Raw genomic sequence first — 114,096 nt, forward strand, 5'->3', positions numbered from 1 at the left:
CGGCACGTTCATGGCCCTGCTGATCCCCACCGGTTTCGCCGCGGTGATCGTGACCACCACCGCCAACGCGCTGACCCAGCTTCATGCCGGCCCGCACCTGCGGGGCCGCGTCATGTCCGTCTACTTCCTGGTCCTTCTCGGCGGCACCCCGGTCGGCGCTCCGCTGGTCGGCCTGGTGTCGGACACCCTCGGCGCCCGCTCCACCCTGGTCCTGGGCGGTGTCGTCTCCGCGTCCTCCGCGCTCGTGCTCTGCGCATGGAGCACAGGCCGGATCCACAGGCGCACGCGAGCTGCAGGAGCGGCCTCCGCAACCGGCTCGCCCCTCGCGTCGGCCCGGCCACCGGGCACCGGCGGAGCGACCTCCGACGCATCCGCGGCGGCAGCCGTCCCTCGAAGCTCGCAGGAGCGGGGCAGGTGACGGTGGTTCCAGAGGCAGGCACCCAGCAAGGAGACCACCAGCGGGTCGCCCAGCAGCCGGCCGGGGCGGCCTCCCACCGCCGCTCCTCCGGGAGTCTTCGGACGCCTGCCAGGCAGGTGTCCTGGTCACCTTTGCCCTCGGCACCGCCACCGGCGACTGGACCCTGGGCCTGACCGGCCGGACCGCGGGCGTCTCCGTGCTCCTGCCCCTCGGGTCGATCGTGGCGAACGTCCTCGGCTCCCGCCCGCTCGGCGCCAACCTCGGTGACTGGCTCGGCTCGCCCAGCGGCGACGGCGGCCTGGGCCTCGGCACCGCGGTGACCAGCGTGATCTTCCTGGCCGCCATCCTCGCCACGGTCGTGTACCTCACGCTCAGCCGGAGCGATGTCATCGAAACCCAGGACCTGAGCGAAGCCCAGGGAGCTCTGAATCCGGCGCGTGAGCGGATCATGCTCGGTTACTACGCCGTCGTGGCGGTCGCGACCGCGGCGCACGATCACAGCAGACACTCCGGCCAAGCTCAATGCGGGCGATCAGCGAGGCGCGACCACCCGGCTGACCGACCTGGAGACCGCTTGGGACGACGACCAGCCCAGGCTGGAGCCGAAGAGCGAGAAGCGCGCCCCGAACCCCGACAAGGCCACTGAGGTCAAGGCGCTCAACACGCTCCTCACCTCACTCGGCTGAGCAACCGGGACGACGGGCTGCCCCCCACCCGTCCCCTGCGTCGGGGGCAGCCGGCATCCTCGATGTTCATGGAGCCAGGTCATCCATTCGGGTGGTGTCCTGGACGGGTTCCAGACGCGCTGATCACGTTTCCGGGTATCCCTGAGCCGGCCGCATCCCCACCGGTCGCCGGCCTTCACTGGTAGTCCTACACATCGTAGGACTACTCTGTGCTCGAGGCCGCCGCCATTCCCAGCGCATACGTGTGCCCGGCGACGCGAGCCGGTGGAATGCGTCGGGTCGGCGCGAACGGCATGACATTCCGTCCGGCACGCGCATCCCACGACCTTCGCGGGACCTGCGGGGGATACCGTCCGGGCGTTGGGTCGGTATCAGGTCCGGTCGCGCAAGGCAGACACCGTCACACCCCTGGAGGACACATGGCAACAACGGACAGCCTGGCCACCCAGCCGTCCGAGGGGGAGGTGCTCATCAGTGTCGTCCTGCCGGTGTACCAGGTGCAGGAATTTCTGCCGGAATGCCTGGACTCCCTGCTCGGAGCGGCGCAGTCCTTCGGGGGCGTCGAGGTGGTGGCCGTGGACGACTGTTCCCCCGACGGCAGCGGCGCCCTGCTCGACGAGTACGCGGCCAGGGACTCCCGGCTGAGCGTCGTGCACCTGCCGGAGAACGTCGGACTCGGCCGGGCGCGCGGTGAGGGTCTGGCCCGGGCCAAGGGCGACTACGTCTGGTTCGTCGACAGCGACGACCGGCTGACGACCGGGGCGCTGGCGGCGGTCGCCGAGCGGCTGCGGCAGACCGCTCCCGACGTGCTTCTCGTCGACCATGGTCTGGTCAACCCGGACGGAAGCGTGCAGCGGAACGTGCGCGCGCACCTGTTCCGGGACGCTCCCGAGACGTTCACGCTCGGGGAGCGGCCCAGCACCCTGGACCTCATCATGACCGCGTGGAGCAGAGTGCTGCGCCGGGACTTCCTGCTCGGCCTGGACCTGGACTTCGGGCACGGATACTACGAAGACATCTCCGTCACCTATCCCACGCTGCTCGCAGCGCGCCGGATCAGCATGCTCGACCGGGTCTGCTACCACTACCGGCGTGGACGGGACGGCGCGATCACGAACACCTCCAGCCCCAAGCACTTCGATCTCTTCGGCCAGTACGAGCGGATCTTCGCCTTCATCGACCAGGAGACCACGACCGCCGAGCCGTTCCGCAGGGCGGTCTTCGACCGCACCGTGCGCCATGCGACGACCGTGCTCGCCACCCCCGGCCTGGTGCCGCGGAACCTGCGGCGCGACTTCTTCCTCCGGGCGGCGGAGCACTTCCGGCGGTTCCGGCCGAGTGACTACACCTACCCGTCCGGGCTGCGCGGCCTGCAGTACCGGCTGGTGGAGCGAGGAGCCTATCCCGCGTACGCGGCGCTGGAGCCGGTGAACCGGCTTCGCCTCGCACTTCGTACCGCCCTCGGCCGGGCGCGCGGTGCGGCCCGCCGGACACCCCGGCTCGCGGCAACGGCGCTGCGGCGGGCCTACTACCGCGCCTGCCTGCGGCTGCCCGCCGACGACACCCTGGCCGTCTATGCCGCCTACTGGAACCGCGGTTACGCCTGCAACCCCGCGGCCATCTACGAAAAGGCCCGCGAACTCGCCCCCGGCATCCGGGGAGTGTGGGTGGTCGCCAGGGACAGGACGGCTTCCGTCCCGCCGGGCGTCGAGTACGTGGTGGAGGGAACCCCCCGCTGCCTGCGCACCATGGCACGGGCCAGGTACCTGGTCAACAACGTCAACTTCCCGTACGAGCTGCCCAAACGGCGTGGCGCGGTGCTGGTACAGACACAGCACGGCACCCCGCTGAAGAAGATGGGCACCGACCTGCGGGACCACCCCGTCGCCGCACGCGGCATGAACTTCGACCGGCTGGTGGAGCAGTGCGGCCGGTGGAACGTCCTGGTCTCGCCGAACCCGCACACCACCGAGGTGTTCACCCGGGTCTACCCCGGTGGTTACGAGGTGCTCGAAACCGGCTATCCGCGCGTCGACCGGCTGGTCAACGCCTCGCTCGACCAGGTGAACCGGGTGCGGGGCGAACTCGGCATCGCACCGGGGCAGATCGCGGTCCTCTACGCCCCCACTCACCGTGACCACCAGGACGAGACGGCGTCCGTCCTGGACGTGCAGCGGTTCGCCGACCAGCTCGGCGACGACCATGTCCTGCTGGTGCGCTCGCACTACTTCGACCTCCCGAGGACCTCCTCGTCACGGGGCGTCGTGGACGTCTCGACCCACCCGTCCATCGAAGACCTGTGCATCGCCTCCGATGTCCTGATCACCGACTACTCCTCCGTGATGTTCGACTACGCCGTCCTGGACCGGCCGATCGTGATCTACGCGCCCGACTGGGAGGCGTACCGGCGCTCACGCGGGGTCTACTTCGACCTCCTCGCCGAGGGGCCCGGCGCGGTCGCCACCACGCAGGAATCACTCGTCGAGGTGTTCCGGAGCGGCGAGCACACGGGGCCGCGGGCGGCGGAGCGGCTCGCCGGGTTCCGGGACCGTTTCTGCCCCCATGACGACGGACGCGCGGCCGAGCGCGTCGTGCGCAGCGTCTTCCTGGGGGAGTCAGCCGACTCGAACAGCCTTACCCCGGCCAGAGGTTGAACACGTCGCCGGTCAACGGCGCGTGTGGCGGGCGAGTCGGCCTGCGACAACCGTGCGCATTCCGGCGAGGCCATCGGCGACGCGCAGGGCGAGACATCCGCTGTGGGTGGCATGGGGCTGGATCAGCAGCACCCGCCCTCGCCGGCCGAGCCGCACCAGTCGTCTGAGCCCTGATCCGGCGCGCAGGGGCCTCGTGACCGTCTCACCGTCCCGGAAGGTCACGGTCACCCAGGCGTCCCATGTGGTGATCGCGCCGTCTTCACAGAGCGCCCCCGCGTCGACGGCGACCACGGCACGCCGGCCCGCGCCGCCGGGCACCGTCTCCCACACCCCCTCGCACCGGTGTGCCGCGTCCGTCACCCGGTGCCGGAGCTCGACGGTCGCCCTCTGCGGGCCGGCGTGCGCGGTTCTGCCGTAGAGCTCGGGCAACCGTAGTTCGAGCAGGAGCCGACGGCCTGCCTTCACATCCGCGGCGACGTACCACGGGAGCCGCTCGATCGGGGCGTCCGCGAGACCGTCGAGCACGATCTCGTCCGCCCCACCGGGGGTGGAGGGGACCTCGTCCCACAGCGGTCGCCGCGGGTCACCGGCGTACGGCGGCGGCAGCCGCGGCGGGTCGGCCGCCAGCTCGGCCAGCCGGCGCAGGCCGGCGGCCTGCCGCTCGCGTCCGAGCAGGACCGCGGTGCGCCAGCGGGCCGCGGGCGTGGCCCGGGACACGGCCTCCTCCTCGAAGGCGCGTACATGCTCGCGGGAGATCCGCCACCACAGGTCCTGGTACTCCGGCGCGCGCTGGGGCAGCTCACGCAGGTAGACGGCGAGATCGAACTCCAGGAACTTGGTCTGCGCCGCGACCAGCAGATCCCGTTCACCGCTGTCCCGCATGATCTCCAGCACCTGCTGATGCGCGGTGACCCGGTCCTGCCAGTTCTGGATCCGGTCCCGGCGCAATGAGATCGAGGCCTGGCCGGCGCCGTAGCGCACATGCCAGACGTAGACCGTCTCAGGGGTGACGGCGAGGCGCGGGCCGGCCGCGTAGACACGCGCGGTGAAGACGAAGTCCTCGTAGTGCGCCGCGCCGTCGGGGAAACGGATCCGCCGGGACAGCAGGAACTCCCGGCGGTAGATCTTGTTCACCGACAGGGTGTCCCACAGTGTCTCGGGGCGCCGGGCCACACCGTCGTGCACCGACTCGGTGGTGAACAGCTGTTGCTGCCAGGGGATCTCACGTCCACCGGGCAGCTCCCGCCGCACACACAGACCCGCTGCCACATCGGCGTCGTGCCGCCGTGCGACGGCGAGCAGCGCGTCCACGGCCTTCGGGGGAAGCACGTCGTCGCTGTCGAGGAAGACGAGCCACGGGAAGCGGGCCGCGTCGATACCGTCGTTGCGTGGGGTTCCGCACCCGCCGCTGTTGCCGGCCCGGCGTACGACGCGCACCCGGGGGTCGGCGGCTGCGAGCCGTTCCAGTACGCGGGGCGTGTCGTCGGTGGACGCGTCGTCGACCACCACCACCTCGCCGACCGCATCACCCTGGGCCAGAGCCGAGGTGACCGCCTCCGAGACTCGTTCGGCGTCGTTGTAGGTGATGACCACCACCGTCACGACGCCCTCGTTCACGCTGGACACCTCTGCTCCCCTTCGCGCAATGAACTCCTACACTATGTGAGACCAATGGGTGATGCCGAGCGCGACCGGATCCGCAGGGCCGACGGCCGGCGCTTCACTGCTCGGTGCATCACGTGTTCGAGGCTGAAGAACTCACTCGGGTCTTACCCGACGCACGTCGAACGAGTGACCAACCGTGCTCTACTGGGCCGCCACATGTAATCGGCCACTCGATGGAAGTGCAGCGTGGTGAGGATCGAGCGCGTCCCGGCGGGCGCCGACGCGGAAGCCGCCCGTCAGGGGTCGCTCCGGGCGTCTGCGCCGCGTGCCTCCCGCGACGTCCGGAACTGAATCCGACCGGAGCCGCCGTGCACATCACCGTCTACCTGCTTCTCCTGGCCTCGGTCGTCCTGGCACTGCTCGGTCCGCAGCTGGGACGCCGGCTGGCCCCCGCTGCCGCGGTGCGCGCACTGACCCTGCTGAGCGTCATCGCGACGACCGCCATGGTGTGGGGTATGACAGCCGTCACGGTGGGCGGACTGGGCCGCACCGACGCCTTCCAGGACCAGGCTCACAGCAGCCCTGTCGCCCTGGCTCATGACGACCCGGTGCCCAACGTCCTGGGCGCGCTGGCGGCCGGACTGCTCGCGGTGTCGCTGCTCAGGGCACTCACGGTGCTACGGCGCCGACGGTCCGCGCTGCGCGAGCTCGCTCCGCTGAGGAAGCGGCCGGCCGCCGGTGACCTGGTGGTGATCGAGGCGGAGAGGCCGGACGCCTACGCGCTGCCGGGCAGGCCAGGGCGAGTCGTCGTGACCTCCGCCATGCTGCGCGCCTTGCCCGCCGACGAACAGGCGGTGCTGCTCGCTCACGAACGGGCCCATCTGCGCCACCGGCACCACCTCTACGCGGCGGTCGCCGAGACGGCCGCCGCCTGCAACCCCCTGTTGCGGCCGGTTCGCGACCTCATCGCCTTCCACATCGAACGCTGGGCGGACGAGGAAGCCGCGCGGACGACCGGCAGCCGCCTGCTTGCCGCCCGTTCTCTGGCCCGCGCCGCACTTGCGACCGCCGATGCCGCTCGAGCGCGAGGGACGCAAGGCGTCCTGGCCTATCTGCGGCACAGGGTCACCGCGCGCGTCGGCGCTCTGCAGGCCGAACGCCCGACCAGTCACTGGGGCGCGGTCTCGCCCGCCGTGGCGGTCACGGCCCTGACCGGTGCGGCCTTCGCCGAGGTCACCTCGGACTTCGCCCGCTGCCTGCACGTCCTCCATCTGTTCTGACACCGAGCGGGGCGTACGCAGGGCACCCGTGCCACGCAAGGGGGCCTTCCCTCGCAGGATCCGTCACTCGCCAGGGCCGAGCAGGGCGCGCAGCGCGGCCTCGTCCGCGGGGTCGAGGGTCTCGAGGAAGCGCTGCAGCACGGCGGTGCGATCGTGGCCGCGGTCCAGCGCGGTCTTCATCTGCTCGGCGGAAGCCTCGGCAGCTTCCCGGCGCGGGAGATAGGCGTGCGCCCGGCCGGCGCGCTCGCGTTCGAGCATCCCTTTGGCGTGCAGTCGCCCCAACACGGTGAGCACGGTCTTGTAGGCGAGCCCCGGTGCGAGGGCGGCCTGGACGGCGCCGGCGGTCATCGGCTCGCCGGAGCCCCAGAGCACGGCCATGATCTCGGCCTCCAGAGCCCCGCTCGCCCGGCGGTCGGCGTGCTCGCCATCGCTGTCGTGAGCCATGCCCGACCCCTTCTGTGCCGCCCGTACGAGCGCCCGCCTCCCGTACGCGCGCCACGATCGATCCTACGCGTGGTGCTTTACCCGGAGGCGGTTGCCGCCGCGGTCCGGGCACCGGTTAGTCTTACAATTTGTAGGAAATTGGAGCTTCAGTCCGCGCCGGCCCAGGGCACCCGTCGCAGACCACAGCGGTGTGGCGAGTGCGGCTTCGCGGCGGCGTGCGGGCTCGAGCCAGGTCGAGGAGTGGCGAAGATGGGCGGACACCGGCGCAGACCGTCCGGCAGGACGGGGCCGTACGGCACGGACGACTCGCGGTACGGAGTCCGGACCGCCCACGCCGATGGCGGACGAGCGGGACGCCGGAGGGCGGACAACCGGCGTCCGACCACCGGGCGTTCCGGCCGGCGCGGCCTCATCGACTACCCGCGGGCGGGCAAGCGGGGCCTGCGGCGCTGGCTGCCCTCCTGGAAGCAGGTGCTCGGCACCTTCCTGCTGTTCCTCGGCGGCCTGCTGGGGCTGTTCGGTTACGCCTACGCCACGACGACGATCCCCAGCGCGAATCCCAGCACCCAGCAGCAGAGCAACACCTACTACTGGTCCGACGGCTCGGTGATGGCCACCCAGGGGTCGACCAACCGGCAGAACGTCGACCTCGCCCAGGTCCCGAAGCTGGTCCAGTGGGACTTCCTCGCCGCGGAGAACGCCACCTTCTACACCGACCCCGGCGTCGACATGCAGGGCATGCTCCGCGCCGTGTACCACATGGCCACGGGCGGTGAGGTGCAGTCCGGGTCCACCATCACCCAGCAGTTCGTGAAGAACACCTACCTCAGCCAGAACCAGTCGGTCACCCGCAAGCTCAGGGAGATCATGATCTCCCTGAAGATCGGCGGCCAGATGTCCAAGCAGCAGATCCTGCAGGGGTATCTCAACAGCTGCTACTACGGGCGTGACGCCTACGGCATCGAGGCCGCGGCCCGGGTCTACTACCACGAGCACGCCTCCGAGCTGACCGTCAGCCAGGGCGCGTTCATCGCCGCCACGGTCAACGAGCCGAGCCTGCTGATGCACGCCGACACCGACCCGCAGGCCAAGGCCCAGGCCACGGCGCGCTGGACGTACGTCCTGCAGCGCATGGCCAAGATCCACAAGATCACCGACGCCCAGGAGCAGCAGTACCTGGCCGCCGGGTTCCCCACGCCCAGGCCGGACACGCCGTCGGCGGGGATGTCCGGGCAGACCGGCTATCTGGTGGACACCGCGAAGAAGTACGTCGAGGCCCACTCGTCGGTCACCGAGCAGCAGCTCGGCCGCGGCGGTTACCAGATCTACACCACCTTCGACAAGAGGAGGGTGAACGCGCTGTCGGCGTCCGTGGCGGCGATGGAGAAGAAGCACCTCGACCCCGCGCACCGCTCGGCCGACAAGGACGTCCAGGTCGGCGCCGCGTCGATCGATCCGTCGAGCGGCGCCGTCGTGGCCCTGTACGGCGGGCCGGGCTGGGACAAGGGCCACTGGACCGACAACGCCGACGCCACCGGCGTACCAGTCGGCTCCACCTTCAAGCCCGTCGACCTGGCCGCCGCCCTCGACCACGGCGCCGTACTCTCCCCGGGCCAACCGCCCTCACCGATCACCCCGGACTCCAAGTTCAACGGCGACGACGGCATCACCATCAAGAACCAACAGGGCCAGGAGCTGCCCGACTCCGGCGACCCCACGGGGCTCCTGCACCAACGCAACGACGTCCCCACGAAGTGGGGTTACATCACGCTGCGCAAGGCCATGGAGCAGTCGGTCAACACCCCCTACGTCCAGCTCGGCGAGTACGTCGGCTACACCGACGTGGAGAACGAAGCTCTCAAGGCGGGCCTGCTGCGCAAGAGCCTGCAGTACGACACCCCCGGCTTCTACATCGGCACCTCCACCCCCTCCGCGATCCGCATGGCCGACACGTACGCCACCTTCGACGACGGCGGCGTCCAGCACGAGCCGTACTCGGTGACCAAGGTCATCGCCGACGGCCAGCCGCTGCCCGGCTTCGACAAGCCCAAGGGCACCACGGCCATGCCCGCCTCGACCGCCGACACTGTCACCGACGTCCTGCAGGGCGTCGTCAAGAGCGGCACGGGCACCAATGCCCAGGCCCTGGGCCGCCCGGTGGCCGGCAAGACCGGCACCACCGACGACTACAAGTCCGCCTGGTTCATCGGCTACACACCCCAACTGGTCACGTCCGTCAGCATGTTCAAGGAGGACCCGAAGAACTCCGGCCTGCAGTCGATGAAGGGCGTCGGCGGGTTCTCCAAGGTCTTCGGCGCCGACATGCCCACCGAGGTGTGGACCGGCTACATGACCACCGCCCTCCAGGGCCAGCCCGTCCAGCAGTTCCCGCCCGCGCCGCAACTGGGCAAGGGCACCGACGAGAACGGCGCCCCCTCGCCCACCCCCACCCCCACCGCGAGCACGCCGCAGGCCACCCCCACCGCACCGGCCACGCCGAAACCCTCCACCGGAGCGTGCCGCCACCACAGGAAGCAGTGCCCCGGCCCTGGCCCGACGGACACCTCCGGCACCAGCACCGGCGGCACCGGCGGAGCGACCGGCGGAGCGGGTGGTGGCGGGCTGATCGGCGGCACCGGCGGCGGCGGCACGTCGGGCGGCGGCACCGGTGGCGGCGGTACGACCGGCGGTGGCACGACCGGCGGTGGCACCACGGGGGGCACCTCGCCCACGCCCGCTCCCACCTTCGGCGGCCAAGGCCGGCGTGCGTAGCGGGACGCTCACCGCTCTCGGGCGTCCGCATCGCCCTGTGGTAGTTGACCGCACACAATGCTGCCGGGCCGGCCTGCTCGCTCCCCACTCTCGGTACGGTGGGGCAGCGGGTCGATGCGGCAGCGGCGCCCGGAAGGGCGGGCTCTGGCCCGTACACAGCGTGCCGAGGGCGGGCGGCGGGGATCGGCGTACCCGGCTCTGTCATCGCCGCGACGGCTGCACAGAACCCGCCCTCGTCCAGGGTGACTTGCCTACAGTCGGTGCTCCCTGCGCTTGTGCCGCTCATGGCCGCCGCAGCAGGGGCCGGACGGGTGCCGATGCCTCATCGGCGAGCCGGCGGGACCGGCCTGGACCACGCACTGTGCCCACTGCGCGCTGTCCACCATGTGGTCGCTGTCGGATGCGGCGTTGGCCAAGCTGGCACAGCAGACGGCCAGCAGCAGGCCCCCCGTGACCAGGGGCAGGCTTCGACGTACGGGAGGCGGGGCCAGCAGGGCCCGCACCCGCTGCGGCACCGCCCCGCCGGTCACGGCCAGGGCGACGGGACGCGGTACTCCGGCCGATGCGAGAGCCGCGCGCCCGACGGCATGAGCGACGACCCTGCGGTCACCGACCCGCTCGGCGGCCTCCTCGTCGGCCCAGCGCTCCAGTACGAAACCACCGGCGGCGACCAACGGCCGCAGCAGCGGGTTCAACGCCGCGGTGAGCCGCCACACGCTCTGGAAGAGATGGTGCCGACCGCGCAGATGCGCCCGCTCGTGCGCGAGCAGTGCCTCGCGCTCGGCGTGGCCGAGACAGCGCAGCATTCCCCGGGAGACCACGATCCGCCCCGGGGCCCCGGGCAGGGCAAAGGCCAGCGGGACGTCGTCGTCCACCACCGCCAGCTGCGTGTCTCCGGGAAGCTGGACGCACTCCCGCCGCGCCCGCACGAGGTGACGGACCTGCCGGACGGCGGCCACGACCAACGAGACGACACCGACAAGCAGCACCAGCGTGCTTGCCGCCGCGACGATGCGGTACACCGGGTCCTCGGCGCGCAGCGCTGCCACGGACCAGCGGCCCTCGGCGGCGACCTCCGGAACCTGCGCCACACCCGTGAAGGCGAGCAGGGCGAGTGACCCTGTCCAGCCGATCGCCGTCACGAGCGCGGCACAGGCCAGCGCCCAGGCGGCGGGGCGCGGGGGCAGCCGGCGCGCGAGCCGGGGCCCGAGTGCGGCAAGCACGGCCGTGACCACGAACGGAATGTAGACGCTGATCAGCATCCGGCTCACCGCTTCCTGCGGGAGCGCTCACCCTCGGCGGGCGTCTCGTCGTGCCCGGACAGCAGCTGGTGCAGCAGGTGCTCGTCCTGTGCCGACAGTTCCGACACGAACCGGGCCAGCACGGCCTCGCGGTCGGAGCCGCCCTCGAGCAGGGAGTGCATGCGCCGGGCGGTGTGGGACGCCTCGTCGCGGGCGGGCTCGTAGGCGTATCCGCGACCCTCACGGTGCCGCACGAGCATGCCCTTCTCGTGAAGCCGAGTCAGGATCGTGAGCACGGTCGTGTAGGCCAGGTCGCCCGGCAGCTGCTCCCGGACCTGGCGTGCTGTCAGAGGTCCGTCGGCGGCCCAGAGAGCGGCGAGCACATCGCTCTCCAGCTCACCGCGCGCCCGCCTGCCGGCTGCCCCTCGGGTGCCCCCGTGCCTTTGGTCCTCCACCGTCCGCCTTCCTCCGTTCGCTTCCGTACAGGCTACCCGTCGGCCAACTACTACTTGTAGGAGGTATGCTCCGGCTTCAAAGATCGGACTACTACATCTCGTAGAGTTCTCTCGCTCCCTTCACGCCGCGGAGGAAAGCCCATGCCCCACGCCGGAAGCACGGCGCCTGGAGTCGCCCTGGCGGGCGCGATTCCGCAGCAGCGGGCCGCGACGCATCACGCCGGCAGGATCGCCGTCGTCTCCGCGAGCGTCGGAGCCGGTCACGACGGCGCCGCCGCCGAACTCGCCCGACGCCTCACGGCGGACGGCTTCACGGTCGACCGGTTCGACCTGCTGGATCTGCTGCCGGCCCATCTGGGCCGTGCCGTCCAGGAGGGCTACCACCGGATGCTCGTCCGCGCGCCATGGGTCTATCAGCGGATCTACTCCAGCACCGAGCGGGCCGGAGGTGGCGGCCCGCTCGCACGTGCACTGCTCCGCACGGCCGAGGACCGGGTGTTGCGTGCCCTTCCCCAGGGCACGGGAGCGGTGGTCTCCACCTACCCGGGGGCCAGCCGGATCCTGGGCAACCTGCGCCTGAAGAAGCGACTGCACATTCCCGTCCTGACGTACCTGACCGACTTCTCCGTGCATCCGCTGTGGGTCGCGGACGGCGTGGACGTCCACTTGGCCGCCCACGCCGTACCGGCCGCCCAAGCGCGGACGGCGGGGGCGCGGGACGTGCGGGTGTGCGGGCCGGTCACCGACCCACGGTTCCGCCCCAGCGGCCCGGAACAGCGGGCCCGGGCACGCGCGGCCTTCGGGTTGCCGCAGCAGGCCCCGCTCGCCCTGCTGGTCGCCGGGTCATGGGGCGTCGGACCGGTCCGCAGGGTCGCGCTCGAACTGCGCGACTGCGGCGCCGCCGTCCCGGTCGTCGTGTGCGGCCGGAACGAGACCCTGGCCGAGCAGTTGCGCGCGGACGGCATCGAGCACGCCTACGGCTGGGTCGACGACATGCCCGGCCTGATGCACGCCGCGGACGTCCTCGTCCAGAACGCCGGTGGGCTCACGTCGCTGGAGGCGTTCGCCTCGGGTCTGCCCGTCGCCAGCTACCGCTGCATACCGGGACACGGGCTGACCAATGCGGCCGCCCTGGACGAGGCGGGTGCGGCCGTATGGGTTCGTGACCCGGCCGACCTCAAAGCGGTGCTGTACGACCTGATCGGCGGCCCCCTCGGCGAGCAACAGCGCGCGACCGGCCTCGCCTTGTTCGCCCGGACCCCGGACCGTGGCCCGGCGGCAGAGATCGCACGCGTGCATCGAACGGGCCTCTCCGACGGGGAGCAAAAGCCCCCGCTGCCGCGGCGGAGGCGAGCGCGCAGACTGGCTGCCACCGCCGCGACGGCCACCGCTGTGTGGGCATGCGCCGTCGGCATGGGGATGGCGATGACGTACGACGGTCCGGGCCTCATGCACGCCATCGGCAACGGCCTTGTGGACCGCCTCGCGGGCCACCACGACCACCGGCAGGGAGAACAGCACTCGTGAACATCCCCCGGACGCTGCGCTCGGCCGCGCTCGCGGCTCTGCCCGCTCTCGCCGCCGCCCATGCCGCCCCCGTGATCTCCACCTTCGGGCCGCTGCGCAACCGTCTGATGCCCCGTCTGTCGGGCCGGGGCCGCCCCGACCACGTCGCGCTGACCTTCGACGACGGACCCGACCCCCGCTCCACCCCGTACTTCCTGCGGCTGCTCTCCGACCGCGGGGTTCACGCCACCTTCTTCCTCCTCGGCAGCCAGGCACGGCGATCTCCCGCCCTGGTCCGGGAGATCGCAGCCGCCGGTCACGAGATCGGCATCCACGGCTGGCTGCACCGCCCCCTGCTCCTGCGTGGACCGCGTGCCACCCGCGACGATCTCGCTCGGGCCCGCGACCTCGTCGCCGGCCTGACCGGCCGGCCGCCCACGCTCTTCCGCCCCCCGTACGGAGTCATGTCCACCGCCGCCCACCTGGCGACCCGCCGCCTCGGACTCACCCCGGTCCTGTGGACCGCCTGGGGAGAGGACTGGACCGCACGGGCCACCCCGGCTTCCGTCCACCGCACCGTCACCACCGACCTGGACGGCGGCGGCACCATCCTCCTCCACGACTCCGACTGCACGTCCGCCCCCGGCGCCTGGCACTCGGCACTCGGCGCACTTCCCCTGATCCTCGACACGTGCGAGGAGCGGGGCTACGACGTCGGACGGCTGAGTGACCATGGATGGCCGCTGTCCGGGGCGATCCGTCACGAACCGCCCTCGGCTGCCGATCGTCCGCAGTCCCGTGGACGATCTGCTGCGTCGTAGTCGCACACCCCTCCGCCACCGGCGGTAACACCGTTCCCACAGAAAGGCTTGGGCCTTATGACCCCCACGCTGCACCTCGCGTCGCAGCTCGCCGTGAACGTGCTCGACGCCCAGTCGCTCCTGGCCGCCTTCGGCGTGCTGGGCGTCGGCATGGTGCTGTTCGCCGAGACGGGGCTGCTGATCGGGTTCTTCCTACCGGGCGATTCCCTGTTGTTCACCGCCGGCCTGCTGTGCACGGGAGCTGCGGACCGGCCGGTGAAGCTGTCACTTGCACCGCTGCTGGTCGTGGCGGCGGTCGGCGCACTCACCGGGGCGCAGTGCGGGTACCTGATCGGCCGCAAGGCGGGCGGGGCGCTGATCTCCCGCAGCCGGTCGCCGAGGTTGCACGAGGGAGTCAAAAGGGCCGAGGAACTGCTGGAGCGGTACGGGCACGCCAAGGCGGTCGTGCTGGCCCGGTTCATCCCGGTGGTGCGCACGGTGCTCAACCCGATCGCCGGCGCGCTGGAGGTTCCGGCGCGGACCTTCACCCTGTGGCAGGTGGCCGGCGGCCTGGCCTGGTCCGTGGGAATCATCCTCGCCGGATACGCGCTGGGTTCATCGATCCCGAACGTCGACCACTACCTGCTCCCGCTGGTCGCGCTGATCGTCGTCGTGTCACTGACCCCGCTGCTCCTGGAGTTCCTGCGCAGCCGCCGGAGTACCGAGCCGGAACAAGCACATCGGTGATCGTGTCCCGACGGGTTCGAGGACTTCGGCCGCGGCGTGCACGCGGCCGGCGGCAGCGCTGAGGACCTCCCCGCCGTGATACCGCAGCGCCGCACCGCACACATGCTGCGCAGCTCTCCGGCGGCCATGACCAAGTTTTTGAACAGCGCGCAGGCATGCGAACAGGGGTACTGGCGAGCATCCCGACACATGATCAAACGGCTCACTCGTCGCCTGTCGCAACGTTGTGGCAGCGGCGACCGTTGTGCCCGTCAGCGGGAACGGCCGAGAGTTCGGCCCGCGGGTCGGTCGCTGCCCTTCTGTGGAGCAGCCGACCCGGCGGCGCCGTGCACGAAGCCGCCCTGACGCATACCGCCGCGCCGGCAAGGCGATTCCAGGGATCGTCCGTGCGCGGAAGAGCCATGACCGAGTACGACCCAGAGGCTGACCTTGACGACTGACAACCACGGATGGGTTCTTCGCCCCGCGCGCCGAGGCAGGACAGCCGCATCCGGGGCTCTGACCGGTGACGGACCGCCCCGGCCCCGCGCAGCCCTGTCGATGGCCGGGGCGGGCGTCCTGCTGTTCGGGCTGGTCGGTGCCAGCGCGCCCAACCGCAACACGCTCAGGACGCCGATCACCTGGTTCCACCTGTCGTCGATGTCCGGTGCCGTCTCCGAGGCGGCCACGTCCGTCGCCATAGTGCTGTCCTCGGTCGGAACGCTCCTTCTGCTCCACGCCCACACCCAGGGGTGGAGGCCCGACCCCCGTACTCTGTTCCGTGCCGGAGCATGCGCCGTGCTGTTGGTCGCGGATCTCACCCCGATCGGCTCGTCCGACACCGCCAGTTACGCCGCCTACGGCCGGATCGCCGCTCTGGGGGGCGATCCGTACGTGACGACACCCGCCCAACTGGGCGGCCTGTACGCCCACCTGGTGAGCGATGCGTGGCGCAACACGCCGTCGGTGTACGGGCCGGTCGCCACGTGGTGGCAGGCCACTGCGGCGTTCGTCGGCGGTGACCAGCCGTGGCTGACGGTATGGGCGCTGATGCTCGCCAACGCAGCCGCGTTCCTCGGCACCGGCTACCTGTTGATCCGCGCCGCCGACGACCCGGTCCGGGCGGCGCTCCTTTGGAGTGCGAATCCCCTGCTGATCGGCGTGCTGGTAGGGGGCGGCCATCTGGACACCCTCGTGGCGGCCTTGGCCGTCAGCGCCGTCCACCTGGCGCGCAAGGCAAGCGGATGCCACGCGGACCTGGCGGTCGGCGCACTGGTCGGCCTCGTCTGCGCCGTCAAGATCAGTGCCGCTCTGGTCGGCGTGGGTCTGATGTGGCCGTTGCTGCGCGGCGGCGCCTGGCAGCGGGCCGTCCGAGTGGCGGGCGCGGCCGTGCTCACACTGACCGTCCTGTACGCCACGTACGGTCTGCATGCCCTTGATCCGCTCGCCGCGGCCTCGCACATGGTGTCCAGGCCTTCGTTGTGGGCGGTGTTCGACGACTCGGCCACCGCTCTCATCGGGCCTGGTGGCGCTGCGGCAAGCGTCAGTGTCCTCTGGCCCGCGCTGATGCTGGGGCTGGCCGTGCTGCTGCACAGACACGTCCCTGCGGAGGCTCCTTCCGTTGTCACCGTTCCGTTCGCGCTCGCCTTCGCCTGGATTCTCACGGCACCGTGGTCGATGCCGTGGTACGCGGCGCTCGCCTGCGCCCTGACGGCGCTGTTCTGCGAACTCCGCCTCACCCAGGCGCTCATCGTGGCCACCACTGTCCTCGCCCTGTTCCACAACAGCGGCGGTCACGGCTGGTGACAACGTGGCCCGCGAGGGTGCGGTGCAGCCGCCGAGCCCGCGGTGGCGTGGTCGGCGGGGGCGGGGGCCGGAGTGTGAAGGATGGAGCTCGGGTACTGGCTGTCCGCCTTCCTGTTCGCGGTGGCCATCGCGCACTTCTCGCTGGACCTGGACGCGGTGTGGAGTTTCTGGATCGCCTACGCCCTCACCCGCCCCCTCGGCGCCTCCGTCGGTGACTACCTCTCCCAGGCCACCGGCGACGGCGGCCTCGGCCTGGGCACCGTCGTCACCAGCTCCCTGTTCCTCTCCGTCACGCGCAAGGACGTCACCCGACCGGAAACCGGGGCAAGGAGCAGCGCACCCTGCCTGAACCGCGGGAACTCCGGTTCCAGCACGTCTTCATGACACTCTGCCAGCGCTCGGTCGACGGGATGTGGCTGGAACAGCGGCCGCCCCTCTCCGACGCGCCGACCGCCCGCTCCGCGGCGCGATGGCTCGGGACCTGGCAGGCTCCGCCACGTGCGCGCCAGGAGCTTTCGCACGCCCCGGATCGTGTATGTCCAGGGGAAGCGCCGGCCGATCCCAAGGGAGCCGATCATGAAATTCCTCTACGACGACCAGTCCTTCTCCTTCGAGGCACTGCGCGCCGCGGGCTACGCCGCGTATGCCGGCGCCGACCTCGGCGAGGTCCTGGTCACCTGCCGGCAGATCCCGGAGGGAGACGAGGAGGCCTGGTCGGCCCAGTGGGCCGCGACGGCGGCGCGCATCGAGCGCATCGGCCGCGACGCGCTGGCTGCCGGTCACCGCGTCAGCGCCCGGGAGGCGCTGCTGCGCGCGTCCAACTACTACCGCACCGCCGACTTCTACCGCCGCGAGAACCCCGCCGCCGACGCCGAGTCGGCGCGGCTCGCCAAGGCCTCCCAGCAGACGTTCGCCGACGCGGCGGCCCTGCTCGACACCCCGGCCCGCGCCCTGCGCATCCCCTACGAGGACACCACGCTTCCCGGCTACCTGTTCCTCACCGACGACGCGGGCACCCCGCGCCCGACCCTGCTCTTCCACGGCGGGTACGACTCCACCCTCGAGGAGGACTACTTTGCGCTGGCCGCAGGCGCGCTGCGGCGCGGCTACAACGTCATCGCCTTCGACGGCCCCGGCCAGGGCAGCACCGTCCGCGAGCAGGGACTGCACTTCCGGCCGGACTGGGAGGCCGTGGTCACCCCGGTCGTCGACTTCGCGCTCACCGTGCCCGAGGCGGACGCGGAGCGGCTCGTGCTGGTCGGCATGAGTCTCGGTGGCTGTCTCGCCGCGAGAGCGGCCGCCTTCGAGCACCGCCTCGCCGCGTGTGTGCTGTACGACGGCGTCTACGACTTCCACGCGGTCATCGCCGCAACCGCCGGCCGTGCCGCTGCGCTGCCCGGCGGTATGGAGGCGCTGATGGCGCAGAACACCATGGTGCGATGGGTGGTGCGCAACGGCCGGTGGACCTTCGGCGTGTCCGGCATCGACGAGCTGGTCAAGGCAACCGAGGCGTACACCATGGCGGGTATCGCCGACCAGATCACCTGCCCGACCCTCGTACTGGAAGCCGAGAACGACCAGTTCTTCAAGGGACAGCCGCAGCGTCTGTTCGACGAGCTGACCTGCCGGAAGGAGCTGATCTCCTTCCGTGAGGACGAAGGCGCGGGCGAGCACTGCCACGAGGGTGCGATGCTCCTGTTCCACCAGCGCACCTTCGACTGGCTCGACACCCTGCTCGCCGGCTGACGAGCCCTCTGCAGGAGCCCAGGGCTCACCGGAAGAGAACGACCCATGGCCTCCCGGGGCCTTCTGCGGCCCCGTCCGGGCTGTCAGAATGCCGACATGCACGTTCGGGGGGATGCGCAGCCGTGCCTTCGGCGGTTCGCGGCCGGGCCGGTCGGGGGGATCGCGGCCGCGGCCGCGACGCTGCTGATCGCACTGTCGGGCCGCTACGGCTTCCACCGCGACGAGCTGTACTTCCTGCTCGTCGGCCGGCACCCGGCCTGGGGCTACCCGGACCAGCCGCCCCTCACCCCGCTGCTGGCCAGGCTCGGCGCGGAGCTCTTCGGTGCCACCCCGACCGGCGTGCGGATCGTGCCCGCGCTGCTCACCGCCGTCACGATCACGCTCACCGCGCTGATCGCCCGAGAGCTGGGCGCCGGACACGGCGGGCAGGTACTCGCGGCAGCAGCCGCGGCCTGCTCGGGCTATACGCTCGGAATCGGCCATCTGCTCTCCACCGCGACCTTCGACCTGATGGTCTGGCTGGCGATCGTTCTGCTGACCCTCCGGCTGTCGCGCACGGGCGAATTCCGCTGGTGGCCCTCGCTGGGAGCGTTGGCCGGGATCGCGCTGCTGAACAAGCTGCTGGTGCTGGGGCTGTTGCCGGCCCTGGCGTTGGGCGCGCTGACGGCAGGACCGCGCGGCTTCTTCGTGCCGCGTCCACGCGCGCTGCTGGGCCCGCTGACCGCCGTCCTCGCCGCGCTGCCCTTCGCGATCCCGACCCTGTGGTGGCAGGCCGTGCACGGTTGGCCCGAGCTGACGGTGGCTCACGGAATCAGCGCCGATGTCGGAATCGGCGGACGCCTGCTCGCCCTGCCGATGCAACTGCTCCAGTTCTCGCCGGTGTTGGCACCCCTGTGGCTGACCGGGCTGAGCCGGCTGGTGCGCCGGCCGGAGCTGCGCTGGGCCCGACCGGTCGCGGTGGCCTGGGTGGTGCTGTGCCTGCTGGTCCTGGCCGGCGGCGGCAAGGGCTACTACCCGATTCCGCTGCTGTACGCGATCAGCGCCGCCGGCTGCGAGCCGTACGCCCACTGGATCCGCGAGCACCGCGCCAAGCTGGCAGGCGGACTGCTCGCGGCCCTGCTCACCAGCGCCCTGGCCGCCCTGCCGGTGCTGCCCGCGTCGGCACTGACCGTGCCGATGGCCGTCGACCCCGACCTCGCCGAGGAGGTCGGCTGGCCACAGCTCACACGCGCCACCGCCACCGGCTGGGAGGCGATCCCCGCCGGCCAGCGGGCCACCGCCGTGCTGCTGACCGCGAACTACGGCGAGGCCGGGGCCATCGCACGGTACGGGCCCGCGCTCGGCCTGCCCGCACCGTACTCCGGCCACATGGGCCTGCACGCCTGGGGCCCGCCGTCGGACACCGCCACCGGTCCGGTGCTGCTCGTCCACCCGGCGGGCCACGCCGAGTTGGAGCACCACTTCACCGCCTGCCGCACCGTGACGCACGTCGACAACGGGCACGGCGTCGCGAACCAGGAGCAGCACGCGGCCGTGCTGCTCTGCGCAGGGCCGGACCGGCCCTGGTCCATGCTCTGGCCGCTGCTGCGCCGATACTGAGCAGCCACGTTCGAGCGGGAGGTGGGCGAGTGGAACGTCGAGGCACGCGCGACGCTCGTCGTCACGGACCAGGCAGAGCGCGGACACCGCTTCGGGGCACGGGCAGCGGGCCTCCGGAGGGCGCGACTCCGCGTCGGCCGTGCCGTACGGGGAACTCGGGCGTCCGGGGACGGAGACCGCCCGTCGGCGGAGGAGGTGCCGTTGCCGTGGACGACTGGGAGACTTGGGAGAAGCACGACGAGGTACGGCTGTCGCTGCGTGAACGGGTCGTGCTGCTGCAGATCGAGGCCCGCCTCAGGCAGGACCACAGGTTCGCGCGCCGCATGGGCGACGCGCATCGAGAGGTGTGGCTGCCAGTGGCGGTGCTGCTGCTGGGCGTCGCCTCGGCGTTCGCCGCCGTCATGGGTGTACGTACCTCGGACCCCGCACTGCTGTGGTGCTTCGCGCTGCTCTGGCCGCTGACCCTCTTCCAGACGTTCCGCCTCCTGTGCCGAGCGGTCCGCCGCCGCGCCGGCGCCCGCTCCGGAGGAGGGAAGAACGCGCGGCCGTGGTGCTGAGGGGGAGAGGGCGGCGGGTCGGCACGGGTTGTGCGGGAGGCAGGTCGTGCATACACGCATCCACAGGCCCCACCCGCCCTCACGGCACACGGCCACCGGGGACCGCAGGCCATGGCCGTGAGCCGAGCGGGAGCGCGGGAGCCGAGCCGCGTGACCACCCTCGGCTCGGCCGCCCCCGGCCTGACCGGATGACCCCTCCGCTTACAGGCCGACCGTCGGCCTCCGGCACCGGACCAGCCAGTCGGCCACCGGACCAGCCAACAGTCGGCCCCCGCGGCCCGACCAGCAGGCCTCCGCCCGACGAGCCAATCCCCGCCCCCAGACCCGACCAGGCGGCCGCGTCCTGGGTCCGGAACCCTGTCGGACCTCCCGGGCCCGGATCCAGACCGTCCCACCCCGTCCCTCAGCTCTCCTTCCCCCGCCCCGACAGCGCGTCGCGCATGCGGTCGACCAGGCCTGTGCCCGGGGCCAGCAGCTTGTCGACGGGGGGCGTGTCCGGGGCCGAGGGGTGCGGACGGGTCGGAGCGGTCTTCTTCGCGCGGCGTACCTTGTCGCCGAGGTCCATCAGCGCGTCCGCCGGACAGGCGGCCTCCAGCTTCGGGAAGAGGTTCTGTTCCTCGTCCATCACATGGGACCGGATCTCGCTCATCAGCTGTGCCATGAGCGTGTCGAACCGGGAATCGTCCGCTTGCAGGCCTTCCAGCTCCTTCATGATCTGCTCGGCCTTGGCGTGGTCCTCGAGTTCCTTGTCGGCCAGGGCATCCCCACCCGTGATGCGCTCGCGCACCGCCGGGTACAGATAGGCCTCCTCCGCGACCGAGTGCCGTACCAGCTCGATCGTCGCCTGGTCGGCGAGGTTCTTGCGGTCCTTCGAGCCGGGCGGCAGCGCCTCGATACGTCCGAAGATCTCCTCGACCTCGCGGTGATCGGTCGTCAGCTCCTGGATGACGTTTCCGCCGTGACCCATGTCGTCACCTCCTGCGATACAAGCGGCGGCCATGAGCGGCCTGCCGTCGCCGCGCCGAGTGCCCCGCGCACACCGCGCTACACGGCCCGCCCGCGTGGGGTCGGCGCGTCGAGTGGCGGGCCGCGGCCCGCCGGCCGGTCCCGGACGGCGCCCACCGCCACCACTGGTCCAGCGGTTCTTCGCTCAGCGCCCCGGCGTCCACCGGCGCCGACCGGCCACCACCCCGCGCCTGCGCCCACCTTGGCGCGCCCGCGACAGGATTGACGGCGATGACCGGGTGCCGGTGCTCAGGGTCGACGCCAGGCCGAGCAGCCGCGTGGTGACGACGTGACCACGGGGTCGCAGCGAGAGAGCGGCGCCGGAACTGTTCGGCCGTGGCGCACGGCCGCCAGTCGTCCGTGGCCGGGCGGGTGTCGGCCGGGCGGCGTGCGCCGTACTCGCCCTGTCGTGGGAGAACACCACCCCGGCCACGGACGGTAGTGGCCCCGCCGCGGCGGTGGCCGCGAGGGCGTGCCGGGCCGGGGCGACGAACGCGACGCCGGCGGATCCCGCGGCCGACAGATCCTGAACCTGCATGCAGCGCGGCCACCGTGGACGACCGGCCCGGGTGCGACGGCCACCTGCCGCTAACGGCGGCCGGGCCACTGCTCGACCGTGTGTGCTGCGCCGACCGCTCCGGTGTCGCCCGGCCTCGGACGCCGGCCGGCGGAGCTGGAGCGGGCCCGCCGGGCCTCACCCGCCCGGCGGTACGTCCGGCTGAACGGCCCGGGGTGCGACACGCCCGGGGAGAATCGTTGCATCAGGCGTGGGGCGGGGGCACAGTGAACCTCCCGGTCAAGACGCGGCTGGCTGATCCTTCCCCATCCAGGAAGCCCGATGTCCATGGAAAAAGGTCAGCTGTCCCGTGCCCGGGGCCGCCCAGGCGGTCCGGCTCCGCTGCTGCTGCAGACCGTGCACGAGCACCGGTCCGAGGCCGGCGCCGTCTGCGTCCTGAAGGCGCGGGGTACCGTCGACGCCACCAACGCCATGGAGTTCTCCGAGACGCTCGCCGAGCACATCGCCCAGGCCGACCGGGCCGGTGAACACGCCGTGCTGGACATGACCGACGTGTACCTCGCCTGCGCGGCCGCGGTACGGGCCGTGGACCGGGCCACCGGGGTCCTGGCCTTCTCCGGGCGCGCCCTGCCCGTCGTACAGCCCCGGCCGCACGTGCGGGAGGCGCTGCGCGGCGCGGGGCTGCCGGGCGTCCGGGTACACGCCACCATGGCGTCCGCCCTGAGCACCCTGGAGGCCCGGAGACGCGCCGACCCGCGGCCCGGCGGCACCGCTTGGTGAGCACACCGGTCCGCCCCGTCCGGCGCGGTGGGAGGGGCGGACCGCGGCCGGTCGCTTACCGTGCCCCGTGGTCAGGAAGAGGCCGCCCGAGTTCGTCGCACCGTCATGTCCGGGTGATGCCGTGAATCCCTCTTCCGACCCGTCCGCCGCCCCGGCACCGCTCGTCATCGAGTCGTCCGTCGTCGACGGACTGCCCGCCGAGGCGGCGCTGCTGCTGCGCATGTCCGGCACCCTCGACGCCGCGGGCGCCCAGGCCTGGTCGGTCGAGCTGCGGGGCCACCTCGAACAGGCGGACCGCGCGGGGCTGCGGCCCGTCCTGGACATGGCCCATGTGCAGCTCGGCGGCGCCGCCGTGCTGCACACGCTCAGCGAGGCGACACGGGCGCGCACCGGACGCCCGGACCTGGTCATCGTGCGTGCCCGGCCCGGGGTGCGCGAGGCGGTGCACCTCGCCCGTCTGGACGGTGTCCGGCTCTACGCCACCCTCGACGAGGCGCTGCGGGAGCTGGCCCGGGCCGCCTCGCGGGTGGAGGAACTGCCCGCCTGGCGGTCGCAGATGGCGGATCCGCTGCGGCCGAGCTACGAGGACCTGCGCAAGGAAGTCCGTGCGCTGCGCGCCCGGGTGCGCACCGCCCCGGTCATCGGCATGGCGCAGGGCGTGCTCATGGTCCGCTACGGCCTGCCGGACTCCGGCACCGCCTTCCGCGCGCTGCGCGAGGCCTCGCAGCGGTTCAACGTGCCGTTGCGCGTCCTCGTCTCCGCCGTGGTCGCGGCCCGGCCCCCGGACGGCGAGGTGTGGTTCCCGGGCCGCCGCTCCCTGCCCGTGCCGCAGCTGCGGATCCTGGCCCGCGACGGCCGCGACCCCCGCTACCGGCGGCAGATGATCGACGCCGTGCTGCACGAGGCGCTGGCCGCCGGGCAGGCGCCGGCCGGTTACGTCCGGTTCGCGGACCCGGCCGTGAACGCGCTGATGCTGGAGACCCACCACGGCTGCGCGGAACCGTTTCTCGACCATCTGGTGCGCGGTCGGGACGAGGGCACGCCGGACGCGCTCGCCCGGCTGCGCGGACGCCGGGTGAGCGTGCCGGACGTGGCCGCCGACGCGCTGCTCTCCGAGGAGGCCCGGCGCGTCCTGCTGAGCACGGGCACCGGCGCCCTGCAGAGCATCCCGGTACTGTCCTCGGCCGGCCCCTGCACCGGGGTGATCACCCTGCACTGGCCCGATGCCGGGCACCGGCCGACCGCCGCCCAGGCCGAGGCCCTGGAGCTGCTGGCCTCCGACGCGGCGGTCTGGCTGAGCTGGTACCACCGCTCGGTGCTCCTCGACGCCCTCGAGCACCTCCACCGGACGGTGACCGGCTCCGCCGCGCCCGCCGAGGACGGTGGGGGTGACCCGTGTCGTCCCGGGAACCCGGACCTCGCACACACCACGCACCACCCGGAGGGAGTCCGGCGCAAGTCCACTCCGCAGCAGCCCGAACGGCGGCGCAGTGACAAGGGGGGCGCCACCTCGCAGGACAGCGGCGAGGGCGGAGGGGTGCCTCCGGCACAGCGCCCGGATCACCCGTGAGTACCCGCGCCCCGAAGGGGTGCGGGGCGCGCCCCGCCACAGCCGATCCGCACCCGGCGTCCGGCACCATCCGACAGGGGGTCTCCGACCGCGGCCCGACTACGCTCTCCCCATGCGCATCTCAGTCTCCTCCGACATGGACGAACCCGTCGCCCGCGCACTCGTAGAGGACTTGCGGCGGCGTGGCCACGACGTGCGCCCGCACGGTGCCCTGCGCCCCGGCGCGGACGCCCGGTGGGCCGCCTGCTCGGAGGCGGCCGCCCGGGACGTGGCCGAGGGTGCCGCCGATCAGGCGGTGGTGTGTTGCTGGACCGGCACGGGCGCGTCCATCGCGGCCAACAAGGTGCCCGGTGTGCGCGCGGCGCTGTGCACGGACGCCGTCACGGCGGACGGCGCGCGCCGCTGGAACGACGCCAACGTCCTCGCGCTGAGCCTCCGCCTGACCTCGGAACCCCTGCTGAAGGAGATCCTCGACGCCTGGTTCGCCGGCGAGCCCAGCCAGGATCCCGAGGACCGGCAGAACGTGCACCGCGTCGGCCGCCTGGACGCCGCCCGGAACTCCTAGGCCCCCGTCAGTGGGCGCCGAGTCCGCCGCCGCCGAACGAGCCGCTGGAACCCCGGCTCCAGCGCGGACGGTCCTTCGACGCGCTCGGCCTGGAGTCCTGGTTGCGCAGCTCGTACGGGGTGAGGGGACGGCCGCCCTCGGGGGTCTGGGGGACCTCTTCGAAATCCCTGTTCTCCCGCACCTCGCGCACCGGGCCCTCGGGCGGCAGCGTGGGCTGTTCCTCGGGCCGCGGCCGAGGGGACTCGCGGTACCTGACGCGTGAGGTCATCCAGTAGCCGCCGGCGAGCATCACCACCACGCCGAGGCCGATCACGACGAACAGCACGAGGACTATCAGGCCGCTCGTCGCGGCCAGCTGCATCGATGCAGTGTTCATAGGACAGGAATACCCCGCACAGAACCGGACGAACCGGACACTATGCGTGACCGGTGGCGGACGGACGGCGACCTGGCTCCTGCCGGCAGCCCGTCCGGGCGCGTCGGGGCGCCATCCGTTCCCGCGCAGTGGTTTGTGGCTCTGCGCCCCGGCTACCCGCACGGTGTGACATCGCCGACTGCGCAGCAGCTCTACCGGTTCCTGGAGGACCGCTTCGCCTGTGCCCAGGCGTGCACCGAGTGCGCCCGGGCCTGTGCGGTGCGCGCGAGCCTGGTCGACCCGGACGGCAGCGACCGCCACGAGCGGGTCCGCAGGCTGGGCATCATGTGCGCCGAAGTGTGCGACGCCACCTGCCACGTGCTGAGTGAGGAGGGCCGGCAGGACGAGGGCGAGATCCGGGTCCGCCTGGAGTGGTGCCGCTCGGTCTGCCTGGAGTGCGCGGGCGCTTTCGACGAGCAGCCCGGCGCCGAGTCGGCGGCGGCCGGCTGCCGCTCCTGCGCCGAGGCCTGCTCCGAGTTCCTGCGGAGCCTCGCGTGACCTTCGGCGGAATTCCCCCGTGGCGCGTCATTCCCTATTTCTGAAACACGTTCTACGGTGTGCGCCGTCAGGACCGCCCTTGGGGAGCCTGGAGGCGCCGTGCATCTCGACCACACGCCCGAGCAGCAGCGACTGCGCGCCGAACTGCGCGCCTACTTCGCCGAGCTGGTTCCGGACAACGCCTACGCCCGGTATGCCGACCCGGTCGCGCAGAAGCGGTTCTACCGCGACACCATCCGACGGCTCGGCACCGACGGCTGGCTCGGCGTCGGCTGGCCCGAGGAGTACGGCGGGCGCGGCATGACGGCGATGGAGCAGTTCATCTTCTTCGACGAGGCCGCGCAGGCCGGCGTACCGCTGCCGCTGATGGCGCTGAACACGGTCGGCCCGACGCTCATGCGGTACGGCACCGAGGAACAGAAGGCGTACTTCCTGCCCCGGATCCTCGCCGGCGAGATCGACTTCGCGATCGGCTACAGCGAGCCCGATGCCGGCACCGACCTCGCCTCCCTGAGGACCCGGGGGGTGCGGGACGGGGACGAGTACGTCGTCGACGGCCAGAAGATCTGGACGACCAACGGCGACACCGCGGACTGGGTGTGGCTGGCCGTGCGCACCGACCCGGCCGCCCCGCCGCACAAGGGCATCACCATGCTGCTGGTGCCGACGTCCGACCCCGGCTACTCCTGCACCGTCATCAACACGCTCGCCTCGCACGACACCACCGCGAGCTACTACGAGAACGTCCGCGTCCCCCTCTCCCGCCGCGTCGGCGAGGAGAACCAGGGGTGGCGGCTGATCACCAACCAGCTCAACCACGAACGCGTCACCCTCGCCGCCCACGGCACCATGGCCATCCGTGCCCTGCACGACGTGCAGCGCTGGGCCATGGAGACCAAGCTCGCCGACGGCCGCCGGGTCGCCGACCTGCCCTGGGTGCGCCGGCTGCTCGCCCGCACCCACACCCGGCTCGACGCGCTGAAGCTGCTCAACTGGCAGATGGTCGGCGCCGTCGAGGACGGCACGCTCACCCCGCAGGACGCCTCCGCCGTCAAGGTCTACGGCTCCGAAGCCCGCCGGGACGCCTACGCCTGGCTGATGGAGATCGTCGCGGCCGCGGGACCGCTGAAGGAGGGCTCGGCGGGCGCCGTCCTGCACGGAGAACTGGAGCGCGGCTACCGCTCGGCGGTCATCTTCACCTTCGGCGGCGGCAACAACGAGATCCAGCGCGAGATCATCTCCTGGATCGGTCTGGGGATGCCGAGGGTGCGGCGCTAGCCTGCGGACATGGGCGACCCCGGGCTGTTCACGCCGAACTCCGTGACCTGGCAGATGCACGGCGACCCGATGATGTGGGTCGCCGGCGTCCGTGCCCTGTACCTCCAGGCCCTGCACCCGCGCGCGGTGCGCGGCGTCATGCAGAACTCGGACTTCCGCCGCGACGCCTGGGGCCGGCTGATGCGCACCGCCCATTTCGTCGGCACGACGACGTACGGCACCACCGAGGCGGCCGAGCGCGCCGGCGCCCGCGTACGGAAGATCCACAGCATGCTGACGGTGACCGACCCGGACACCGGCGAGCGGTACGGCGTCGACGAACCCGGGCTGCTGCTCTGGGTGCACTGCGCGGAGATCGACTCCTATCTGCACGTCCTGCGCCGCTCCGGCTTCCCGCTCACCGACGCCCAGGCCGACCGGTACATAGCCGAACACCGGGTCAGCGCCCGCCTGGTGGGCCTCGCCCCGGAGACCGTACCGGCGAGCCGGGCCGAACTCGCCGCGTACTTCGAGAAGATACGGCCGGAGCTGGCGGCGGGACCCGAGGCACGCGCAGTGGACGACTTCCTGCTCCGGCCGCCGACGCATCCCCTCCTCGTCCCGGCGCGCGAGGTGCTGTGGCGGCGCGTGGCGCACCTGGCGTACTCCGCTCTGCCGCCGTACGCCCATGAGCTGTACGGCAGACCGGCCCCCGCGCCCGCCGTCGTCACCCGCCGGCTGCGGGCCACGGGCGCGCTGCTGCGGCGCGTTCCCGCACGTGTGCGCTGGCAACTGCCGCCCAAACACATCCTGCGGGCCATGGCGCGGCTCGGACCTCAAGCACGTCCGGCACCATACAAAGTCGGGCGATAGGCCGCCATACTGGACGAGCAGGGGGGTGTGGCGCGGATCGGGCCGGCGCGTGGGGCGCGGCTGCGAACGGGCCTCCCGGCGGCGGGGCGGGCGGCGACGGGGGCGGCGGATCGCTATGGGGGAGAACACGCTGGTTCAGGGCCGGTACCGGCTGCTCGACCTGATCGGGCGGGGCGGCATGGGCGAGGTGTGGCGGGCCCGGGACGAGTCCCTGGGCCGGCAGGTCGCCGTGAAGTGCCTCAAGCCGCTCGGTCCGTACCACGATCCGTCCCTCGCCGGCGTCCTGCGCGAGCGTTTCCGCCGCGAGGCCCGGGTGGCCGCCGCCCTCTCGCACCGCGGAGTGACCGTCGTCCACGACTTCGGCGAGTCCGAGGGTGTTCCGTATCTGGTGATGGAGCTCCTGGAGGGCCGCGATCTGAGCCGGCTGCTGCAGGACAACAAGGGCCACCCGCTGCCGGTGGACGACGTGGAGGACATCGCCGCGCAGCTCGCCGCCGCTCTCGCCTACACCCATCAACGGGGCGTCGTCCACCGCGACCTGAAACCGGCCAACATCGTCCGGCTGGCCGACGGAACGGTGAAGATCTGCGACTTCGGCATCGCCCGCCTCGGCCACGACATCGGCTTCACCGCCCGGCTGACCGGCACCGGCGTCGCGCTGGGCACCCCGCACTACATGTCCCCGGAACAGATCGGCGGCGACGCGGTGGACCAGCGCAGCGACCTGTACTCGCTGGGCTGCGTGCTGTACGAAATAGCCACCGGTGCACCGCCCTTCGACCTGGAGGACGCCTGGGCGATCCTCATCGGCCACCGCGACACCCCGCCCCGGCCCCCACGCGAGCAGCGCCCCGAGCTCCCCGGCCGCCTCGAGCGCGTCATCCTCGACCTGCTGGCCAAACGGCCCGAGGAACGGCCGTGCGACGCGGGGGAGTTGGTCCGCAGGCTCCGTGGCCGTACCACAACCGCCGCGCGTGCCACGGCCGTGGAGATCCCTGAGGCGGGAGGAGCAGCCCGGCTGCCCTCCTGGACACAGGGCATGACGACCGGCCACAAGGCGTTGGGTGCCGGACTCGGTTCCTTGCCGCCGGACCCGGGGGCGGCTCTGTCGAGCCGATGGGACGCGCCCCACAGGGGCCCGGGGCCGTATCCGACCGGCGGCTCCCGCCGCGTGGGCGCGAACAGCCACAACGCACCCGCGGACGCCATACGGCCCGTACCGGCATCCGCCTCGGAGCGCACGGCATCCCCCGCGGAGCGCACCGTACCCCCCGCGGAGCACACCGCCCTGCGCCGCGAGGCCCTCCGGCTGGCCGGGCTCGGCCGGTGGGACGAGGCGCTGGCCGCCTACGCCGGCCTCGCCGAGGCCGGTGCGCGCGTCCTCGGCGCCGACCACCCCGACACCCTCGCCGCCCGCCAGGAGACCGCCTATGCGCTGGGCCGGCTGGGCCGCCACTTCGAGGCCCACCAGGTGTACGCGGAGGTGCTGGCCGCCCGGATGCGCGCCATGGGCCCCGATCATCCCGAGACCCTGCGCTGCCGCCACAACCTGGCCTGCACCCTGGGCCGGCTCGGCCGCCTGGACGACGCCGGCCGTACGGCCCTGGAGGTGGCCGCCGCCCGGGCCCGCGTGCTCGGTCCCGACCATCCCGACACCCTGGTCTCGCGCTGCGAAGTCGCCTATGTCCAGGGGCAGTCGGGCCACTGGGAGGAGGCGCTGCGCATCTACCGCGAGGTCGCCGGGAGCAGAGCCCGCGTCCTCGGCGCCGACCACCCCGACACCCTGGCCGCCCGCTACGAGACCGCCCTCAGCCTCGGCCGCCTCGGCCGCAGCGCGGACGCCCTGCGCCTGTACCGCGAGCTGGTCGCCGACCGCACCCGCGTCCAGGGCCCCACCCACCCCGAGACCCTGCGTGCCCGGCACGGCCTCGGGGTCAACCTCGGCCGGCTCGGGCACTGGGACGAGGCGCTCACCGAGGCCCGCCACGTGCGCGCGCTGCGTGCGCGCGTCCTGGGTCCCGACCACCCCGACACGCTCGTCAGCCACCGCGAGGTCGCCGCCGCCCTGGGCTGGCTGGGCCGCTGGACGGACGCCCTCACCGAGTACCGCCGCGTCGCCACCGCCCGCGAACGCGTTCTCGGCGCCGACCACCCCGACACCCTCACCAGCCGCAACGACGAGGCACACTGCCTGGAACGCCTCGGCCGCAGCACCGAGGCCCGCGAGTTGTACCGAAGGGTCGCGGTGCTGAGCCGGCGGCGCGCCCCGGGCGGATGCTGACCGGTCGTCGGTGTTCGGCCCCGCCGCCGGACGGGCGAGTGTCCGCGGACCGCGGATGGCGCCGATGATCCGGACAGCCGGTTCCTGTCCGCGGCTGGTCCAAGTGGACGGACCACGTCACCACGGAAACGTGTGGCTTCCCACCCTGATCATCTCGTGTTACCAAGGACCATGCCTGCGAACGAGGGAACCCGCACATACGACGCCGTCATCGTCGGTGGGGGCCACAACGGCCTGGTCGCCGCCGCCTATCTGGCCCGCGCCGGCCGTTCGGTGCTGGTGCTGGAGCGTCTGGACCACACCGGCGGCGCCGCGATCTCCACCCGCCCGTTCGCCGGTGTCGACGCCCGGCTGTCGCGCTACTCCTACCTGGTCAGCCTGCTGCCGAACAAGATCGTGCGCGACCTCGCCCTGGACTTCCGCGTCCGCTCCCGCACCATCTCCTCGTACACTCCGGCGGAGCGGGACGGCCGGCCCACGGGACTCCTCGTCGGAGGCGGCGAGCAGCGCACCCGGGAGGCCTTCGCCCGGCTGACCGGCGGCGAGCGCGAGTACCAGGCCTGGCAGCGCTTCTACGGCATGACCACGCGCGTCGCCGAACGCGTCTTCCCCACCCTCACCGAGCCCCTGCCCACCCGCGACGAACTGCGCCGCCGCATCGACGACGACACCGCCTGGCGGGCCCTGTTCGAGGAGCCGATCGGTGTCGCCGTCGAGGAGAACTTCACGGACGACCTGGTCCGCGGCGTGGTCCTGACCGACGCCCTGATCGGCACCTTCGCCGACGCCCACGACCCCTCCCTCGCCCAGAACCGCTGCTTCCTCTACCACGTCATCGGCGGCGGCACCGGCGCCTGGGACGTGCCCGTCGGCGGCATGGGCGCCCTCACCGACGCCCTGGCCGACGCCGCCCGCTCGGCCGGTGCGGTCCTCGCGACCGGGCACGACGCGGTCCGGATCGCCACCGACGGGCACACCGCGGAGGTCACCTACCGCACGGCCGACGGTGAGGGCGTCGCCGCCGCCCGGCACGTCCTGGTGAACGCCTCCCCGCAGGAACTGGCCCGCCTGACGGGGGACCCGTCACCGGAACCCGCCGAGGGCGCCCAGCTCAAGGTCAACATGCTGCTCACCCGGCTGCCCGAGCTCAGGGACCCGGCCGTCGACCCGCGCGAGGCCTTCGCCGGCACCTTCCACATCGCCGAGGGCTACCGGCAGCTCGCCACCGCCCACGCCCAGGCCGCCGCCGGTGAACTCCCCTCCGTGCCGCCCTCGGAGATCTACTGCCACTCCCTGACCGACCCCACCATCCTCGGCCCCGAGCTCGCCGAGCGCGGCTACCAGACCCTCACCCTGTTCGGCCTGCACACCCCGGCCCGGCTCTTCGACCGGGACAACGACGCAGTGCGCGAGGAGCTGCTGAAGTCCACCCTCGCCCAACTCGACGCCCAGCTCGCCGAACCCCTCGCCGACTGCCTGGCCACCGACGCCGACGGCCGCCCCTGCATCGAGGCCAAGACCCCGCTCGACCTCGAACGGGACCTCGGGCTGCCCGGCGGCAACATCTTCCACCGCGCCCTGTCCTGGCCGTACGCCCAGGCGGAGACCGGCCGTTGGGGCGTGGAGACCCGGCACACGAACGTCCTGCTGTGCGGCGCGGGCGCGGTGCGCGGGGGAGGAGTGAGCGGGGTGCCGGGGCACAACGCGGCCATGGCGGTGCTGGAAGCCACCGAGTAACGGCGCCGCACCCCAAAGAATCCGACCGCACAGCATGTGACCGCCAAAGAATCTGACGGAACGTCAGAAAAGCTCTTCCGTCGTCCGGCCGGCTGCGGCATCCTGCGCCCATGCAGACGGAGCTGAGCAGGAAACTGGGAGTCGAGCACGCCGTCTTCGGCTTCACGCCGTTCCCCGCCGTCGCCGCGGCCATCAGCCGGGCCGGCGGCTTCGGTGTGCTCGGCGCGGTCCGCTACACCGCCCCCGACGACCTCAAACGCGACCTCGACTGGCTCGACGCGCATGCCGACGGACGGCCCTACGGACTCGATGTCGTCATGCCCGCGAAGAAGGTCGAGGGCGTGACCGAAGCGGACGTCGAGGCGATGATCCCGGAGGGACACCGGCGGTTCGTGCGGGACACCCTCGCCAAGCACGGCGTCCCCGAACTGGCCGAGGGCGAGGCGTCCGGGTGGCGGATCACCGGCTGGATGGAGCAGGTCGCGCGCACCCAGCTCGACGTCGCCTTCGACTACCCGATCAAACTGCTGGCCAATGCCCTCGGCTCCCCGCCCGCCGACGTCGTCGCCCGCGCCCACGACCGGGGCCTGCTGGTCGCCGCGCTCGCGGGCAGCGCCCGGCACGCCCGCAAGCACCAGGAGGCGGGCATCGACATCGTCGTCGCCCAGGGCTACGAGGCCGGGGGCCACACCGGCGAGATCGCCACCATGGTGCTCACGCCCGAGATCGTGGAGGCCGTCGACCCGCTGCCCGTCCTGGCCGCGGGCGGCATCGGCAGCGGGCAACAGGTGGCTGCCGCACTCACACTCGGCGCTCAGGGCGTGTGGTTGGGCTCCATATGGCTGGCCACCACAGAAGCGGACCTGCACTCGCCCGCCCTGACCCGCAAGCTGCTCGCCGCCGGCTCCGGCGACACCGTCCGCTCCCGTGCCCTCACGGGCAAGCCCGCCCGGCAGCTCCGCACCGAGTGGACCGACGCCTGGGACGACCCGGCTGGACCCGGCACCCTGCCCATGCCGCTGCAGGGACTGCTGGTGGCCGAGGCGGTCTCCCGGATCCAGAAGTACGAGGTCGAACCGCTGCTCGGCACGCCGGTCGGGCAGATCGTCGGCCGGATGAGCAGCGAACGTAGCGTCCAGGCCGTCTTCGACGACCTCACCCGCGGCTTCGAGCAGGCCGTGGACCGCATCAACCGCATCGCCGGAAGGAGCGGCCAGTCGTGAGCACACCCCCCGCCGGATTCTGGGCACAAGCCACGCAGACCCCCGACCGCACGGTCCTCGTCGCCCCCGACGGCGAGGAGTGGACCGCCGGACGGCTGCACGGCGCCGCCAACCGGCTCGTCCACGGCCTGCGCGCGGCAGGCCTGGAGCGCGGCGACGCCTTCGCCGTCGTGCTGCCCAACGGCGTCGAGTTCATCACCGCCTACCTGGCCGCCACCCAGGCCGGCCTCTATCTGGTCCCGGTCAACCACCACCTCGTCGGGCCCGAGATCGCCTGGATCGTCGCCGACTCCGGCGCCAAGGCGCTCATCGCCCACGAGCGGTTCGGCCCGGCCGCGCGGGCCGCCGCCGACGAGGCCGGACTGCCGTGGAGCCAGCGGTACGCCGTCGGGGAGGTCGACGGCTTCCGGCCGTACGCCCAACTCCTCCACGGACAGCCGGAGTCCGTGCCCTCCGGCCGGGAACTCGGCTGGGTCATGAACTACACCTCCGGTACGACGGGACGCCCGCGCGGCATCCGCCGTCCGCTGCCCGGCAAGGCACCGGAGGAGGCCTACCTGGGCGGCTTCCTCGGGATCTTCGGCATCAAGCCGTTCGACGACAACGTCCACCTGGTCTGCTCGCCGCTCTACCACACGGCCGTCCTGCAGTTCGCGGGCGCGTCCCTGCACATCGGCCACCGCCTGGTCCTGATGGACAAGTGGACCCCCGAGGAGATGCTCCGCCGCATCGACACCCACCGCTGCACCCACACGCACATGGTCCCGACCCAGTTCCACCGTCTGCTGGCCCTGCCGGACGAGGTGAAGGCCCGCTACGACGTCTCGTCCATGCGGCACGCCATCCACGGCGCCGCCCCCTGCCCGGACCACGTCAAGCGGGCCATGATCGACTGGTGGGGCCACTGCGTGGAGGAGTACTACGCGGCCAGCGAGGGCGGCGGCGCCTTCGCCACCGCCGAGGACTGGCTCAAGAAGCCCGGCACGGTCGGCAGGGCCTGGCCCATCAGCGAACTCGCGGTCTTCGACGACGACGGCAACCGCCTCCCGCCGGGCCAACTGGGCACGGTCTACATCAAGATGAGCACCGGCGGCTTCTCCTACCACAAGGACGAGGCCAAGACCCGCAAGAACCGCATCGGTGACTTCTTCACCGTCGGCGACCTCGGCTACCTGGACGAGGACGGCTACCTCTTCCTCCGCGACCGCAAGATCGACATGATCATCTCCGGCGGGGTCAACATCTACCCCGCCGAGATCGAGTCCGTGCTGCTCGCCCACCCGGCCGTCGCCGACGCGGCCGCCTTCGGCATCCCGCACGACGACTGGGGAGAGGAGGTCAAGGCCGTGGTCGAACCCGCCCCCGGCCAGGAGCCGGGCCCGGCCCTCGCCGCCGCCCTCCTCGACCACTGCGCCGAGCGCCTCGCCGGCTACAAGCGGCCCAAGAGCGTCGGCTTCATCGCCGAGATGCCGCGCGACCCCAACGGCAAGCTGTACAAACGGCGGTTGCGGGACCCGTACTGGCAGGGGCGTACGCGGCCGGTCTGACCAGGGTCAGGTCTCCAGGAAGTCGGCGAGGCCGGCCGCGTCGGTGCCGATCTTGCGGTAGATGCTGGACAGCAGCTGCCGCACGCCCTGCTCGGTGAGACGCAGTTGCTTGGCGATGACCGCCACCGGGTGCCCCTGGGCGGTCAGTTCGGCGGTACGGCGTTCCTGGGGGGTCAGGGTGTCCGCCTGCGCGTAGCGGAGCGGCAGCGGCCGCAACCCGGCCGCCGAGAGTTCTTCCCTGGCCCGGGTGGCCAGCGCCTCGGCCCCGCAGTGGACGGCGCCTTCCAACCCCTGGTAGAGCCGGTCGGCGGCCTCCTGCAGCCGCCCGTTGCGGGACAGCGCGGCGCCGTGGCCGATCTGGGCACGGGCGAGCTCGTAGGCGGCGGGCGACTGCTCCAGGTGGTCGACGGCCTCGGCGTACAGGTCGAGTGCCGCCGGCCCGCCGGTCACCTCGGCGAGGGTGTGCAGGGCCTGGCCGATGATGGAGGCGGCGCCGAAGTCCTGGGCGCGTTGCACGGCGTCCCGCGCGTGGCGGACCGCCTCGTCCGGATCGGTGGGGGCGAGCGCCGAGGCGAGGTGGAGCTGCCACGGGCACCAGGCCGGGTTCCGCCAGGCGCGGCCGTCCAGCCAGTGGCCGACCGAGGACAGGAGAACCGCCGCCTCGGTGTGCCGTCCTTCCGCCAGGAGCAGTTGCGCGTACACGGTGCGTGGGTCGGGATAGATGACGGCGTTCGGAGTGGTCTCACCGAAGCCGTGCTCGTCGGCGAGGGCGCGTGCTTCGGTGATGCGTCCCCGGGCCAGCAGAGTCTGGACCAGGATGCCGACGGCGAACCACTGCGCGGGTACCGCTCCTGGCACCTTGTGGGCGATGCGCAGGCCCTCCCGTGTGAGATCCTCGGCTTCGGCCAGGCAGCCGCGGTGCAGGCGGATGTAGCCGGCGAGGCTCTGACCCAGGGCCAGATGGGAGCCCCGCCAGCCCTTCGCCACGCACTCGGCGATGCCTCGGTTGAACAACTCCTCGGCCCGTCGCGGCTGGTCGCCGTACATGAACACCAGGGCGACCGAGACGGGTACCTCGAAACCGTGGTTCTCGTCGATCCAGCTCATGCCGTCGTGCAGGGCCTCCTCGGCATACGCGAGGACGGTCTGCCGCGGTTCGCCGCGCTTGACGGCATCCCAGGCCCGCAGTCCCAGGATGTACCGCTCCTCCAGACTGCGACCGGGCAACTTCTCGGCCAGACGTGCCAGGGTCCGGGAGCGGGCGGGCGAATCGGGGTCGTCGGTGCGGACCATGCTCCACACGAACTGATCGGCCTGCATCCGCAGTTTGACGCGCGGATTCTTGGCCTGCCGGGCTTCTTCCGCGGCCACCGCCACGGCCTCGGACAGCTGATCGGTGTGGGCCAGAGCCTGCGTCAGCCGGAAGACGATGGAAGCACGCAGATCCGGGTCGACGTCGGGCTCCGCCAGCGCCTGGCGCAGATGCCTCACCGTGGCCGTGGGCTCGATCAGGAACGTGGCACACGCCAGTTCGTGAAGGAGCCCGGCACGGTCCTCGGGAAAGGGTGGCTCCTGCAGCGCACGGGAGAGCAGACGCCGGGCGGCCTCGGTCGCCCCGGCGCGAAGGTATGCGCGAGCGGCCTCGCGCAGGCAGGCGACCGTCTCGGCATTCCCTTCACAGGGGACCTCCAGCAGATGCCGGGCGGCGGCGGTGGCGCCGTATCCCGCCGCCAGGACGGCCTGCGCGGCGGCGTTGTGCAGACCGGCTCGGAAGCCCGTGCGGATGGACCGGTAGATCGTCGTGGCGATCAGCGGGTGAACGAACTCCAGCTCACCCTCGGGGCCCTGGCCCTCGGCAAGGATCCGGGCCGCGCGCAGTTTCTGGGTCGCCTCGGCGGCGGTCTCGTCACCGAGCACCGCGATGGTCGCGGCAAGCCGTGGCGAGAAGGGCGACCCCAGGACGGCCGCGGTGTGCGCGAAGCGGACGGTCGCCGTGTCCAGCCGCTCCAGACGCTCGATCAGCCCCGGACCCTTGATCGCCGCGGCGAGCTCACGCATCGCGGGCAGCTCGTCCTCGGTGCCGGTCAGTTTCCGCTCGGCGAGGCCGATGCCGAGCTCCACCGCTTCGAAGGGGCTTCCGCCGGTGGCCGACCAGCATTCCTTGCAGAAGCGGTCCTCGGCCGCTTCCCCGATTTCGTTCCTGATGATCTGCGCGACGCCGTCGGCGGTGAGCAGCGCCAGGTCATGGGGGCGGTTTCCCTGGTGTCCGAGCAGCGCGCGGAGTTCGCCCGCCTCGGGCGGCAGCTCGTCGGGCCGGTAGGCCGCCACGATCAACAGCGGAAGGTCCTCGACCCGTGATGCGAAGGACGCGAGCCAGCTCAGGGACTCGGCGTCCGCCCAGTGCAGGTCGTCCAGGAGCAGGACGACAGGGGCCTTCTTCACCGTGAGGCGTGTCATGACCCAGTCAAGACCTTCTCGGACCCCGGTCGGATCCGGAGCAGGGGCGGAACCCTTCGCTTCGAGACCGAGCGCGGCGGCGACGATGTCGTACCAGCTTCCCAGGAACGAGCGGAGCTGCGCCCGGTCCATGTCGGCCAGCGACGGCTGCACCAACTGGCGCACCACACGGAAGGCCGAGCCCTGTTCCGTCTCCCCGCCCCTGCCCGACAGCACCGTGAATCCGTGTGCGGCGGCCCGGGCACGTGCTTCCGCCATGAGTGCCGTCTTGCCCAGTCCGGCCGGCGCGGTGAAGGCGAGCAGTCCCCTGCGCCTGGCGCGCGGCACGCCGTCCGTGGTGCGTCGCAACTCCTCGAACGCCGCGCCGAGCGCCTGAAGTTCCCGTCGGCGTTCGATCAAGGTCTGCTGTTCCGTGATCGGTTGCCGCGGCTCCGTCGCCATGTGCCGTACCGCCTTCTGTCGCTCGGCCGGGGAGCCGAGCGTACGCCCGCCGGAGAGTGGGCCAGGCCGGATTGAGCTCCATAGGATGAATCACCGGCGGTGAGCGGGACAACGCCCGCTCACCGGGTATGAGACATGAATGGATTACGGCGCTGCGGACACCAACGCCACGTCGCCGTACCGTGGCACGGTGCGGGACCACTGGTAACACCCGCGGATCCAGCCGATCATGCCTTCCACGTAGCCGACTCCGGCGGGGCTCAACTCCGGTTTGAACTCGGCGTAGAGACTCTGCAACTCCTCGATCGTGCCGTTGATCCGCTGGATGGCCATGAGGACGGCCGCCGGCAGGGAGCACTCGTGCTCGCGCTGGTAGGCAAGGGCCAGATTGATCATTTCGCCCGCGCGCTGCTCCTTCACCGCGGAGAAGAGGTCGGGTATCCACACCGCGGCGTCGGCCGACAGGCGGCTCAGTCGCCGTACGACGGGGTGGTGGAGTTCGGCGGGGGACAGTTCGTGTGGCTGCGCGGCCTCGCACAGCGGGTGGAACGGCTCGACGCCCGCGGTCAGCGACCGTATGGAGGTGCAGTCACCGGTCCGCATCAGAAAGGGCTGTGCCTGCGCCACCGCTTCGTACAACAGGCCGTGCACATACTCACGGCTCTTCCAGGCCCACCGCGCCGCCTGCCCGGGTGTGCAGCGTTCCCTGACCTTCCGGTGGAGATCGGCCAGAGCCGCTCCGAGGGGAGTGCTGGGCGGCTGACCGTCCCGGAGGATCGCGACGCTCTCGCCCAGCATGGGCAGCAGCCTGCCCGGTGAGTGCCGACCGATGTCCTCCGCCCGGTCGTCGAAGACGAACTGATAGGCGATCTGATCGGCCACGATCTGCAGGAGCCCGGAATCCACGGTGGGACTGGTGCAGGACGCGAGCTCGGCGGGGCGAGTGCGGACGATCATCGCCGCCACACCCGGTTCGTCGGTCAGCCCCCACGCACTCAGCCATGCGTCCACGCCGGCCGCGACTTCGGATTCATACGGGTTGCGCTGGAACGGGAAGGGCATGTGGAGGTGGTTGTCGATCAGGTCCCCGAGGGTGGGGGCCGCGACACCGTCCGGTACCCCGACCATGACGTCCTCATGCGTTGTCGGCAACGTGATCACCTGCCGTTCGGGAGTCCGATGCGCGATGACGGGCCTCGCAGACCATGAACAGTGCTCGATGGCCCAAGGTGATCGCGGGCCGCGGTGCCCGTTCGACGTACCCGGGCAGATGGCGCAGCCGCCGCCGGCCGGCGAGGGTCGCCAGTGCCAGGGTGGCCTCCACCATGGCGAACTCGTCACCGAGGCATTTGCGGTTGCCCGCGGAGAACGGCATCAGGGCGCGGCGCTGTGCGGCGGTGGGTGTGCCCGGCAGCCAGCGGTCGGGATCGAAACGCTCGGGGTCGGGGAACGACGAGGGATCGTGATGGAGCAGGTAGGGGCTGTACAGAACGTTGGCTCCCACGGGCAGGCGGCATCCGGCGAGTTCCGTCTCCCGGGTGGCGACGCGGGTGAACAGCCAGCCGGGGGACGAGTGGCGCAGCGTCTCGGAGACGACGCAGCGGGTCTGGACGAGGTGCGCCAGATCCTCGGGGCCGGGCCGTCGGCCGCCGGGGAGGACGGCGTCGAGCTCGGCGTGCAGACGGCGTTCCGCCTCCGGATGGCGGGCCAGCAGGGAGAAGGCGTCGGCCAGGCACAGCGCCGGGGCCTCGACGCCCGTGAGCAGCAGCGTGATCAGGTGATCGTGGACCTCCTGATCGGTGATCGCCGCCGCTCCGCCGTCGCCGCGCGCCGCCGCGAGCAGCGTCCCCAGGACGTCGTCGCGGTCGGCGCCCCCGCGGCGCTGCGCGATCGCCTGGTCGATGACGGCGTGCAGGCGCGACAGCGCGTGCCGGTAGCGGCGGTTGGCGGGTGTGGGGAGGCGGAACAGGGCGTCGATCGGTACGACCGTGCGGACGAACAGGCCACGGACGACCTCCGTGAGACAGTCCCGCACCTCGGCGGTCGTCGCGTCGTCCAGCGAGTCGGAGAGCAGGACCCGGCTGATCACGCGTGTCGTGAGGCCCATCATCGCCTCGGTGACGGGAACCGCCCGGCCCGCCGGCCAGGCGTCGCACACCGCTTCGGCCTCTTCGGCGACGAGATCCGTGTACGCGGCGACGTGGGAGGGGCGGAAGCCAGGTTGCAGCAGCCTGCGTTTGTCGCGGTGCGTCGGCTGGCGGCAGGTGACGAGGCCGTCGCCCATCAGCTTGCCGAGCCTGTCGTACAGCGGGCCGCCCTTGTCGAAGGTGTGCGGATCCATGAGCACCTGGTGGGTGAGTTCCGGGTGGCACACCATCCAAGCGCGCCGGGGGCCCAGCCGTATCTCGACGAGATCTCCGTGCGCGGGCAAAGAATTCAGAAATGCCAGCGGCCGACGGTATAAGGCGATACCGTGGCCGAGGAGTGGGAATATGCCGGGAGCAGTACCTGTCCGCCAGGTGCGTTCTTGTTCGGGCACAACACGACTCATGGAAAACCTCCCGCGCAGCGCTGTGCGCGAAATGTGGGGGGATTGCCGGGGACTTGCTCGACACAAGTCCTGCCCAGGTTGAGCGCTGCAAGGTGCCCCGAAAGCTTTCTCCAAAGGGGCGCACAGAAGCACACAGAAGCAAAAGTCGCGTTCGGCGAATGACCGTTGACGCTTGACCTGCCTCCGCGACGGACCCAGGATCAAGAGCCATGACCCAGGGACACGGCAGCACGGTCGACGGGGTGCTGCGCCGCAGCGCCCGGCGCACCCCGGCCCGCCACGCGGTGGAGTACGGCGAGCGCCGCTGGACGTACGAGGAACTGGACGACGCCGTCTCCCGCGCGGCCTCCGTGCTGCTCGCGGAGGGTCTCACGCCGGGCGACCGGGTCGGTGCCTACGGCCACAACTCCGACGCCTACCTGATCGGCTTCCTGGCCTGCGCCCGTGCGGGCCTGGTCCATGTGCCGGTCAACCAGAACCTGACCGGGGCCGACCTGGACTACCTCGTCGGCCAGTCCGGCAGCAGCCTCGTGCTCGCCGACCCGGGCCTCGCCGGGCGGCTCCCGGACGGCGTACGGGTGGTGCCGCTCAGGGACGCAGGGGACTCGCTGCTGGCCCGGCTGGCGGACGCACCGCCGTACGACGGGCCCGAACCCCGCACCGAGGACCTGGTGCAGCTGCTGTACACCTCCGGTACGACAGCCCTGCCCAAGGGCGCGATGATGACCCACCGGGCCCTCGTGCACGAGTACCTGAGCGCGATCACAGCCCTGGACCTGAGCGCCGGCGACCGCCCGGTGCACGCGCTGCCGCTGTACCACTCGGCGCAGATGCACGTGTTCCTGCTGCCGTACCTCGCCGTCGGCGCGAGCAACATCATCCTGGACGCTCCCGACGGGGACCGGCTGCTCGACCTGATCGAGGCGGGCCGCGTGGACAGCCTGTTCGCGCCGCCCACGGTGTGGATCGGGCTGGCGGGGCGGCCCGACTTCGCCACCCGGGACCTCGACGGGCTGCGCAAGGCCTACTACGGCGCGTCGGTCATGCCCGTCCCGGTGCTCGAGCGGCTGCGGGAGCGCCTGCCGCGACTGGACTTCTACAACTGCTTCGGGCAGAGCGAGATCGGCCCGCTGGCCACGGTCCTCGGCCCCGACGAGCACGAGGGCCGGCTGGACTCCTGCGGGCGGACCGTGCTGTTCGTGGACGCACGGGTGGTGGACGACCGGGGAGAGGACGTGCCCGCCGGCACACCGGGCGAGATCGTCTACCGTTCACCGCAGTTGTGCGAGGGCTACTGGGACAAGCCCGAGGAGACCGCCGAGGCCTTCCGGGACGGCTGGTTCCACTCCGGGGACCTCGCGGTGCGTGACGCCGACGGCTACCTCACCATCGTGGACCGCGTGAAGGACGTCATCAACTCCGGTGGCGTTCTGGTCGCTTCACGTCAGGTCGAGGACGCGCTGTACACCCACGAGGCGGTCGCCGAGGCCGCCGTGATCGGACTGCCCGACGAACGGTGGATCGAGGCCGTCACCGCGGTCGTGGTCCGGTGCGGTGAGGTGACGGAGGATCGGCTCATCGCGCACGTGAAGGAGAAGCTGGCCCCGTTCAAGGCGCCCAAACGGGTACTGTTCGTCGAGGAGTTGCCGCGCAATGCCAGCGGGAAGATCCTCAAGCGCGAACTGCGGGACCGCTTCAGCGGCTAGCCGAGGGCCTCACCGGTCCTGGACGGCAGCAGTGCGTCGGCCAGCAACCGCCACTGCGGCAGCGCCGATTCGCCCGGCTCTACACCGATCACCTGCACGGCGACGTGATCGGCGCCCGCCTCGACATGACCGTGCAGCTTCCGCACGACCGTGTCCGCGTCGCCCCAGAACACCAGGTCGTCCACGAACCGGTCGCTGCCTCCGCCGGAGAGGTCGTCGTCGGTGTATCCGAGGCGCCGGAACTTGGCGATGTTGTAGGGGGTTTCGAGGTAGCCGTGCAGGTGCTCGCGCGCGAGGGCGCGGGCCCGGTCCGGGTCGGCCTCGAACAGCACGGCGTGCTCGACGGCCAGGAAGGCGTCCGGTCCGAGGATCTCCCGCGCCTGCGCCGTGTGGTCCGTGGTCACGTGGTAGGTGTGGGCGCCCTCGGCGCGGTCGCGGGCCAGTTCCAGCATCCTGGGGCCGTACGCGGCCAGCAGGCGCCGAACGGGCTGCGCCGGGCGGGGGTTGGGCGTCTCCAGGGCGTCCATCTCGTCGAGGTACCCGGCCATGGCGGCGAGGGGTCTGACCCCCGGGCGAGGCTGCCCGCCGAAGCCCAGGCCGAGCACGTGCCGCCCCGGGTGGGCGTCCGCGAGCAGCACGGCCGCGCCGTGCGTCCAACGGGCCTCCCGGGACCAGATCCGGGCGATGCCGTTGACGACACTCAGCCGCCGGCTGGAAGCGAGCAGGAACCCTGCGTGCGTGAACGCGTCCCGCCCGAGGGCCTCCGGGATCCAGAGGGCCGGCCAGCCCAGTTCCTCCAGCTCCTGGACCGAGTCGCGGATCCGCGCGGCCGGCTGGTGCTCGAAGTCGAAGGTGTAGATCCCGAACGTGCCGAGGTCCATGGCTGTGCTCCCTTGCAGGTGCATCGAGTTCGTTGATTCGAAATATCGCAGAATCTCGATATGAATCGCAAGAGGGAGCGCCGACGCAGGCGAGGCGAATGGCCTATAGGGTCTGGCCCAGCTCCGCGACAAGATCGGCGATGCGCTGCTCGTCCCGCTTGTAGTGGGTCCACTTGCCGACACGGGTGGCCCGGACGAGCCCCGCGCGCTGGAGCTCGGCCATGTAGGCGGACACGGTCGACTGGGCCAGCCCCGCCTTGGCCTGGATGTGGCTCACGCACACACCGACCTCGGCGGGATCGGCGATGGCCCTCTCCACCGGGAAGTGCTGCTCGGGCTCGCGCAACCAGCGCAGCATCTGCAGCCGCATGGGGTTGGACAGCGCTCGCAGCGCGTTGACCAGGTCGGCGTCCGTCATGGGCTCGGAGTATAGGTGTCCGGCGACGTTTCGAGGTACGTCGATACGAGTCGGCGCCTAGCCGGAGGCCTTCGGGCGCAGGTCCACGATCCGGCGGATCTTGCCCACCGAGCGCTCCAGGGACTCCGGCTCCACGATCTCCACGTCGACGGACACCCCTATCCCGTCCTTCACCGCCGCGCAGATGGACCGGGCCGCCGCGTCCCGCGCCTCCGGAGCCGCGTCCGCGCGGGCCTCGGCCCGGACGGTCAGCCGGTCCAGCCGGCCCTCCCGGGTCAGCCGGAGCTGGAAGTGGGGCGCCACGCCGGGCGTGCGGAGCACGATCTCCTCGATCTGGGTCGGGAAGAGGTTGACGCCGCGCAGGATCACCATGTCGTCACTGCGTCCGGTGATCTTCTCCATCCGCCGGAACGCCCGGGCCGTGCCGGGCAGCAGCCGGGTGAGGTCCCGGGTGCGGTACCGGACGATCGGCATGGCCTCCTTGGTCAGCGAGGTGAACACCAGCTCGCCGCGCTCGCCCTCCGCCAGCACCTCACCCGTGATCGGGTCGACCACCTCCGGATAGAAGTGGTCCTCCCAGATCGTCAGCCCGTCCTTGGTCTCCACGCACTCCTGCGCCACGCCCGGACCGATCACCTCGGACAGGCCGTAGATGTCCACGGCGTCGATCGCGAACCGCTCCTCGATCTCGCGCCGCATCCGCTCGGTCCAGGGCTCGGCCCCGAAGATCCCCACGCGCAGCGAGGTGCCGCGCGGGTCCACGCCCTGCCGCTCGAACTCGTCCAACAGCGTGAGCATGTAGGACGGGGTCACCATGATGACGGCCGGCTGAAGATCCTGGATCAGCTGCACCTGCCGGGCCGTCATGCCGCCGGAGGCCGGGACGACCGTACAGCCCAGGCGCTCGGCACCATAGTGGGCGCCCAGGCCACCGGTGAACAGCCCATAGCCGTAGGCCACATGCACGATGTCACCGGGACGCCCACCGGCCGCCCGGATCGACCGCGCCACCATGTCGGCCCACATGGAAAGGTCGTTTTCCGTATAGCCGACCACCGTGGGGCGCCCCGTGGTGCCACTGGAGGCGTGCAGTCGGCGGATCCGCTCGCGCGGTACGGCGAAGAGGCCGTACGGGTAGTTCTCCCTGAGGTCCGCCTTGCTCGTGAAGGGGAAGCGAGCCAGGTCGGCGAGGGACCGGCAGTCCTCGGGGCGGACACCGGCCTTGTCGAAGGACTCCCGGTAGAACGGCACGTTGTCGTAGGCGTGCCGCAGGGAGGCGCGCAACCGCTCCAGCTGGAGCTCCCGCAGCTCCTCGGGCCCGAGCCGTTCGCCCGCGTCGAGCAGGTCCGTCGCATCCGCCATCGAGTCGTCTCCCTCGCCGCACTCACATACCGGACGACCGATCATTCGGTCGAGCCGTACGGGGTCAGTAATTCAGGCCATGCGGCTCCAGGCAAGAGGCCCGCGGAGATTTTTCCGCTCCGGCCGCGCCGGAGAACGGGCCTTCCTGCGCTGGTGGGACGCGCACGGGGGTCCGCTGCGCGACCGGTGATCCCGTGCCGGCCCGACGTCCCGTGGCATGATCACGACCATGCCGACCTTCACCGCACCCGACGGCACCCGGCTCGCCTGCCATCTGCGGGGGACCGGTGAACCCCTCGCCGTCCTGCCCGGCGGCCCGATGCGCGCCTCCGCCTACCTCGGCGACCTCGGAGGGCTGGCCGCGCACCGCCGACTGGCCCTGCTGGACCTGCGCGGCACCGGGGACTCCGCGCCCCCGGCGGACCCGGCGTCGTACCGCTGCGACCGGATGGTCGAAGACGTCGAGGTATGGCGCGCACACATGGGTCTGGAACACATGGATCTGCTCGCCCACTCGGCGGGCGCGGCCCTCGCCATGCTCTACGCGGCCCGCCACCCGCAGCGGATACGCCGGCTGCTGCTGATCACACCCAACCCGTCCGCGCTGGGCCTGCGCGCGACCCCCGAGGACCGGCTGGCCGCGGCCCGGCTGCGCGCGCACGAGCCGTGGTTCGCGGAGGCGTTCCCCGCCTTCCGGGCCTGGCTGGCGGGCGAAGCGGAGTTCGACGAGCGGTTCCTGCCGTTCTTCCACGGCCGCTGGGACGACACCGCCCAGGCGCACACGGAGGCCGAACTCGAGCAGACCAACGAGGACGCGGGGGAGCGCTACTTCGCCGACGGCGCCTTCACCCCGGACGCGACCCGGGCGGCGCTCGCCGCACTGACCGCGCCGGTCCTCCTGCTCGCCGGGGAACTCGACGGCGGCCCCCGCCCGGACCTCGCCCGCCGCGCCGCCGAGGCCTTCCCGAACGCCGAGGTCGCCGTCCAGCCCGGCGCCGGGCACTATCCCTGGCTGGACGACCCGGAGTGGTTCCTGAAACGCGCCCTCGCCTTCCTCGACGGGCCGGCGGGCGCCGTTCTGCCCTCGGCAGAGCAGGCGGCCCCGGGACGGACCCCCGGCTAGCGTGCTCGGCATGGACACCGCGGCGCCCTACAGCATCGAGGCGAACGGCATCACCCTGGCCTGTCGGTCGTGGGGCCCTGCACAGGCCCCGCCCGTCGTGCTGCTGCACTGCCGGGGCGCGGACGGCGCGGACTGGACGCACATCGCCGAGGGGCTCGCGGCACCCCCGCGCCCGCGCCGGGTGCACGCGCCCGACCTGCGCGGCCACGGACGCAGCGACTGGCCGGGGGACTACCGGGCCGAGGCGATGAGCGACGACGTCCATGCCCTGCTGGTCGCCCTCGGTCTGGACAGCGCCGACGTGGTGGGCCATTCGCTGGGCGGCACCGTCGCCTGCCTGCTGGCCCAGCGGCATCCCGGAGTGGTACGACGGCTGGTGCTGGAGGACGTCTGCGCACCCGTGCCGCTCGACCCGCCCCGGCCGCCCGCCGAACGGCCTGCGGGAGAGCTTCCGTTCGACTGGGCGATGGTGCGGGCCACCGACCAGCAGCGCAACGCACCCGATCCTGTGTGGCGGGACCACATGGACCGGATCACCATGCCGACGTTGGTCATCGGGGGCGGTCCCACCAGCCTCATTCCGCAGGACCAGGTCGCGCAGCTCGCCGGCCTGATCCCGGGTGCCTCGCTGGTGACCGTGGACGCGGGGCACCTGATCCACGATGCTCGCCCCGAGGAGTTCCTCGCCCTGGTGCGGGAGTTCCTCGGCCGCTGAGCGGTACGGAGGGCTACGGCTGTGGCCCGAACGCCTTCAGGAACCGGTCGCGGAAGCCGTCCATCCCCCAGATCGGGGCGTTCGCGGCGGGCTTCAGGCCCTCCGTCCAGCCCCAGCCGGAGATCCGGTCCAGCACCTTGGGGTCACGGGCGACGACGGTGACGGGCACGTCCTTGCGGGGACTGTTCCCGGTGACGGTCGGCACCGGCTGGTGGTCGCCCAGGAAGACCAGGACTGTGTTGTCGTTGCCGTAGCGCCGCAGGAATCCGACGAGGCTGTTCAGGGAGTACTCGATGGAGGCGCGGTATGCGTCGCGCACGCTCTCCGGGTTCCTCCAGACCTCCTCCTGGGACTTGCCCTCGCGCCGGATCTGCTGGAAGACCGAGCCGTCGCCCAGGTTCGCCCAGTCGACCATGCGGGGCACGGGCGCCCACGGATAGTGGCTGGAGGTGAGGATGATCTCCGCCATCAGCGGGCCCCTGCCCCGCTTGCCGAACTCCCGCCGCTGGAACGTCTGCAGGGTGAACTGGTCCGGTACCTGCGACCAGCCGAAGTCCGGTCCGTGGTAGTCGAGGTGATGGCCGTCGTAGACGTGGTCCAGGCCGAAGAACCGGCCCTCCGGCCAGGCCACCAGCACCCCCGGCACGACGCCGACCGTGCGCCAGGCGCCGGTCCTGCGGAACGCGCCGGTGAGGGTGGTCCGGTCGCTGGAGGTGAGGGTGCGGAACCGCTGCTCGTTGCTGATCCACAGCCCGGACAGGAAGGTCGAGTGGGCCAGCCAGCTGCCGCCACCGGTCACCGGTGAGCGCAGCCACCCGCTGCGGGCCCGGAATCCGGCGGCCTTCAGAGCGTCGTCGCTCTCCTTGAGGACCGCCCCGATCCGCGGGGCCATCGCCGGGTCCTCGATCGCCGAACGGCCGTAGCTCTCGACGAACGTGAACAGCACGTCCTTGCCGCGCAGACCGGCCAGCAGCTGGTCCGGGGGCGTGTGGGCGAAGGCGTCGTGGGCGGCCTGGCGCCGGAACAGACGGGCATCGGCCAGGGAGACGCGGACCTGCTGGGCGCGGTCGCGGAGGAGGCCGGCGTCGAGCGTCGAGGCGACGGGCACGCCGCCCGGCTGCAGGCCGAACACGACGCAGGTGATCCAGGCGGTGCACAGCACCAGGACGGCGCCGACGGACCGGGCGCGGTGCCGGGCCATGAGGGTGCTCAGCCGGACCGTGGAGCCCGCGGTCAGGAGGAGGACGGCGACCGCGAGGACCAGGGCACCGGCGGTGGCGACCAGCTCGCCGGTGCGGCCGGAGGTGTCCCGCAGGTAGTCCGCCGCGTTGCCCAGCAGACCCCAGTCCAGCACGAGGTCGAACGGCCGGTACAGCACCGAATAGAAGCCGAGGTCAAGGCACTTGAGGAGCGTGAGCAGCCCGATCAGCACGCCGATGGCCGCCGCCCCGGCCCGCCTTCCCCGGGGCGGCAGCACGAGCAGCACCGCGGCGAGCAGGACGCCCTCGGCCGGCAGCCGTACGAACGCGGCCGGGGTGAGCCGGTCGGGCCGGTTGGGCAGCAGCAGCGCCCCGAGCAGGAGGGCGACGGCGAGCACGGCCGAGCCCACGCCCGCACACCGCGCGATGCGGGCCCGCCTGCCGGGCGGGCCGGCCAGTGCGGCCAGGCCCCGCGCGAGGCGACTTCGCCCGCCGAGCAGGCCGGTCCGTGCGGCGAGGCGCCGTACGGCACGCGCGCGTCTGCCGGGCCGGCCGGGTCCTGTGGCCGGCTGCTCCTTCCCGGCCGTCGTGGGATCCCCGGCTCCCTCCGGGCCGCTCTCCCCTTCGTCTGCGCTCCCCGGCAGATGACTAGGCGTGTGGTGAGACACCCGGAGATCCTTCCGTGCGTGGCCCGGCGCCGGTGCGGGAGGCCGGGACCGGCACCACTCGACCGACAGTCACCCAAAGTAGGTGAGTGGCGGCGATCGTGCGCGCAGAGTGGTGCTACCGGGTGGTGGGGCAGGTGGTGCGACACCCCGCGCGTCACCGCCGGTCGGCCGCCACCGCCACCTCCCGGGCCCACCGGTAGTCGGCCTTGCCGCTCGGGGACCGGTGGATGGAGTCGGTGATCACCAGCTGCCGGGGGATCTTGTAGCCGGCCAGCCGGGTACGGCAGTGGCTCTGGATGTCGGCCAGCGAGGGGTGCGCGGCTCCCTCGCGCAGTTGCACCACGGCCGCCACATGGCTGCCCCAGGTGGCGTCCGGAACCCCGGCGACCAGCGCGTCGTACACGTCCGGATGCGCCTTGAGCGCCTGCTCGACCTCCTCCGGATAGACCTTCTCGCCTCCGGTGTTGATGCACTGCGAGCCCCGGCCCAGCACGGTGACCACGCCGTCCTCGTCGACTGTCGCCATGTCACCCAGCAGGACCCAGCGCTGCCCGTCCTTCTCGAAGAACGTCTCGGCGGTTTTCCGCGGGTCGTTGAAGTAGCCGAGCGGGACGTGGCCGCATTGGGCGACCCGTCCGGTCCCGCCCGCGGCGACCGGCTCGTGCGTCACCGGGTCCACCACGCGCGTACGGGAGTTGACGCGCAGCCGGAAGCCGCGCTCGGGCCCCGAGTCCTCCGTCGCCGTACCGTTGAAGCCGGACTCCGAGGAGCCGAAGTTGTTGAGCAGCATGGCGTTCGGGACCAGCTCCCGGAACTGCCGGCGCACCGTCTCCGACATGATCGCGCCCGACGAGGAGACGCTGAACAGGGCGGAGCAGTCCGTGCCCTTGAGCGGTCCGCTCAGCGCGTCGATGAGCGGCCGGAGCATGGCGTCGCCGACCAGCGACATGCTCGTGACCTTCTCCTTCTCGACGGTCCGCAGCACCTCTTCCGGCACGAACTTGCGGTGCAGGACGACACGTTGGCCGAAGTTGAAGCCGATAAACGCCGTCAGCGTGGAGGTGCCGTGCATCAGCGGGGGAGTGGGGAAGAAGGTGATCCCGGAGCCCCCGGCGGCGACCCGCTCGGCCAGCTCCTCCGGCGTCTTCACCGGCTCCCCGGTCGGCGCGCCGCCGCCGAGGCCCGCGAAGAACAGGTCCTCCTGACGCCACATCACGCCCTTCGGCATGCCCGTCGTGCCGCCGGTGTAGATGATGAACTGGTCGTCGGCGGAGCGGGCCGGGAAGCCCCGGGCCGGCGATCCGGCCGCTTCCGCGTCGCCGAACGGTACCGCCCCGGGCACGTCGGCCGTCACCGGGCCCACGCGCAGCAGATGCCGCAGCCCCGGCGCCCGCGGCAGCGCCGCCGCCACCCGGTCGGCGAACTCCGCGTCGAAGACCAGCGCGACCAGATCGGCGTCCCGGTAGAGGTACACCAACTCCTCTTCGACGTAGCGGTAGTTGACGTTGACCGGGACGATCCTCGCCTTCAGGCAGGCCAGTACCGTCTGCAGGTACTCGACGCCGTTGTACAGGTGGAGGCCGAGGTGTTCTCCGGGTCGTATCCCGCTGTCGATCAGGTGGTGGGCGACGCGGTTGGCGGCCGCGTCCAGCTCGGCGTAGGTCAGGCGGCGCTCCGCGCCGGTGCCGGGATGGTCGACGTACACGAGTGCCTCGCGGTCCGGGACGACGTCGACGACCGACTCGAACAGATCGGCAAGGTTGTACTCCACCGCTCCTCCTGACCCCGATCCTGCCCTCATGCGTCCGCTAGCGGGTCATCAGAGCAAAGGGCGGCGCAACTGTGAAGGGCTCGCGCCAATAAATCTGACTGACTGTCAGAAAACTCTGGAAGCTCCCTTGAAGTGCTTCCCCGCCTACTGCAACCTGTTCTCGTTCTCACCGAGGGGAGACAAGCCCATGGGCGGGACGGAACACCTCACCGTGCGGCGCGAGGGCGCCACACTGGTGCTCACGCTCAACAGGCCCGACGCCAGGAACGCGCTCTCGCTTGCGATGCTCGTCGGCCTGTACGACGGCTGGTTGGAGGCCGACGCGGACGACGAGATCCGCTCGATCGTGCTCACCGGGGCCGGCGGCTCCTTCTGCGCCGGAATGGACCTGAAGGCGCTGGCCGGCAACGGCATGGCCGGAGAGCACCACCGCCACCGGCTCAAGGCCGACCCCGACCTGCACTGGAAGGCGATGCTACGCCACCATCGCCCGCGCAAACCGGTGATCGCCGCCGTCGAGGGGCACTGCGTCGCGGGCGGTACCGAGATCCTCCAGGGCGCCGACATCCGGGTCGCGGGCGAGTCCGCCACCTTCGGCCTGTTCGAGGTCCGGCGCGGCCTGTTCCCGATCGGCGGTTCCACGGTCCGCCTCCAGCGGCAGATCCCGCGCACCCACGCCCTGGAGATGCTGCTCACCGGTCGGCCGTACAGCGCGCGGGAGGCTGCGGACATCGGCTTGATCGGGCACGTCGTCCCTGACGGGACCGCGCTTGCCAAGGCCTTGGAGATCGCCGGACAGATCAACGCGTGCGGGCCGCTGGCCGTCGAGGCCGTCAAGGCGTCGGTGTACGAGACCGCGGAGATGAGCGAGGCCGACGGGCTCGCCGCCGAGCTGAAGCGGGGGTGGCCGATCTTCGACACGGACGACGCCGAGGAGGGGGCTCGCGCCTTCGCGGAGAAACGGCCTCCCGTCTACAAGCGTTCGTAGGTGCCGCGCCGGCAGGTTCGCGCGCTGCGGACCGTCGGTGGCTGGTCGCCCCCACGCGGCAGAGCCGCACATGCCGCCGCCCCGCGCCCCTCGAGGGGCGCCCCACGCACCGAGCTCCGAAGGAGGCACCCCCTCGATGCCCGAAGTCCTCAAGGCCCCCCTGGCCGTCGAATTCCCGTTCACCCGCTCCCTCGGCCCCGTCCAGAGCGCCTTCCTCACCGGTCTGCGTGAGCGCGTCGTTCTCGGGGTCACGGCCGCCGACGGCCGCGTCCTCGTCCCGGCCGTCGAGTACGACCCCGTCACCGCCGAGGAGCTCCGCGACCTGGTGGAGGTCGCTCCCACGGGCACGGTCACCACCTGGGCGTGGAACCACGCACCGCGCCGCGGTCAGCCCCTCGGCACCCCCTTCGCCTGGGTTCTGGTGCAGCTCGACGGCGCCGACACCGCCCTGCTGCACGCCCTCGACGCCCCCGGCCCCGACTCCGTGCACACCGGGATGCGCGTGCGCATCCGCTGGGCCGGGGACCGCACCGGAGCCATCACCGACATCGCCTGCTTCGAACCGTACGACGGCGAACCCGTCCAACCGGGCGGCCACTCAGGCGAGTTCGGGAACCGGCTCACCGGGATCGTCGCTCCCGCCCGCCTGGACTACACCTACTCACCCGGCCGCGCCCAGTCCGACTACCTCAACGCCCTCTCCGAACGGCGGACCGTCGGAGAACGCTGCCCCTCCTGCCGCAAGGTCTACGTCCCCCCGAGGGGTGCGTGTCCCACATGTGGCGTGGCCACAGTGGAACAGGTCGAAGTGGGTCCCCGGGGCACAGTCACCACCTTCTGCATCGTCAACATCAAGGCGAAGAACCTCGACATCGAGGTGCCCTACGTCTACGCGCACATCGCCCTCGACGGCGCCGACCTCGCCCTGCACGCCCGGATCGGCGGCATCCCCTACGACCAGGTGCGCATGGGCCTGCGCGTGGAGCCCGTGTGGACCGAGGGCGCCCGCCACCCCGACCACTACCGGCCCACCGGCGAACCCGACGCCGCCTACGAGACCTACAAGGAGCTGCTGTGACCCGGGAGATCGCGGTCGTCGCCTTCGCCCAGACCGACCACCGGCGCTCCACCGAGGAGTCCTCCGAGGTCGAGATGCTCATGCCGGTCCTGCACGAGGTGCTGGCACAGACCGGCCTGAGGACCGCCGACATCGGCTTCACCTGCTCCGGCTCCAGCGACTACCTCGCCGGCCGCGCCTTCTCCTTCACCCTCGCCCTCGACGGCGTCGGCGCCTGGCCGCCGATCTCCGAGTCGCACGTCGAGATGGACGGCGCCTGGGCGCTGTACGAGGCCTGGACCAAGCTGCTCACCGGCGACGCCGACACCGCGCTCGTCTACTCCTACGGCAAGAGTTCGCCCGGCTCGGTGCGGGACGTCCTCACCCGCCAGCTCGACCCCTACTACGTCGCCCCCCTGTGGCCCGACTCCATAGCTCTGGCCGCCCTGCAGGCGCAGGCGCTCCTGGACGCCGGCCACACCGACGAACCCGCGCTCGCCGCCGTCGGTGCCCGCAGCCGCGCGGATGCGGAAGCCAACCCCCACGCCCAGGTCAGGGGGCAGGTGCCGCAGGGCGACCACGTCGTACGGCCGCTGCGCGCCGGCGACTGCCCACCGGTCTCCGACGGCGCCGCCGCGGTGATCCTCGCGGCGGGGGAGCGGGCCCGTCAGCTGTGCGCGCGGCCCGCCTGGATCCGCGGCATCGACCACCGCATCGAGGCCCACGGCCTCGGCGTCCGCGACCTCACCGACTCACCCTCCACCCGGCTCGCCGCCGAGCGGGCCGGCGCCTTCGAACGGCCCGTCGACACCGCCGAGTTGCACGCGCCGTTCAGCTCGCAGGAGGTGATCCTGCGCAGAGCGCTCCGCCTCGGCGACGACGTGCGCGTCAACCCCTCCGGCGGAGCGCTGGCCGCAAACCCGGTCATGGCCGCCGGACTCGTCCGCATCGGTGAGGCCGCCGCCCGCATCCACCGCGGCACCTCCGACCGCGCCCTCGCCCACGCCACCTCCGGCCCCTGCCTGCAGCAGAACCTGGTCGCCGTACTCGAAGGGGATCCACGATGAGCAAGGAGCCCGTGGCCGTCGTCGGCATCGGCCAGACCCGACACGTCGCCGCCCGCCGGGACGTCTCGATCGCCGGACTCGTCCGCGAGGCGGCCCAAAGGGCCCTGGACGACGCCGAGTTGACCTGGGCCGACATCGACGCCGTCGTCATCGGCAAGGCGCCCGACTTCTTCGAGGGCGTGATGATGCCCGAGCTGTACCTCGCCGACGCCCTCGGCGCCGTCGGCAAACCCATGCTGCGGGTGCACACCGCCGGCTCCGTCGGCGGCTCCACCGCGCTCGTGGCCGCGAACCTGGTCGCCGCCCGCATCCACGGCACCGTCCTCACCCTCGCCTTCGAGAAGCAGTCCGAGTCCAACGCCATGTGGGGCCTGTCCCTGCCGATCCCCTTCCAGCAGCCCCTCCTCGCCGGAGCGGGCGGCTTCTTCGCCCCGCACGTGCGTGCCTACATGCGGCGCAGCGGCGCCCCCGACACCGTCGGCTCCCTCGTCGCCTACAAGGACCGGCGCAACGCCCTGAAGAACCCCTACGCCCATCTGCACGAGCACGACATCACCCTGGAGAAGGTCCAGGCCTCGCCCATGCTGTGGGACCCCATCCGCTACTCCGAGACCTGCCCCTCCTCCGACGGCGCCTGCGCCATGGTGCTCACCGACCGCGCCGGAGCCGCCCGCGCGCCCCGCCCGCCCGCCTGGATGCTCGGCGGCGCCATGCGCAGCGAGCCCACCCTGTTCGCGGGCAAGGACTTCGTCTCCCCGCAGGCCGGCCGGGACTGCGCCGCCGACGTCTACCGGCAGGCCGGCATCGCCGACCCGCGCCGGGACATCGACGCCGTCGAGATGTACGTGCCGTTCTCCTGGTACGAGCCCATGTGGCTGGAGAACCTGGGCTTCGCGGAGGCGGGCGAGGGCTGGAAGCTCACCGAGTCCGGGGTGACCGAACTCGACGGGGACCTGCCCGTCAACATGTCGGGCGGCGTGCTGTCCGCCAACCCCATCGGCGCCTCCGGCATGATCCGCTTCGCCGAGGCCGCCCTCCAGGTGCGCGGCCAGGCCGGAGAACACCAGGTGGACGGCGCCCGCAGGGTGCTCGGGCACGCCTACGGCGGCGGCTCGCAGTTCTTCTCCATGTGGCTCGTGGGAGCGCGGCCACCGGAGTCCTGAAAGTCCTCCCCACGTGGCCTGTCGGGCATCGTGAGCGGTCGCTAGGCTGACCCGCGGACGATGGAACCGGGAGGAGCACGGACGTGGCCGAGAGCACGATCCAGCAGCAGCCGCTCGCGGGCTGGGACAAGCCGGAGCTGGACCTCAGCAAGGCCGAGTGGCAGTCCAGCAGCCGAGGTCTGGGAGATGTCCAGATCGCCTTTGTCGAGGGCTTCATCGCGATGCGCAACAGCGGCCGTCCGGAGAGCCCATCCCTGATCTTCACTCCGGCGGAATGGGGTGCCTTCGTCTCCGGAGCCCGGGAAGGGGAGTTCGACCTCACCTGAACCGCATCCACCAGGCCTGAACCGGGGGTGTTCCGAACCGATTTCCGGACACGCGACCACCAGGACCCCGCTGGGACCGACGCCTGCGCCAGGCTGGCCCCCAGCACGGGGAAGGTCGTGTTCCGAAAGGTGAGGGACGATGAGCACTGCGCCGGTCATCGCCGCGGTCGACGGCTCCGACGACAGCCTGCGCGCGCTGGAGTGGGCCTTCGACGCCGCCCGCCGCCGCGCCGCACCGCTACGGGTGGTGCACGTACGGCAGTACGCCGCCTGGGGCCAGGCCGATGTGCTGGTCGCCGCACCGCCCCAGGCGGTGGGCGATCCGGTGCTGGACGACGTGCACAGCCGGCTCGCGGACCGAGGCGCGGAACCTGTCGTCGAGTACGTCGCCCTGGAGGGCGTACCGGGCGCCGTCCTGCCCGAACTCGGCGCCGACGCCCAGCTGTTGGTCCTCGGCTCCCGGGGCCGCGGCGGATTCGCCAGTCTGCTGCTCGGTTCCAACGGGCTCGCCGCCGCCCGGGACGCCGAGTGCCCGGTGGTCGTCGTACCCCGGCCCGGCCGGCAGGTGCACGGTGACGGTCCGGCCGAGCCGGGACCGCGGGTGGTGGCCGGTCTGCACGCCGACAGCCCGGACGAGGCCGCCCTCGCCCTCGCCTTCACCGAGGCCGCCCTGCGCGGCGCACGCGTCCAGGTGATCGCCGCCTATCCGTGGCCGGTGCAGACCTGGTCCGCCCCGGGCCAGCTGGTGCCGCCCCAGATCGACCAGGCCGCCGTCGAGAACGAGACACGCGCCCTCGCCGAGGGCTTCCTCGCCCCGCACCGCGAGCGGCACCCCGAGGTACGCGCCGACGTCGAGGCGCTGCCCGGGGACGCGGCCGGCCATCTCGTCGCCGCTTCCAAGGACGCCGAGCTGGTCGTCGTCGGCCGGCACCGGCGGCGCCTGCTCGCACCGGCCCGGATGATGGGCTCCGTCACCCAGGCCGTCCTGCTGCACGCGGCGAGCCCGGTCGCGGTGGTGCCCCCGGTACCGCAGGAGGAGTGAGAGCCGGCAGGGCCAGGGCGGGGGCACATCAGACCGTACGGCGCCCCGCAATCCGTGCACCCACCTCCGGGTGCCCGGCGCCGCCCACCAGCGGGCCGACCGTGCGGACGAGCTGACCACCGCCGGCACCGTGGCCTCGGGCGACACCGACCCGGCCGACTGCGCCGGACTCACCCCCGGGGGTCACCCGCGCCGCCCGCACCGTGGCCGCCCAGCGCTACGACCGGCCCCCGGCCCGCACCGTCGCCACCGGCCTGCCCAACGGCGGCTGCCGGGGAAGGCACCCTCCGGCGCACCGACGGCCCCAATCTGCTCGCCTCCCTGCCGCAGGCGCTGCGCCACCACCCCGCGTACGCGGCCGGCGGCCCCGTCACGCCACTTCCGGCGCAGCCCACGTACCATGGCCGCATGTCGTTCCTCCGCCGCCGCAGCGCCACCCCTGCGGGACCCGACTTCGACGTGCTGGCCATGGACCCGGGCGACTGGCCGGGCAACCTCGGCGCGGGTCTGCTGCCCGCGCCCGACGGCACCTGCCAGGGCGTCTTCCTGCGCTACGACCTCTTCGGCGGCCGCGGCCCCGCCATGATCATCGGCAACCTCCCCGAGGGCTCCCCGGCCCGCGAGGTCGCCGGGGACGAGATCCCCTTCGAGGTGGGCCAACTGCTGCTCGCGCTGGAGAACGACGAGGAGGTCACCGTCGTCGGCGTCGAGGACACCCCGGTCCTCCAGGGCGACAACCTCCTCATCGTGCGGCGCCTGAAACTGTCCGAGTCCCGGATCTCCTGCGTCCAGTTCGACCGCAGCGACGGCGTCCTCGTCACCATCGCCGCCTGGGACCGCCCCATCACCGACGACCTGTACGCCCTGCTGAAGCCGCTCCCGGCGGAGCTTTTCCAGCAGGGCTGAGGCCGCCCGCCCCGGCTAGCCGGCGGAACCCTCGAGGGTCACGTCCGCGGCGCGGACGAACGCCACCCGGTGGCCGTACTGGATCTCGTAGTACAGGTCCTTGCCCACCACGACCCGGTGCGAGTCGGTGGTGAAGGTGACCGAGTAGTAGTACTCGCCCGGCACCTCGTCACCGACGACGTACTTCTGCCCGGCCGGGACCGTGTACGGCAGCGGGACGACCGACTGGGCGGGGACCCCCGCCGGGTAGGCCTCCTTCTCCGGGTAGGCCCTGCCGTACACCGGAATGCTCGCCAGGCCGTCCTTCGGGGTGATCACCAGTCCCTTGGCGGGCACCGCCGCCGGTGCCGTGCGCGGGTTCTGGAACCAGGCCTTCTGGCCCAGGTACCAGATCGCGGTCCAGTCGCCCCAGTGGTCCGCGACCGCGTACTGCTGACCGGTGGAGGCCCGGGAGGACAGGTCGTTCACGTCCTCGGTCGGGTCCTTCTTCAGGCCGATGTCCTTGATCAGCGGCGCGTTGACGTCGTGGTCGGAGTACAGCCGCACCTCGCTGGAGCCGTGCGCCGTGCAGGCCTCGCCGCTGGTGGTGCAGCCCGTGTACACCGGCTGGTTCGCGGCGTAGTCGGGCAGGATCGTCACCAGCCCGCCCTGCTTGCCGGCCGTGCGCCTGAAGGGGTGGCCCAGCAGCTGGAAGTAGTGCCGCCAGTCCCAGTACGGACCCGGGTCCGTGTGCATGCCGGGAATCGTGGACGTGGTCGGGCCGGGCACGTTGTCGTGGCCCAGGATGTGCTGCCGGTCCAGCGGGATGCCGTACTTGCCGGCCAGGTACCTCACCAGCCGCGCCGAGGAGCGGTACATCGCCTCGGTGTACCAGGCGTCCGGGTTGGCGAGGAAACCTTCGTGCTCGATGCCGACGGACTTGGCGTTGACGTACCAGTTGCCCGCGTGCCAGGCCACGTCCTTCGCCTTCACGTGCTGGGCGATCAGACCGTCGGTGGAGCGGATCGTGTAGTTCCACGACACATAGGTCGGGTCCTGGATCAGGTTCAGCACCCCGTCCCAGGCGCCCTCCGTGTCATGGATGATGATGTACTTGATGCCCTGTGACACCGGTCGGTCGCCGAGGTCGTGGTTGCCGTAGTTGCCGTTCCCGAACTGTGCGTACGGCGCCCAGACCGCCTCGCAGGACACCGAGCGCGGACACTCGACGCCGTCCGTGGGCAGCGTGCCCAGCCCGGCCCGCCGCAACTGGTCGGTGTCGGCGGTCAGTCCCGGCTGGGCCGCGAGCGCGACCAGCTGGCCGTCGTCCGTGGTCCGCTCCTCACCGGTGTGCAGGACGTCGTACACGTCGTCGGCGTACGCCGCCGCGGTCGCCGAGTCGTCGGCACCGGAGAACCGCGCCACCGCGCCGTACCAGTCGGCCGGGTCGGAGCTCAGCGGCTCGCCCAGCTCCTTCTGCGCGGCGGCGAGCAGGGCGGCGCCGCCGGCCACGTTCGCCGCCGGGTCGGTGCGCAGCTCCTCGGCCGGCAGACCGGTCAGCCGCGCCGCCTTCGGCAGCGTCTTCAGACGGGCCGGGAGCGCGGACTCGGCGGGCACCGCGATGTCCGGGTGCACGGCCGCGCGGGCGGCATCGCCGCGGGCGTCCTCCGCGCCCTCGGCGTAGTGCTCCGTGGTGGCGATCGCGGTGCGGGCGTCCGTGAGGTGCATCGGACCGTAGCCGCCGGACACGCTGGGCGCGCCGGCGTGCCAGTCCCAGCGGGACTGGAGGTAGGAGACGGCCAGCAGAACGCTCTGCGGCACGTGGTACTCGTCCGCCGCGGTGGCGAACGCGTGCTGCAGCCGGCCCGCGGAGGAGTCCGTGGCGCTCTGGGCGGGGGCCGCGCCGAGCAGCGGCAGCAGCAGCGCCGCCGAGGCGAGCGGGCCGACGGCCCGCCGCAGGTGTCTGTGGCCGGGTGTGGACGCGGAATCAGTGGCGGAACCTCGCAATGCGGCCTCCTGTGATGGGCGGGCAGTGGCGGGGCGTGCGGCGCCGAGCTGGGTCAGTGGTACCGGCTGGCCGACGATCCGTCAATGATGCCTCCACGACAGCGATTTCCCACGTCACGAAGGGTTTTCGGCGAGTTTCGCGACGGCGGTGCACCGGCCTGCGCGGCGTCACTGGCGTACACCACTGGCCACAACCGGCCCCGGACACACGAAGGTCCGCGGTGCGCCGCCGCTCTGGCGCGCCGCGGAACCGTCGTCCCCGTCAGCGAGTGCCGACCGCCGCTCGGACGGCCCTGCGGGCCATCTGGCAGTCGTCGTGCAGCCGCCTGAGCAGCAGCCGCTGTTCCTCGCCGGACGGCGCAGCACCCGGGTGGGCCAGGCCCGGTGCCGCCGGGGTCACCTCGTGCATCGAACGCTGCACGGCCGTCTCGTACGTGCGGATCTCCCGGGTCAGCACCAGCATCAGGTTCACCAGGAAGGCGTCCCGGGAGGCCGGGCCCGCCGACTGGGCGATCTGGCTGATCTGCCGCCGGGACACCGGCGCGTCCCCGAGCACCAGCCACAGCGTCGCCAGGTCGTACCCCGGCAGATACCAGCCCGCGTGCTCCCAGTCCACCAGCACTGGACCGGCCGGTGACAGCAGGATGTTCGACAGCAGGGCATCGCCGTGGTTGAACTGGAGCATGCCGTGCCGGCCCACCTCGTGGGCGATGCCGTGCAGCAGCTTCTGCAGGTCGCCGAGGTCCCGGTCGGTGAGCAGGCCCAGCTCGTGGTACCGGGAGATCCGGGCGCCGTAGTCCAGCGGCATGTCGAAGGTGCCCGCCGGGGGACGCCAGGCGTTCACCCGGCAGATCGCGCCCAGCGCGGCCCGGACGTCCGGCCGGGGCGGCGCCTCCACCGGATGCCGCTGCAGCGCCGCCACCCGGCCCGGCGCGCGCTCGATGACCAGGGTGCAGTTGTCCGGGTCCGCCGCGATCAGCCGGGGCACGCGGACCGGTGGCCGGTGCCGGACGAACGAGCGGTATGCGGCTATTTCGTGGCGGATCCGCTCCGCCCAGGCCGGCGACTGGTCCAACAGACACTTGGCCACGGCCGTGCCGCGCCCCGCCGTCCCCACCAGGAGGACGGACCGTCCGCTGCGCCGCAGCACCTGCACCGGGGTGAACTCCGGACAGATCCGGTGCACCGATGCGATCGCGGTGCGCAGCTGCGCGCCCTGGGGACCGGACAGGTCGAGTCTTCCGCTGAGCGGTGGACCACCGACCTGGCCCGGCACCCGCCGGAGCCGGCCCGCGACCGGCACGGGTCCGCCCGGACGCGCCGCCGGGTCCAGGTACGGTCCGCCGCCCGCGGGGCGGGAGCGCAGCGGCCGGGGCGGGGCGGACACGGAGGACGATGCTGCGTACATGGGAGATACAGATCCCTTCGTGTGCCTGCGGTGCCTGCCTTTGGTGCGTGCTCGGGGCACATGCGCGGGGCCGGGGCACGAGAGAGCCCGTACTCCGTTCGCATGCACTGCGAGCGAGCGCCTGCCCGGCCCGGCCGCCCGGGTGCACCCTGGGGAATGCACCCGCGAGGCTCCACAAGAGGCGAGCGGCGACCGGGTCGGGGTGGCGCGTTCCTACTCGACACCCGATGCCCAGTGGCACACCATCTGGCGGACCCTGGCGAACCCTGGCGAATAGTCGCCCGGCAACCTCCACGGGGCTACTGTCAACTCAGCCGAGAACCTGGGGGCTTGACGTGAGCGGACAACCCAACACCCGCCTGGCGGACCTGTTCGGCCTGGCCGGCTGGTCCAAGGGCGAACTCGCGAGGCTGGTCAACAAGCAGGCGGCGGCCATGGGCCACCCCCAGCTGTCGACCGACACCTCCCGGGTCCGTCGGTGGATCGACACGGGAGAGATCCCGCGCGATCCGGTACCGCGGGTGCTGGCAGCCCTGTTCACCGAGCGTCTCGGCCGTGTCGTGACCATCGAGGACCTCGGTCTGGTACGGCACGGGCGAACGGGGAAACGGCAGGGCGACGGGATCGAGGAACATCCCGACGGCGTGCCGTGGGCGCCCGAACGTACCGCCGCGGTCCTCACCGAATTCACGGGAATGGACCTCATGCTCAACCGACGCGGCTTGGTGGGCGCGGGTGCCGCGCTCGCCGCGGGATCCGCACTCAGCAGCGCCATGTACGACTGGCTGCACACCGACCCGGCCCTGAAGGCCGACGCCCCCGTCCTCGACGACCCCCTGCACGCCGACCCCGCTGGGTTCGACCGCTACGAGGCCGCCCCCATCGGGTCGCAGGAGATCGAGGAACTGGAGCGCTCGGTCGAGGTGTTCCGCGCCTGGGACGCGGCCCGTGGCGGCGGGCTTCAGCGCAAGGCGGTCGTGGGCCAGCTCAACGAGGTGGGCGGCATGCTCGCCTACCACCATCCACCCCATCTCCAGCGGCGCCTGTGGGGCGTCGCCGCCAACCTCGCCGTGCTCGCGGGCTGGATGTCGCACGACGTCGGCCTGGAGCCCACGGCGCAGAAGTACTTCGTCATCGCCGCCCATGCGGCCCGAGAGGGCGGAGACCGGCCGCGGGCCGGAGAGGCCCTGTCCCGGGCGGCCCGGCAGATGGTGCACCTCGGCCGGCCCGACGACGCCCTGGACCTGATGAAGCTCGCCCAGGACGGCGCCGGCGACCGCCTGCAGCCGCGTACGAAGGCGATGTTCCACACCATCGAGGCCTGGGCGCAGGCCTCCATGGGCAAGGGCCAGGCGATGCGTCGCACGCTCGGGCAGGCGGAGGACATGTTCGTCGCCGACCGGGGCGACGGGGAACCTCTGGACTGGATGCAGACCTTCAAGGACGAGGACCTGTACGGCATGCAGGCACTCGCCTACCGCACGCTGGCGGAGTTCGACCCCAGCGCGGCCACCCACGCCCAGCACTACGCGGAGAAGGCGCTCTCCCTGCGCGTCGACGGGCGTGAGCGGTCGAAGATCTTCGACCATCTGTCCATGGCCTCGGCCTGCTTCATCGCCGACGACCCCGAACAGGCCGACCGCTACGCACGTCTCGCCCTGATGTCGATGGGCTCGAACTCCTCCCGACGCACCTGGGACAGGCTGCGGCAGATGTACCGGCTGACCGCGGAGTACGCCGGCTATCCGAAGATCCACGAACTGCGTGAGCAGATCCGGCTCGCCCTGCCCAAGCCGAGGACCAAGGGCGCGGGCAGCGCGCAGGCGTGAGCGCACAGGCACCGGGCGTGTGCGCCGGATTCCATCGATGAGGTCACGTGCGCCGGCTCATGCGGTGACCCTGGCGACGAGGACACTGGCGTCGTCCTCGCGTCCGTCTCCGCCGAACTCCTCGACCAGCGTCCGCAGACAGTCCTGCGCGGTGTGCGCCGCGCCGAACCGTGCGGCGAGGCCGAGCAGGCGGTCCACGGCCGCGCTCGGGCCGTGCCCCGGCACCAGCCCGTCGGTGTGCAACAGCAGGACGTCACCAGGCCGGAGGGTGTCCACGGCCTGCCCGTAGACGGCGCCCGAGGTGGCGCCGAGCAGGACGCCGTCCGGTGCGTTCAGCATGCGCCCCGTCCCGTCGCGGTACAGCAGCGGGGCGGGGTGTCCTGCCTGCGCCCAGACCAGGGTGCGGGTCCGTGGCTGGTAGCGGCAGCAGACGGCGCTGCCGAGGGCGGGCTGCACGGTGGCGTCCAGTAACTGGTTGAGCATGCCGAGCAGTTCACCGGGCGGACTGCCGGCCAGGGCCATACCGCGTACGGCACCGAGCAGCATCGCCATCCCGGAGGCGACGGCCACCCCGCGCCCGGTGAGGTCGCCGACACTGAGCAGGGTCTCGCCGTCGGACAGTTCCAGCGCGTCGTACCAGTCGCCCCCGAGCGGTGTGCTCGTCGCCGCGGGCAGGCGGCGGGCGGCGAGGTCGAGGGTGCGTGGCCCCTGGTGCGGGAGCCGCAGGGAGCCGCGCCATGGCGGTAGCACGGCTTCCTGCAACTCGGCCGCGATCCGGTGCTCGGTCTGCTCCTGCCGGCGGTGACGTTGCAGCGAGTCACGGGTCTCGCGCTCCGTCCGTCGGCAGCGGCGCAGTTCGCTGACGTCGCGCAGCACGGCCCACATCGAGGCCGTGCCGCCGTCGGCGCCGAGCACGGGTTCGCCCATCATGTGCACCGCCCGCACGGAGCCCTCGGGTCGTACGATGCGGAACTCGCCGTCGATGGGTTTGCCGTCGACCAGGCAGTCCGTCACCATCGCGGTCAGTTTCGGCCGGTCCTCCTCCAGGACCAGCGAGGGCAGCTCGTCCAGCGTGAGGGCGGGGGCGTCCCGGTCCAGGCCGAGGATCTGGAACAGCTCCCCGGACCAGGTCGCCTCGTCCGTCAGCAGGTTCCACTCCGCGCTGCCGACGCGGCTGAGCAGCGAGCCGCCGGGGGCGGCGGGAGTGGCCCGGAGGGCGGGTGCCTCCGCCGGTGCCGCGGGCTCGGCGGCCGGGCCGTCGCGGAGCTGCGCCAAGTGGGCGTCCAGGTCCTCCAGTTGGTGCAGCGCGAGGTCGTAGAGGGCGCGCAGCCAGCGTTCCTCCGGGTCGGCCCCGTCGTTCCGGGTGTCCCGCCGTACGGCGTCCACGTCGCCCTTGAGTCGCCGCGTCTGCGTCAACAGCGCCTCGACCGAGCCGCGTCCGGGTGGCTGGGCGGCTGGAATGTCCGCGGAGACCGGTGACGGCATGACGCACTCCGTTGGGGGACGAGAAGGCCGGGAGGACGGGGGACCGTTACGACTCTCGCACAGCCCGCGACGCCCCGTAAGGGATTTGGCAACACACGATACGGTGGTGCTTCAGGCATATGCCAGAGTCTTCCCGGAGCGATCCCCGCGCACGAATGACGTACGCGCCGGGCAGGTCAAGTCTTAGGTCGGCTACGCGAGTTGTCCCTCCCCGGGCCGCTTTTCCGTCACGTTCACACGTGTGTTCGTCGCTTCTGCGTTCAGGTGCACGGGAAGCGTCTTGTACCTGTCGAACTCTGACCGGATTTCGCGGCATGTGAGGTGCCCTCGAGGACTCCATTAAGGCATGGATGCCATCACTGTCGAACAGCCCGCCCAGGCCCGGCTCATCACCGCCGAGGACCAGGAGATCCCCGTGTCGGCCACGCTGCGCTACACGACGGACGACCCGCTGGCCGTCTTCGTGGACTTCCCGGCCGAGGCCGCCCTGGACGGCGAGGGCGTCACCTGGATCTTCGCGCGCTCCCTGCTCGACCAGGGGCTGCGGGCGCCGGCCGGCCACGGGGACGTGCAGATCTGGCCCTACGGCCGCACCCGGACGGTCCTGGAGTTCCACTCGCCCCACGGCCTGGCCCTCCTGCAGTTCCCCGCGTCGGCCCTGCGCCGCTTCCTGCTGCGCACGTACGGGGTGGTGGCGGCCGGACAGGAGGACCTGGCCGGGGTGGTGGAGCGGGGGCTGGGCGCCCTGTTCGGCGGGGTATGAGGCGAGCTCCCGGGGGACTTTGACTTCTGTTCACCTTCGCCTCACCGCTCCGGTATGGACCCTGACGAGTGCCGCGGGCACCCTGGCGCGCGGCGTGCCGCAGGGGCACCAGAAGGTGACAAGGACGGGGCGAATGACACCGATCAGCCGAAGAGGCTTCGTGGGGCTCGGCGCATCCGTGGCGGCGGGCGCGGCGCTGGGCGCCGGCACGCGCACCACAGCCGCCGCGGCGACCGCCGCGACCGGCACCATCCAGGACGTCAGGCACGTGGTGATCCTCATGCAGGAGAACCGCAGCTTCGACCACTACTTCGGCCGCCTGAAGGGCGTGCGCGGCTTCGACGACCGCAGCGGCATCACCCTCGGCGGCGGCTACCCGGTCTTCAACCAGCCGAACGGGACGGGCCGCCAGTACCCGTGGAAGCTCAGCGCCACCCCGTCCGCCGGCGGCAAGGACGGCGAGACCCTGGCCCAGTGCAACGGCGACCTGCCCCATTCGTGGTCCTCGCAGCACGCCGCCTGGAACAAGGGCCGCATGGACAACTGGGTCGCGGGCGTCGGCAACGTCCGCTCGCTCGGCTACCTGGACCGCTCCGACATCCCCTTCCACTACGCGCTCGCGGACAACTACACCGTCTGCGACGCCTACTTCTGCTCCGCGCTCAGCGCGACCGGCCCCAACCGCACCTACCTGTGGAGCGGCAAGGTCGACTCCTCCAGCTACGACGGCGGCGACGAGTCCGGCCTGACCTGGCAGAACTACGCCGAGGCGCTGCAGGCCGCCGGGGTGACCTGGAAGGTCTACCAGAACGCGGCCGACAACTACGGTGACAACGGCTGCGCCTACTTCAAGAACTTCGCGAACGCGGGGCCGGGCGACCCGCTGTACGACCGCGGCATGTCCTCGGTGCCGAGCGTGACCGGCTCCACCCCCGACGACATCGCCGCCGCCATCAAGGCCGACGTGCTCGCGGGCACCCTCCCGCAGGTCTCGTGGATCGTGCCCAACCAGGCGTTCTCCGAGCACCCCTACGCCCCGCCCGGCGACGGCGCCCACTTCGTCAGCCTCGTCTACCAGGCCCTCGCAGCCGACCAGGACGTCTTCGACTCGACCGTCCTGTTCCTCAACTACGACGAGAACGACGGCTGCTTCGACCACGTGCCCCCGCCGGCGCCGCCCGCAGGAACGGCCGGGGAATTCCTGAACGGGGTGCCGTACGGCTTCGGCTTCCGCGTCCCGATGATCGTCGTCTCGCCCTGGACACGCGGCGGCTGGGTCTCCTCGGAGGTCTTCGAGCACACCTCCGTGCTGCGCTTCCTGGAGACCTGGACGGCGGCGCTCGGCAAGCCCGCCAGGTGCCCCAACATCAGCGACTGGCGGCGCAGGGTCAGCGGCGACCTCACCGGTGTCTTCGACTTCGCCAACCCGGTCCACGGCGCGGTCTCCCTGCCCGCCACCAGCGTGATCGGCATCGACGCCTGCGGCCCGCTGCCCAACCCGGTGCCGACCGACAACGCGCTGCCCGCCCAGGAGCCCGGGACCCGCCCGGCCCGCGCCCTGCCGTACCAGCCGGGCGGCTACCTGGACCACCTGGAGTTCGGCGCGGCCGGCAAGATCCTGGCCTGGTTCACCATGACCAACCAGGGCGGCCCGGCCTCCCGTGCGGCCCACTTCTCCCTCCACCCCAACGCCTACCGCGACACCACCCCGTGGCAGTACACGGTCGACGCGGGCGGCAGCGCCTCCGACTCCTTCAACATCGGCACCGGCTACGGCGGCGGCAGGTACGACTTCACCATGGTCGGCCCCAACCGCTTCCTGCGCCGCTTCCAGGGCGACGCGACCAAGGCGGGCAAGTCGGCGGAGGTGAGCACGCGTTACGCGGTCGAGCCGGGCACGGGCAAGCTGGCGATCTACTTCAAGATGACCAACTCGGGCTCGTCCCCGGCCAAGTTCACCATCACGTCCAACCACTACCGCGGCGACGGCCCCTGGACCTACACCGTCGCAGGAGGCGCCGCGACCGAGGACTACTTCAACGCCGTCGCGTACCAGAACGGCTGGTACGACTTCACGGTGACCGTCGACTCCGACGCGACCTGGTCGCGCCGGTTCACCGGGCACCTGGAGACGGGCGCCGCGAGCGTCAGCGGCTGACCTTGGCGTACGGGTCGTACAGGTCCGGGCGCGGGGCGAGGCCGACGGTCTCCCGGCCGCCGGTCTCCAGCGCCCGGACCCCGGCCTCCGCGACGGCGGAGGCCGCGTAGCCGTCCCAGGCGCTCGGACCCGTGACCTCCCCGCGCCGGGTGGCATCCACCCAGGCCTGCACCTCGCGGTCGTAGGCGTCGGCGAACCGGACGAGGTAGTCCTGCGCGACCTCCTCGCGGGCGCTGCCGGCCGTGGTGACCACCATGGTGTGCTCGTCGCCGATCCGCGCGCTGCCCCGCTCGCACACGGCCTCGCAGCGCACCTGGTAGCCGAAGCCGCAGTTGACGAAGACCTCCACGTCGACCAGCGCGCCCCCCGCGGTCTCGAACAGCACGAACTGCGGATCGAGCAGGCCCTCGGGGGCGTCCGTGGACGGCGTGGGACGCAGCACGGTCACCGCCGTCAGCTCCTGCCCGAGCAGCCAGCGGGCCGCGTCGATCTCGTGCGAGACGGAGCTGTTGATCAGCATGGCGCTGGTGAAGTGGCCGGGCGAGGAGACGTTGCGGTGGGTGCAGTGCAGCATCAGGGGCCGGCCCAGACCGCCGCCGTCCAGCAACGCCTTGAGCCGGCGGTACTCGGCGTCGTAGCGGCGCATGAAGCCGATCTGCGCCAGCCGGCGGCCCAGCCGTGCCTCGGCCTCCACCACCCGCAGCGCACCCGTGGAGTCGGGCACCATGGGCTTCTCGCACAGCACCGGCAGCCCGCGGGCGAAGGCGGCGAGCAGCGCCTCCTCGTGGGCGGGGCCGGGGGAGGCGACCAGTACGGCCGCCACGCCGGGCGCGTCGAGCGCGGCCACGGGGTCCGCGTGCACGGTCACCGCGTCGAGGCCGGCAGCGGCTTCCCCGGCCCGCTCGACATCGGGGTCGGCCACCGCCGCGACCCTGGCTCCGCTGACCACTTGGTTGAGGCGTCGTATATGGTCGGCCCCCATGTGTCCGGCACCCAGTACCGCCACTCCCAGCAGGTCACCCATATATGCGCTCCCTTACGCCGACGATCACGCCGTAGCGTACGCCGGGCAGGCAGCGCCGCCGGGGGAACCGCCCAGGGGACGGCTCAGTACCGGAGTACGCCCGCGATCCCGTCGGCGTCGCCCAGCGCGCCGTCGGGCACGAAGCGGACCTCGGCACCGGTCTCCAGGCACTGCTCGACGATCTCGTCCACGATGTCCTCGCGGGCGTCCAGGTCGCCGGCTTCGGCCGGTACCAGATGCCCGCCGAGGTCGTTGACGGTCGCCCGGAAGTTCTCCTCCACGGCGAGCAGCCGGACCCGGCCGTCGCGGGCGCTCTGCCACAGCTCGTCCAGACCGGCCGCGTAGGTCTTGTGACCGCGCGCCGAGGTCAGCTCCCGGATCACGGACGTGGTGTCCTTGCGGGCCTCGTCCTCCAGTACCGGCCGCAGCGCCTGCCACACGGCCTCGGGACCGGCGTGTGCAAGGCCGCCGTGCGGGACCAGGGTGGCCTCCTTGGCCGCGATGCCGACCTCCTCCAGCAGGGAGAGCGCCGCCTGCTCGCCGGTGATGTACAGCGGCCGGGGCTGGTCGCGCAGGAGCGCGGCCATGACGGTGTCCGCCTCGCGCAGGAAATGGCGCGTGCCCTCGTCGCGGAAGGCGCTCGGCTGGTCGCCGATCTGCATCCGACGCTCCGCGTCGAAGTTCTCCTGCCGGCGCTCCAGCGGGAAACCGCCGGACTCCTCCGCCACGACACGGCCCTCGCCGCCGCTCCACAGGGTGACGCGGTCCGTGGAGACCGACAGCGCCCAGAAGGGCCGTTCGGAGGCGTGCGCGGCGACCAGGTTGCGGGTGAGGAAGGTGTCCGAGAGCACCACCCGCTCGGGGACGGTGCGGGCCAGGGACCAGACCTGGTGCTCGCCCGGAGCGGCGAAGATCACCAGGCCGTCCTCGGCATGTGCCAGGTCCACCTCCGCCAGTGCCCGGTCCAGCTGGGCCACGACGTCGTTGCGCCGCTCACGGGTGACGGCGGGGTCGGACTCCAGGCGTTTGCGTGCCTCGGTGACGACATTGCGCAGCCGGACGGGATCCTGCTCGTTGTCCGGTTCCCTCCGGTGTGTCGGTGTCAGCACGGACACTGCCGGGTATGGGCGCGGGCGCCGCAGTTCGGCCAGCGTTGCGGGACTCAGTGCGTGCTCCATGACAGCACGATAGGGCGGATTCACGAGTACGGCATTCGGGGTGTTCCTGCCCCGGTCACCGCAGCGAATTCCCCCGCGGGAACCGGTGACGGGGCACCCCGCGGACGGATAGCGTACCGGCCAGTAACCGGATCGCAGCATCCCCAGGAGGCCTGACATGCCGCAGCTCGAAGTCGACGGAGCCGCCCTCACGTACGACGACGAGGGCCCCCGTGACGCGCCCGAGGTGCCCCTGGTGTTCGTCCACGGCTGGACCGCGAACCGGCACCGCTGGGACCACCAGATCGCGCACTTCGCCGAAAGACGCCGGGTGATCCGGCTGGACCTGCGCGGGCACGGGGAGAGCACCGGGGCCGGGGTGGGCACGATCGCGGAGCTGGCGCGGGACGTCCTGGCCCTCCTCGACCACCTTCAGGTCGAACGGTTCGTGCTGGTCGGCCACTCGATGGGCGGGATGATCGCGCAGACCATCGCCCTGACCCACCCCGAGCGGGTGGAGCGCATGGCGCTGGTGGGCTCCATCGGCCGGATGACGTACAGCCGTGGCCGGGGCCTGCTGATGGCCGTCTCCACCCTGGTGCCCTACCGGCTGTTCGTGGCCGCCAACATCCAGCGGGCCTTCGCGCCCGGTTATCCGCGCGAGGAGATCCGCGCGCACATCCGCGCCTCCGCCGCGACCCCGCGCGAGGTCGTGATGACGCTGTACGGGGCGATGCGCGCCTTCGACGTCCTCGACCGGGCCGGGGAGATCCGCACGCCCACGCTGATGGTGCACGGCTACCACGACCTCCAGCTGCCCGTGCGGCAGATGCTGCGGATGGCCAAGGCCTACCCGGACGCGGTCGTCCGCATCCTCGACGCGGGCCATGAACTGCCGCTGGAGAAGCCGGCCGAGCTGACCGAGGCGCTCGCATCGTTTCTGGCCGTGAAGGTCTGACTTTCTGGCCGCGAAGCAGTGATGCGCCGGCGCCCTTGGTGAAGTTTTTGCCCGTGGCCGGTTCCCTGCGCCACCGGCCCGGAGTCCCCGCGATCCGGGGATTTAACAAAGGCAAAACCCGGCCGAAATCATGGGGGAGTGTGGGTCATTCGGGTGCCCCCCGCGTTGACCGCGTCGAACACCTGACGGAGGCTCGTCATATAGGTGCTCGATACAACTGGTTTGCTCTCGACGCGAGCCGGAGGCAGGAGGCAGCGCATGTGCGGCATCACCGGATGGGTCTCCTTCGACCGTGACCTGACCGCCGAGGCCACGACCTTGCATGCGATGACCGAGACGATGGCCTGCCGCGGCCCGGACGACCGCGGCGTCTGGGCCGCGGGCCCGGCCGCCCTGGGTCATCGCCGGCTCGCGATCATCGACCTCCCCGGCGGCCGCCAGCCGATGTCCGTGGCGACCCCGGAGGGAACCGTCGCCATGGTGTACTCCGGGGAGGCGTACAACTTCACCGAACTGCGCCGGGAACTGACGGACCGCGGCCACCGGTTCACCACCGACTCCGACACCGAGGTCGTCCTGCACGGCTACCTCGAATGGGGCGACGCGGTCGCGGAACGGCTCAACGGCATGTACGCGTTCGCCGTCTGGGACGGCCGCCTCGACAAGCTCGTGATGATCCGCGACCGCATGGGCATCAAGCCGTTCTACTACCACCCCACCTCCGACGGCGTCCTGTTCGGCTCCGAGCCCAAGGCGATCCTCGCCAACCCGCTGGCCCGCCCCCGGGTGACGCTGGACGGCCTGCGGGAACTGTTCGTCCTGATCAAGACGCCCGGACACGCGATCTGGGACGGCATGCGCGAGGTGGAACCCGGCACGGTCGTCACCGTCGACCGCTCCGGCCTGTCCACCCGCGTCTACTGGCGCCTCGAGACCCGTCCGCACGCCGACGACCGCGACACCACCATCGCGACCGTGCGCTCGCTGCTCGACGACATCGTGCGCCGCCAGCTCGTCGCCGACGTCCCGCGCTGCACCCTGCTCTCCGGCGGCCTCGACTCCTCCGCGATGACCGCGATCGCCGCCCGGCAACTCGGCGAACAGGGTGAGAAGGTGCGCAGCTTCTCCGTCGACTTCGTAGGCCAGACCGACAACTTCGTCGCCGACGAACTGCGCGGCACCCCCGACGCACCCTTCGTGCACGACGTGGCCCGGCTCGCGGACACCGACCACCAGGACATCGTGCTCGACGCGCAGGCCCTCGCCGACCCCGCCGTGCGCGAGCAGGTGATCCGCGCGCGCGATCTGCCGTCCGGCTTCGGCGACATGGACGCCTCGTTGCTGCTGCTCTTCCGGGCCATCCGCGAGAAGTCCACGGTGGCCCTGTCCGGGGAGTCCGCCGACGAGGTCTTCGGCGGCTATCTGCAGTTCTTCGACGAGGAGGCGCGCCGCGCCGACACCTTCCCCTGGCTGGCCAGCTTCCAGCGGCACTTCGGCGAGGACGCCGACGTACTGCGCGCGGACTTCACCAAGTCCCTGGACCTGGAGAGTTACGTCGCCGACGGCTACCGCACCGCCGTCGCGGGCATCCAACGGCTCGACGGCGAGAGCGACTTCGAGTACCGGATGCGGCGTATGAGCCATCTGCACCTGACCCGCTTCGTGCGCGCCCTGCTCGACCGCAAGGACCGGATGAGCATGGCCGTCGGTCTGGAGGTCCGGGTGCCGTTCTGCGACCACCGGCTCGTCGAGTACGTCTACAACGCCCCGTGGGCGCTGAAATCCTTCGACGGCCGGGAGAAGAGCCTGCTGCGCGAGGCGGCGGCGGACGTCCTGCCGCGGTCGGTCTACGAGCGGGTCAAGAGCCCGTACCCGTCCACACAGGACCCGCGGTACGCCCGCGCGCTCCAGGAGCAGGCCAAGGAACTGCTCTCCCGGCCCTCGCACCAGGTCTTCGACCTCGTCGACCGCGACCGGCTGCGCCAGGCCGCCGAGCGCGAGGCACCGGTCAGCACCCAGGCGGCCCGGCGAGGCCTGGAACGCGCCCTGGACCTCGCCCGGTGGCTGGAGGTCTACGCACCCGAGCTGATCACCGCCTGAGGCGGCCGGCAGCGCGGGCCCCGAGGTGATCCTGGCCGAGGTGCCAGGCTGTGGTGGCCCGAGGTGATCGTCGGCTGCCGTGGCCGGCCGTGATGGCCCGAGGCGGTCACCGGCTGAGGTGGATGGTGGTGCGCCTGAGGCGATCCCGGCTGGCGCGGGCGGCCGGGCCGAGGTGCGTCGGGTGATGGTGACGTCTGTGTCCCGGCGGAAGGGTGTGATGGTCCGAGGGGCCAGTGGCTGGGGTGGTTGGCCGCTCGCCCGGGGTGGGCTCGGCTGGTGTGGTCGGCCGGGCGGAGGCGCGTCGGCCGACGGCGACGGCCCTGCCCCGGGTGATGCTCAGCCGAGACCGATGGCGCGGTCGGCGGCCGCCCGCGTGCGCTGCCACCACGTCGTCACCGGCTCCCACACCAGGACGTGCTGTCCGGTGCCGAGCTGCGCCGCGGTGAAGGAGTGGCCCCCCTGGGCGGCCGAGGCGGCCACGGTAACGGTGTCCACCGGGCGGGCCTCGGGGTCCGCCGGGTCGCCGACGGTACGGACGTCGGCGTAGGCGGTCCGGCCGGCCGCGAGCCGGTAGGCGGCGGTGGCGCCCTCCGGCGTCGGCAGCGCGCCACCGTCGAGGTCCCCGAAGGTCACCGTGGGCACCCGGTCGACGACGCACGCGTGGGCGCCGCGGTTGGTGACGCCGACCCGCAGGACGGTCGCGGCGCCGGGCACGGCCTTCGCCTCGACCGTCAGCGATTTCCCGGCGCAGCGGACGGGCCGGGCATGGTCCCCCGTGGCGGCCCGGCCCTGCGTCGCGGTCAGCAGCAGGGCGGCCACGGCGGCCGAGGCGGCGGGTACGGCGACGGCGGCGCGGATGCGCATGGGTGCCCCCTGTCGTGGTCGGGTACGGAATGCGGCGGCCGGGGCACGCTCTGCCCGGTGGGACGGCACAGAGGGCCGGGACGGTGTGCCGGACGCGCGGCTTTCACCCGTGTGCGCACCCCAACGTCACCAGTCGGTGGCGTTCGTGGTGGCGCTCCAGTCGTTGCCGTCCGCAGGGCAGGAGCTGCCGCTGGGCGGCAGGGAGCCGTAGAGCAGGAAGTCGTCGATCTTCTGGTGCACGCACGTGGAGGAGGAGTAGCCGGTGTGGCCGTCGCCCTTGTTGTCGAGCACCACCGCCGACGGGCCCAGCCGCGCGGCCGTCTCCACCGTCCACCGGTACGGCGTCGCCGGGTCCCCGCGCGTGCCCACGAGCAGCATCCTCGCCGAGTCGACGTTCTTCACCCGCTCGCGTATGAAGTCGGTGCCCTTGGGGCGGCCGTAGCACATGAGCAGCTCGGTCAGCCGGTAGCGGCCGAAGACCGGCGAGGCCTGCTCGTACTCGGCCCGCAGGTTCTTCAGGTCCTTGGTGATCTGCGCCGCGCCGGGCCGGTCGGGGTCGTCGGCGCAGTTGATCGCCATCAGCGCGGCCTCGAGGTTGTCCGCCGGCACGTCCTGCGGATCGACCAGGCCGCCGTTGCCGTGGCCGCCGGGCGGCAGACCGGAGCCGCTGGTGGCGAAGTTGAGCACGCCCCGGGTGTCGCCGTCCTGGACCAGCGAGGCCAGGGCGCGCTCCAGGGAGGGCCACAGCTGCTTGCTGTAGAGGGCCTGACCGATGGCGCCGACCAGGTTCTGTCCGGAGAACGAGCCGCCGAAGTCCGTCGGAGCCGGGTTCGTGTCGAGCGAGTGCACCAGCCGCACCACCTGGTCGCCGGCCGCACGCCGGTCCTGGCCGAACGGACAGGCGACGTCCGTCGTACACCAGTCCAGGAAATCGTCCAGCGCGGTCTGCTGCCCCTCGGCGGCGGCCACCCCCTGCTCGGACAGCGGCTCGGTCAGGGTGTCCACGCCGTCGAGGGCGATACGGCCGACCTTGTGCGGGAACAGCGCCGCGTACACCGCACCGAGCCGCGTTCCATAGGAGAAACCGAGGTAGTTGAGCTTCTTGTCGCCGAGGGCCTGGCGGATGACGTCCAGGTCGCGGGAGGCGTTCACGGTACCTATGTGGGGCAGTACCAGGCCGGAGTGCCGGGCGCACTGACCGGCGGCCCTGCGCAACTTCGCGAGCAGCGCCCGCGGATGGTCGAGGCCGGTCTCGTCGTCCATCGCGGACGAGGCGTCGTCGCTGCCCTCGCCGCAGCTGACGGGGGAGGAGCGGCCGACGCCGCGCGGGTCGAAGGTGACCACGTCGTAGCCGTTGGTCAGGTCCATGAACTCCTTGCCGCCGGTGGCGAGTCCGGGGATGCCGGCACCGCCGGGGCCGCCGAAGTTCAGCAGCACCGAGCCCTGCTTCTTCCCGGTGGCCCGGTAGCGGGCGAGGGCGACGTCGAGCGTGCCGGCGCGGGGCCTGGCGTAGTCGAGCGGGACGGTGACCTTCCCGCACTGGAGGTCCTTCGGCATGTCCGGGTCCTTGCAGGCCGCCCAGGTCACCTTCTGCCGGTAGAAGCGGGACAGGTCGGGCTGCGGCCGGTCGGCCGCGGGCAGCCCGGCGCCGAGCAGCGCCAGGGCGAGGACTCCGGTACCCGCACAGCGCCGCACGGCGGGCCGTGTGGACAGCTTGGCCAGCATCGATCGCCTCCCGGGACGCCTGTCGCGAACCGGGGACGGCGCCCTCGGATCACCATAAGCGGGCCCCGGACGGCCCGCCTGTCGACGGGCGGGGCGGTGCCCGGTGCCGTATTCTGCGCGGCCTCTATGCCCGTTATCGATCACTGAGCGTCTTTACATGAGGTTCGATAACAGTGTCACTCGACGGGGTGAAAGACCGATAAGCCATAACTCGGAAGGTTCGCATGCGTTTTCCGGGGTGCGGGTGAGTGCCCGCGACGAAGTCTGGAAGGCAGGGAACCTATGAGACGGGCTACCCGTAACGGTGTGATCGCCGTCGCCGCGGCCTCCGGTGCGATGGCCGTGGCGCTGCCGGTGTCCGCCGCCTTCGCGGCCGGTGGCGCCGCAGCCGACGGCTCCGCGGCCGGCTCGCCCGGGCTGGTCTCCGGCAACGACATCCAGCTCCCGGTGCACGTGCCGGTGAACGTGTGCGGCAACACCGTGGACGTGGTGGGGCTGCTCAACCCGGCCGCGGGCAACGCCTGCGCGAACCGCGACGCCGGCAAGGCCGGTTCGTCGCCGTCCGCCGGGGCCGGCGCGCACGGCAGCACGCAGGACTCGCCCGGCGTCCTCTCCGGCAACAACGTCCAGCTCCCCGTCGACCTGCCGGTCAACGTCAGCGGCAACAGCGTCGACGTGGTCGGGGTGGGCAACCCGGCCCACGGCAACCGGTCGGTCAACGGCCCCGGCGAGCAGCCCCGCACCCCTCGCCACCCGCACGGCCCGGCCCCGAGGCACCCGGCGCCCGTGCAGCACCAGCCCGGAACGCCACGCCCGACGACCTCCGCGCTGGCCCACACCGGCACGGACGTCACGGCTCCCGCCGTCGCCGGCAGCGCCGCGCTGCTCCTCACCGGCACGGTCCTCTACCGCCGCTTCCGCCCCGGCCGCCCCGGCTGACCCTCCCCTCCCACGGGCCCCACCGGTCGCCGGCCCGGTGGGGTCTCGTCCGCGTGCGACGCGGCGCGGTCGCGGGGAGCGGTAGGTTGATCCGGTGACGGACGACATACGCGATCGCCGGCGGGCGCTGTCACGCCGGGCGCGCTGGACGCTCGTGGTGTACGCCGGCGGGTTCCTGGAGGGGACCTGTTCCCATGTGCTCGACCTGACTCGGGGCGGACTCCACGCCTACGCCGCCTTCGCCCCGCTCCCGCTGCAGGTGTTCTTCGTCGCTCTGGTCGTCCTCGATCCACTGGTCGCCGTGCTGACGCTGCGGTCGCGGCCCGTGGGCGTACGGCTGGCGGCTGTCGTGATGCCGCTGGACGTCTTCGCCAACTGGTACGTCAACTGGCCCTGGGTGAGGGAGGATCCGGCGGGACTGCTGCGCCCGGTGGGCCTGTTGCCCATCACCCTCTTCGGGGTCTTCGTCGTCGCGACGGTGCCGTGGCTGCTGCGCGCCCTGGACGGCCGGGGAACACGGCCCGCAACGGCCGATCTTCCCGTGGCGCGGCCCCCGTTGATCCGGAAGGATGCGGCACGGAAGTCCGGTCCCGACGGAAATGGAGCACCTCGATGACCTCTCCGGCCCCCCACGACCTCGTCGTCACCCAGGCCACCCGCGCCGACTGGCCGGTCATCGCCGGATGGGCGGCGGCGGAGGGCTGGAATCCCGGACTGTCCGACGGGCCCGCGTTCTTCGCGCAGGACCCCGACGGGTTCTTCCTCGGCCGTATCGGCGGGGAGCCGGCCTCGGCCATCTCCGTCGTCAACTACGGCCCGGAGTACGCCTTCCTGGGCTGCTACCTGGTCCGCCCCGACCTGCGCGGCCACGGCCACGGCCTGACCACCTGGAAAACCGCCCTCGCCCACGCCGGCAACCGGACCGTCGGCCTGGACGGCGTCGTCGCCCAGCAGGACAACTACCGCCAGTCCGGGTTCGAACTCGCCTACCGCACCGTCCGGTTCACCGGTACGGCCCCGCAGCACGAGAAGCCGGCGGGCGTCCGTCCGGCCGGGCCCGCCGACCTCGCGGCCATCACCGCCTACGACAGCGCCTGCTACCCCGCCGACCGTCCGCGCTTCCTCGCCGAATGGCTCACCGGCCCCGGACACCGGGCCTTCGTCCGCCATGACGGCGCCCGCCTCACCGGCTACGGAGTGCTCCGCCCCGGCCACGACACCCTCCGCATCGGCCCCCTCTTCGCGGACACCGCCGACGACGCCCGCGCCCTGTTCGCCGCCCTGACGGCCGAGGCCGCGGGACGCGAGGTCGCCATCGACGTGCCCGAGCCGAACGCGGCCGGCGTCGCGCTCGCCGAGGAGGCCGGATTCCAGGTCTCGTTCGAGACCGCCCGCATGTACACCGGTCCGGTCCGTGAGCACGCCCAGCACCGCGTGTTCGGCGTCACCACGCTCGAACTGGGCTGAGAGTCAGGGGCGTTGCGCCCGGAAACGGCCCCGCCGGAGGTTCCCCGCGCTCTTCGGGACGCTGCCGACCGCACCGGCGCACCTCACGGCACCGGCTCGACCGGCGCGTTCCCCTGCGGAGCCACGGCGTGCCGCCGGCCCGGGAAGGCGTGGCGGCGGGCCGCCGCGACCGTCGCCAGCGCGAGCAGTGCCGGCGGCAACGCGGTCCAGGGGAGCGCTTCGGGGCCCAGCGAGTCCAGTGCCACGCCACCGGTGAGCGAACCGGCCGCGATGCCCGCGTTGTACACGGTCGTCTGCAGGGAGGTCGCGACATCCGCCTCGGCCGGCCCCGAGGCGTTGACCAGTGCGGTCTGGATCAGCGTCGGTGCCCCGCCGAAGGCCACGCCCCACAGGGCCACCGCGCCGACCAGCAGCGGGTGTGCCCGCGCCGTCCCCGGACCCAGCGTCAGCAGTGCCCCGCTGAACAGGGCGAGCGCCGCGAGGAGGGTGTGGCGCAGATGCCGGTCGATCAGGACCCCGGTGACCCAGATCCCGGCCACCGTGGCCGTCCCGAACACCGCGAGCAGCAGGTCCGTACGGCCGTACCCGGCGTGTTCGGCGAACGCGGCGACGTACGTGTACATGACCTGGTGTCCCAGCAGCAGGAAGAGGGTCACCGACAGCACCGGGCGGACGCCGGGGCGCAGCGCGACCCGGGCGAGGGGCACGCGCGCGTGCGCCGGTTCGCCGGGGAAGGCGGGCACGCGCAGCCGTATCCACCCCACGAGCAGGACGGCGAGCACGGCCAGTGTCGCGAAGGCCGCCCGCCAGCCCACCGCACCGGCCAGCGCGGTACCGGCGGGCACGCCGAGCGACAGGGCCAGGGTGATGCCGGCCAGCACGATCGCGACGGCCCGTCCGCGCCGCCCGGCCGGCACCATCCGGGCCGCACAGCCGGCCAGCAGCGCCCAGAGCGTGCCGCCCATCGCACCGGCCAGCAGGCGGGCCGCGAACGTGAGCGGGTACGACGACGACAGCGCGACCAGTGTGTTGCTGACGGCGAAGCCCAGCAGGGCTCCGCACAGCACCGGCCGCCGGGGCAGCCCGCGCAGGGCCGCGGTGAGCGGGACGGCGGCCAGGAAGGAGGCCGCCGCGTACCCGGTGACCAGGAAACCGATCCGGGACTCGGCGACGTCGAGCGGGGGCGCCATCGCGGGCAGCAGGCCGGCCGGCAGGAGTTCCGTCATGACGGCGGTGAACGCGGCGCAGGACAGAGCGAGCAGTCCCGACCACGGCAGTCGAGCACCCTTGACCTGGGAAGACGTGGAGGACACGGTCATGCGACCATGGTCGGAGTCTGACATCAGTGTGAAGGTCAAGCGCGGTCGTGGGAGGCGGACATGCGCATCGGTGAACTGTCGCGCCGTACCGGCGTACCGACCCGGCTCCTGCGCTACTACGAGGAACAGGACCTGCTCCACCCCGGCCGCGGCGGCAACGGCTACCGCAGCTACCCCGAGTCCGCGGTCGCCGACGTCCAGCAGATCCGCGGCCTGCTGGACTCCGGCCTGACCACCGAGATGATCCGGGCGATCCTGCCGTACCTCTCGGGACCGGGCGAACTGCACCCGCCCGCCGAGTGCCTGACCCCCGAGACGGCCGCCCTGCTCCGGGGGCACATCGACCGCATCCAGTCCCGCATCGACTGCCTGGCCCGCAACCGCGACCGGCTCAGCGCCTACCTGGCCGCCGTGCACCCCGAGGGCCGCTGAGGGTAATTCCGTTGCCCCGGGCGGGTCCGGCATGGTCGAGTCGGGGCATGGACCACTCGGCGGTGCTCGCCCTCTACGACCGTGACGTGCGCGAGAACGCGGCTTCCGACGGACCCGGCGCGCGGATCGAACGGGCCGGCGCGGTGGTGCGTCAGGTCGCGGACGCGCAGGGGTGGAACGGCGTGCTCTGGTCCGGTCTGGACGCGGCGGGCGCGGACCGGGCCATCCACGACCAGGTCGCGTACTTCACCGGCCTCGGCCGCGACTTCGAGTGGAAGCTCTACGGCCACGACCGGCCGGACGACCTCGGCGCCCGGCTCCTCGCCGCCGGATTCCGCGCCGAGCCCGAGGAGACGCTGATGATCGGCGAGGCCGGACGGCTCGCCGTGGACGCCGAACCTCCCGAGGGCGTCCGCCTCGTGCAGGCCACCGACCCGGCCGGCGTCGACCTCGTCGTGGACGTCCACGAGAAGGCCTTCGGTACCGACGGCAGCCGGTTGCGGCACCGGCTGCTCGCCCGGCTGGCCGCCGACCCCGGCACGGTCGTCGCCGTGGTCGCGCTGGCCGGGGACGAACCCGTCAGCGCCGCCCGGATGGAGCTGGTCCCCGGGACCCGGTTCGCCGGGCTGTGGGGCGGCGGCACCGTCGAGGCCTGGCGGGGCCGGGGTGTCTACCGAGCCCTGGTCGCCCACCGCGCCCGCGTCGCCGCCGCCCACGGCTACCGCTACCTCCAGGTCGACGCCTCACCCATGAGCCGCCCGATCCTCGAGCGCCTGGGCTTCCAGGCGCTGAGCACCACGACGCCGTACCTGTACGGCAGCTGACCGCGCGTCAGCGACGCACGAGGGACCGGTCCAGCGCCGCGACGCCGAGCGCGGCCAGGGCGATCTGGATGAACCACTCGATCCAGTCGGGCCCCTTGGTGTCCGCGACCCCGAACCCGGCGGCGATCGCCGAGCCCAGCAGCGCGGCGACGATGCCGACGACGACGGTCCACAGGATGCCGATGTGCTGGCGTCCGGGGACGACCAGGCGTCCCAGGACACCGATGATGAGCCCGATGACGAGGGCGCTGATGATGCCCGTGATATGCATGTTCCACCCCTTTTGGCGTTGCCTCCCCGTCCCTCGTCTGCCCGCTGTGAGCAGAGGCAGTCCGCTCCGGTTATTGCCGGGACTTTCTGTTCATCCGGCCTTCATGCCATGTACCTTTCAACCACTCGACGCGTGTAGAACCCTCAAGCCGGTTCTACGCGCGCAGACTTGGCGCCCGCACCGCCTCTCCCCACCCCTCATGGAGGTTCGCCGGATGCTCGGATCCAGGAGATCCCGCCGCAGACTCACCACCGCCCTGGCCGGTTTCGGGCTGCTCCTCACCGGAGCCGCCGTCCAGGTCGGCAGCGGCACCGCCGCCCACGCGGCGACCACGCACCGCGTCCTGTTCGACAACGCCCACGCCGAGACGGCCGGCAACGCCGACTGGATCATCTCGACCAGCCAGCCCGACCCCCTCGGCCAGAACTCCTCCCCGTCCGCCGAGACGGACTGGACCGGCGCCCTGTCCTCCTGGGGTGTGGCGCTGCAGAAGACCGGCGACTACAGCCTGAAGACGCTGCCGTCGGGCTCCAGCCTCAGCTACGGCGGCTCGTCCTCGACCGACCTGTCGAACTTCGACACGCTGGTCCTGCCGGAGCCCAACACGCTGTTCACGAGCGCCGAGAAGACGGCGATCATGAACTTCGTGAAGAACGGCGGCGGTCTGTTCATGATCTCCGACCACACCGGCTCGGACCGCAACAACGACGGCTACGACTCGGTCCAGATCCTCAACGATCTGATGACCAACAACAGTGTCGACTCCACCGACCCGTTCGGCTTCTCGATCGACTCGCTCAACATCAGCTCCGACCACCCGGCGGCGATCAGCGACAGCACCGACCCGGTGCTGCACGGCTCCTTCGGCACGGTCACCAAGAGCCTGATCGCCAACGGCACCACCGCCACCCTCAAGCCCGCCGACAACTCCTCCGTCAAGGGCCTGCTCTACCGCACCGGTTACTCCGGCAACACCGGCGCCTTCTTCCTCACCAGCACTTTCGGCAGCGGCCGCGTCGCCTACTGGGGCGACAGCTCCCCGATCGACGACGGTACCGGCCAGTCCGGCAACACCCTGTACGACGGCTGGAACGACTCCAGCGCCACCAACGCCGCCCTCGCCCTCAACGCCACCGCCTGGCTGGCCGGTTCGGGCACCAGCAGCGGCGGGGGAGGCGGGGGCGGCGGTACCGGCACCTGCACCGCGGCCCAGCTCCTCGGCAACAACGGCTTCGAGTCCGGCAACTCCACCTGGAGCGCCTCCAGCGGGGTCATCACCAACTCGTCCGGTGAGGCCGCTCGTTCGGGCTCGTACTACGCCTGGCTCGACGGCTACGGCACCGCCACCACCGACACCCTGTCCCAGTCGGTGACCATCCCGTCCGGCTGCTCGACGGCGACGCTCAGCTTCTACCTGCACGTCGACACGGCCGAGACCTCGACCAGCACGGCCTACGACACCCTCAAGGTGCAGGTGCTGAACAGCTCCGGCACGGTCCTCGGCACCCTGGCGACGTACTCGAACCTCAACGCCGCCTCCGGCTACACCCAGCGCAGCTTCAACCTCAGCAGCTACGCCGGGCAGACCGTCACCCTGAAGTTCACCGGCACCGAGGGCTCCCAGTACCAGACGTCGTTCGTCGTGGACGACACCGCGCTCAACGTCAGCTGATCCGGCCGGGGCGGCCCGGTGGACCAGTGCGGTCCACCGGCCACCCCTGTTCCGTCAGGCCAGGCCTCCGGCTGGAACACTCCGGAGCGGACGGTGCCGCCGCCTGGGCGGTTCGACCCGTCAGGTTCCGGCCGTCCTGCGCTCGAACACCAGGTCCCGTGCCGTGTCCAGAGCCGTGGCCACCGCGCCGAGCAGCACCGCGTCCTCGCCGAGCCGGCTCGGTGCGATCCGCGGCCGCAGCGGGGTGAGGGTGCGCACCTGCTCCTGGACCGGGCGCAGCAGCAGGTCGACGCTGTGGCCGACGCCACCGCCGAGCACCACCAGATCCGGGTCGAGCACGGCGGCGGCCGCCGCGACGGTGTGCGCGATCCGCTCACCCTCCAGCTCCACGGCCCGCAGCGCGGCCGGATCGCCCTGCCGGGCCGCGTCGAAGACCGCCTTCGCCGTGAGCTGCCCGCTCATCCCGAACTCCCGGGCGGCCTCCACCACGGCCACCCCGGACACCGCGTCCTCCAGCCGCTCCGGCTTCTGCCGGCCCGGCCAGGGCAGGAAGCCGATCTCGCCGGCCAGCCCGTGCGCCCCCGTGAACAGCCGTCCCTCGCTGACGACCCCCATGCCCAGTCCGGTGCCGATCAGGATGTACGCGAAGAGCCGGCTGCCGGTGCCGACGCCGTACGTGTACTCGCCGAGCGCCGCCAGGTTGGCGTCGTTGTGCACCTCCAGCGGTACGCCCACTTCCTTGCGCATCCGGTCGACGAGCCCCGCGCGCCCCCAGCCCGGCAGATGCATCGCGTACCGCACCCGGCGCTGCTTCTCGTCGTAGACGCCGGGCGTGCCGACCACCCCGTGCACCACCTCGGCCGGGTCCACGCCCGAGTCGCCGATCACCTGCCGGGCGGTGTTCACGACCAGGTCGGCCAGTGCGGCGGAGGCGCGGGCTCGGTTGCGTACGTCGGCCCGGGCGACGACGGTGCCGTCCAGGTCGACCACCGCGACCCGCAGCCAGCCGCGCCCGATGTCCACGCCGAGCGCGTGTCCGGCGGCGGGATCAGGTGCGTACAGCACCGCCGTGCGCCCGCGCTCCGGGGCGTGGGTGCCGACCTCGTGCACCAGGCCGGCCGACTCCAGGGAGGCCAGTGCGCTGGAGACCGTCGGCTTCGACAAGCCGGTCTCCCGGGCCAGTTGGGCGCGCGATGCCGCACCGAGGGCGCGCAGCCGGTCCAGCAGCAGCCGCTCGTTGGTGCTGCGCAGCCGGCGGCGGCTCCAGGGCTGTTCCTGCTGCTCTTCGGCGTCACTGACGGTCATCGGGCCATTCTCAGGTATTTCCGGCGCATACTTGACGCCTCTAGTAAGGCTCCTTAACTTTATCGGCCAGTCAGCCCACCGGGTGCCGTCGAGGACGCCCGTCCCGTCAGGAGTCCCCATGTCCGGTAGCCCTCCGCCCACGGGCGGTTTCGTCCGCCGCGTCGGCCTGTTCCAGGCCACGGCCATCAACATGAGCCAGATGTGCGGCATCGGCCCGTTCGTCACGATCCCGCTGATGGTCACCGCGTTCGGCGGCCCGCAGGCGGTCATCGGCTTCGTCGCGGGCGCCGTCCTCGCGCTGTGCGACGGACTGGTCTGGGCCGAGCTGGGCGCCTCGATGCCCGGCTCCGGCGGCAGTTACGTCTATCTGCGCCAGGCCTTCCAGTACCGCACGGGCCGGCTCATGCCGTTCCTGTTCGTGTGGACGGCGATGCTCTTCATCCCGCTGATCATGTCCACGGGCGTGGTCGGCTTCGTCCAGTACCTGGGCTATCTGGTCCCGGACCTCGGGCAGACGGCGGGCGATCTGATCGGCCTCGGCATCATCGCCCTGGTGGTGCTCCTGCTCTGGCGCGGCATCGAGCACATCGCCCGGATCACCGCCGTGATGTGGACGGTGATGATCGCCTCGGTGCTGCTGGTGATCGTCGCCGCGGCCTCCGACTTCAGCCCGCACCTGGCCTTCACCTACCCGGCGGGCGCCTTCGACCTGACGAGCAACCACTTCTGGCTCGGCTTCGCCGCAGGCCTGACCATCGGCATCTACGACTACCTCGGCTACAACACCACCGCGTACATGGGCGCCGAGATCAAGGACCCGGGCCGTGTCCTGCCGCGCTCGATCCTCTTCTCCATCCTCGGCATCATGGCGATCTACCTGCTCCTGCAGATCGGCACCCTCGGCGTCGTCGACTGGCGCCGGATGACCGACCCGCACGACATCGCCTCCACCTCGGTCGCCTCGGCGGTGCTGGAGAGGACCTGGGGCAGGGGCGCCGCCGACACGGTGACCGTGCTGATCCTGATCACGGCCTTCGCCTCGGTCTTCACCGGCCTGCTCGGCGGTTCCCGGGTGCCCTACGACGCCGCCCGCGAGCGCGTCTTCTTCCGGCCGTACGGGAAGCTCCACCCGAAGCACCGCTTCCCGATGCTGGGCCTCGCGACCATGGGAGTGATCACGGCCGTCGGCTTCCTGATCGGCCGGCACACCGACCTCGCCACCCTCATCCAGCTCCTGACCACGGTGATGGTGATCGTCCAGGCGCTGGCCCAGATCGTGGCCCTCACCGTGCTGCGGCGGCGGCAGCCGGGCCTGCGCCGCCCGTACCGGATGTGGCTGTACCCGCTGCCGAGCATCGTCGCGTTCGCCGGCTGGTGCGTGATCTACGGCTACGCCGACAAGAACTCCCCGGGCCGCCACCCCATCGAATGGTCCCTGGCCTGGCTGGCCCTCGGCTGCGTGGCCTTCGTCGTCTGGGCCCGGCTGGAGAGGGTGTGGCCGTTCGGGCGGAAGGAGATCAGCGAGGAGTACCTGGCCGGTACGGACCCGGACGTGGCCCCTGTGGGCTGACCAACAGGCCTGTGACGGGCTATGGTTACGGCAGTCTTCACACGCCTCCCCGGCCCGGACCCGAGTCCGCCGGGGAGGCTTTCGTTCATGACCGAAACCGTTCTTCCCGATGTCACCGTCCGCTCCGCGACCGCCGAGGACCGGCCCACCGTGGAGCGGCTGTGGCTGATGTTCCGCCATGACCTGTCCGCCTTCCGGGGCGACCTGCCCGCCCCCGACGGCACCTTCCGCAGCGAGTGGGTGGAGAGCGCCTTCACCCGGCCCGGCTGGGCGGCCTATCTGTTCGAGTGCGGCACCCGCCCGGTCGGCTTCGCGTTCGTGCGCGGACTCGACGGTCCGGTGCGGGTGCTGAACAGCTTCTTCGTGGTGTGCGGGGCGCGGCGCAGGCGCGTCGGGCTTCGAGCCGTGCGGGCGGTGCTCACCCGGCATCCCGGCCCGTGGGAGATTGCCCATCAGCACGACAATCCGGCCGCCGTGGCCTTCTGGCCCCAGGTCGCCGAGGACGTCGCCGGGGACGCCTGGACGCGGGAGCTCCGGCCGGTGCCCGAGCGGCCCGAACTGCCCCCGGACGTGTGGCTGTCCTTCCGTGTCGGGGCGGCCGGGCCCGGCCACGGCACGGCGCGCTGACCTCACGAGGAGGCGCCTGCTTGACATGCAAGTAATTGCCTGCATAACGTTGTGTGTGCGATCGGACGACGACACCGGGATGGACCAGGTCTTCAAGGCCCTGGCCGACGACACGCGCAGGCGTCTGCTGGACCGGCTCCACGAGAACAACGGCCAGAGCCTGGGTGAGCTGTGCGAGCGCATCGCCATGACGCGCCAGTCGGTCACCCAGCATCTGGCGGTCCTGGAGGCCGCCAACCTGATCAGCACGGTGCGGCGGGGGCGGGAGAAGCTGCACTACCTCAATCCCGTACCGCTCCACGAGATCCAGGAGCGGTGGATCGACAAGTTCGAGCGCCCGCGCCTCGCCGCGCTCGGCGACTTGAAGCGACGAGCCGAGGAAGCCATGACCGACAAGCCGAGTTTCGTGTACGTCACCTACATCGCGAGCACCCCCGAGAAGGTGTGGGAGGCGCTCACCGACGCCGGCCTCACGGCCGCCTACTGGGGCCACCGCAACGAGTCCGACTGGCGGCCCGGCTCCCGCTGGGCGCATGTGCGCACCGACGGCTCCGGCATCGCCGACGTCGTCGGCAGGGTCGTGGAGAGCGAGCCGCCCACCCGGCTGGTGACCACCTGGGCCGCGCCCGACGACGAGAGCCGGGAGGACCGCCACTCGCGCGTCACCTTCGAGATCCAGCCGTACGAGGACATCGTCCGGCTGACCGTCGTCCACGAGGACCTCAAGGACGAGGGCGAGCGCTCGGACGTAGCCACCGGCTGGCCGGCCGTGCTGTCCAATCTCAAGTCGCTGCTGGAGACCGGCCGGACACTGCCGCAGGAGCCCTGGCTGGTGCCGGGCCGCTGAGCGGACGCGGACGCGGCGGGAGGCCGGCCCGCCTCGCGGACCGGCCTCCCGCCCACCGGTTCCTCTTGGTGTCCTTTCCTCGCGTCTCCCTTACGGCCTGGGGGTGCTCCGCGCCGCCGTACCGGCACAGACCAGGCCGAGTACGAGCGCCAGTGCGCCGATGATGACGTTGTTGATGATCACTCCCCTGTCCGGGCCGCTGCCCACGATCCAGGGAGCGATGATCATCCAGATGCCCATGGCGCACATGGCCCAGCTGAGGCCGTACATCCGCTCGGGGGCCCGGGTGAATCCCAGTGCCAGCAGACCTATCGCGATGCCCACGATCAGGTTGTGGGTCATCAACGCGGGCTGGCTCGTCGTGTAGTGCACTATCCACGGCGATGCGGCGCAGTAGAGCCCGAGCAGGAAGACCGGGCCGTCCACGAGTGCCACATCACGACCACCGAGCATACGGGCGTAGCGTTCCCGCATTTCGGAGACATCGGGGTGGGCTGATATGTCACCCCTGTGCAGGTTGGCCATGACTCGTCTCCTTTGACTTTGCAGGCCAGACTGCGTCTGGTGCGCTGTGCGGTTACCACCGCATACACCCAGTTTGCTCTTATTTTTTCTTTATGTGTAGCCCCGTGGCGCCACCGTCAGTTCCCGTGCCCGGCGCACGAACCCCTCGTGCAGGTCGCGGGCCGCCCGCGGCACCGACTCCGCGCGTCGGCGCTGAAGCATCAACAGCACCCGGGTGGTCTCGCCGGCGATCGGCCGGCAGGTGATCGTGCCGGCGCGCTCCAGCGGATCCCCGACGACACTGAAGTCCGGCAGCACGGTCACACCGAGCCCCTCGGCGACCATCAGCTTGCCCATCTCCGCACCGTCGGTCGAGTACGAGAACGCCGGCGCACGGCCGGAAAGGAGCCGGTGCACATAGCGGTGCATCACATAGCCAGTGCGCATTGCGATCAGCGGCACGGCCAGCAGGTCCTCGGCGCCGACCGCGGACAGCGAGGCGAGCGGGCTGTCCGGGCGCAGGCACACCACCGGCCGACCGTTCAGCAGTTCCGTGGACTCCATGCCGGCGGGTACGTCGTCGCCGTCCAGATGGTTGACCAGTCCCAGGTCGAACCCGCCCTCGACGAGCCCGCGCTGGATCTCCGTCTGCTGTGCGCCCACCACCTCGACCTGGGTGACCGGATGCGCGGACCGGAACTCCCGCAGCACGGGAATGAGCAGCGGCACGGTCGCCGCGTTGACCGTGCCGACGCGCACCATGCGGCTGATGCGGTGCTGCTCGCCGGCCGCCGCCCGCAGCCGGTCCACCGCCTCCAGCACGCTCACGATGTGCGGCAGCAGCTCCCGGCCGGCCGCGCTCATCGTGGCCCCCGACCGTTTGCGCTCCAGCAGGCCGACGCCGAGTTCCCGCTCCAGATTGCGCACGGTCTCGCTCAACGCGGGCTGGGACAGGCGCAGTTCGTCGGCCGCCCGGCGCAGCGAGCCGAGCCGGGTCACGGCCGCTATGTATTCCAGCTGTTCGGTCCGCACCGCCGCAGAATGCGTGCGGGCAAGGCACCGGTTCAAGGGTTTTCCTGTCACACCTTCGTGAAATTCAACGGTCCGGGATGCGAGACCGGTCGGGTTTTCCTTGACGGCCCTCACCGGTGGCTGCCACGATCGACGGCATGACGATGCGACTGGACCTCACGCGGCGACGCCATGTCGACCTCGCGCGCGTCTCCAGCGCCTCCTGTTGCGCCGCGGCCTGATCCCCCGACTCTTCCCGTCGATTCGCCGCTCTTCGCTCCCCCTCCGGCACCGCCCGAATTCCCGGCCCATTCCCGCGCACGGAATTCGGCATGCCCGGAAAACGTCACCGAGCAATTCCGCACCAGGAGTTCCGCATGCCCGCAGCGCCCGTGAAATTCGCCTACTGGGTCCCCAACGTCAGCGGGGGACTCGTCACCAGCACGATCGAACAACGCACCGACTGGGGATACGACTACAACCGCGAACTCGCCGTCCTCGCCGAGAACAACGGGTTCGAGTACGCCCTCAGCCAGGTCCGCTACATGGCCAGCTACGGCGCCGAGTACCAGCACGAGTCGACCAGCTTCAGCCTCGCCCTGCTGCTCGCCACCCAGCGCCTGAAGGTCATCGCCGCCGTCCACCCCGGACTGTGGCACCCCGGCGTCCTCGCCAAACTGGGCGCCACCGCCGACCACCTGTCGAGCGGCCGTTTCGCCGTCAACGTCGTGTCCGGCTGGTTCAAGGGCGAGTTCACCGCGCTCGGCGAGCCCTGGCTGGAGCACGACGAACGCTACCGCCGCTCCGAGGAGTTCATCACCGCCCTGCGCAAGATCTGGACCGAGGACCACGCCGAACTCGCCGGTGACTTCTACCGGTTGCGGGACTTCTCCCTCAAGCCCAAGCCCCTGAACACCCCCGAACGCCCGCACCCGGAGATCTTCCAGGGCGGCAACTCCACCGCCGCCCGGCGGATGGCCGGCCGGGTCTCCGACTGGTACTTCTCCAACGGCAAGGACTTCGACGGCGTCGTCGAACAGATCGCGGACGTCCGTGCAGCCGCCGCCGAAGCGGGCCGCACGGCACCGAAGTTCGGCCTCAACGGCTTCCTCATCGCCCGGGACACCGAGGCCGAGGCCCGCGAGACGCTGCGCGAGATCGTCGCCAAGGCCGACACCGAGGCGGTCGAGGGGTTCGGCGCGGCCGTGCGGCAGGCGGGGCAGTCCACGGCCGACAAGAAGGGCATGTGGCAGGACTCCTCCTTCGAGGACCTGGTCCAGTACAACGACGGCTTCCGCACGGGGCTCATCGGCACACCGGAGCAGATCGCCGAACGCGTCGTCGCCTACAAGAAGCTCGGCGTCGATCTCCTCCTGCTCGGCTTCCTGCACTACCACGAGGAGGTCGAGTTCTTCGGCAAGCGGGTGCTGCCCCTCGTACGGGAGCTGGAAGCACAACTCCCCGACGCCGACCCCGAATCGGTCCCGGCCCACGCCTGACCTGCCCCCGCCCTGACCGATGTCCTCTCCGGTCGCCCGCCCGCCGTACGGGCGCCCGGCGCACCCCAGAAACGAGGCACCCATGGCCACCGTCCTGTCCGTCTCCGGCAGCCCCTCCGCCTCCTCGCGCACCGGCCGCCTGCTGCGCCACCTGGACCAGCGGCTGATCGCCCAGGGCCACGAGGTGATCCCGCTCGACGTCCGCACCATCCCCGCCGAGGCCCTGCTCGGCGCCGACTTCCGGCACCCGGCCATCGCCCGGGCCACCGAGCTGTTCGCCCGTGCCGACGGCGTCCTGATCGGCACACCCATCTACAAGGCGTCGTACTCCGGTGTCCTCAAAGCGCTCCTCGACCTGCTCCCGCAGTACGCGCTCACCGGCAAGACCGTGCTGCCACTGGCCACCGGCGGCTCCACCGCCCACGTCCTCGCCATCGACTACGCGCTGCGCCCGGTGCTGAACTCCATGGGTGCCGCCCACATCGTCCAGGGCTGGTTCACCCTCGACAAGGACATCACGGTGAGCGAGGACGGCTCGGTGACCGTCGCCCCGCCCACCGCCGAGGCGCTGGGGCACGTGGTGGACCAGTTCTCCGCCGCCCTCGACCGCACCCCGGTGCTGGCGGCGGCGAGCTGACCGCCATGGCCGCACATGTCATCGCCGACGACGCCGAAGCGCTCGCCGTCGCCGAGGCCCTGGCCGCCGAGTTCACCGCCGGGGCAGCCGAGCGGGACGCACAGCGGCGGCTGCCCCGGGCGGAGGTGGACCGGCTGTCCGCCTCCGGGCTGCTCGCCGTGACCGTGCCCGCCGAGCACGGCGGCGCCGACGTACGGGCCGCGACCCTGGCGGAGATCTTCCGGCTGCTCGGCTCGGCCGACGGCAGCCTCGCCCAGATCCCGCAGAGCCACTTCGTCTACGTGAACGTGATCCGCCGTCAGGGGACCGAGGAGCAGCGGAAGTTCTTCTTCGCCGAGCTGCTGGCCGGCCGTCGGTTCGGCAACGCCCAGTCCGAGGCCGGCACCCGGCACGTCCAGGACATCCGCACCCGCCTGGAGCCGCGGCCCGACGGGTCGTACCTGCTGACCGGCGTCAAGCACTACTGCACCGGAGCGCTGTTCGCCGACTGGATCCCGGTCCTGGCCCGCGCCGAGGACGACAACCTGCATGTCGCGTACGTCCCCGGGGACGCCCCCGGGGTGACCGTGGTCGACGACTGGGACGGCATGGGTCAGCGGACGACGGCCAGCGGCACCGTCCGTCTGGACGCCGTGTCCGTGCCCGCCGACCGGGTGCTGCCGCATCACCTCACCTTCCAGGGGCCCCAACTGCACGGTGCCGTCGCCCAGTTGCTGCACGCGGCCATCGACGCCGGCATCGCCGGGGGAGCGCTCGCTCAGGCGGCGGAGTTCGTCCGCACCAGGAGCCGGCCCTGGTTCGAGAGCGGGACCGAGTCCGCCGCCGAGGACCCGCTCCTGATCCAGCGCTTCGGTGAACTCGCCCTGCAGGTGCGGACGGCAGAAGCCCTGCTGAAGGAGGCCGCCCGCACGGTCGACGCGGCCCGCGACCACCTCACCGACGACTCGGCGGCCGAGGCGTCCATCGCGGTGGCCGCCGCCAAGGTGCGGGCGGCCGAGGCCGCGGTGGAGGTGGCGAGCGCCCTGTTCGAAGTGGCCGGCACCCGCTCGGCCCTTGACTCCCTCAATCTGCACCGGCACTGGCGCGACGCCCGCACCCACAGCCTGCACGACCCGGCCCGCTGGAAGGTCCAGCACATCGGCCGGTACGTGCTCAGCGGAACCCGGCCGCCCCGGCACGGTCTGCTCTGACGGACACTCGCGAACGGAGACCCCACGTGTCCCTCACCTTCCACTGGTTCCTGCCCACCAACGGCGACAGCCGCCACGTCGTCGGCGGTGGCCACGGCACCCCGGCCACCGCCTCCGGCCGGGACCGGCCCCCGACGGTCGCCTACCTGAGCCAGATCGCCCGGGCCGCCGAGGACCTCGGTTTCGCGGGCGCGCTCACCCCGACCGGCGCCTGGTGCGAGGACGCGTGGCTGACCACGGCCATGGTGAGCCAGAACTCCGAGCGGCTGAAGTTCCTCGTCGCCTTCCGGCCCGGCTTCGTCTCACCGACGCTCGCCGCCCAGATGGCCTCCACCTTCCAGCGGCAGACCGGCGGACGGCTGCTGCTGAACGTGGTCACCGGAGGCGAGAGCCACGAGCAGCGGGCCTACGGCGACTTCCTCGACAAGGACGCCAGGTACCGTCGTACCGGAGAATTCCTGCACGTCGTACGCCAGTTGTGGGACGGCAAGAGCGTCGACCTGCACGGGGAGCACCTGCGGGTCGAGGACGCCAGGCTCAGCCGGGTGCCCGATCCGGTGCCCGAAGTCTACTTCGGTGGCTCCTCACCGGCCGCGGGTCAGGTCGCGGCCCGGTACGCGGACGTGTACCTGACCTGGGGCGAGCCGCCCGCCCAGGTCGCCGAGAAGATCGCCTGGATCCGCAGCCTGGCCGCGGAGCACGGCCGTACCCTGCGCTTCGGGATCCGGCTGCACGTCATCACCCGCGACAGCTCGGCGCAGGCCTGGGCGGAGGCCGATCGGCTGGTCGACGGCTTCGACCCCGAGACGGTCCGGGCCGTACAGGCCGGGCTCGCCCGCAGCGAGTCGGAAGGGCAGCAGCGCATGCTCGCCCTGCACGGCGGCAGCCGGGAGAGCCTGGAGATCCACCCCAACCTGTGGGCCGGGATCGGCCTGGTGCGCGGCGGTGCGGGCACCGCCCTGGTCGGCAGCCATGACGAGGTCGCCGAGCGGATCGAGGAGTACGCCGCCCTGGGCATCGAGGAGTTCGTACTGTCCGGCTATCCGCACCTGGAGGAGGCGTACTGGTTCGGGGAGGGCGTGCTGCCCCGGCTCGCCGCGCGGGGACGGTGGACGCATCCCGGCGGCCGGGCGGCGGCTCCCGCGGCCCAGGTTCCGTTCACGGGCTGACCAACCGGCCCTGGCAGACTGCCTGTTCATGACGCGAGAACCGAACGAGGTCGCCGGGGCCGTCACCTGGGGACTGCTGGCCGCTTGGGCCGTGCACGACACCGAGGAAGTGATCACGGTGCCCCGCTGGGTGCGCACCCAGGTGCCGGAGCTGCGCAGGAGGTTCCCCCGGGTGCCGGAGACGGTGTGGCGGCGGCTGGAGTCGGTGGACGCGCGGGAGTTCGGCACCGCCGTCGCCGCGATGGCGGTGCTGCTGGCCGCTGCCGCCGCCGACGGCCACCGGACCGGGGGCCGGTCCGCCGTCTACCAGACCGCGCTCAACGCCTTCGGCCTGCACGGTCTGGTCCATCTGGCCCAGGCGGCGGCGGTGCGCGGCTACACACCGGGCTCGGCGACCACGCCGCTCGTGGTCCTGCCGTTCACCGTGTGGGCCCGCGGCCGGCTGCGCCGCTCCGGAGTGCTGCGCCCCACCCGGCCACGCGACGTGACCCAGGGCCTCGCCTTCGCCGCGGCGGCCACGGTCGTCACCCACGCACTGGCCCAGGGCGTACCACGACGGCGATGAAGGCCGGCGTGCCGGGCCGGCCGCACGGTGCCTCACACACCTCCCAGCGCCCGCAGCTGCGCCGCCCGGGTCTCGGCCGTCTGCCCCTGCACCAGCAGGAACAGTGCCTCCCGGGCGAGGCGCTGGGCGCGGCTGGTCAGGGCCATCGCGCGGCCGCCCCCGGCCACCACCGCCGCCGTGGTGGCCGTACGCAGCACCTCGTACGCCTCCGCGCGCACCGCCAGCCGTTCCGCGACCCGCTCCAGCGGTTCCGGATGATCGGCCAGGGCGTAGGCCCGGCCGCGGACGTCGGCGAGCCGGGCCGTGAGCGGGGCCGCCGTCTGCGCGTCCAGCAGGGACAGGGCGGCCTCGGTGACGCCGAACACCGCGGGGCCCGCGTTCAGCGTCCTTGCCCGGTCCCGCGGCGCCAGCCGCTCGTACGGCATCCGCAGTGCCACCGACTCCTCGGGCAGCCACAGTCCGGTCAGCTCCAGTGACACCGTGCGCGCGGCGGTGAGCGCCGCGAGGCGCAGCGGCTGCGAGGCCCGCAGCCCCGGCTGGTCGCGTGCCTCGGCGAACGCGAGCAGCGCCTCGCCCGCGTCGGTCACCCCGGCGAGCAGCATCACGTCGTTCAGGCCCCACCCGGTGTACCAGGGCACGGTCCCGTCGAAGCGCCAGCCGCCGCCCTCCCGGCGGACGCGCACCGGGACGCGCGGATACGACCGCAGATGCGCGTACGCCACCCCGGACATCAGCTCCCCCCGCGACAGCGGGCCCAACAGCCGCTCGCGGACCGGGAGTTCGCTCTGTGCCAGGATCTGCACGGGCGTGTGGTGCTGGGTCTGCACGAACCACGTCGAACAGCACGCTCCGGCCAGGATCTCCGCGATCCGGCGGACCACGTCCGGCGGCGCGCCCGAGCCGCCGTACGCGACCGGAGCGCCCGCCCCGAGCAGCCCCGCCCGCTTCACCGCCTCGATGTGGCTCGTCGGCACGCCCTCCTGGTCCACCCGCTCGGCCTCGGGGATCAGCAGGTCCGTGGCGAGCCGCTGGGCGCGGTCGAGGAGCGGGTGCGCGGTGGTGGCTGTCATACCGGGGATTCTTCCGAAGATTTCTTGCGGCGCCGTGTCGATCCGGGGACCGGCCGTTCGTGTAGGAGGTGTCCCGCATCCGAGAGACCCTGAAGTCACCAGGAGGAAGACATGAAGCACTACCTGCTCAGCGTGGTCCAGCCGACCGGCGTGACCCCGCCCGCCCCCGACGCGCTTGCCGCGATCATGCGCGACGTCAAGGCGTTCAACGACGAGCTGCGCGCCGCCGGAGCCTGGGTGTTCTCCGGGGGGCTGCACGGCCCGGAGACCGCCACCATGCTCCGTCCCGAGGGCGGCGACGTGCTCATCACCGACGGCCCCTACGCCGAGGGCAAGGAGTACCTGGGCGGACTCTGCCTGATCCGCGCCGCCGACCTGGACGAGGCCCTGGAGTGGGGCCGAAAGGCCGCCCTGGCGACCACCCTGCCCATCGAGGTACGGCCCTTCGTGGACCAGCACTGACCCGATCGCGCCGGGATCACCTCGCGGCCCGGACGAGGCGGCCGCGAGGTGCACCGGGGTGGGGCGGGGAGGAGGACTCCCTCCGGGCTCATGCCAGCCGCTCGTCCTTGATCGCCAGCTGCTGGTCTCCGCGCCGGTAGTCCACGGTGCGGATGCCGAGTGCGTCCTTCAGCTGTCGGGCGGGGACGACCTGGGGAGTGGGGGCGGGTGCCCGCCCCGGCTCGGGCAGCGGATAGGCGGTGGTGGTGGCGGAGTGGAAGGTGATGTTGCCCTCCGTCTTGGTGAACAGCTGGTGGACGTGCCCGTTGAGACAGGTGACCGAGGAGAAGCGGCGCAGGAGCGCGATCACCTTCAACGCGTCGTCCGTGCTCCAGCCCCACTTCGGGTACATGGCGAACAGCGGGATGTGGCTGAAGACCACGACGGGGGTGTCCGACGGCAGACCCGCGAGGTCCCTGCGGACGAAGTCGATCTGCGCGGTGCCCAGGTGACCGAGCTTCTCCAGGCTGAGGGTGTTGACCAGGGCGACGAAGTGCACCCCGTGGGTGTCGAAGCTGTACCAGCCGTCGCCGAGTGTGCCCTTGCCGAAGGTCTGCCGGTAGGCGCGGCCCGCGTCGCCGATGGAGTCGTGCTCGCCCGGCACGGTGAAGACACGGTCCGTCCGCAGCCCGGTCATCATCTGCCTGACCTGGTCGAACTGCCCCGCCGTCGACAGGTGTGTCAGATCGCCGCTGTGCATGACGAAGTCGGGTCGGAAGCCGAGCCCGTTGACCTGGTGGATCGCTTCGGTGAACGAGCCGACCACGTCCGTGTTGGCTGGGCCCTGGAAGCCGATGTGACTGTCGGAGATCTGTACGAACCGCAGCGCGCCGCCCGGTGCCGTGGCGGCCTCGGCGGTGCCGTCCCGGGCGCCCGCGACATGGCTGATCACCTCTCCGCCGGCCACGGTGAGCACGACGGCGCCGCCGAACCATCCGGCGTGCCGCAGGAGTTGCCGCCGGCTCATGCCGTGTTCGGAAGGTTCTTCGGCGTCGTCGAGCGGTGCCGGGCCGTGATGGTCGTCGTAGGCGGTCATGAGGTCACCTCCACGGTGCCGGTCATGAACGGATGGATGGTGCAGACGTAGGCGTAGGTGCCGGGCCGGGTGAACGTGTGGGTGTAGGTGCCGTGCGTGGCGAGGGCGGGCGAGCGCAGCGGGCCGCCCGGGCCGGCGCTGGTGACGGTGTGGGCGTCGGTGTCCTGGTTGGTCCAGGTCACCGTCGTGCCCGCCCTGACCTTCAGCGTGGCCGGGGAGAACGCGAAGTTCTTGATCGTCACGGCGTCCGCGGACACGGGCGCCGCGACCGCGCTCCTGCTCGGAGACGTCATCGGCATGGTCATGCCGGGCATCGCCGAGGCGCCGGGCATCCCGGCCAGCTGATGCTGACCCTGGCCGGGAGTGAGGGAAGCGCTGTCCGGGGAGCGGGGCGACTGGCCGCACGCGCTCAGGAGGCCCAGCGCACCGGCGGTGGCGACGGCCAGCCCGGCCGCACAGCGCGTTCGGCGGCCCACAGGGCGGAAGTTGACGTACATGATGTTCCATCCCCACTGATCGGGTGATGCCGTCCGCGACGGCTCATGCCTGGTTCCACGGGCGGCGGTGGCGAGCGGTTCGGTGGTTCCGCGGCTTTTCGTCGTCTTTCTCATGAGTTATGGGGTATGACACGACAAACAGATACATATGCGTGATGATCGGCTTATGCCATGGAGTGCTCGAAAACGTGGTGAGGCGGCCGATCCGAATCGCTCCGGGCGCCGTGTCTCGGGTAACGGGACCATTTCGACCACGGACGAGGAACTGCTCCGGGCTCTGTACGCCGAGCACGCAGGCCCCCTCTTCCACTACGTACTGCGACTGACGTCAGGAGACCGGCAGTGGGCCGAGGATGTCGTGCAGGAGACGCTGCTGCGGGCATGGCAGCACCCCGCCGCGTTCGAACCGGCACGCGGTCCGGCGCGGGCCTGGCTGTGCACGGTCGCCCGGCGCCTGGTCATCGACGCGCACCGGGCCCGGCAGGCGAGGCCGGCGGAGGTGGGCGGCGAGGCCCTGGAGCGGGCCGCGGAGCAGACGCCGGGCGAGGACGGGATCGAGCGGGCGTTGCAGAGCTGGGCGGTGGCCGAGGCCGTCCGGACGCTGTCCCCGGACCATCGTGCCGTCCTGCTGGAGACGTACTACCGGGGCCGGACCGTGGCAGAGGCCGCTCAGGTGCTGGGCATCCCGCCGGGCACCGTCAAGTCGCGGACGTACTACGCCCTGCACGCGCTCCGGCTGGCACTGCGGGAACGGGGCATCGGGCCATGACCACGGCGTGGAGGAGGTACCGGCCATGAACGCGGACCACGACGACCTCCGGCTGGCGCTGGGCGGATATGTCCTGGGCGTACTGTCCCCGGCGGAGACCGAACGGGTGCGTGCGCACCTCGCGGAATGCGACGCGTGCCGGGCGGAACACGCCGAGCTGGCCGGACTTCCGGCGCTGCTCGCGACGGTCACCGCGGCGGAGGTCGAGGGGCGGCCCGTACCCGTCGGTGACGAGGACGCGGCCGACCGGCTGGTGCGGCGGGCGGCGGAGAGTGCCGGGGGCTCGCCCGAGGCCCCGCCCGGCACCCCCGCGGCGCCCCGGGCTGCCGGGGCGGGCCTGCTCGACCGGATGCTCCAGCAGGCCGCTGCCCGGCGCCGCAGGACCTGGCGGCGGCAACTGGCCACTGCGGCCGCCTCCTTGACGCTGGTCGCCGGGGCGGCGGCCGGCGGCACCTGGCTGGCGCTCGGCGGATCCGTGGCCGGCCAGGCGACGCGGCCCGCACCGGTCACGCCGGCACCGTCGCGCATCTTCTCGGGGAGCGACTCCACCACCGGCGTCACCGCCTCGGTGCGGGTCTCGCCCTCGGCGTGGGGCAGCGTGCTGCAGGTCTCCGCCCATGGGGCGCCCGCGGGCATCACCTGCCGGTTGCAGGCGGTCGGGCCGGGTGGAACCAGGGCGGACGCCGCCACCTGGCGGGCGGGCGCGTATCCCGCCGGCACGACGATCCCCGGTGCGGTCCCGATGACCCCGGCGGCCATCGAGCACTTCGAGATCGTCGCGGGCAACGGCCAGAAGCTGGTCACGATCCGGGCGTGACGCGAGAAGTTGCACAAAAGGTGCGAACAGCTCGAACCATATGCGCTTGTCGTCCGTAGAACTGAATGAGTGCTCACATACGGGTTCCTACGCAGAAGAGCCAGAAGACCATGTTCGTGACCGATTCCGACCGTGCCGGCTCACTCCCCGCACGGTCCTGCCACCACCAGGCGATGCTCACCCTGCCCGCGCAGGAGGCGCATGTCCCCGCCGCCCGTCATCTCGCGGCGGAGCTGCTGGAGTGCTGGCGCGTTCCCGAGAGCGAGCGGGACTCCGCCGTCCTCATCGTCGACGAACTCGCCGCCAACGCCGCCCAGTACGGCCGCGAACGCATGACGCTGCTGCTCGTCCTCGACGGCGGCACCCTGCAGATCGTGGTCAGTGACTCCGGAACGGCGGTCGAGCGCGTGCGCCACGACGTCGCCCCGGACGAGCACGGCCGCGGCACCGGCATCGTCGACTCCCTCGCGCAGTCGACCGAGGTCCACCAGACGTGCGGCGGCCGGGAGGTCCGCGCCTGTCTGCGGTGTCCGGCATGATCGAGCCCGGACGCTTCCGACGGCCGGCCACGGCAGTACCGCTGCCGCCCACCGGGCCGCACCCCACCCCACGGCCGGCGTCGTCCGGGGCGCGGCATGATCGGACAGAAGGGCACGGGCGCCCATGCCGGACACCGTCGACGTCGAGGCCGTCTTCCGCGCCGAGTACGGGCGCGCGGTCTCCGTCCTCGTCCGCCTCCTCGGCGACATCGACCTCGCCGAGGAGGCGGTGCAGGACGCCTTCACCACCGCCGTGCGCAACTGGCCGGAGACCGGCGTGCCGCCGAGCCCGGCCGGCTGGATCATCACCACCGCGCGCAACCGGGCCATCGACCGGCTGCGCCGCGAGTCCTCCCGCGGCGCCCGGCACGCCGAGGCCGCCCGGCTGTACGCGCCGCACCTGCTCACGCCCGACCCGTGCCCGTCCGGCACGGCGGCCGAGGAGGGGCCCGTACAGGACGACCGGCTCCGCCTGATCTTCACCTGCTGCCACCCCGCGCTGGCCCTCCGGAGCCGGGTCGCCCTCACCCTGCGTCTGCTCGGTGGGCTGAGCACCGCCCAGATCGCCCGCGCCTTCCTGGTGCCGGAGCCGACCCTCGCACAGCGCCTGGTGCGGGCCAAGGCCAAGATCCGCGACGCGGGCATCCCGTACCGCGTACCCGGTGACACCGACCTGCCCGAGCGGCTCGGCGGCGTCCTCGCGGTCGTCTATCTGATCTTCAACGAGGGCTACACCGGCGACCCCGCCCTGGGCGCGGAGGCCCTCCGCCTCGGCCGGCTGCTCGCCGCGCTGATGCCGGACGAGCCCGAGGCGACCGGCCTGCTCGCACTGATGCTGCTGGCCGAGTCCCGGCGGCCGGCCCGGCAGGGCGCGGACGGCGTCCTCGTCCCGCTGCCCGAGCAGGACCGCACCCTGTGGGACCGTGAGCTCATCGCCGAGGGCCAGGACCTGGTCCGCCACTGCCTGCTCCGAAACCGACCGGGTCCGTACCAGATCCAGGCCGCGATCAACGCCGTGCACAGCGACGCGCCCACCGCCGAGGCCACCGACTGGCACCAGATCCTGCGCCTGTACGACCAGCTCATGGCCGTGGCGCCGTCCCCGGTCGTCGCCCTGAACCGGGCGGTCGCCGTGGGGGAGACGGCGGGGCCGGACGCCGCGCTGGACCTGGTCGACGCCCTCGGCCTCGACCGCTACCACGTGCTGCACGCCGTCCGCGCCGACCTGCTGCGCCGCCTGGGCCGCACCGCCGAGGCGGCCGTGGAGTACGGCCTGGCCGCCGAACTGGCCGGGAGCGAGGCGGAACGGGCCTACCTGGAGCGGCGCCGTCGGGAGACCCACCCCCGGGCGACGTGACCCGCGTCACCCCGACCGGTCGGAATGAACTTGAGGATCTGAAAGGTTGGCAAATACATCCACCGACCAGGCTCGGGCCCGAAGCCGCCCGTGCACCACCAGCGAGGCACCCGTGAACCACTCCGCCATCGAGCAGCCCGCCGACATCGTGGCCCGGCTGCGCGCCACCTACGCCACCGGCCGCACCAAGCCCGTCGAGTGGCGCACCGGCCAGCTGCGCCGGCTGCGCGCCCTGCTCACGGAGCGCGGCGCCGACCTCGCCGCCGCCCTCCACGCCGACCTCGGCAAGAGCAGCACCGAGGCGTACCGCACCGAGATCGACTTCACCGTCCGGGAGATCGACCACACCCTCGGCCACATCGAGGAGTGGCTGCGCCCGGAGCCCGCGCCGGTCCCGGCCCACCTCGGCGCCGACGCGACGGCCTGGACCCAGTACGACCCCCTCGGCGTCGTCCTCGTCATCGCCCCCTGGAACTACCCGGCGCAGCTGCTGCTCGCCCCCATGGTCGGCGCCCTGGCCGCCGGCAACGCGGTCGTCGCCAAGCCGAGCGAACTGGCCCCGGCGACCTCGGCCGCCCTCGCCGAGCTGATCCCCGCCTATCTGGACACCGACGCCGTCGCCGTGGTCGAGGGCGGTGTCCCGGAGACCACGGCCCTGCTGGCCGAGCGCTTCGACCACATCTTCTACACCGGCAACGGCACCGTCGGCCGGATCGTGATGCGCGCCGCCGCCGAGCACCTCACCCCGGTCACCCTCGAACTGGGCGGCAAGTCCCCGGTGTTCGTGGACGGTGACGCCGACGTCGACGCGGTCGCGGACCGGCTCGCCCGCGGCAAGTTCCTCAACGCCGGCCAGACCTGTGTCGCCCCGGACTACGTCCTGACCGACCCGGAGACCGCCGTCGCCCTGGAGGCCGCGCTGGTGCGCGCGGTGGAGACGCTGTACGGCGCCGACCCGGCGACTTCGCCCGAGTACGGCCGGATCATCAACGAGCGGCACTTCGACCGGCTCCTCGGCCTGCTCGGCTCCGGTCGGGCCGCGGTCGGCGGCGAGAGCGACCGCGACACCAAGTACATCGCGCCGACCGTCCTCGCGGGCGTCGACCCGAAGTCGCCCGTGATGCAGGAGGAGATCTTCGGCCCGATCCTGCCGATCGTCACCGTGTCCGGCCTCGACGAGGCGATCGCCTTCATCAACGACCGCGACAAGCCGCTCGCGCTGTACGTCTTCACCGAGTCCGGGAGGACCCGCGCCCGCATCGCCGCCGAAACCTCCTCCGGCGGCCTCGGGTACGGCCTCCCGCTGGCCCACCTCACCGTCTCGGACCTGCCGTTCGGCGGGGTGGGGGAGAGCGGCATGGGCAGCTACCACGGCCGGTACTCCATCGAGACGTTCAGCCACCGCAAGGCGGTCCTGGAGAAGCCGCTGAGCTGAATTCGCTTGCGCGGCAGGACTGATGTGCGAGACTCCGCCGAATGACCGCTGACCCGATCACCGCGGATGCCTCCGGCACCTTCAAGCTCCGCGACCTGCCCGTCCACCGCATCGGCTTCGGAGCCATGCGGCTGACGGGCAGCGCCGCGTTCCACCTCGGTACGCCCAGCGACCGCGCACGTTCCCTGGCGGTGCTGCGACGCGCCGTGGAACTGGGCGTGAACCACATCGACACCGCCGCCTTCTACTTCTCCGCCACGCGCTCCGCCAACGAACTGATCAACACCGCCCTCGCCCCGTACGCCGACGACCTGGTCATCGCCACCAAGGTCGGCCCCTTCCGGGACTACTACGGCGAGTGGGGCAACGCGGCGCGCCCCGACCAGCTGCGCGGGCACGTGGAGGAGAACCTGCGCCAGCTCGGGCGCGACCACCTCGACATCGTCAACTTCCGTCGGCAGGGCCAGGATTCGATCGCCGAGCACTTCGGAGCGCTCGCCGAACTGCGCGAGGCCGGGCTGATCCGCCACCTGGGCGTCTCCGGTGTCGGACCAGGCCACCTCGCCGAGGCGCTGGAGATCGCCCCGGTGGTGTGCGTGCAGAACCGGTACGCCCTGGACCGACCCGACCCCGTCGACGACGAGATGCTGCGCCTCTGCGGCGAACACGGCATCGCGTTCGTGCCGTTCTACGCGGTCGCGGGCGAGGCCGGACCGCAGGCGGCGGCCGACGCGCACGACGACACCGTCCGCGACATCGCCCGCGCCCACGGCGTGAGCCCGGCGCAGATCCGCATCGCCTGGACCCTGCACCAGGGCCCGCACGTCCTCGCCATCCCCGGCACCGGCAACCCCGATCACCTCGCCGAGAACGTCGCGGCGGGCGCGCTGCGCCTCACGACGGACGAACTGACCCGACTGGACGCCCTCCACACCCCCACGAGCTGACGCACTCGGGCCGCCGGTGGAGGTCTCAGGCGTCGCCGTCCCTGGTCCGGGGGGAGGCTCCACCTGCTTCCGTGGGGCCCCTGGTCCGGGGGGCGGCGGCCCCGGTCGCACCCCCGGCCCCGGCGGCCCCTGAGGCCCGGTCCCGGTCAGTGCGGCCCGCGGTCGCAGCCCGGACCTCTGTCCCTCGACGGCTGCCCCGTGCGAGTGCCCTCCCATAATGAGTGCGGGGCACAGCCGTACATAGGCTCGATTGACTACTATCGTGTAGACGATCGCGCTGCCCTAACACGAAGACGGGGTGAGGGACGTTTCCATGACCGAGGCGAAGGACGAGCGGCGGCCGGCCGGTGAGCTCGAGGCGAGTGTCATGGCCGCACTGTGGGCCGCCGGCACCCCGCAGACGACCGGCCAGGTCCAGCTGAGCCTCGGCACGGACCTGGCACGTACGACGGTGACCACGATCCTCACTCGCCTGTACGACAAGGGCGTGGTCGAGCGGCGCCGCCAGGGCCGCGGCTATGCCTACTTCCCGGTCCGGGCCGTCCAGGACGCGCACGGCCTCACCGCCCGCCGGATGCACAGCGAACTGGACCGGGACAGCGACCGCGAGATCGTCCTCGCCCGCTTCGTCGCCCAGCTCAGCCCCGACGACGAACGGATCCTGCGGGACCTGCTCGAATCCGACGAACGATGACCGCACTCCTCCTGCTGCCCCTGCTGCTGCCGTTCGCCCTGCCGGCACTGGCCCGCCGGGCCCTGGACCGGCTGGCCCCGGTCGCCGCGCTGTGGGCCGTCACCGGCTGTGCGGTCGTCCTCGCCGGCAGTTCGCTGGCCGCGCTCGGCTCCTTCGTGCTCGTCGGGCTGCTCAAGGTCCCGCTCTTCGCCGCGCTCGGCGAGCTGATCCACCCGCTGCGCACCGCCTCGGACCTCGTGGTGCTGCCGGCCGCCGCGACCTCGGTCGGCGCGCTCGCCGTCTGCGGCTGGACGCTGGTGCGCTCGGTGCTGCACCAGACCCGCGCCTTCCGTGCGGCCCGCACGGAGGCCGGGTGCGGCCCCGCGGCCGGCGACCTGTGCGTGGTGGACTCGCCCCGCCCGGACGCCTACGCGCTGCCCGGCCGCCCGCACCGCATCGTCGTGACCACCGCGATGCTGCGCAGCCTGGACGGTCCCGAGCGAGAGGCGCTGTTCGCGCACGAGCGGGCGCACAACGCCGGCCACCACCACTACTTCCTCGCCGCCGCCGAACTCGCCGCGCACTGTCATCCGGCGCTCCGCCCGGCCCGCGAGACGATCCGCCTCGCCGCCGAGCGCGCCGCGGACGAGGCCGCCGCCGTCGGCGTCGGCGACCGGCGCCTGATCGCCCGGGCCATCGCCCGCGCGGCCCTGGCCGGACAGGCGGTCCACTCCGAGCGCCCCGACTTCGCGCCCGCCGCGACCACCGGCCCGGTCCCGCAGCGCGTCCAGGCCCTGCTGGCCGCTCCGCTCGTGCCCCGGGCCGGCCGTGCGATCGCCGCCCTCCTCATAGCCTGCACGGGCGTCTCCTGCGCCGCCTCGGTCGTCGGCTTGGCCGATTTCCACCATCGGGTCGAGGTCGCCCAGGGCGACGAGAGACCCTGACGCACCGGTCCGGCCCCTGGCGCGCCCCCGCATCGCACACACCCGGAACACCCCGTGGCAACGCGCGTAGAACCACGACTGGCGCAGGCCGGGTTTTACGTATAACCTCACCCGCTAACCGCCCCCACCGGAAGGTCCCGATGCGACGCGTCGCCCTGGTCACCCTCGTCGTCGACGACTACGACGAGGCCATCCGCTTCTACACCGAGGCCCTCGGCTTCCGGCTGGCCGAGGACGCCCCGCGCCCCGACGGCTCCCGCTGGGTCGTCGTGGAACCGGGCGGCCCGGACACCGGCACCGGACTGCTGCTGGCCCGCGGCAAGGACGAGGCCCAGCGCGCCCGCGTCGGCGACCAGACCGGCGGACGCGTCGGGTTCTTCCTGCACACCGACGACTTCGCCCGCGACCACGCCCGGATGGCCACGGCCGGCGTGACCTTCCTGGAGGAACCGCGGCACGAGCCGTACGGCACCGTCGCCGTCTTCCAGGACCTCTACGGCAACCGCTGGGACCTGCTCCAGCCCGCCGGCTGAGCCTCCCCCCGCGGCACGCTCCTGCCGCCACTGTGAACCGCCTGCTCAAGGAAAGACCCGTCATGACTGCTACGCGCGTAGACGCCGAAGTGATCCGCCGCCTCCCCAAGGCCGTCCTGCACGACCACCTCGACGGCGGCCTGCGCCCCGCCACCGTCGTGGAACTCGCGGCGGAGATCGGTCACACCCTGCCCACCACCGACCCCGAGGAGCTGGCCGCCTGGTACTTCGAGGCCGCCAACTCCGGTGACCTGGTGCGCTACATAGCCACCTTCGAGCACACCCTCGCCGTCATGCAGACCCGCGAGGGCCTGCTGCGCACCGCCGAGGAGTACGTGCTGGACCTCGCCGCCGACGGTGTCGTCTACGCCGAGGTGCGCTACGCCCCCGAGCTGAACACGCAGGGCGGGCTGACGATGCGCGAGGTCGTGGAGACGGTCCAGGAGGGGCTCGCCGCCGGCATGGCCAAGGCGGCCGCCGCCGGCACCCCGGTCCGCGTCGGCACCCTGCTGTGCGGCATGCGGATGTTCGACCGGGTCCGCGAGGCCGCCGAGCTGGCCGTGGCCTACCGCGACGCCGGGGTGGTCGGCTTCGACATCGCCGGCGCCGAGGACGGCTTCCCGCCCGCCGACCACCTCGAGGCCTTCGAGCACCTGCGCCGCGAGAGCGTGCCCTTCACCATCCACGCCGGCGAGGCCCACGGTCTGCCCAGCATCCACCAGGCCCTGCAGGTGTGCGGCGCCCAGCGCATCGGCCACGGCGTCCGCCTGACCGAGGACATCCCCGACCTCGCGGCCGGCAAGCTCGGGCGGCTCGCCTCCTGGGTGCGCGACCGCCGCATCGCCCTGGAGATGTGCCCCACCTCCAACCTGCAGACCGGCTGCGCCACCTCGATCGCCGAACATCCCATCACCGCGCTGAAGGACCTCGGCTTCCGGGTCACCCTCAACACCGACAACCGGCTGGTGTCGGGGACGACGATGACCCGGGAGATGGCCCTGCTGGTCGAGGAGGCAGGCTGGACGGTCGAGGACCTGCGCACGGTCACGGTGAACGCCCTCAAGAGCGCCTTCATCCCGTTCGACGAGCGCAAGGCCCTCATCGAGGACGTCGTCCTGCCCGGCTACGCCGCCGCGCTCTGAACGAGCCCCCTGAGGTAGGCGGCCTGTCCGATGTGCTGAAGGTCGTCGGACAGGACGCTCACCAGGCGCACGCCCAGGCTGACCGGGGGATCCCACCGTTCGTCCACGATCCGTTCCAGATCCTTGGCGGCGAGGCCGCGCAGCGCGCCGAGGGTCTGCTCGTGCACGGCGTCGTAGTACCCGGTCAGCAGGTCGGCGGACTCGACCCGCACCTTCGCGACCTTGGCCGGGCTGTGCCCGTACCCGGTGTCGTGGCGGGGCAGGTCGAGGCCGAAGCGTTTCTCCCAGCCCTGGGCGAGCCACACCTGGTCGAGGTCGAAGGCGTCGGCGACGTGGTCGTCCTGTACCCGGGTCAGATGCCAGACGAGCCAGGCGACGGAGTTGGCGTCGGGCGCCGGGCGGTGGTGCAGCGCGTCCGGTCCGAGGCCGTCGAGGGCGGCATGGACTTCTTCCTGGATGCGGCCGTAGCCGTCGATGAGGATGTCCTTCGCATGCATACCGTCCACCATCCCAAACGGCGGCCGCTCACGCGTCCGGAATCCAGCTCCCGTGGAAACCGAGCGGCACTCGTCCGGGCAGGTGCACCCGTGCCACCGGCTCGCCGGTGAAGTCCTGAGCGGCCAGGACCACCAGGTCGGCGGCGCCGCGGTCGGGGTTGTGGACGTATGCGATCGCGTATCCGTCGTCCTCGGCCGCCCGGTGGTCGGCCGCGTCCCGGGGCACGAACACCGCCTCACCCGCCGCCGCGCCCCTGGGCAGCCGGTGCACCTGGGTGGCGCCGCGCAGCAGGTCGTGCTTGTGCAGCGCGTTGGAGAAGGCGCCGTCGGGCGGGGTGCCGCCGTCAGGTGCCAGGTAGGCGGCCGTCAGCTCCGCCGCCGCGGCCGTGTAGCCGTAGCGGTGCCGCCGCGACACCAGCGACTCGTTCACCCGCGGGAACTCCTGCGGCCGGTCGTCCAGTACCCGCTGCCGTACCCGGCCGTGGCGCAGATCGACCGTCCAGCGTTCCAGCTTCGCGGTGCCCGTGGCGGACGGGCCGTCCGAGCCGCGCCCGGCGACGTGGAACGGCGCCGGGTAGGTCGTCAGGTCGACCACCACCGAGTCGCCCTCGTCGTAGGCGTTGAGCGTGTGCGAGGAGAAGACCGGATCGATCCCGAACCAGCGCACCGGTCCGCCGGTGCGCCGCATGACGCCCACCCGGGTCGGATGGCTCCGGTTCCAGGTGTACGGCACCGGGGCGCCCCGACCGGCCGCCGCCGCGTCGAAGGTGACCGGGACGTCGAAGAGGACGACGTGCCGCTCGGTCAGCGCGAAGTCGTGCATCATCGGGGCGTCCGCCACCGGGATCCGCGTCGTGCGGGAGATCCTTCCCGCGCGGTCCACGACCAGGTGCCGGACGTGGTCCCAGGTCGCGTGGTAGGCGACGGCGTGCAGCTCACCGGCGTACGCGTCGAACTTGGTGTGCGCGGTGAACGCTCCCTCCAGCGAGCCCGCGAAGTCGTACGTCCCCGACGTCCCCAGCTCGCCGTCGAGTTCGTACGGCAGCGGACCGCCCTCCTGGAGCGCGAGGATCCGCCCCCGGAACGGGATCACATGCGTGTTGCACGCGAAGTCCTCCGGCGGCACCGGTCCCGGATACGCCTCGCCCAGCTTCTTCGCGACCTGCGCGGAGCGCACCCAGCGGTTGCGGTACCACTCGGCCCTGCCGTCGCGCAGCCGGACGCCGTGCACCATGCCCTCGCCGAGCATCCAGTGATGGGCCCGGGGATCCTCCAGGCCGAGGACATTGGGTCCGTTGCGCAGGAAGCGGCCGTTCAGCTCGCGCGGTATGCGGCCCGTCACCGGCAGGTCGAAGGCCGTCAGCTCCTCCGTGACGGGAGCGAATGCCCCCTCCAGAAAAGGGAAATGACGATCCGTCATCCCGATTGCGGGGAGGGCCGCAGCCCGGCCGGCACCCAGGCCGGCGAGTGTGCCCGCCGCCGCGAGTCCGGCCGTCCCGCGCAGCACGGTCCGCCGCGTGTGTTCCGCCATGACATGTCCTCCTGACCGTCGTCGTCCTGGCCGACGGTCCCGAGTCTGCGGCGGCGGACGGCCGGAATCAGGAGGCCTGGGACCCCTCCTGGGGTGGTGCCAGGCCCCCTGTCCCGCCTCCGGTCTCCAGCAGTGCGACGAGCGCCCGGGCGGCCGGACTGGTGGCACGGTCCGGCGGCAGCAGCGCCACGGTCTCGTACTCCGTCTCACCCGTGCCCTTCAGCGGCAGCGCCGTGAGCGAGGGCCGCTTGTGCCGGAAGTGCCGGGGTACGACCGCGATCCCCAGGTTCTCGTCCACCAGGTCCAGCAGGCTGTGCACGTCGTTGACCTCCAGCGCGACCGTGCGCCGGACACCGGCCGCGGCGAACGCGGCGTCGGTGGTGCGGCGCGGGCCCCAGTCCGGGTGGAAGTCCACGAAGACCTCGCCGACCAGGTCCTGCGGTGTCAGCACCGCGCCCGCCGAGGCGAGCCGGTGGCCGGGATGGCACAGCACGATCATCGGCTCGCTCGCCAGGGCCACCGAGCGCAGCTGGTCGCTGTCCGCCTGGGTGCGGTAGGCGAAGGCGAGGTCGAGCCTGCCGGCCCCCACCTCCTCGGCGAGCGCGCCCGAGCCGGCCTGCCGCAGCCGGATCTCCACATCCGGATGCCGCCCGCGGAACGCGGCCAGCAGCCGCGCCGGGTGCACTCCCGCGATGCACTGCTCGGTGCCCAGCGCCAGCGTGCCGCGCAGCACGCCCTGCACCGCCGCGACCGCTTCGTGCGCCGCACGGACCTGCGCGAGGATCCGCTCGGCCTCCACCAGCAGCGCCCGCCCCGCCTCGGTGAGCGTCACCCGCCTGGTGGTACGCACGAACAGCGGCGCCCGCAGTTCCCGCTCCAGCGCCCGGATGGACGCCGACAACCCGGACTGGGACACCATGAGGCGCTCGGCGGCCCGGGTGAAGTGCTGGTCCTCGGCGACGGCGACGAAGTGCTGGAGATGGCGCAGTTCCATGATTGAGAAGCCTAGCCGCACAATTCCATCGGATTCTTCTGTTGGACCGCTGCCCGGCGTGCGGGGAAGAGTGGGACCGGTGACCAGGAGCCCTGCGGCTCCCGGAAGCCGGGAAGACCGTGTGCCAACCCCTCTGGAGTCGCGTTGTACACCGCACACCCCGACCGTTACGCCGAGATGCCCTACCGGCGCACCGGACGCAGCGGACTGAAGCTCCCCGCGCTGTCCCTCGGCCTGTGGCACAACTTCGGCCCGGACCGGCCCGCCGAGACCCAGCGGGCGATTCTGCGCCGCGCCTTCGACCTGGGCGTCACCCACTTCGACCTCGCCAACAACTACGGCCCGCCGCCCGGCGCCGCCGAGTCCGCGCTCGGCGAGGCCCTGGCGGCCGACTTCGCGCCGTACCGCGACGAGCTGGTCATCTCCACCAAGGCCGGCTACCTCATGTGGCCCGGCCCGTACGGCGAATGGGGCTCGCGCAAATACCTGCTGTCCTCGCTCGACCAGAGCCTGAAGCGCCTGGGCCTGGACTACGTCGACATCTTCTACTCGCACCGCCCCGACCCGGACACTCCGCTGGAGGAGACGATGGGCGCCCTGCACTCGGCGGTGCAGCAGGGCAAGGCCCTGTACGTCGGCGTCTCCAACTACTCGCCGGAGCAGACCCGCGAGGCCGCCCGCATCCTCGCCGGCCTCGGCACCCCGCTCCTCATCCACCAGCCGCGCTACTCGATGCTCGACCGGCGCCCCGAGGAACAGGACCTCCTCACCACCCTGGACGAACTCCAGGTCGGTTCCATCGTCTACTCCCCGCTGGAGCAGGGCCTGCTCACCGGCCGCTATCTCGACGGCATTCCCGAGGACTCCCGCGCCGCGAGCGACAGCCCCTTCCTGAACTCGGACGCGGTCACCGAGGACCTCGTCGCCCGCCTGCGCGCCCTCGACGAGATCGCCGAGTCCCGCGGCCAGACCCTGGCGCAGCTGGCCCTGGCCTGGGTGCTGCGCGGAGGCCGGGTCACCTCCGCCCTGGTCGGCGCGAGCAGCCCGCAACAGCTCGAGGACAGCGTCGGCACCCTCCGCAACCTCGACTTCGACGCGGAGGAACTGGCACGGATCGACGCGATCCTGAAGGTCTGAGGACGCCGGGGCCGGCGGCGGCCCGTGGTCGGTGGTCCCGGGTGATCGGGTGCGGGCATCGGCCGGCAGCCGGCCGGCACCCGCCCCGCGCCCGGGGCACGCCCGCCCGGCACAGCCCTGGCCGCCGTCCGCAGCGGCCGCCGGGTCGGCCGAGCCGGTTCCCGCAGGCGCCGCGTCAACCGAGCCGCTCTTCGAGGCGCACGGTCACGGTGTCGCCCTCGTGCTTGCCGATCGCCTTCCGGATGTCCGCCTTCACGGGGAGCTTGTGCCGGCCGTTGCCCAGGGCCATGAAGGAGCTCCGGAACGGGTGGCCGTCGACCGTGCCGCGGACCTTGACCAGGCCGCGGGTGCCGAAGAACCCGGCCGAGTGCGGCCAGACCACATAGGTCCAGCCGCCGTCCTGCCCGCTCTTCTCCAGGACCGCGGTGAACTCCACGTCCACCGGACCGCTCGCCTGCATGGTGTGCCTCCGTCTTCCGCCGCGCGCGGCGCCGTGTCGGTCGTCTTCCGCCAGGGCAGACCCCCGCGCGCGGCGGAACTCATCGCCGGCCGGGCGCTGTCAGGCAGCCGCCGGTACCCGGTCCAGAAAGCCCAGCACCTGCCGGATCCGGCCCTCGTCGTCCAGGGTGACGACGTCGAACCCGGCGACGGGAGCCGAGCCGTCGGCCTCGTTGACCAGCTCCCAGGCGAAGCGCGCGGTGTCGTGGTGGCCGTCCACCGCGCCGAGCGGGCGGAAGACGAATCCGGGGAACTGCTCGTGCGCCGCCGCGATCACGGCCGCGATGCCCTCGTGGCCGCGGACGTCGGCGAGAGGGTCGGTGTAGCCGCCGTCGGCGGTCCACGCGGCGGCGACCGCCTTCTTCAGGGCCTCCGGCTCGGTGGCGTTCCAGGCCTCGAAGTAACGGGCGGCGGCGCTCTCGTAACGGTCGGTGTTCACGGACATGCTGAATCAGCCTCCATCGAGGTCGTGACTGCTGGTAACTGCTGGTCAGGCCCGGATCCGGGGCTTCGCCGATCCGGTGTGACCACCATGCCGGAGCAGCGGGGGCGGGTCGATTACCTGCCTGGTAATGCCCGGGCGCCCGGAACGTGCCGGTGCGTTCCGGCCAGAACAGGCGGTGAATATGCCAACAGACTGGCCGGAAAGTCATGGTGACAGTGTTTCGGGAGTGGCGATACTCGAACATCAGGGGCACTTCACCGCACAGGAGCCGCACGGAGAGCGAGGCCGGGCCGGGCGCAACCAGCGAGGCGACGGGGGAGTGGGACGTGCACGACGAATTCCTGTGCCATGTCACGGCGTACGGCATGTGCGACGGCCGGCGCATCGGGGTGCCGCTCGGCACCTATCGCGCGCCGACGCTGGCCCTGGCCCTGTGGTGGCTGCGCGACCGGGCGTCCTGGATCGCCGAACGACTGGATCCGAGTCCTGAGGACCCCGCCTTCCCGACGGGTGCGCTGGTGCCGGTCGCGGGCACGGTCGCCGACGTGCCCGCCCTGCTGCGCGCCTGGTGCGCCGACGACCTCCGGCAGGAGCGCGTGGCCGACGAACTGGCGGACGGGCGGCTGGTGCGGATCGCCGCCAGCGACGACACCACCGAGTACGAACTGCTCGCCGAGTCCGTCGACGCGCTGCGCATGCAGCGCACCCTGCCGGCCCTCGTCATGCCCGTGGCCTGACACGTGTCCGTCGGCCGGGGTCGTCCTCGGCTCCGGGCGCAGATGTGGGCGAATCGGTAGAATTCTGCCCATGGCGGAGCGGCCGATCGCCCCGACGGCGCCCGAACTCCTCCTGGAGACCGACACGGGCTCCACGGTGATGAGCCCGGGCCACGACTACCACGTCGGACGCGACCCGTTGAGCGACATCGTCATCGACGATGCCCGGGTCTCGTGGCACCACGCCGTGCTGCGCTGCGACCAGGACCGGTGGACCCTGACCGACCAGCACAGCACCAACGGCACCTACGCCGACGGCCGCCGGATCGACCAGTGGGGCGTGCGCCCCGGCAGCGTGATCCGCTTCGGCAACCCCACCGACGGCCCCCGCGCGGTCCTCGCCGGCGCCCCGCCGCCCGCCCCCGACCGGCCCTCCGCGGTGTCGCTCCCCCTGCTGACCGGCACCTTCCGCCGGCCCAGCAGCGTCCGCCCGCTGCCCGTGCGCGCGGTCCGCATCGGCCGGGCCGCCGACAACGACCTGGTGGTGGACGACCTGATCGTCTCCCGCCGGCACGCCGAACTGCGCGCCCACCCCGACGGCACGTACGAGATCGTCGACCTCGGCAGCCACAACGGCACCTACCTCAACGGCCGGCCCGTCACCCGCGCGGCCATGGGCCCCGGCGACATCGTCGGCATCGGTCACTCCGCGTTCTGCCTGGTCGGGGACGAACTCCAGGAGTACGTCGACACCGGCGAGGTCTCCCTCGACGTCCAGGACCTCACCGTCGCCGTCGACGGCGGGCGCAAGGTGCTCCTCGACCACGTGTCCTTCCCGGTGGGGCAGAAGTGCCTGCTCGCGGTGGTCGGACCGAGCGGCGCCGGCAAGTCCACGCTGCTGAACGCCCTGACCGGGCAGCGCCCCGCCGACCGCGGCACCGTCCTGTACGACGGCCGCGACCTCTACCGCGACTACGCCGAACTGCGCCAGCGCATCGGACTGGTCCCGCAGGACGACATCCTGCACCCCCAGCTCACCGTGCGCGCCGCCCTGTCCTACGCCGCCGAACTGCGCTTCCCCGAGGACACCGCCGCGGCCGAGCGGCGGGACCGGGTGGACGAGGTCATCCGGGAACTCGGCCTCGAACAGCGCGCCGGCCAGCCCGTGCACAGCCTCTCCGGCGGACAGCGCAAGCGGGTCAGCGTGGCCCTGGAGCTCCTCACCAAACCCTCACTGCTCTTCCTGGACGAGCCGACCTCCGGCCTCGATCCGGGCATGGACCGGTCGGTGATGCACATGCTGCGTGGCCTCGCCGACGACGGCCGCACCGTCATCGTGGTCACCCACAGCGTGCTCAGCCTCGGCGTCTGCGACCGCCTCCTGGTGCTCGCCCCCGGCGGCAAGGTGGCCTACTACGGGCCGCCCGACGACGCGCTCGCCTTCTTCGGCTTCGAACAGTGGCCGGAGGCCTTCGAGGCCTTCGACCGCGACCCGGACCGCGACTGGGCCAGGGAGTACCACGAGTCGCCGTTCCACCGGCACTACGTCACCGAGGCCACCACCCAGCCCCACCACCCGGGCCCGGCCCCCCTCGCCCCGGCGGCCCCGCCCCGCCCACGCGGCTGGGGCGCCCAGCTCGGCACCCTGATCCGCCGTTACGCGGCCGTCCTCGGCTCCGACCGCACCTTCCTGCTCGTCATGATCGCCCTGCCCTTCGTCATGGGCGCCATGGCCCGCGCCCTGGCCGGCGGCCGGCTCGCCCGGGACACCGCGATGAACGCGCTGCTCATCCTGTGCGTCGGCGCCGTACTGACCGGCGCCGCCAACGCGGTGCGCGAACTCGTCAAGGAGCGCGTCGTCTACCAGCGCGAACGCGCCGTCGGCCTGCCCCGTTCGGCCTACCTGATGTCCAAGATCGTGGTGCTCGGCACGATCAGCGTCGTGCAGGCCGTCGTCCTCACCCTGGTCGCCCTGCTCGGCGTCGACCTGAACACCCCCGGCGGCCGGGGCGTCCTGCTGCCGCCGCTCGCCGAGATCACCCTTGCCGCCGCCCTGCTCGCGTTCACCGCGATGATGCTCGGCCTGCTGGTCTCCGCGCTGGTGCGCAAGGAGGAGGTGACGATGCCGCTGCTGGTGCTGCTCGCCATCGTCCAGGTCGTGTTCTGCGGGGCGCTGCTCCCGCTCAGCGGTGTGCCCGGCCTGGAGCAGCTGTCCTGGCTCGTGCCCTCCCGCTGGGCGCTCGGCGCCATGGCAGGCACGGTCGGGCTGTCCCGGATCGTCCCGGGCAAGCTGACCGCCGACCCCCTCTTCCGCCACTCGACGGGCGTCTGGCTGCTCGATCTGGCCATGCTGGTGGTGCTCTCCGTCCTCTACGGGCTCGTGGTCGCCGTTCTGCTGCGCCGGCGCGAGCCCGTCGTGATGCGGAAGTAGGCGAACGCGATGGCCCACACGCGGAAGCAGGCGTCCCGATGAGCAGAGCGCCCAGTCCCGGATTCCGGCCCACGCACGTCGTGCCGCCGCGCGGCATGCCCGCCTGGGAGGCCCCCGACCCGGGCCGGCCCACTCTGCCCCTCGACCCGCTGCTGCCGGTCGAACTCGCGGAGCGGCGCGGCGACTGGGCGTACATCCGCTGTGCAAACGGCTGGGGCGCCTGGGTCGACGGCCGCCGGCTCGTCGCCGTACCCGAGGACCCGCCCGCCGCCGACGGCCCGGCCGGCACCGCCGATCCGCGGCCCCTGCTGGCCCACGCCGAACAGACCCTGGCCGACTACCGTTCCGCGGTGGAGGAGCTGACGGCCGGCACCCTGGACGGCGAGGAGTTCGAGGACCGCACCCGGGGCCTCAGGATCGGGATCGTCGTCGACGGCCAGTCCATGTGGCTGTACGACCCCGAGGCGGGCCGCTGGGTGTACGGCGACGGACGGCGGCTGACCACCTACGCCACCGACCGGGAGGTCACCGGCGAGGACACCGGGCACGCGCCGACCCGGCTGGTCGCGCCCGAGGGTGAGCGCTGATGGCGCGCGAGACCAGCCTGTTCTCCGGACGGCCCTCGGAGCTGATCGGCCGGCAGATCGCCGACTACCTCGTCGAGAGCGAGATCGGGCGCGGCGGCATGGCCGTCGTCTACCGCGCCCGCGACCTGCGCCTGGACCGCACGGTCGCCCTCAAGCTGCTCGCCCCGGAACTCGCCCGCAACGACACCTTCCGCAAGCGTTTCACCCATGAGTCCCAGGTGGCCGCGGCGATCGACCACCCGCACATCGTGCCGGTCTTCGAGGCCGGCGAGACCGACGGGGTGCTCTACATCGCCATGCGGCACGTCTCCGGCAGCGACCTGCGTCATCTCCTCGACCTGCGCGGACCGCTGCCGCTGCCCGACGCCGTGCGGATCGCCGCCCAGGTGGCGTCCGCCCTCGACGCCGCCCACGAGCACGGCCTGGTGCACCGGGACGTCAAGCCCGGCAACATCCTGGTCGCCGAGGGCATCGACACCGACCATCCCGAGCACGTCTACCTCACCGACTTCGGGCTCACCAAGAAGTCGCTGTCCCTGACCGGCTTCACCAGCGTCGGCCAGTTCGTCGGCACCCTCGACTACGTGGCCCCCGAGCAGATCTCCGGCCGCCCGGTCGACGGCCGCTGCGACGTCTACGGCCTGGCCTGCGTCGTCTACGAGACCCTCACCGGCCGCCCGCCGTTCCTCCGGGACGACGACATGGCCCTCCTGTGGGCCCACCAGTACGACGATCCGCCCCCGCCGAGCGAGGTCCGCCCCGGCCTCGGCCCCGCGGTGGACCCGGTCTTCGCCAAGGCGCTGGCCAAGAGCCCCGACGCCCGCCACGACACCTGCCTCGCCTTCGTCGCCGCCCTGCGCGCCACCCTGGCGACGGACGCCGCCCCGGCCGACGCAAGCCCGGCAGAGGGCCCCGACACGGAGACGGACCACACGGTGAGCGGGCCGCCGAGCCCCCCGCACTGGGCGGACCCGGTGTACCGGGCCGGGGCAACAGCGTGAAAGCGGTCAGGGCCCGCTCACCTCGCCCGGCCGGTGCACCCGCCGGGCCAGCAGGCCGCCCAGGAACCCGGCGACCAGGCCCCACAGCGCGCCCAGGCCCACCGCCTGCCACAGCCGGGGCCTGAGGAAGAGCTCTCCGGACAGCCCGCCGCCCAGGTTGCCGATGCCGAGCAGGGAGAGTCCGTAGTGCGCCGAGACACGCCCCGTCAGGCAGATCATCAGCACCGTCAGCGCCAGCGCCACGGCCAGGTGAACGGCGTGCTGCCACAGGCGGATCCGGGCCGGTGAGC

103 protein-coding genes and 1 pseudogene (2 of these 104 running past the window's edge) are annotated in these 114,096 nt (G+C 72.2%); 69 read left to right on the top strand and 35 right to left on the bottom strand.

What is annotated here, in order from left to right; translation table 11 throughout:
- The 3 genes from ACFYZB_RS01845 to ACFYZB_RS01855 form a co-directional block, all read left to right on the top strand.
- Positions 1-418, top strand: the end of a protein-coding gene (locus tag ACFYZB_RS01845; protein ID WP_388753100.1) for an MFS transporter. Its footprint begins 941 nt before the window's first position; only the last 418 of its 1,359 coding nucleotides appear in the window; its start codon lies off the left edge, out of view; it ends in the stop codon at positions 416-418.
- Between the two features lie 220 nt (positions 419-638).
- Complete coding sequence (locus ACFYZB_RS01850) at positions 639-1,064, top strand: hypothetical protein (RefSeq protein WP_388753103.1); 426 nt, start codon at positions 639-641, stop codon at positions 1,062-1,064.
- A 459-nt stretch (positions 1,065-1,523) separates the two neighbouring features.
- Complete coding sequence (locus tag ACFYZB_RS01855) at positions 1,524-3,758, top strand: CDP-glycerol glycerophosphotransferase family protein (RefSeq protein WP_388753106.1); 2,235 nt, start codon at positions 1,524-1,526, stop codon at positions 3,756-3,758.
- A 12-nt stretch (positions 3,759-3,770) separates the two neighbouring features.
- Here the strand turns inward: ACFYZB_RS01855 and ACFYZB_RS01860 are convergent, their stop codons facing one another.
- Positions 3,771-5,384, bottom strand: a complete 1,614-nt coding sequence (locus ACFYZB_RS01860; protein ID WP_388753109.1) for a glycosyltransferase — start codon at positions 5,382-5,384, stop codon at positions 3,771-3,773.
- Positions 5,385-5,731: 347 nt separating this feature from the next.
- Between ACFYZB_RS01860 and ACFYZB_RS01865 the strand changes: the two genes are divergently transcribed.
- A complete protein-coding gene (locus ACFYZB_RS01865) occupies positions 5,732-6,643 on the top strand; it encodes a M56 family metallopeptidase (protein WP_388753112.1) in 912 nt (303 codons plus the stop codon).
- Between the two features lie 63 nt (positions 6,644-6,706).
- On the opposite strand, the gene ACFYZB_RS01870 is transcribed toward ACFYZB_RS01865, so the two are convergent.
- Positions 6,707-7,087: a BlaI/MecI/CopY family transcriptional regulator gene (locus ACFYZB_RS01870; protein WP_388753115.1), complete on the bottom strand. Its 381-nt coding sequence runs from the start codon at positions 7,085-7,087 to the stop codon at positions 6,707-6,709.
- Positions 7,088-7,336: 249 nt separating this feature from the next.
- Between ACFYZB_RS01870 and ACFYZB_RS01875 the strand changes: the two genes are divergently transcribed.
- Positions 7,337-9,859: a transglycosylase domain-containing protein gene (locus ACFYZB_RS01875; RefSeq protein ID WP_388753117.1), complete on the top strand. Its 2,523-nt coding sequence runs from the start codon at positions 7,337-7,339 to the stop codon at positions 9,857-9,859.
- Between the two features lie 251 nt (positions 9,860-10,110).
- Here ACFYZB_RS01875 and ACFYZB_RS01880 read toward each other — a convergent pair whose 3' ends face one another.
- Both ACFYZB_RS01880 and ACFYZB_RS01885 read right to left on the bottom strand, forming a co-directional pair.
- Positions 10,111-11,121, bottom strand: a complete 1,011-nt coding sequence (locus ACFYZB_RS01880; protein WP_388753483.1) for a M56 family metallopeptidase — start codon at positions 11,119-11,121, stop codon at positions 10,111-10,113.
- A 5-nt stretch (positions 11,122-11,126) separates the two neighbouring features.
- Positions 11,127-11,555, bottom strand: coding sequence for a BlaI/MecI/CopY family transcriptional regulator (locus tag ACFYZB_RS01885; RefSeq protein ID WP_351205761.1), 429 nt, complete (start codon positions 11,553-11,555; stop codon positions 11,127-11,129).
- 141 nt (positions 11,556-11,696) lie between these two features.
- On the opposite strand from ACFYZB_RS01885, the gene ACFYZB_RS01890 reads away from it, so the two are divergent.
- The 8 genes and pseudogenes from ACFYZB_RS01890 (at position 11,697) to ACFYZB_RS01925 (ending at position 20,295) form a co-directional block, all read left to right on the top strand.
- Positions 11,697-13,082: a glycosyltransferase gene (locus ACFYZB_RS01890; RefSeq protein ID WP_388753120.1), complete on the top strand. Its 1,386-nt coding sequence runs from the start codon at positions 11,697-11,699 to the stop codon at positions 13,080-13,082.
- Positions 13,079-13,882: a polysaccharide deacetylase family protein gene (locus tag ACFYZB_RS01895; protein ID WP_388753123.1), complete on the top strand. Its 804-nt coding sequence runs from the start codon at positions 13,079-13,081 to the stop codon at positions 13,880-13,882. The genes ACFYZB_RS01890 and ACFYZB_RS01895 overlap by 4 nt, the downstream gene beginning before the upstream one ends.
- Before the next feature lie 57 nt (positions 13,883-13,939).
- Positions 13,940-14,608: a DedA family protein gene (locus ACFYZB_RS01900; protein WP_351205767.1), complete on the top strand. Its 669-nt coding sequence runs from the start codon at positions 13,940-13,942 to the stop codon at positions 14,606-14,608.
- 540 nt (positions 14,609-15,148) lie between these two features.
- Entirely contained in the window at positions 15,149-16,393 is a 1,245-nt protein-coding gene (locus ACFYZB_RS01905) for a hypothetical protein (protein ID WP_388753126.1), read from the top strand.
- A gap of 78 nt (positions 16,394-16,471) precedes the next feature.
- Positions 16,472-16,777, top strand: a pseudogene (locus ACFYZB_RS01910) (hypothetical protein); the annotation flags it as partial.
- Between the two features lie 192 nt (positions 16,778-16,969).
- A complete protein-coding gene (locus tag ACFYZB_RS01915) occupies positions 16,970-18,139 on the top strand; it encodes an alpha/beta hydrolase family protein (RefSeq protein ID WP_388753129.1) in 1,170 nt (389 codons plus the stop codon).
- A gap of 96 nt (positions 18,140-18,235) precedes the next feature.
- Positions 18,236-19,738, top strand: coding sequence for an ArnT family glycosyltransferase (locus ACFYZB_RS01920; protein ID WP_388753132.1), 1,503 nt, complete (start codon positions 18,236-18,238; stop codon positions 19,736-19,738).
- Positions 19,739-19,944: 206 nt separating this feature from the next.
- Positions 19,945-20,295, top strand: coding sequence for a DUF3040 domain-containing protein (locus ACFYZB_RS01925; protein WP_388753135.1), 351 nt, complete (start codon positions 19,945-19,947; stop codon positions 20,293-20,295).
- A gap of 403 nt (positions 20,296-20,698) precedes the next feature.
- On the opposite strand, the gene ACFYZB_RS01930 is transcribed toward ACFYZB_RS01925, so the two are convergent.
- Positions 20,699-21,262, bottom strand: coding sequence for a hemerythrin domain-containing protein (locus ACFYZB_RS01930; RefSeq protein WP_388753138.1), 564 nt, complete (start codon positions 21,260-21,262; stop codon positions 20,699-20,701).
- An 876-nt stretch (positions 21,263-22,138) separates the two neighbouring features.
- Here ACFYZB_RS01930 and ACFYZB_RS01935 point away from each other — a divergent pair.
- From ACFYZB_RS01935 to ACFYZB_RS01945, 3 genes are all read left to right on the top strand, one after another.
- The gene (locus ACFYZB_RS01935) at positions 22,139-22,597 is read left to right on the top strand and encodes an STAS domain-containing protein (RefSeq protein WP_388753141.1); all 459 of its coding nucleotides are present in this window, start codon (positions 22,139-22,141) and stop codon (positions 22,595-22,597) included.
- 121 nt (positions 22,598-22,718) lie between these two features.
- Positions 22,719-24,167, top strand: a complete 1,449-nt coding sequence (locus ACFYZB_RS01940; protein WP_388753144.1) for an ANTAR domain-containing protein — start codon at positions 22,719-22,721, stop codon at positions 24,165-24,167.
- 112 nt (positions 24,168-24,279) lie between these two features.
- Positions 24,280-24,732 carry an RpiB/LacA/LacB family sugar-phosphate isomerase gene (locus ACFYZB_RS01945; RefSeq protein ID WP_388753147.1) on the top strand — a complete coding sequence of 151 codons (453 nt, stop codon included), beginning with the start codon at positions 24,280-24,282 and terminating at the stop codon, positions 24,730-24,732.
- Positions 24,733-24,739: 7 nt separating this feature from the next.
- Here ACFYZB_RS01945 and ACFYZB_RS01950 read toward each other — a convergent pair whose 3' ends face one another.
- Positions 24,740-25,108 (bottom strand): DUF6479 family protein, encoded by a 369-nt coding sequence (locus ACFYZB_RS01950; protein WP_351205783.1) that lies wholly within the window; start codon positions 25,106-25,108, stop codon positions 24,740-24,742.
- Positions 25,109-25,273: 165 nt separating this feature from the next.
- Here ACFYZB_RS01950 and ACFYZB_RS01955 point away from each other — a divergent pair, with 165 nt between their 5' ends.
- The 7 genes from ACFYZB_RS01955 to ACFYZB_RS01985 all read left to right on the top strand — a co-directional run bounded on the left by ACFYZB_RS01955 (position 25,274) and on the right by ACFYZB_RS01985 (position 34,563).
- Positions 25,274-25,645 (top strand): ferredoxin, encoded by a 372-nt coding sequence (locus ACFYZB_RS01955; RefSeq protein WP_388753150.1) that lies wholly within the window; start codon positions 25,274-25,276, stop codon positions 25,643-25,645.
- 99 nt (positions 25,646-25,744) lie between these two features.
- Complete coding sequence (locus ACFYZB_RS01960; RefSeq protein ID WP_351205787.1) at positions 25,745-26,923, top strand: acyl-CoA dehydrogenase family protein; 1,179 nt, start codon at positions 25,745-25,747, stop codon at positions 26,921-26,923.
- A 9-nt stretch (positions 26,924-26,932) separates the two neighbouring features.
- Entirely contained in the window at positions 26,933-27,775 is an 843-nt protein-coding gene (locus ACFYZB_RS01965; protein ID WP_388753154.1) for an oxygenase MpaB family protein, read from the top strand.
- A gap of 115 nt (positions 27,776-27,890) precedes the next feature.
- On the top strand, positions 27,891-30,056 hold the full coding sequence (locus ACFYZB_RS01970) for a tetratricopeptide repeat protein (RefSeq protein ID WP_388753157.1): 2,166 nt from the start codon (positions 27,891-27,893) through the stop codon (positions 30,054-30,056).
- A 171-nt stretch (positions 30,057-30,227) separates the two neighbouring features.
- Positions 30,228-31,793, top strand: coding sequence for a phytoene desaturase family protein (locus ACFYZB_RS01975; protein WP_388753160.1), 1,566 nt, complete (start codon positions 30,228-30,230; stop codon positions 31,791-31,793).
- A 110-nt stretch (positions 31,794-31,903) separates the two neighbouring features.
- Positions 31,904-33,016, top strand: coding sequence for an NAD(P)H-dependent flavin oxidoreductase (locus tag ACFYZB_RS01980; RefSeq protein ID WP_388753163.1), 1,113 nt, complete (start codon positions 31,904-31,906; stop codon positions 33,014-33,016).
- Positions 33,013-34,563 carry an acyl-CoA synthetase gene (locus tag ACFYZB_RS01985; RefSeq protein WP_388753165.1) on the top strand — a complete coding sequence of 517 codons (1,551 nt, stop codon included), beginning with the start codon at positions 33,013-33,015 and terminating at the stop codon, positions 34,561-34,563. Before ACFYZB_RS01980 ends, ACFYZB_RS01985 begins: the two co-directional genes overlap by 4 nt.
- Before the next feature lie 6 nt (positions 34,564-34,569).
- On the opposite strand, the gene ACFYZB_RS01990 is transcribed toward ACFYZB_RS01985, so the two are convergent.
- The 3 genes from ACFYZB_RS01990 to ACFYZB_RS02000 form a co-directional block, all read right to left on the bottom strand.
- Positions 34,570-37,461, bottom strand: a complete 2,892-nt coding sequence (locus ACFYZB_RS01990) for an AAA family ATPase (protein ID WP_388753168.1) — start codon at positions 37,459-37,461, stop codon at positions 34,570-34,572.
- 144 nt (positions 37,462-37,605) lie between these two features.
- Positions 37,606-38,622, bottom strand: coding sequence for a (-)-alpha-amorphene synthase (locus ACFYZB_RS01995; RefSeq protein WP_388753171.1), 1,017 nt, complete (start codon positions 38,620-38,622; stop codon positions 37,606-37,608).
- Positions 38,597-40,012, bottom strand: coding sequence for a cytochrome P450 (locus ACFYZB_RS02000; protein WP_388753174.1), 1,416 nt, complete (start codon positions 40,010-40,012; stop codon positions 38,597-38,599). Before ACFYZB_RS02000 ends, ACFYZB_RS01995 begins: the two co-directional genes overlap by 26 nt.
- A gap of 209 nt (positions 40,013-40,221) precedes the next feature.
- On the opposite strand from ACFYZB_RS02000, the gene ACFYZB_RS02005 reads away from it, so the two are divergent.
- On the top strand, positions 40,222-41,718 hold the full coding sequence (locus ACFYZB_RS02005) for an acyl-CoA synthetase (protein WP_388753177.1): 1,497 nt from the start codon (positions 40,222-40,224) through the stop codon (positions 41,716-41,718).
- Here the strand turns inward: ACFYZB_RS02005 and ACFYZB_RS02010 are convergent.
- The 3 genes from ACFYZB_RS02010 to paaK all read right to left on the bottom strand — a co-directional run bounded on the left by ACFYZB_RS02010 (position 41,715) and on the right by paaK (position 44,379).
- The gene (locus tag ACFYZB_RS02010) at positions 41,715-42,599 is read right to left on the bottom strand and encodes a TIGR03620 family F420-dependent LLM class oxidoreductase (protein ID WP_388753178.1); all 885 of its coding nucleotides are present in this window, start codon (positions 42,597-42,599) and stop codon (positions 41,715-41,717) included. The two genes, ACFYZB_RS02005 and ACFYZB_RS02010, sit on opposite strands and share 4 nt — an antisense overlap.
- Before the next feature lie 103 nt (positions 42,600-42,702).
- On the bottom strand, positions 42,703-43,017 hold the full coding sequence (locus tag ACFYZB_RS02015; RefSeq protein ID WP_388753179.1) for an ArsR/SmtB family transcription factor: 315 nt from the start codon (positions 43,015-43,017) through the stop codon (positions 42,703-42,705).
- 57 nt (positions 43,018-43,074) lie between these two features.
- Entirely contained in the window at positions 43,075-44,379 is a 1,305-nt protein-coding gene (paaK, locus tag ACFYZB_RS02020; protein WP_388753182.1) for a phenylacetate--CoA ligase PaaK, read from the bottom strand.
- A gap of 229 nt (positions 44,380-44,608) precedes the next feature.
- Here paaK and ACFYZB_RS02025 point away from each other — a divergent pair, with 229 nt between their 5' ends.
- Together ACFYZB_RS02025 and ACFYZB_RS02030 are read left to right on the top strand one after the other, a co-directional pair.
- The gene (locus ACFYZB_RS02025; RefSeq protein WP_388753184.1) at positions 44,609-45,502 is read left to right on the top strand and encodes an alpha/beta fold hydrolase; all 894 of its coding nucleotides are present in this window, start codon (positions 44,609-44,611) and stop codon (positions 45,500-45,502) included.
- Positions 45,503-45,512: 10 nt separating this feature from the next.
- Positions 45,513-46,217, top strand: a complete 705-nt coding sequence (locus ACFYZB_RS02030) for an alpha/beta fold hydrolase (RefSeq protein WP_388753187.1) — start codon at positions 45,513-45,515, stop codon at positions 46,215-46,217.
- 13 nt (positions 46,218-46,230) lie between these two features.
- On the opposite strand, the gene ACFYZB_RS02035 is transcribed toward ACFYZB_RS02030, so the two are convergent.
- Complete coding sequence (locus tag ACFYZB_RS02035) at positions 46,231-47,826, bottom strand: sulfatase (RefSeq protein WP_388753189.1); 1,596 nt, start codon at positions 47,824-47,826, stop codon at positions 46,231-46,233.
- A gap of 412 nt (positions 47,827-48,238) precedes the next feature.
- A complete protein-coding gene (locus ACFYZB_RS02040) occupies positions 48,239-49,855 on the bottom strand; it encodes an acyl-CoA synthetase (RefSeq protein ID WP_388753191.1) in 1,617 nt (538 codons plus the stop codon).
- Positions 49,856-50,042: 187 nt separating this feature from the next.
- Between ACFYZB_RS02040 and ACFYZB_RS02045 the strand changes: the two genes are divergently transcribed.
- The 7 genes from ACFYZB_RS02045 (at position 50,043) to ACFYZB_RS02075 (ending at position 56,404) form a co-directional block, all read left to right on the top strand.
- Positions 50,043-50,843 (top strand): crotonase/enoyl-CoA hydratase family protein, encoded by an 801-nt coding sequence (locus ACFYZB_RS02045; protein ID WP_388753194.1) that lies wholly within the window; start codon positions 50,043-50,045, stop codon positions 50,841-50,843.
- A gap of 136 nt (positions 50,844-50,979) precedes the next feature.
- On the top strand, positions 50,980-51,921 hold the full coding sequence (locus tag ACFYZB_RS02050; RefSeq protein ID WP_388753197.1) for a Zn-ribbon domain-containing OB-fold protein: 942 nt from the start codon (positions 50,980-50,982) through the stop codon (positions 51,919-51,921).
- Positions 51,918-52,967, top strand: coding sequence for a thiolase domain-containing protein (locus tag ACFYZB_RS02055; RefSeq protein ID WP_388753200.1), 1,050 nt, complete (start codon positions 51,918-51,920; stop codon positions 52,965-52,967). The genes ACFYZB_RS02050 and ACFYZB_RS02055 overlap by 4 nt, the downstream gene beginning before the upstream one ends.
- Positions 52,964-54,130, top strand: coding sequence for a thiolase domain-containing protein (locus tag ACFYZB_RS02060; RefSeq protein WP_388753202.1), 1,167 nt, complete (start codon positions 52,964-52,966; stop codon positions 54,128-54,130). Before ACFYZB_RS02055 ends, ACFYZB_RS02060 begins: the two co-directional genes overlap by 4 nt.
- Positions 54,131-54,213: 83 nt before the next feature.
- Positions 54,214-54,456, top strand: a complete 243-nt coding sequence (locus ACFYZB_RS02065) for a DUF397 domain-containing protein (protein WP_103816026.1) — start codon at positions 54,214-54,216, stop codon at positions 54,454-54,456.
- Positions 54,457-54,595: 139 nt separating this feature from the next.
- Positions 54,596-55,498 carry a universal stress protein gene (locus ACFYZB_RS02070; RefSeq protein WP_388753206.1) on the top strand — a complete coding sequence of 301 codons (903 nt, stop codon included), beginning with the start codon at positions 54,596-54,598 and terminating at the stop codon, positions 55,496-55,498.
- 408 nt (positions 55,499-55,906) lie between these two features.
- A complete protein-coding gene (locus ACFYZB_RS02075) occupies positions 55,907-56,404 on the top strand; it encodes a hypothetical protein (protein WP_351208801.1) in 498 nt (165 codons plus the stop codon).
- Between the two features lie 15 nt (positions 56,405-56,419).
- On the opposite strand, the gene ACFYZB_RS02080 is transcribed toward ACFYZB_RS02075, so the two are convergent.
- Entirely contained in the window at positions 56,420-58,390 is a 1,971-nt protein-coding gene (locus ACFYZB_RS02080) for an N-acetylmuramoyl-L-alanine amidase (RefSeq protein ID WP_388753208.1), read from the bottom strand.
- Positions 58,391-58,652: 262 nt separating this feature from the next.
- Positions 58,653-59,798, bottom strand: coding sequence for an aminoglycoside phosphotransferase family protein (locus tag ACFYZB_RS02085; protein ID WP_388753211.1), 1,146 nt, complete (start codon positions 59,796-59,798; stop codon positions 58,653-58,655).
- A gap of 335 nt (positions 59,799-60,133) precedes the next feature.
- On the opposite strand from ACFYZB_RS02085, the gene ACFYZB_RS02090 reads away from it, so the two are divergent.
- On the top strand, positions 60,134-61,627 hold the full coding sequence (locus ACFYZB_RS02090) for a hypothetical protein (protein ID WP_351208804.1): 1,494 nt from the start codon (positions 60,134-60,136) through the stop codon (positions 61,625-61,627).
- Positions 61,628-61,684: 57 nt separating this feature from the next.
- Here the strand turns inward: ACFYZB_RS02090 and ACFYZB_RS02095 are convergent, their stop codons facing one another.
- Positions 61,685-63,112, bottom strand: a complete 1,428-nt coding sequence (locus ACFYZB_RS02095) for a PP2C family protein-serine/threonine phosphatase (RefSeq protein WP_388753213.1) — start codon at positions 63,110-63,112, stop codon at positions 61,685-61,687.
- A gap of 346 nt (positions 63,113-63,458) precedes the next feature.
- On the opposite strand from ACFYZB_RS02095, the gene ACFYZB_RS02100 reads away from it, so the two are divergent.
- Both ACFYZB_RS02100 and ACFYZB_RS02105 read left to right on the top strand, forming a co-directional pair.
- The gene (locus ACFYZB_RS02100) at positions 63,459-63,875 is read left to right on the top strand and encodes an SsgA family sporulation/cell division regulator (protein ID WP_351208806.1); all 417 of its coding nucleotides are present in this window, start codon (positions 63,459-63,461) and stop codon (positions 63,873-63,875) included.
- Between the two features lie 133 nt (positions 63,876-64,008).
- Positions 64,009-66,033: a phosphocholine-specific phospholipase C gene (locus ACFYZB_RS02105; protein ID WP_388753217.1), complete on the top strand. Its 2,025-nt coding sequence runs from the start codon at positions 64,009-64,011 to the stop codon at positions 66,031-66,033.
- On the opposite strand, the gene ACFYZB_RS02110 is transcribed toward ACFYZB_RS02105, so the two are convergent.
- Positions 66,023-67,057, bottom strand: a complete 1,035-nt coding sequence (locus tag ACFYZB_RS02110) for a Gfo/Idh/MocA family protein (RefSeq protein ID WP_388753220.1) — start codon at positions 67,055-67,057, stop codon at positions 66,023-66,025. The genes ACFYZB_RS02105 and ACFYZB_RS02110 overlap by 11 nt on opposite strands.
- Before the next feature lie 83 nt (positions 67,058-67,140).
- Positions 67,141-68,235: a chemotaxis protein gene (locus ACFYZB_RS02115; RefSeq protein ID WP_388753222.1), complete on the bottom strand. Its 1,095-nt coding sequence runs from the start codon at positions 68,233-68,235 to the stop codon at positions 67,141-67,143.
- A 157-nt stretch (positions 68,236-68,392) separates the two neighbouring features.
- Between ACFYZB_RS02115 and ACFYZB_RS02120 the strand changes: the two genes are divergently transcribed.
- Together ACFYZB_RS02120 and asnB are read left to right on the top strand one after the other, a co-directional pair.
- The gene (locus tag ACFYZB_RS02120) at positions 68,393-69,172 is read left to right on the top strand and encodes an alpha/beta fold hydrolase (protein WP_388753225.1); all 780 of its coding nucleotides are present in this window, start codon (positions 68,393-68,395) and stop codon (positions 69,170-69,172) included.
- Positions 69,173-69,430: 258 nt separating this feature from the next.
- A complete protein-coding gene (asnB, locus tag ACFYZB_RS02125; RefSeq protein WP_388753228.1) occupies positions 69,431-71,272 on the top strand; it encodes an asparagine synthase (glutamine-hydrolyzing) in 1,842 nt (613 codons plus the stop codon).
- A 336-nt stretch (positions 71,273-71,608) separates the two neighbouring features.
- Here the strand turns inward: asnB and ACFYZB_RS02130 are convergent, their stop codons facing one another.
- Entirely contained in the window at positions 71,609-72,136 is a 528-nt protein-coding gene (locus tag ACFYZB_RS02130) for a DUF4232 domain-containing protein (RefSeq protein ID WP_388753231.1), read from the bottom strand.
- A gap of 126 nt (positions 72,137-72,262) precedes the next feature.
- On the bottom strand, positions 72,263-73,861 hold the full coding sequence (locus ACFYZB_RS02135; RefSeq protein WP_388753234.1) for an alpha/beta hydrolase: 1,599 nt from the start codon (positions 73,859-73,861) through the stop codon (positions 72,263-72,265).
- Positions 73,862-74,143: 282 nt separating this feature from the next.
- On the opposite strand from ACFYZB_RS02135, the gene ACFYZB_RS02140 reads away from it, so the two are divergent.
- The 3 genes from ACFYZB_RS02140 (at position 74,144) to ACFYZB_RS02150 (ending at position 76,267) form a co-directional block, all read left to right on the top strand.
- Positions 74,144-74,800, top strand: a complete 657-nt coding sequence (locus tag ACFYZB_RS02140; protein ID WP_388753237.1) for a chaplin — start codon at positions 74,144-74,146, stop codon at positions 74,798-74,800.
- 94 nt (positions 74,801-74,894) lie between these two features.
- On the top strand, positions 74,895-75,416 hold the full coding sequence (locus ACFYZB_RS02145; protein WP_388753240.1) for a hypothetical protein: 522 nt from the start codon (positions 74,895-74,897) through the stop codon (positions 75,414-75,416).
- Positions 75,413-76,267: a GNAT family N-acetyltransferase gene (locus tag ACFYZB_RS02150; protein WP_388753243.1), complete on the top strand. Its 855-nt coding sequence runs from the start codon at positions 75,413-75,415 to the stop codon at positions 76,265-76,267. Before ACFYZB_RS02145 ends, ACFYZB_RS02150 begins: the two co-directional genes overlap by 4 nt.
- Positions 76,268-76,350: 83 nt before the next feature.
- Here ACFYZB_RS02150 and ACFYZB_RS02155 read toward each other — a convergent pair whose 3' ends face one another.
- A complete protein-coding gene (locus ACFYZB_RS02155; protein ID WP_388753246.1) occupies positions 76,351-77,586 on the bottom strand; it encodes an MFS transporter in 1,236 nt (411 codons plus the stop codon).
- Between the two features lie 60 nt (positions 77,587-77,646).
- Between ACFYZB_RS02155 and ACFYZB_RS02160 the strand changes: the two genes are divergently transcribed.
- Together ACFYZB_RS02160 and ACFYZB_RS02165 are read left to right on the top strand one after the other, a co-directional pair.
- Positions 77,647-78,018, top strand: coding sequence for a MerR family transcriptional regulator (locus ACFYZB_RS02160; protein WP_351208818.1), 372 nt, complete (start codon positions 77,647-77,649; stop codon positions 78,016-78,018).
- 47 nt (positions 78,019-78,065) lie between these two features.
- Entirely contained in the window at positions 78,066-78,842 is a 777-nt protein-coding gene (locus ACFYZB_RS02165; protein WP_351208819.1) for a GNAT family N-acetyltransferase, read from the top strand.
- Between the two features lie 7 nt (positions 78,843-78,849).
- Here the strand turns inward: ACFYZB_RS02165 and ACFYZB_RS02170 are convergent, their stop codons facing one another.
- Entirely contained in the window at positions 78,850-79,113 is a 264-nt protein-coding gene (locus ACFYZB_RS02170) for a GlsB/YeaQ/YmgE family stress response membrane protein (protein WP_351208820.1), read from the bottom strand.
- Between the two features lie 214 nt (positions 79,114-79,327).
- On the opposite strand from ACFYZB_RS02170, the gene ACFYZB_RS02175 reads away from it, so the two are divergent.
- Positions 79,328-80,785: a hydrolase gene (locus tag ACFYZB_RS02175; protein WP_388753249.1), complete on the top strand. Its 1,458-nt coding sequence runs from the start codon at positions 79,328-79,330 to the stop codon at positions 80,783-80,785.
- 120 nt (positions 80,786-80,905) lie between these two features.
- Here the strand turns inward: ACFYZB_RS02175 and ACFYZB_RS02180 are convergent, their stop codons facing one another.
- Positions 80,906-82,090 carry an ROK family protein gene (locus tag ACFYZB_RS02180; protein ID WP_388753252.1) on the bottom strand — a complete coding sequence of 395 codons (1,185 nt, stop codon included), beginning with the start codon at positions 82,088-82,090 and terminating at the stop codon, positions 80,906-80,908.
- Positions 82,091-82,208: 118 nt separating this feature from the next.
- On the opposite strand from ACFYZB_RS02180, the gene ACFYZB_RS02185 reads away from it, so the two are divergent.
- The 3 genes from ACFYZB_RS02185 (at position 82,209) to ACFYZB_RS02195 (ending at position 85,134) form a co-directional block, all read left to right on the top strand.
- Positions 82,209-83,660 carry an APC family permease gene (locus ACFYZB_RS02185; RefSeq protein ID WP_388753254.1) on the top strand — a complete coding sequence of 484 codons (1,452 nt, stop codon included), beginning with the start codon at positions 82,209-82,211 and terminating at the stop codon, positions 83,658-83,660.
- A gap of 87 nt (positions 83,661-83,747) precedes the next feature.
- Positions 83,748-84,287: a GNAT family N-acetyltransferase gene (locus ACFYZB_RS02190; protein ID WP_388753256.1), complete on the top strand. Its 540-nt coding sequence runs from the start codon at positions 83,748-83,750 to the stop codon at positions 84,285-84,287.
- A gap of 79 nt (positions 84,288-84,366) precedes the next feature.
- Entirely contained in the window at positions 84,367-85,134 is a 768-nt protein-coding gene (locus ACFYZB_RS02195) for an ArsR/SmtB family transcription factor (RefSeq protein WP_388753486.1), read from the top strand.
- A gap of 90 nt (positions 85,135-85,224) precedes the next feature.
- Here the strand turns inward: ACFYZB_RS02195 and ACFYZB_RS02200 are convergent, their stop codons facing one another.
- Positions 85,225-85,659: an SPW repeat protein gene (locus ACFYZB_RS02200; protein ID WP_351208825.1), complete on the bottom strand. Its 435-nt coding sequence runs from the start codon at positions 85,657-85,659 to the stop codon at positions 85,225-85,227.
- 90 nt (positions 85,660-85,749) lie between these two features.
- Entirely contained in the window at positions 85,750-86,670 is a 921-nt protein-coding gene (locus ACFYZB_RS02205; RefSeq protein ID WP_388753259.1) for a LysR family transcriptional regulator, read from the bottom strand.
- Between the two features lie 143 nt (positions 86,671-86,813).
- Between ACFYZB_RS02205 and ACFYZB_RS02210 the strand changes: the two genes are divergently transcribed.
- The 6 genes from ACFYZB_RS02210 to ACFYZB_RS02235 all read left to right on the top strand — a co-directional run bounded on the left by ACFYZB_RS02210 (position 86,814) and on the right by ACFYZB_RS02235 (position 91,709).
- The gene (locus ACFYZB_RS02210; protein WP_350786652.1) at positions 86,814-86,891 is read left to right on the top strand and encodes a putative leader peptide; all 78 of its coding nucleotides are present in this window, start codon (positions 86,814-86,816) and stop codon (positions 86,889-86,891) included.
- A gap of 135 nt (positions 86,892-87,026) precedes the next feature.
- Positions 87,027-88,148, top strand: a complete 1,122-nt coding sequence (gene sfnG, locus ACFYZB_RS02215) for a dimethylsulfone monooxygenase SfnG (RefSeq protein ID WP_388753261.1) — start codon at positions 87,027-87,029, stop codon at positions 88,146-88,148.
- Between the two features lie 82 nt (positions 88,149-88,230).
- A complete protein-coding gene (ssuE, locus tag ACFYZB_RS02220) occupies positions 88,231-88,785 on the top strand; it encodes an NADPH-dependent FMN reductase (RefSeq protein ID WP_388753264.1) in 555 nt (184 codons plus the stop codon).
- 5 nt (positions 88,786-88,790) lie between these two features.
- A complete protein-coding gene (locus tag ACFYZB_RS02225) occupies positions 88,791-89,975 on the top strand; it encodes an SfnB family sulfur acquisition oxidoreductase (RefSeq protein WP_388753267.1) in 1,185 nt (394 codons plus the stop codon).
- Positions 89,976-90,001: 26 nt separating this feature from the next.
- On the top strand, positions 90,002-91,144 hold the full coding sequence (locus ACFYZB_RS02230; RefSeq protein WP_388753271.1) for an LLM class flavin-dependent oxidoreductase: 1,143 nt from the start codon (positions 90,002-90,004) through the stop codon (positions 91,142-91,144).
- Between the two features lie 28 nt (positions 91,145-91,172).
- On the top strand, positions 91,173-91,709 hold the full coding sequence (locus tag ACFYZB_RS02235; protein ID WP_351208831.1) for an HXXEE domain-containing protein: 537 nt from the start codon (positions 91,173-91,175) through the stop codon (positions 91,707-91,709).
- Between the two features lie 32 nt (positions 91,710-91,741).
- Here the strand turns inward: ACFYZB_RS02235 and ACFYZB_RS02240 are convergent, their stop codons facing one another.
- On the bottom strand, positions 91,742-92,779 hold the full coding sequence (locus tag ACFYZB_RS02240) for an acyl-CoA dehydrogenase family protein (protein ID WP_388753274.1): 1,038 nt from the start codon (positions 92,777-92,779) through the stop codon (positions 91,742-91,744).
- A gap of 111 nt (positions 92,780-92,890) precedes the next feature.
- Here ACFYZB_RS02240 and ACFYZB_RS02245 point away from each other — a divergent pair, with 111 nt between their 5' ends.
- Positions 92,891-93,241: a YciI family protein gene (locus tag ACFYZB_RS02245; RefSeq protein WP_388753277.1), complete on the top strand. Its 351-nt coding sequence runs from the start codon at positions 92,891-92,893 to the stop codon at positions 93,239-93,241.
- Between the two features lie 88 nt (positions 93,242-93,329).
- Here ACFYZB_RS02245 and ACFYZB_RS02250 read toward each other — a convergent pair whose 3' ends face one another.
- Positions 93,330-94,316: a metallophosphoesterase gene (locus ACFYZB_RS02250; protein ID WP_388753279.1), complete on the bottom strand. Its 987-nt coding sequence runs from the start codon at positions 94,314-94,316 to the stop codon at positions 93,330-93,332.
- The gene (locus ACFYZB_RS02255) at positions 94,313-94,813 is read right to left on the bottom strand and encodes a cupredoxin family copper-binding protein (RefSeq protein WP_388753281.1); all 501 of its coding nucleotides are present in this window, start codon (positions 94,811-94,813) and stop codon (positions 94,313-94,315) included. Before ACFYZB_RS02255 ends, ACFYZB_RS02250 begins: the two co-directional genes overlap by 4 nt.
- Positions 94,814-94,961: 148 nt before the next feature.
- Between ACFYZB_RS02255 and ACFYZB_RS02260 the strand changes: the two genes are divergently transcribed.
- The 10 genes from ACFYZB_RS02260 (at position 94,962) to ACFYZB_RS02305 (ending at position 103,969) form a co-directional block, all read left to right on the top strand.
- The gene (locus tag ACFYZB_RS02260; protein ID WP_388753283.1) at positions 94,962-95,582 is read left to right on the top strand and encodes a sigma-70 family RNA polymerase sigma factor; all 621 of its coding nucleotides are present in this window, start codon (positions 94,962-94,964) and stop codon (positions 95,580-95,582) included.
- A 25-nt stretch (positions 95,583-95,607) separates the two neighbouring features.
- A complete protein-coding gene (locus ACFYZB_RS02265; protein WP_388753286.1) occupies positions 95,608-96,399 on the top strand; it encodes a zf-HC2 domain-containing protein in 792 nt (263 codons plus the stop codon).
- A gap of 116 nt (positions 96,400-96,515) precedes the next feature.
- Positions 96,516-96,938 (top strand): ATP-binding protein, encoded by a 423-nt coding sequence (locus tag ACFYZB_RS02270; protein WP_351208838.1) that lies wholly within the window; start codon positions 96,516-96,518, stop codon positions 96,936-96,938.
- Positions 96,939-97,062: 124 nt separating this feature from the next.
- On the top strand, positions 97,063-98,295 hold the full coding sequence (locus tag ACFYZB_RS02275) for an RNA polymerase sigma factor (protein ID WP_388753289.1): 1,233 nt from the start codon (positions 97,063-97,065) through the stop codon (positions 98,293-98,295).
- Between the two features lie 112 nt (positions 98,296-98,407).
- Positions 98,408-99,730 carry an aldehyde dehydrogenase family protein gene (locus ACFYZB_RS02280; RefSeq protein WP_388753292.1) on the top strand — a complete coding sequence of 441 codons (1,323 nt, stop codon included), beginning with the start codon at positions 98,408-98,410 and terminating at the stop codon, positions 99,728-99,730.
- A gap of 41 nt (positions 99,731-99,771) precedes the next feature.
- Positions 99,772-100,677, top strand: a complete 906-nt coding sequence (locus ACFYZB_RS02285) for an aldo/keto reductase (RefSeq protein ID WP_388753293.1) — start codon at positions 99,772-99,774, stop codon at positions 100,675-100,677.
- A 313-nt stretch (positions 100,678-100,990) separates the two neighbouring features.
- The gene (locus tag ACFYZB_RS02290) at positions 100,991-101,371 is read left to right on the top strand and encodes a BlaI/MecI/CopY family transcriptional regulator (RefSeq protein WP_351208842.1); all 381 of its coding nucleotides are present in this window, start codon (positions 100,991-100,993) and stop codon (positions 101,369-101,371) included.
- Positions 101,368-102,294 carry a M48 family metalloprotease gene (locus tag ACFYZB_RS02295; RefSeq protein ID WP_388753296.1) on the top strand — a complete coding sequence of 309 codons (927 nt, stop codon included), beginning with the start codon at positions 101,368-101,370 and terminating at the stop codon, positions 102,292-102,294. Before ACFYZB_RS02290 ends, ACFYZB_RS02295 begins: the two co-directional genes overlap by 4 nt.
- A gap of 140 nt (positions 102,295-102,434) precedes the next feature.
- Complete coding sequence (locus tag ACFYZB_RS02300) at positions 102,435-102,827, top strand: VOC family protein (RefSeq protein WP_388753299.1); 393 nt, start codon at positions 102,435-102,437, stop codon at positions 102,825-102,827.
- 62 nt (positions 102,828-102,889) lie between these two features.
- Complete coding sequence (locus ACFYZB_RS02305) at positions 102,890-103,969, top strand: adenosine deaminase (RefSeq protein WP_388753301.1); 1,080 nt, start codon at positions 102,890-102,892, stop codon at positions 103,967-103,969.
- On the opposite strand, the gene ACFYZB_RS02310 is transcribed toward ACFYZB_RS02305, so the two are convergent.
- From ACFYZB_RS02310 to ACFYZB_RS02320, 3 genes are all read right to left on the bottom strand, one after another.
- Positions 103,951-104,466, bottom strand: coding sequence for a DUF664 domain-containing protein (locus ACFYZB_RS02310; RefSeq protein ID WP_388753304.1), 516 nt, complete (start codon positions 104,464-104,466; stop codon positions 103,951-103,953). The genes ACFYZB_RS02305 and ACFYZB_RS02310 overlap by 19 nt on opposite strands.
- Before the next feature lie 28 nt (positions 104,467-104,494).
- Positions 104,495-105,997: a carotenoid oxygenase family protein gene (locus ACFYZB_RS02315; RefSeq protein ID WP_388753307.1), complete on the bottom strand. Its 1,503-nt coding sequence runs from the start codon at positions 105,995-105,997 to the stop codon at positions 104,495-104,497.
- 67 nt (positions 105,998-106,064) lie between these two features.
- Positions 106,065-106,991, bottom strand: coding sequence for a LysR substrate-binding domain-containing protein (locus ACFYZB_RS02320; protein ID WP_388753310.1), 927 nt, complete (start codon positions 106,989-106,991; stop codon positions 106,065-106,067).
- Positions 106,992-107,135: 144 nt separating this feature from the next.
- On the opposite strand from ACFYZB_RS02320, the gene mgrA reads away from it, so the two are divergent.
- Positions 107,136-108,128: an L-glyceraldehyde 3-phosphate reductase gene (gene mgrA / locus ACFYZB_RS02325; protein ID WP_388753312.1), complete on the top strand. Its 993-nt coding sequence runs from the start codon at positions 107,136-107,138 to the stop codon at positions 108,126-108,128.
- Between the two features lie 175 nt (positions 108,129-108,303).
- Here the strand turns inward: mgrA and ACFYZB_RS02330 are convergent, their stop codons facing one another.
- Both ACFYZB_RS02330 and ACFYZB_RS02335 read right to left on the bottom strand, forming a co-directional pair.
- Positions 108,304-108,588, bottom strand: a complete 285-nt coding sequence (locus ACFYZB_RS02330) for a DUF1905 domain-containing protein (protein ID WP_388753314.1) — start codon at positions 108,586-108,588, stop codon at positions 108,304-108,306.
- A 99-nt stretch (positions 108,589-108,687) separates the two neighbouring features.
- Positions 108,688-109,071: a nuclear transport factor 2 family protein gene (locus ACFYZB_RS02335; RefSeq protein WP_351208851.1), complete on the bottom strand. Its 384-nt coding sequence runs from the start codon at positions 109,069-109,071 to the stop codon at positions 108,688-108,690.
- A 326-nt stretch (positions 109,072-109,397) separates the two neighbouring features.
- Here ACFYZB_RS02335 and ACFYZB_RS02340 point away from each other — a divergent pair, with 326 nt between their 5' ends.
- From ACFYZB_RS02340 to ACFYZB_RS02355, 4 genes are all read left to right on the top strand, one after another.
- The gene (locus ACFYZB_RS02340; protein WP_388753317.1) at positions 109,398-109,808 is read left to right on the top strand and encodes a hypothetical protein; all 411 of its coding nucleotides are present in this window, start codon (positions 109,398-109,400) and stop codon (positions 109,806-109,808) included.
- 70 nt (positions 109,809-109,878) lie between these two features.
- On the top strand, positions 109,879-112,218 hold the full coding sequence (locus ACFYZB_RS02345; RefSeq protein WP_388753320.1) for an FHA domain-containing protein: 2,340 nt from the start codon (positions 109,879-109,881) through the stop codon (positions 112,216-112,218).
- A 38-nt stretch (positions 112,219-112,256) separates the two neighbouring features.
- Positions 112,257-112,805 (top strand): hypothetical protein, encoded by a 549-nt coding sequence (locus ACFYZB_RS02350; protein ID WP_388753323.1) that lies wholly within the window; start codon positions 112,257-112,259, stop codon positions 112,803-112,805.
- Positions 112,805-113,806, top strand: coding sequence for a serine/threonine-protein kinase (locus tag ACFYZB_RS02355; protein ID WP_388753326.1), 1,002 nt, complete (start codon positions 112,805-112,807; stop codon positions 113,804-113,806). Before ACFYZB_RS02350 ends, ACFYZB_RS02355 begins: the two co-directional genes overlap by 1 nt.
- A 6-nt stretch (positions 113,807-113,812) precedes the next feature.
- Here ACFYZB_RS02355 and ACFYZB_RS02360 read toward each other — a convergent pair whose 3' ends face one another.
- Positions 113,813-114,096 carry the 3' portion of a streptophobe family protein gene (locus ACFYZB_RS02360; protein ID WP_388753328.1) on the bottom strand. The gene runs 985 nt beyond the window's last position, so only the last 284 of its 1,269 coding nucleotides appear in the window; the start codon falls outside the window, past its right edge; its stop codon occupies positions 113,813-113,815.

It is taken from the genome of Streptomyces sp. NPDC001852, assembly GCF_042891825.1.
Classification (GTDB): Bacteria; Actinomycetota; Actinomycetes; order Streptomycetales; family Streptomycetaceae; genus Streptomyces.

Coding starts and splice junctions, on each gene's coding strand:
- ACFYZB_RS02135 (WP_388753234.1), bottom strand. CDS start 73,861: ATGCTGGCCAAGCTGTCCACACGGCCCGCCGTGCGGCGCTGTGCGGGT.
- ACFYZB_RS02060 (WP_388753202.1), top strand. CDS start 52,964: ATGAGCAAGGAGCCCGTGGCCGTCGTCGGCATCGGCCAGACCCGACAC.
- ACFYZB_RS01915 (WP_388753129.1), top strand. CDS start 16,970: ATGAAATTCCTCTACGACGACCAGTCCTTCTCCTTCGAGGCACTGCGC.
- ACFYZB_RS01905 (WP_388753126.1), top strand. CDS start 15,149: ATGGCCGGGGCGGGCGTCCTGCTGTTCGGGCTGGTCGGTGCCAGCGCG.
- ACFYZB_RS02150 (WP_388753243.1), top strand. CDS start 75,413: ATGACCTCTCCGGCCCCCCACGACCTCGTCGTCACCCAGGCCACCCGC.
- ACFYZB_RS02100 (WP_351208806.1), top strand. CDS start 63,459: ATGGATGCCATCACTGTCGAACAGCCCGCCCAGGCCCGGCTCATCACC.
- ACFYZB_RS02130 (WP_388753231.1), bottom strand. CDS start 72,136: ATGCGCATCCGCGCCGCCGTCGCCGTACCCGCCGCCTCGGCCGCCGTG.
- ACFYZB_RS02305 (WP_388753301.1), top strand. CDS start 102,890: ATGACTGCTACGCGCGTAGACGCCGAAGTGATCCGCCGCCTCCCCAAG.
- ACFYZB_RS01930 (WP_388753138.1), bottom strand. CDS start 21,262: ATGGGTCACGGCGGAAACGTCATCCAGGAGCTGACGACCGATCACCGC.
- ACFYZB_RS02240 (WP_388753274.1), bottom strand. CDS start 92,779: ATGACAGCCACCACCGCGCACCCGCTCCTCGACCGCGCCCAGCGGCTC.
- ACFYZB_RS02165 (WP_351208819.1), top strand. CDS start 78,066: ATGGACCACTCGGCGGTGCTCGCCCTCTACGACCGTGACGTGCGCGAG.
- ACFYZB_RS02275 (WP_388753289.1), top strand. CDS start 97,063: ATGCCGGACACCGTCGACGTCGAGGCCGTCTTCCGCGCCGAGTACGGG.
- ACFYZB_RS01965 (WP_388753154.1), top strand. CDS start 26,933: ATGGGCGACCCCGGGCTGTTCACGCCGAACTCCGTGACCTGGCAGATG.
- ACFYZB_RS01935 (WP_388753141.1), top strand. CDS start 22,139: ATGTCCATGGAAAAAGGTCAGCTGTCCCGTGCCCGGGGCCGCCCAGGC.
- ACFYZB_RS01855 (WP_388753106.1), top strand. CDS start 1,524: ATGGCAACAACGGACAGCCTGGCCACCCAGCCGTCCGAGGGGGAGGTG.
- ACFYZB_RS01900 (WP_351205767.1), top strand. CDS start 13,940: ATGACCCCCACGCTGCACCTCGCGTCGCAGCTCGCCGTGAACGTGCTC.
- ACFYZB_RS01870 (WP_388753115.1), bottom strand. CDS start 7,087: ATGGCTCACGACAGCGATGGCGAGCACGCCGACCGCCGGGCGAGCGGG.
- ACFYZB_RS02110 (WP_388753220.1), bottom strand. CDS start 67,057: ATGGGTGACCTGCTGGGAGTGGCGGTACTGGGTGCCGGACACATGGGG.
- ACFYZB_RS02155 (WP_388753246.1), bottom strand. CDS start 77,586: ATGACCGTGTCCTCCACGTCTTCCCAGGTCAAGGGTGCTCGACTGCCG.
- ACFYZB_RS02330 (WP_388753314.1), bottom strand. CDS start 108,588: ATGCAGGCGAGCGGTCCGGTGGACGTGGAGTTCACCGCGGTCCTGGAG.
- ACFYZB_RS02210 (WP_350786652.1), top strand. CDS start 86,814: ATGCGACTGGACCTCACGCGGCGACGCCATGTCGACCTCGCGCGCGTC.
- ACFYZB_RS02200 (WP_351208825.1), bottom strand. CDS start 85,659: ATGGCCAACCTGCACAGGGGTGACATATCAGCCCACCCCGATGTCTCC.
- ACFYZB_RS02235 (WP_351208831.1), top strand. CDS start 91,173: ATGACGCGAGAACCGAACGAGGTCGCCGGGGCCGTCACCTGGGGACTG.
- ACFYZB_RS01920 (WP_388753132.1), top strand. CDS start 18,236: ATGCACGTTCGGGGGGATGCGCAGCCGTGCCTTCGGCGGTTCGCGGCC.
- ACFYZB_RS02190 (WP_388753256.1), top strand. CDS start 83,748: ATGACCGAAACCGTTCTTCCCGATGTCACCGTCCGCTCCGCGACCGCC.
- ACFYZB_RS02335 (WP_351208851.1), bottom strand. CDS start 109,071: ATGTCCGTGAACACCGACCGTTACGAGAGCGCCGCCGCCCGTTACTTC.
- ACFYZB_RS01880 (WP_388753483.1), bottom strand. CDS start 11,121: ATGCTGATCAGCGTCTACATTCCGTTCGTGGTCACGGCCGTGCTTGCC.
- ACFYZB_RS02195 (WP_388753486.1), top strand. CDS start 84,367: ATGGACCAGGTCTTCAAGGCCCTGGCCGACGACACGCGCAGGCGTCTG.
- ACFYZB_RS02170 (WP_351208820.1), bottom strand. CDS start 79,113: ATGCATATCACGGGCATCATCAGCGCCCTCGTCATCGGGCTCATCATC.
- ACFYZB_RS01945 (WP_388753147.1), top strand. CDS start 24,280: ATGCGCATCTCAGTCTCCTCCGACATGGACGAACCCGTCGCCCGCGCA.
- ACFYZB_RS02030 (WP_388753187.1), top strand. CDS start 45,513: ATGGACACCGCGGCGCCCTACAGCATCGAGGCGAACGGCATCACCCTG.
- ACFYZB_RS02250 (WP_388753279.1), bottom strand. CDS start 94,316: ATGACCGCCTACGACGACCATCACGGCCCGGCACCGCTCGACGACGCC.
- paaK (WP_388753182.1), bottom strand. CDS start 44,379: ATGGCGGATGCGACGGACCTGCTCGACGCGGGCGAACGGCTCGGGCCC.
- ACFYZB_RS02085 (WP_388753211.1), bottom strand. CDS start 59,798: ATGTACGCAGCATCGTCCTCCGTGTCCGCCCCGCCCCGGCCGCTGCGC.
- ACFYZB_RS02140 (WP_388753237.1), top strand. CDS start 74,144: ATGAGACGGGCTACCCGTAACGGTGTGATCGCCGTCGCCGCGGCCTCC.
- ACFYZB_RS01970 (WP_388753157.1), top strand. CDS start 27,891: ATGGGGGAGAACACGCTGGTTCAGGGCCGGTACCGGCTGCTCGACCTG.
- ACFYZB_RS02290 (WP_351208842.1), top strand. CDS start 100,991: ATGACCGAGGCGAAGGACGAGCGGCGGCCGGCCGGTGAGCTCGAGGCG.
- ACFYZB_RS02285 (WP_388753293.1), top strand. CDS start 99,772: ATGACCGCTGACCCGATCACCGCGGATGCCTCCGGCACCTTCAAGCTC.
- ACFYZB_RS02015 (WP_388753179.1), bottom strand. CDS start 43,017: ATGACGGACGCCGACCTGGTCAACGCGCTGCGAGCGCTGTCCAACCCC.
- ACFYZB_RS01990 (WP_388753168.1), bottom strand. CDS start 37,461: ATGGCGACGGAGCCGCGGCAACCGATCACGGAACAGCAGACCTTGATC.
- ACFYZB_RS02180 (WP_388753252.1), bottom strand. CDS start 82,090: ATGACCGTCAGTGACGCCGAAGAGCAGCAGGAACAGCCCTGGAGCCGC.
- ACFYZB_RS02350 (WP_388753323.1), top strand. CDS start 112,257: ATGAGCAGAGCGCCCAGTCCCGGATTCCGGCCCACGCACGTCGTGCCG.
- sfnG (WP_388753261.1), top strand. CDS start 87,027: ATGCCCGCAGCGCCCGTGAAATTCGCCTACTGGGTCCCCAACGTCAGC.
- ACFYZB_RS02295 (WP_388753296.1), top strand. CDS start 101,368: ATGACCGCACTCCTCCTGCTGCCCCTGCTGCTGCCGTTCGCCCTGCCG.
- ACFYZB_RS02075 (WP_351208801.1), top strand. CDS start 55,907: ATGTCGTTCCTCCGCCGCCGCAGCGCCACCCCTGCGGGACCCGACTTC.
- ACFYZB_RS02050 (WP_388753197.1), top strand. CDS start 50,980: ATGCCCGAAGTCCTCAAGGCCCCCCTGGCCGTCGAATTCCCGTTCACC.
- ACFYZB_RS02010 (WP_388753178.1), bottom strand. CDS start 42,599: ATGGACCTCGGCACGTTCGGGATCTACACCTTCGACTTCGAGCACCAG.
- ACFYZB_RS02045 (WP_388753194.1), top strand. CDS start 50,043: ATGGGCGGGACGGAACACCTCACCGTGCGGCGCGAGGGCGCCACACTG.
- ACFYZB_RS02315 (WP_388753307.1), bottom strand. CDS start 105,997: ATGGCGGAACACACGCGGCGGACCGTGCTGCGCGGGACGGCCGGACTC.
- ACFYZB_RS02300 (WP_388753299.1), top strand. CDS start 102,435: ATGCGACGCGTCGCCCTGGTCACCCTCGTCGTCGACGACTACGACGAG.
- ACFYZB_RS01950 (WP_351205783.1), bottom strand. CDS start 25,108: ATGAACACTGCATCGATGCAGCTGGCCGCGACGAGCGGCCTGATAGTC.
- ACFYZB_RS01875 (WP_388753117.1), top strand. CDS start 7,337: ATGGGCGGACACCGGCGCAGACCGTCCGGCAGGACGGGGCCGTACGGC.
- ACFYZB_RS01980 (WP_388753163.1), top strand. CDS start 31,904: ATGCAGACGGAGCTGAGCAGGAAACTGGGAGTCGAGCACGCCGTCTTC.
- ACFYZB_RS02120 (WP_388753225.1), top strand. CDS start 68,393: ATGCCGCAGCTCGAAGTCGACGGAGCCGCCCTCACGTACGACGACGAG.
- ACFYZB_RS02255 (WP_388753281.1), bottom strand. CDS start 94,813: ATGTACGTCAACTTCCGCCCTGTGGGCCGCCGAACGCGCTGTGCGGCC.
- ACFYZB_RS02070 (WP_388753206.1), top strand. CDS start 54,596: ATGAGCACTGCGCCGGTCATCGCCGCGGTCGACGGCTCCGACGACAGC.
- ACFYZB_RS02175 (WP_388753249.1), top strand. CDS start 79,328: ATGCTCGGATCCAGGAGATCCCGCCGCAGACTCACCACCGCCCTGGCC.
- ACFYZB_RS02265 (WP_388753286.1), top strand. CDS start 95,608: ATGAACGCGGACCACGACGACCTCCGGCTGGCGCTGGGCGGATATGTC.
- ACFYZB_RS02105 (WP_388753217.1), top strand. CDS start 64,009: ATGACACCGATCAGCCGAAGAGGCTTCGTGGGGCTCGGCGCATCCGTG.
- ACFYZB_RS02345 (WP_388753320.1), top strand. CDS start 109,879: ATGGCGGAGCGGCCGATCGCCCCGACGGCGCCCGAACTCCTCCTGGAG.
- ACFYZB_RS02025 (WP_388753184.1), top strand. CDS start 44,609: ATGCCGACCTTCACCGCACCCGACGGCACCCGGCTCGCCTGCCATCTG.
- ACFYZB_RS02245 (WP_388753277.1), top strand. CDS start 92,891: ATGAAGCACTACCTGCTCAGCGTGGTCCAGCCGACCGGCGTGACCCCG.
- ACFYZB_RS02005 (WP_388753177.1), top strand. CDS start 40,222: ATGACCCAGGGACACGGCAGCACGGTCGACGGGGTGCTGCGCCGCAGC.
- ACFYZB_RS01890 (WP_388753120.1), top strand. CDS start 11,697: ATGCCCCACGCCGGAAGCACGGCGCCTGGAGTCGCCCTGGCGGGCGCG.
- asnB (WP_388753228.1), top strand. CDS start 69,431: ATGTGCGGCATCACCGGATGGGTCTCCTTCGACCGTGACCTGACCGCC.
- ACFYZB_RS02225 (WP_388753267.1), top strand. CDS start 88,791: ATGGCCGCACATGTCATCGCCGACGACGCCGAAGCGCTCGCCGTCGCC.
- ACFYZB_RS02260 (WP_388753283.1), top strand. CDS start 94,962: ATGCGTGATGATCGGCTTATGCCATGGAGTGCTCGAAAACGTGGTGAG.
- ACFYZB_RS02160 (WP_351208818.1), top strand. CDS start 77,647: ATGCGCATCGGTGAACTGTCGCGCCGTACCGGCGTACCGACCCGGCTC.
- ACFYZB_RS02000 (WP_388753174.1), bottom strand. CDS start 40,012: ATGAGTCGTGTTGTGCCCGAACAAGAACGCACCTGGCGGACAGGTACT.
- ACFYZB_RS01975 (WP_388753160.1), top strand. CDS start 30,228: ATGCCTGCGAACGAGGGAACCCGCACATACGACGCCGTCATCGTCGGT.
- ACFYZB_RS02310 (WP_388753304.1), bottom strand. CDS start 104,466: ATGCATGCGAAGGACATCCTCATCGACGGCTACGGCCGCATCCAGGAA.
- ACFYZB_RS02320 (WP_388753310.1), bottom strand. CDS start 106,991: ATGGAACTGCGCCATCTCCAGCACTTCGTCGCCGTCGCCGAGGACCAG.
- ACFYZB_RS02115 (WP_388753222.1), bottom strand. CDS start 68,235: ATGGAGCACGCACTGAGTCCCGCAACGCTGGCCGAACTGCGGCGCCCG.
- ACFYZB_RS02095 (WP_388753213.1), bottom strand. CDS start 63,112: ATGCCGTCACCGGTCTCCGCGGACATTCCAGCCGCCCAGCCACCCGGA.
- ACFYZB_RS02185 (WP_388753254.1), top strand. CDS start 82,209: ATGTCCGGTAGCCCTCCGCCCACGGGCGGTTTCGTCCGCCGCGTCGGC.
- ssuE (WP_388753264.1), top strand. CDS start 88,231: ATGGCCACCGTCCTGTCCGTCTCCGGCAGCCCCTCCGCCTCCTCGCGC.
- ACFYZB_RS02355 (WP_388753326.1), top strand. CDS start 112,805: ATGGCGCGCGAGACCAGCCTGTTCTCCGGACGGCCCTCGGAGCTGATC.